Source organism: Streptomyces nymphaeiformis (assembly GCF_014203895.1).
Taxonomy (GTDB): Bacteria; Actinomycetota; Actinomycetes; order Streptomycetales; family Streptomycetaceae; genus Streptomyces; species Streptomyces nymphaeiformis.
This window is the reverse complement of record NZ_JACHJY010000006.1, coordinates 114965-226699: the sequence shown is the minus strand read 5'-3', so window position 1 is coordinate 226699 and position 111735 is coordinate 114965. Positions and strand designations below refer to the sequence as shown.

Genomic DNA, 111735 nt, shown 5'->3' with positions numbered 1-111735 from the left:
TCGGAGCGGGGGAACTTGCCCCCGACGTACAGCTTGTAGGTCTTGAAGACGTTCAGACGGGTCGACTCAGACATCGAGGTAGCCCTCCAGGCCGTGGCGGCCGCCCTCGCGGCCGAAGCCCGACTCCTTGTAGCCGCCGAAGGGCGAGGTCGGGTCGAACTTGTTGAACGTGTTGGCCCAGACGACGCCGGCCCGGAGCTTGTTGGCGACCGCGAGGATGCGGGAGCCCTTCTCCGTCCAGATGCCGGCCGACAGGCCGTACTGGCTGTTGTTGGCCTTCGCGACGGCCTCGTCGGGCGTACGGAACGACAGCACCGACAGGACGGGGCCGAAGATCTCGTCGCGGGCGATCCGGTGCGCCTGCGTGACGTTCGTGAAGAGCGTCGGGGCGAACCAGTAACCGGCCGACGGGATCTCGCACGCGGCGGTCCAGCGCTCGGCGCCCTCCGCCTCGCCCTCGTCCACCAGCGAGGTGATGCGGGCCAGCTGCTCGGAGGAGTTGATGGCGCCGATGTCGGTGTTCTTGTCGAGCGGGTCGCCGAGGCGGAGCGTCGACAGGCGGCGCTTGAGCGAGTCGAGCAGCTCGTCCTGGATCGACTCCTGGACCAGGAGGCGGGAGCCCGCGCAGCAGACCTGGCCCTGGTTGAAGAAGATGCCGTTGACGATGCCCTCGACGGCCTGGTCGATGGGCGCGTCGTCGAAGACGATGTTGGCGCCCTTGCCGCCCAGCTCCAGGGTCACCTTCTTGTCCGTGCCGGCGACCGAGCGCGCGATGGCCTTGCCGACGGCGGTCGAACCGGTGAAGGCGACCTTGTTCACGTCCGGGTGCTCGACCAGGGCCGCGCCCGTGGCGCCGTACCCCGGAAGGATGTTGACGACGCCCTTCGGCAGCCCGGCCTGGCGGCAGATGTCCGCGAAGAACAGGGCGGAGAGCGGGGTCGTCTCGGCCGGCTTCAGGACGACCGTGTTGCCGGTCGCGAGCGCCGGGGCGATCTTCCACGCCAGCATGAGCAGCGGGAAGTTCCACGGGATGACCTGGCCGGCCACGCCCAGCGGGCGCGGGTTCGCGCCGTAACCGGCGTGGTCGAGCTTGTCGGCCCAGCCCGCGTAGTAGAAGAAGTGCGCGGCGACCAGGGGGAGGTCCGCGTCGCGGGTCTCCTTGATCGGCTTGCCGTTGTCCAGGGTCTCCAGGACGGCCAGCTCGCGGCTGCGCTCCTGGATGATCCGGGCGATCCGGAAGAGGTACTTGGCGCGCTCGGAACCGGGCAGCGCCGACCACTTCTCGAAGGCCTTGCGGGCCGCCTTCACCGCGCGGTCGACGTCCTCGGCGCCCGCCTGGGCGACCTCGGCGAGGACCTCCTCGGTGGCGGGGGAGACGGTCTTGAAGACCTTGCCGTCGGCGGCGTCCACGAACTCGCCGTCGATGAACAGGCCGTAGCTCGGCGCGATGTCGACGACCGAGCGCGACTCCGGTGCCGGTGCGTACTCGAATGCAGATGCCATGTTGATCAGTCCACCGTCACGTAATCGGGGCCGGAGTAACGGCCGGTCGCCAGCTTCTGGCGCTGCATCAGCAGGTCGTTGAGCAGGCTGGAAGCGCCGAAGCGGAACCAGTGGTTGTCCAGCCAGTCCTCGCCCACGGTCTCGTTGACGAGCACCAGGAACTTGATCGCTTCCTTGGTGTTGCGGATGCCGCCGGCCGGCTTCACGCCGATCTGCACGCCGGTCTGCGCGCGGAAGTCACGCACGGCCTCCAGCATGAGGAGGGTGTTCGCCGGGGTGGCGTTGACCGCGACCTTGCCGGTCGAGGTCTTGATGAAGTCCGCGCCGGCCATCATCCCGAGCCAGGAGGCGCGGCGGATGTTGTCGTACGTGGAGAGCTCGCCGGTCTCGAAGATCACCTTGAGGCGGGCGCGGTCGCCGCACTCCGCCTTGATCGCGGCGATCTGCTCGAAGACCTCCAGGTACCGGCCGGCGAGGAAGGCGCCACGGTCGATGACCATGTCGATCTCGTCGGCTCCGGCGGCGATGGCGTCGGCGGTGTCGGCCAGCTTCACGGGGAGCGCGGCGCGCCCGGCCGGGAAGGCGGTGGCGACCGAGGCGACCTTGACGCCCGAGCCCGCGACGGCGGCCTTGGCGGTGGCCACCATGTCGGGGTAGACGCAGACGGCGGCGGTCTTCGGGGTCGTGCGGTCGGTCGGATCGGGGTTGACGGCCTTGGCGGCGAGCGCCCGGACCTTGCCCGGGGTGTCCGCGCCTTCGAGCGTCGTCAGGTCGATCATGGAAATGGCCAGGTCGATGGCGTACGCCTTGGCCGTGGTCTTGATCGAGCGGGTGCCGAGGGACGCGGCGCGCGCCTCCAGGCCGACGGCGTCGACGCCGGGCAGCCCGTGGAGGAAGCGGCGCAGCGCACTGTCGGACGTGGTCACGTCGGCGAAAGCGAGTGCTGCGGGTGCAGTGGTGGGCATGGTCACCAGTCGAGCATATCTACGCGCGTAGCGACCTGTACAGGGGAGCCCCTTCGACGAGCCCGAGGTCACAGGGGGTCCGACGGCGTGGTGATTGCTGTCACACGGCCGTGACATGGAACGGACAGGTCCCGAATGCAAGATCAATAGATTTCTCATCAGCAGCCAGCCAGACCTCACCGGACACAGAGACGGACCGAGAAAAAGCGGCATGCGGCTCTCCATCCACCCACCTGATCTTCACAGGAGTCGTTATGCGCACCGCCCTTCGCACCGCCATCGCCACCGCCCTCGTCGCGGGTGTCGCGATCACCGCCCCCGCCCTCGCGGCGGGCGCCGCCTTCGCGGCCGACGGCCCGGTGGCCGCCGCCACCGCCCAGGCGAAGCCGACCGACGCCGGGGCCGATGCGTCGAAGGGCACCCTCGTCCGTACCGAAACCCTCCTCAACGGAACCGTCGCCAAGATCTACAAGGTCAAGGACCTGAGCTACCGCGCCGAGCTCTTCTACCAGGGCAACCCGGTCGGCGTCCTGGAGGCGACCACCCGTTCCGTCGCCGGCAACGACAACGGCGAGTTCTTCGTCCTCAACCCGGACGGCACCACCTACAACTGGGACCGCAACTACGTCCCCGGGGCCACGTCGGGCATCTACCGCCTCGCCGACGGCACGCTCATGGAGCTCGCGAAGAAGGACGGCCGCTACGGCCTCCAGCTGATCGAGAACGGCAAGGGCCGCGGCTTCACCTACCTGAACGCCCCCCGTCAGGTCTGGACGTACGGCAAGGCGGTCGTCGTCCTGGAGCAGGACGGAGGCTTCGCCGCCTACATCCCGGGCTCGGCGCGGCAGGCCGCCCCGAAGCTCGTCGAGAAGCCCGCGCCCGCGCCGGCCCCCGCGCCCACCCCGGGCCCGGTCGTCACCCTCGGCGAGTGCACCGTCCAGCAGGTCATCCCCTCGGTCTTCGCGCAGCTGACCGTGACGCTCACCAACGACCTGGAGAAGGGCCCGAAGGCCGTCCTCAACGACGAGGCCGGAAAGCCGATCGTCGTCCTCGACCGCGACCACGCGGCCGACCTGGGCCAGGGCCTCACGATCAAGGGCGCGAACACCACCACCCCGAAGCTCGGCCAGCGCACCCAGGGCGGCGACACGCCGTACGCCTGGACCGCGTTCCCGAAGCTCCCCAAGGGCTGCGAGAAGGACACCGCCACGCCCACCCCGGCGCCGTCCACCACGACCCCGGCCCCCGCGGGCAACACCGGCACCACCACCAACAACGGGCAGACCTCCGTCATCCCGAAGGGCGGCGTCGCGGCCGGCGCCGAGCTCTCCGCCGAGGGCGACTCGACCGCGCTGATCGCCGCCGGCGCCGGTGCGGCCTCGCTCGCCGCCGCGGGCCTCGGCTTCGTCGTCCTGCGCCGCCGGTCCGGCGCCCGCGGCTGACCCGCACGGCCTCGGCCGCCGGCGACCGACCCGTACCGCCTCCTGCCCCTGACCCGAGCAGGCGCCACCCCACCCCGGGCCGGCCGCCGCGTCCGACGCGACGGCCGGCCACACCCCGACCTCCGGCCGGTCGCCGCCTTCGCGCGGCGGCCGGCCGTCACCAGCCTCAGGCCGGTCGCCGTCCTCCGCGCGGCGGCCGGCCGGACCCGTCCGGAGCCCTCCCGTGAACCGCCGCAGCCCCCGGTCCCGTACCGCCGCCGTCCTCCTCCTCGCCGCGCTCACCGCGCTCACCGGGTGTTCCGCCGGGAGCGAGCCCGGGGCCGCCCTCCCGCCCGCCCACATCTCACGGGCCACGGCCCCCGCGCCGACCGCGAGTGCGGCGCCCGTGAAGCCCATGGCGCGCTCCCTGCCCGTCCGGGTCCGGGTGCCCGCCGCCGGGGTCGACGCCGGGCCGATCCTGGACCTCGGCCTGAACGGGGACGGCACCGTCGAGGTGCCCTCGGTCGCCGACGCCGACCGGATCGGCTGGTACGACAAGGGCGTCACCCCCGGCCAGACCGGGCCCGCCGTCCTCATCGGCCACTTCGACACCGCGCGCGGCCCGGCCGTCCTCAAGGACGTCTCCAAGGTCCGCGTCGGCGACGAGATCACCGTGACCCGCGCCGACGGCACGACCGCCGTCTTCCGGGTCCGCGAGCTGGAGCAGGTCGACAAGCACGCCTTCCCGACCGCCAAGGTGTACGGCGACACCGCCCGCCCCGAGCTGCGCATCGTCACCTGCGGCGGGGAGCTGGTCGACGGCCACCGCCCCGACAACATCATCCTGTACGCCGATCTCGTGGCCGCGCGGGCCGCCTGAGCCCCCGCCCGCCCGCTGAGGCACAATCGGCGGCATGACGACCCCCGAGCCGACCCCCGAGCCCAGCCACGAGCCGAGCCACGGGTCGACCCCCGAGCAGCCGTCCGCCTCCCCCGACAAGGTCTACCGGTCGCCCCTCGGGGTCGCGGGCGGGGTCTTCCTGCTGCTCCTCGCGGCCCTGTTCGCCGGGGACGCGATGCTCCGCGGCGACGGCCGCACGCCCTGGCTCGCGCTCGCGGGCCTCGTGCTCGCCGTCCCGCTGATCGTCGCCTTCACGATCCGGCCCGCCGTGTACGCCAACGAGGACCGGCTCCGGATCCGCAACCCGTTCCGGACGATCACGCTGCCCTGGGCCACGGTCGCCGACGTACGCGCCGGCTACTCCAGCGAGGTCTTCACGCAGGAGGGCGCCAAGTACCAGCTCTGGGCGATCCCCGTCTCCCTGCGCCAGCGGAAGAAGGCCGCCCGCAGCGCCGCCCGCGCCTCCCAGGACGATCCGCACGGCCGTACCTCCGTCACCGCCGACGTACGGGACAGCGCCTCCCGGATCGCGCCGAGCGACAAGACCGTCGCCGAGCTGCGCGAGCTCGCCGAGCAGCGCGCCGGGAGCGCGGGCGCGCAGGGCGAGCCGCAGGTGCGCTGGGCGTACGAGATCGTCGGCCCCGCGCTGGCCGGGCTGCTGCTGATCGTGATCCTGGCCGCGACCGGCTGAGCCGTACCCGATGTTTTAAGGGGCCCCGGCCCACACGAGCAGCATGTATCCGCCCAGCCACGCCGAGGACAGCGCCGCCCCCGCGAGGACGAGGGCGGCCACGGGCCGGCGGGCGCGGGCGATCGCCACGGCGAGCGGCAGCAGCAGTGGGAAGCCCGGCAGCAGGAAGCGGGCGCGCGGGAACCAGACGCCGCCGCTGCCGAGGACCACGAGCAGCAGCACCCCCGTGAACACGAGCAGCGGCAGCGGCTGCCGGTCGGCGAGACAGCACAGGTAGAGCCCGGCGGACAGCAGCAGCACGACCGAGACGACGGACAGGAAGAGGTACGGGGCCTGGCTGTGGACGAGGTACCGCTTCAGCTCCCGCAGCGTCACCGCGCCCCCGTCCCACTGGTTCCCCCAGCGTCGCTGCACCTCGAAGTAGCCGTCCCAGCGTCCGCGGACCAGCGCCACCCACCCCACGTACCCGAGCCAGCCGAGCGGCGCGGTCAGGGCGGCGAGCAGGGCCTGCGGCGCGCGCCCGCCGGGCTCGCGCCGACCGGGCCCCCGGCAGGCGGCCAGCAGTCCCGCCGTCGAGACCGCCGCCGCGACCGCGAGCCCCGTCGGCCTCGTCAGGCCGGCGGCCACCGCGAGTCCGGCCGCCCACGCCCAGCGCCCGTCGAGCACCGCGTACAGCGCCCAGGCGGCGAGCGCCGTGAACAGCGACTCCGTGTAGCCCATCCACTGCACGGCGGCCACCGGCGAGGCGGCCCACAGGACCGCGAGGACCGTGCCGGTGCGGCGCCCGTGCAGCCGGTCGCCGACCGCGAACACCCCCCAGGCGGCGGCCAGCGAGCACACCACCGCGACCCCGAGCGCCACCGAGGCGCGGGAGCCGGGCAGGACCGTCGAGAGCACCCGGACGAGCCCGGGGAAGAGCGGGAAGAAGGCGAGGTTCCGGGGGTAGGACGGGTCGGCGGCGTACCCGTGCGCCGCGATGTCCAGGTACCAGAGCGAGTCCCAGGTGCGGGCGAGCACCGGCCACAGGCCGTGCCCCTTCCCGTGCGCCCAGCGGGCGAGGACCGCGAGCCCCAGGAGCCGTACCGCCAGGAAGCCGAGCAGTGCCGGGGCCGCGTGCCGCAGCGCCCCGCGCCGCCCGGCGCCGGGGGCGGGTGCGGGGGCGGAGGTACGCGGGGTGGGGACGTACGGCACGGGGGTGACGGACACCCGGTCACCCTGGCGCGCGCTCCCGGCGCACGGTCCACGCGTCACGTCACGTGTCGTACGGGTTCACCCGGACGGGCGCGGCGGGGGAACGCCGGAGGGCCGGTACGGAAGCGCTCCCGTACCGGCCCTCCTCGGTGTCCCTACAGCCCGGCGGCCTCGGACAGGTCCCGCTTGATCGCGGCGAGCACCTCCGCGCCCGTCGCGCGGGCCGTCGCCAGCTCGCTCCCGTCGCCGACCGGGACCACGACCTCCAGATAGCACTTGAGCTTGGGCTCGGTGCCGGACGGGCGGACGATCACCCGGGCCTTGTAGGCGCCCTCCAGGTGGTAGCGCAGGCCGTCCGTCGGCGGCAGCGACTCCGTGCCCTTCGTCAGGTCCTCGGCCGAGACGACCGTCAGACCGGCGAGCCGCACCGGGGGCTTCTCGCGCAGCGCGGCCATCGCGTTCGCGATGACGCCCAGGTCCTCGACGCGCACCGACAGCTGGTCCGTGGCGTGAAGGCCGTGCGCCACCGCCAGGTCGTCGAGCAGGTCGGTGAGGGTGCGGCCCTGCTCCTTGAGCACCGAGGCCAGCTCGGTGACGAGCAGCGCGGCCGTGATGCCGTCCTTGTCGCGGACGCCCTCGGGGTCGACGCAGTAGCCGAGCGCCTCCTCGTAGCCGTACCGCAGGCCGTCGACGCGGGCGATCCACTTGAAGCCGGTCAGCGTCTCCTCGTAGCCGACGCCCGCGGCCTCGGCGATGCGGCCGAGGAGCGAGGACGACACGATCGACTCGGCGAACACGCCGGTGGCGCCCTTGTGCACGAGGTGCGCGGCGAGCAGCGCGCCGACCTCGTCGCCGCGGAGCATCCGCCAGCCGCCCTCGACGTCCGCGTCGGGCACGGCGACGGCGCAGCGGTCGGCGTCCGGGTCGTTCGCGATGACGATGTCGGGGTCCACGGCCCGGGCGGCCTCGAAGGCCAGGTCCATGGCGCCCGGCTCCTCCGGGTTCGGGAAGGCGACCGTCGGGAACGCCGGGTCCGGCTCGGCCTGCTCGGCGACGAGCGCGGGCGGCGGGAAGCCGGCCCGGCCGAACGCGGCCGTCAGGACCTCCTTGCCGACGCCGTGCATGGCCGTGTAGACGGTCCGCGCGGTGCGGGGGGAGCCGGGGGTCAGGACGGCGTCCGTGCGCTCCAGGTACGACTCCAGGACCTCGTCGCCGAGGACCTCCCAGCCCTCGGAGGCGCGGGGCACGTCGTTCAGCGAGCGGATCGCGTCGATCTCGGCGGCGATCTCCGCGTCGGCCGGCGGCACGATCTGCGAGCCGTCGCCCAGGTAGACCTTGTAGCCGTTGTCGCGCGGCGGGTTGTGGCTGGCGGTCACCTCGACACCGGCGACGGCGCCCAGATGCCTTATGGCGTACGCGAGGACGGGCGTCGGCAGCGGGCGCGGGAGCAGCGCGGCGCGCAGCCCGGCGGCGGTCACCACGGCGGCGGTGTCGCGGGCGAAGTCGACGGACTTGTAGCGGGCGTCGTAGCCGATGACGACGAGACCGCCGGTCTCGCCCTTCGCCTTCAGGTACGCGGCGAGGCCGGCGGCGGCGCGGATCACGACCGAGCGGTTCATCCGCATGGGCCCGGCGCCGATCTCACCGCGGAGGCCGGCGGTGCCGAACTGCAGCGTGCCGCTGAAACGGGCGGCGAGCTCGTCGGTGGCGTTGCGGTCGAGGAGCGCGGCGAGCTCGTCGCGGGTCTCCTGATCGGGATCCTCGGCGAGCCACGCCTGGGCCCGGGCGAGGAGGTCGTCCTGCGTCACGGTGGGGTGCCTTTCGGGGGGTGCGGGCGGGAGTGCGGGTGCCGGTGCGGGCCGGTCGGGCCGGTCGGGCCGCGGGGCGGTGCGGGCCGGTCGGGCCGGTTCGGGTGCGGGCCGGCGGGGCGGTGCGGGTTGCGCTGGTGCGGGTGCGTGAGCGCCGCTGCGCGGAGCCTTCCCCCACCCCGCCCCTTCCCGAAACTGGGGGCGAGCCCCCAGACCCCCGTACGGCCTGAGGCCGCGCCCTCGAACGCCGGGCGGGCTGGACGTCCAGCCCCGCCGGCGTTCGAGGCGCGGGGGTCCGGGGGCGGAGCCCCCGGTTACGGGAAGGGGCGGGGTGGGGGAGAAAGCCCCGCGCAGCGGCCCCCGCCCCACGTCGCGCAGCGGCCCGCCGCGCCGGACGACCCGGCGGTCGGAGGCCGCCGCAGCGCTCCGAAGCCCGCCCGGCCCCCTGGGGCCGAGCGGTGCGAGGAGCGCGGAGGGAACTCAGATCCGGTCCAGCACCCGCGTCAGCAGCTCACCCATCCGCGCCGCCGAGTCGCGCCCCGCCTGGAGCACCTCCTCGTGGTTCAGCGGCTCGCCCGAGAGCCCCGCCGCCAGGTTGGTGACGAGCGAGATGCCCAGGACCTCGGCGCCGGCCTCGCGGGCCGCGATCGCCTCGAGGACGGTGGACATGCCGACGAGGTCGCCGCCCAGCACGCGGACCATGTTGATCTCGGCGGGCGTCTCGTAGTGCGGGCCGGGGAACTGGACGTACACGCCCTCCTCCAGCGTCTCGTCGACCTCCTTGCACAGCGCGCGCAGGCGCGGCGAGTACAGGTCGGTGAGGTCGACGAAGTTCGCGCCGACGATCGGGGAGGCGGCCGTCAGGTTGATGTGGTCGCTGATGAGGACCGGCTGGCCGGGGCGCATGCCCTCGCGGAGGCCGCCGCAGCCGTTGGTGAGGATCACGGTCTTGCAGCCGGCGGCGACGGCGGTGCGGACGCCGTGCGCGACGGAGGCGACGCCGCGGCCCTCGTAGAAGTGGGTGCGGCCGAGGAAGACCAGCGCGCGCTTCTCACCGATCTTGTACGAGCGGACCTTGCCGCCGTGGCCCTCGACGGCCGGCGGCGGGAAGCCGGGGAGCTCGGTCACCGGGAACTCGGCCTCGGGAGCGCCGAGGGCGTCGACGGCGGGCGCCCAGCCGGAGCCCATGACCAGGGCGACGTCGTGGTTCTCGACGCCGGTCAGCTCGCGAAGGGCTGCGGCAGCGGCCTCGGCGGCCTCGTACGGGGTGGCAGTTGCGTTCACTGACTCTCTCGCCTCGGGGAGGGGGGTCCGAGGGGAGCCCCGGACGGATTTGGTACGCGAAGCAGCGTAGCCGGAGAATTCCTACGCGCGTAGATGACGATGCGGACGGACATGCGATCGTTGTCTTGTCGTTTCCGACGAACGGCGGATTCCGGCCGCCCGGGCGGACCGACAGGATCAGCAGGGTCGCTTGCGCAACTCCATCACGTAGTCGTGCGGCGCGCCCGCCGACTCGGCCGCGTCGGCGACCTCTCCCAGGTACCGCGCGGACGGCAGCCCGCCCTCGTAGGCGTTGAGCACGTACACCCAGGCCGGCTCGTCGCCGTCCAGGGTGTGCACGCGCACCCGCATCCGCCGGTAGATGCCGAGGCCCACGCCCTCCCAGCGGTCCATGGAGTCCTCGTCCATCGGCGCGATGTCGTACAGCGCCACGAACACCTGGGAACCGGGGGCCTCCACGATCGTGGCCAGCGCTCCCTCCCAGCCCATCTGCTCACCGCCGAAGGTGAGCCGCCAGCCGTTCAGCCAGCCGGTGCCGCGCAGCGGGGAGTGCGGTGCGCGGCGGCTCATCAGCCGCGCGTCGAGGTTGCCGGCGAAAGCGGCGTAGAGCGACATGGGACCGAGGGTACGGGAGGGGGCGGGGTGTCCGACGAACACCGAGGTGGCGGCCGTACGGGGGGCTCCACGCGCAGGCCGGCACCCGTCCGCACCCCTTCGACGGGCCCCGGCGCGAGGCCGCGCCCGGAGTGCGGGACAATGGGCTACGCACTTGAAGCGTGCGGGACAATGGCGTACGCACTGCATCCCAGCGGGGGGACCCCCCGGCAGAACGAGAGCGCGAGGCGTAGATCCCAGTGACCCGGATCGTGATCATCGGCGGCGGACCCGGCGGATACGAGGCGGCCCTCGTGGGCGCCCAGCTCGGCGCGGAGGTGACCGTCGTCGACTGCGACGGCCTCGGCGGCGCGTCCGTCCTGACCGACTGCGTCCCCTCGAAGACCCTGATCGCCACCGCCGAGGTGATGACCACCTTCGACTCCTCCTACGAGGAGCTCGGCATCATCGTCGCGGACGACACCCCGCACATCGAGCAGGCCGCCCGCGTCGTCGGCGTGGACCTCGGCAAGGTGAACCGACGGGTGAAGCGCCTCGCGCTCGCCCAGTCCCACGACATCACCGCCTCCGTCACCCGGGCCGGCGCCCGGGTCCTGCGCGGCCGCGGCCGGCTGGACGGCCGGCAGGCGATGGACGGCTCCCGCCAGGTGATCGTCACCGCCGCCGACGGCACCGAGGAGACGCTGACCGCCGACGCGGTGCTGATCGCGACCGGCGGCCATCCGCGCGAGGTGCCCGACGCCAAGCCGGACGGCGAGCGCATCCTGAACTGGACGCAGGTCTACGACCTGAAGGAGCTCCCCGAGGAGCTCATCGTGGTCGGCTCCGGCGTCACCGGCGCCGAGTTCGCCGGCGCCTACCAGGCGCTCGGCTCCCGGGTCACGCTCGTCTCCTCCCGAGACCGCGTCCTCCCCGGCGAGGACCCGGACGCCGCCGCCGTCCTGGAGGACGTCTTCCGGCGCCGCGGCATGAACGTCATGGCCCGCTCCCGCGCCGAGTCCGCCAAGCGGGTCGGCGACCGGGTCGAGGTCACGCTCTCGGACGGCCGGGTCATCTCCGGCACGCACTGCCTGATGGCGGTCGGCGCGATCCCGAACTCGGCCGGAATGGGTCTGGAGGAGGCGGGGGTCAAGCTGAAGGACTCCGGTCACATCTGGACCGACAAGGTCTCCCGCACCACCGCGCCCGGCGTGTACGCCGCCGGTGACGTCACGGGCGTCTTCGCGCTCGCCTCCGTCGCCGCCATGCAGGGCCGGATCGCGATGTACCACTTCCTCGGCGACGCGGTGGCCCCGCTGAACCTGAAGACGGTCTCCTCGAACGTCTTCACCGACCCGGAGATCGCCACCGTCGGCTACACCCAGGCCGACGTGGACGCGGGCAAGATCGACGCCAAGGTCGTCAAGCTGCCGCTGCTGCGCAACCCGCGCGCGAAGATGCAGGGCATCCGGGACGGCTTCGTGAAGATCTTCTGCCGTCCCGGCACCGGCATCGTGGTCGGCGGCTGTGTCGTCGCGCCGAAGGCGAGCGAGCTGATCCATCCCATCTCGATCGCGGTCGACAACAATCTGACGGTCGAACAGATCGCAAATGCTTTCACCGTGTACCCCTCCCTGTCGGGCTCGATCGCGGAAGTGGCACGGCAGTTGCACACCCGAAAGGCGACGGGCGAGGCCTGAGGTCCCGCTCCGGTCCGGCCCCCGCCTGCGGGAACGGTTCGCCCACTCGGACAACCCCCGGCAATCCCGGGCATAGAACGATCAACGACGGGGCCTCCCATACCACGTGGAGGCCCCGTCCGTGCGCATCTTCTGCAATTCGGCGCATAGTGCTGAAAAGTATCGGCCGCTCACGTTACTGTCAGTTTCGTGTTCGCTGCAGAACGTCGTCAGTTGATCCTCGAAATGGTGCGAGCCAATGGGGCCGTGTCGCTCCGCGAGCTCGCCCGCGTCGTCCAGACCTCTGAAGTGACCGTACGGAGAGACGTACGGGCCCTTGAGGCAGAAGGACTCCTCGACCGCCGCCACGGCGGTGCGGTGTTGCCGGGCGGATTCACGCGAGAATCCGGCTTCCCGCAGAAATCCCATCTCGCCACAGCGGAGAAGACGGCCATCGCCGACGTCGCCGCGAGCCTCGTCGAGGAGGGCGAGGCCATCGTCGTCGGCGCCGGGACGACCACGCAGGAGCTGGCCCGCCGGCTCGCCCGCGTGCCCGGCCTGACCGTCGTCACCAACTCCCTGCTCGTCGCCCAGGCCCTCGCCCACGCCAACCGGGTCGAGGTCGTCATGACCGGCGGCACCCTGCGCGGCTCCAACTACGCCCTCGTGGGCAGCGGGGCCGAGCAGTCGCTCCAGGGACTCCGGGTCTCCCGGGCCTTCCTCTCCGGGAGCGGCCTGACCGCCGAGCGCGGCCTGTCCACGTCCAACATGCTCTCCGCGAGCGTGGACCGGGCACTCGTGCAGGCGGCGGCCGAGGTCGTGGTCCTGGCCGACCACACCAAGCTCGGCTCCGACACCATGTTCCAGACGGTGCCGACGGACGTCATCACCCGCCTGGTGACCGACGAGCCCCCGGCCCACGACGAGCGGGCCGCCACCGAGCTCCAGGCCCTCGCCGACCAGGGCGTCCAGATCGCCGTCGCCGGTACGGGCGCGGCCGCCGGCCCCGTCGGCGGCGAACAGCTCCCCCCGGGCGCCCGGCCCCGCCGTGACGTGCCGCTCCCCGTCCAGCGCGGGCGGATGGCGGCCGGTCAGTTCCGTGGACCGGGCGGCGGAATGGCCGCGGAGACGCTGGAGCGCACGGCCCGGGTCGCGGACATGCGCCGCCGCTGACGTCGGAAGAAGTCGGCCGCAGTACCCGAGGGACCCTCCCCCAGGGGTCCCACGCCGCTCCCGGACGTACCTCAGTCCTTCAGCCCCCGCAGCGTCAGCGCGAGCAGGCGGTCCGCGAGGAACACGTCCTCCGGGCACTGTTCCGCCGCCAGCGCGATCGCGTTGGTCAGCTGCATCAGGTCGCCGATCGACACGTCGGCGCGCACCTGTCCCGCCTTCCGGGCCCTTTCGAGCAGCCGCTCGCCCGCCGCGCGCAGCGGATCGCTGCACCGCGCCAGGGCCGAACTCCGGTCGTACGAGGCGGACATCAGCGCGTGCGCGAGCCCCCGGTACTCACCCGCGTGGGCGATCAGGGCCCGCAGCCACTCCACGAGCGCCCGGCACGGCGCGTCCGCCTCCGCCAGCTCCCGCGAGCGGTCGAGCAGTTCGGCCAGCGCCTCCTGGAAGACCGCGTTCAACAGGTCGGCCCGGGTGGGGAAGTGGCGGTAGAGGGTGCCGATCCCGACGCCCGCGCGGCGCGCGACCTCCTCCAGGGGTGCGTCCGCGCCCTGTTCCCCGAAGGCGGCGCGGGCCTCGACGAGCAGTCGTTCGTGGTTGCGGCGTGCGTCGGCGCGCATGGGCGAACGGGCTCCTCTCGTGCGAAGGGCCCGCAGGCGGCTGCCTGCGGGCCCTTCGTACCGTACTGGGTGCGACGGATCAGTCCTTGATGTCGCAGATGACGGCACCGGAGGTGACGGAGGCGCCGACCTCGGCGCTCAGGCCCTTGACGGTGCCGGAGCGGTGGGCGTTGAGGGGCTGCTCCATCTTCATGGCCTCGAGGACGACGATCAGGTCGCCCTCCTTGACCTCCTGGCCCTCCTCGACCGCGACCTTCACGATCGTGCCCTGCATCGGGGACGCGAGGGTGTCGCCCGAGGCGGTCGGGCCGGACTTCTTCGCCGCGCGCCGCTTCGGCTTCGCACCGGCCGCCAGGCCCGTGCGCGCCAGCGTCATCCCGAGGGAGGACGGCAGGGAGACCTCGAGGCGCTTGCCGCCGACCTCGACGACGATCGTCTCGCGGCCCGCCTCGTCCTCGTCCGCCTCCGAGCCGGCCGGGGCGAACGGCTTGATCTCGTTGACGAACTCCGTCTCGATCCAGCGGGTGTGGACCTGGAACGGGTCGGCCGTGAAGGCCGGGTCGACCACGACGGCCTGGTGGAACGGGATCGCCGTCGCCATGCCCTCGACCTTGAACTCCGCCAGGGCGCGCGCGGCGCGCTGGAGGGCCTGCTCGCGGGTGGCGCCGGTGATGATCAGCTTGGCCAGGAGCGAGTCCCAGGCCGGGCCGATGACCGAGCCGGACTCGACGCCCGCGTCCAGACGGACACCCGGGCCGGTCGGCGGGGTGAAGACCGTGACCGTGCCGGGGGCCGGGAGGAAGTTGCGGCCCGGGTCCTCGCCGTTGATGCGGAACTCGAAGGAGTGACCGCGGATCTCCGGGTCGCCGTAACCGAGCTCCTCGCCGTCCGCGATGCGGAACATCTCGCGGACCAGGTCGATGCCCGTGACCTCCTCGGTCACCGGGTGCTCGACCTGCAGACGCGTGTTGACCTCCAGGAAGGAGATCGTGCCGTCGAGGCCGACGAGGAACTCGACCGTGCCGGCGCCGACGTAGCCGGCCTCCTTCAGGATCGCCTTCGACGCCGCGTACAGCTGCTCGTTCTGCGCCTCGGTCAGGAACGGCGCCGGGGCCTCCTCGACCAGCTTCTGGTGGCGGCGCTGCAGCGAGCAGTCGCGCGTCGAGACGACGACCACGTTGCCGTGGGAGTCGGCGAGGCACTGGGTCTCGACGTGGCGGGGCTTGTCGAGGTAGCGCTCGACGAAGCACTCGCCGCGGCCGAAGGCCGCCACGGCCTCACGGACCGCCGAGTCGTACAGCTCCGGGACCTCTTCGAGCGTGCGGGCGACCTTCAGGCCGCGGCCGCCGCCGCCGAAGGCGGCCTTGATCGCGATCGGCAGGCCGTGCTCCTCGGCGAAGGCCACGACCTCCTCGGCACCCGACACCGGGTCCGGCGTGCCCGCGACCAGCGGGGCGCCGGCGCGCTGCGCGATGTGACGGGCGGCGACCTTGTCACCCAGGTCCCGGATCGCCTGCGGCGGCGGGCCGATCCACGTCAGACCCGCGTCGAGCACCGCCTGCGCGAACTCGGCGTTCTCGGAGAGGAATCCGTAACCCGGGTGAACCGCGTCCGCGCCGGAGTCCTTCGCGGCCTGCAGGACCTTCGCCATGTCCAGGTAGCTGGTGGCCGGAGTGTCACCGCCCAGAGCGAAGGCCTCGTCGGCCGCCCGGACATGCAGAGCATCCCGGTCCGGATCGGCGTACACGGCCACGCTGCCGATACCCGCGTCCCGGCACGCCCGGGCCACACGGACAGCGATTTCGCCACGGTTGGCGATGAGCACCTTGCGCACGATGGCTCCCTCCTTGAAACAAGCTGAGTTTAGGGACTGCCGACACGGCCTTTCGACCCGTCCCCAGTGGTGAGCTTGCCCACACGGAGCGTGACCACGGGCCCGCTCGGGTCGTGAATTCCCTTGTCGCACCACGGTACGCAGGGTTCCTTGACGGCACAGTAGCTCTGAGGTGTGGCGCAGGTCTCTGTTCGTGGGACCAGGGGCCGTTCGGGTTTCTTTGTGGAGTCCCTACGAATGGCTCAATGATTCTTTGCCGGGCGGTCCGTCGATCGTCCGTTGATCCTCCACCGTCGCCCGCCGTGCGGGAACTCTTGTCCGAGGGTTTACCGGCCAGTAGCCTTCGCGCTGTCGACCGTACTCTCGGTAACAGCTGAATCCAGGGGGTGGCCGAGGTGGCCCGCAGACCGATAGCGCTCGTGACGGCCGCGGTGCTCTTCCTCGAAGCACCCGGCATCGTCGCGATCAACGCCGTCATGGCCGGCTTCCTGGAAGCCCAGTCGATGTCCCTCGCCGGCATGGACCCCGACGCGATGGTCACCGGCACCTGGGGACTCGGCATCGCCTCCGGCGCCGCCCTCCTCCTCTGCGGACTCGTCGCCCTCGTCGCGGGCGTCCGCGACCGCCGCCCGGGCCGCTTCGGCCGGGCGCTCCTCATCGGCTGCGCGATCGTCCACGGCGTCCTCGGCGCGGTCTCCGTCGGCCTCCTCGGCTGGCCCGCCTTCGCGTTCCTGGTGACCGTGCTCGGGCTCGTCGTCCTCACCCTGGTGGCGTACGGCGAGGAGCGCGCGAAGGACGTCCCCGAGGAGGTTCCGGCCGTCGGCTGACCTCAGGCCCAGAGGTCGGTGATCTCGACGTCCAGCTTCCGCAGGAGCCTGCGCAGGAGCGGCAGGGACAGGCCGATCACATTGCCCGGGTCGCCGTCGATGCCGTCGATGAACGGGGCCGAGCGGCCGTCCAGGGTGAACGCGCCCGCCACGTGGAGCGGTTCGCCGCTCGCCACGTACGCGGCGATCTCCTCGTCCGTCGGCTCGCCGAAGCGGACCACGGTGGAGGCCGTCGCCGACTCGTAGCGCTTGGCGGCCGTGTCGTACACGCAGTGGCCGGTCTGGAGGATGCCGACCCGGCCCCGCATCGACTTCCAGCGGGCGGTGGCCTCCTCGGCGTCGGCCGGCTTGCCCAGGGCCTGCTTGTCGAGCTCCAGGACCGAGTCGCAGCCGATGACGAGCGCGCCGAACGCCTCGGGCTTGGCGGCCACGTGGGCTGCCTTCGCCTCGGCGAGGGCGAGCGCGAGTTCGGCCGGGGTCGGGGCGTGGACCTTGTCCTCGTCGACGCCGCTCACGATCACCTCGGGAGCGAGTCCGGCCTGCCGGAGCAGGCCGAGCCGGGCGGGGGAGGCGGAGGCGAGCACGACACGGCGCGGATCAGCAGTCATGGGGGCAGCGTAGCCAGTGCCGGGCGTACGCACGCGCCCGCGTGGCCCGGTCGTCCGCTTGTCCGCGGGTACGCGCGCGTGGCACCCGTCGTGCGCGCGCGGTCCGTACGCGCGCGCGTGGTCCGTCGGGCCGTACGCGTGCGCGTGGTCAGCGCGCGCTCGCCACGAACATCACCACCACCATCGCCAGTGCCAGCAGCACGCCCGTGCGGCGGAGCGTCGCCTGCATGTCGCGCAGGAACTTCGGCGGCTGGTTCTTCGGGTCGGACCACAGCATGCCTCCGATCCTGCGGGCGGGGCGCGCGGGGCGCCTGAGTACGGATACTCAGGCATCCCCGTACGGAGGGACTATTCGCGGACGAACACCCCGTCCCGCGCGGCCGCGAGCGCCGCCGTCACCGCCCGCTCGGCGACGGCGGCGTCGAGCTCCTCGCGGGTGACCGCGAAGCGGTAGTAGAGCGGCGCGGAGACGGCGCGGAGGAGCTCGACGGGGTCCGTCCCCGCCGGGATCTCGCCGCGGGCCTCGCCCCGGGTGACGACCGGGGCCCATTCGGCGAGCCGGGTCCGGTAGAAGTCGGCGAGGGCGCGGGCGCACTCCTCGTCGCAGGCCGCCGCGGCGATGACCGCGCGGAAGACGGCGCCCATCCGGGGGTCCACGAGGGTGTCCCGGACGAGTTCGGCGTTGGCCCGCAGGTCGCCCGGGAGGCTGCCGGTGTCGGAGGCGGGCAGCGACTGCTCGGCCATGTCGTGCAGGAGGTCGGTGACCAGGCCGACGGGGGAGCCCCAGCGGCGGTAGACGGTGGTCTTGCCGACGCCCGCGCCCGCGGCGATCCGGTCCATGTTCAGGGCGTGGAAGCCGGTGTCGGCGAGCGCGTCCAGGGTGGCGTCGAGGACCGCCCTGCGGACCTTCGCGGTGCGGCCGCCGGGACGTGTGGTGCCGGGCGTGGCCGGCCGGCTCTCAGTCAAACGGGTCTCCTGTTCCATTAAGGCCTTCGACTCTGCTACCGTACGGGACATCTTAACGGAACCAGATTCCCATTAAGGGGTCGTTCGCATGGTCGCCCTGGATCTCCCCACCCCCTCAGCCACCCGCCCCGACCGCATGACCGGCCGGATGCGGCTCGTCCTCGTCGTCCTCCTCCTCGCCCAGTTCATGCTGGCCGTCGACTTCTCGATCCTGAACGTCGCGCTGCCCGTCATCGGCCAGGGGCTCGGCTTCACCCTCGGCGGCCTCCAGTGGATCGCCACCGCCTTCGCCCTCGCCGCCGCCGGATTCACCCTCCTCTTCGGGCGTGTCGCCGACCTCGTCGGACGCCGCCGCCTCTTCCTCGGCGGCATGGCCCTCCTCGGCGTGTCCTCGCTCGCCGGAGGCCTCGCCACCGGCCCCGGGACGCTGATGGCCGCCCGCGTCGCCCAGGGCCTCGCCACCGCCGCCGTCACCCCCGCCGGGCTCTCCCTGCTCACCGCCGCCTTCCCCGAGGGCCCGCTGCGGGCCAGGGCGCTCGGCCTGAACGGCGCGCTCATGTCCGCGGGCTTCACCACCGGCGCGATCCTCGGCGGCGTCCTCACCGACCTGCTCTCCTGGCGCTGGGCCTTCCTCGTCAACGTGCCGGTGGCCCTCGCCGTCCTCCTCGTCGCCCCCGCCGTCCTGAAGGAGAGCCGTCCGGCCGTCCGGCCCCGCCTCGACGTCCCCGGCGCCGTCACCGTCACCGGAGGTCTCCTCGCCCTCGTCTACGGCCTGACCGCCACCGGCGAGCACGGCTGGACGGACCCCACGGCGCTCACCGCCCTCGCCGCCGGCGCCGCGCTCCTCACCGCCTTCGTCCTCGTCGAACGGCGGGCCGCCTCGCCCCTCGTCCCGATCCACGTCCTGAGGCGCCGCACGGTCGTCTGGGGCAACCTCGCCGGGCTCGTCGCCTTCGTCACCGAGACCTCGCTGGTCTTCCTGATGACCCTGTACCTCCAGGACGTCCTGGGCTTCTCCCCGCTCGCCGCCGGACTCTCCTTCGGCGTCCTCGGCGCCGGCACGGTCCTCGGCGGCGTGGCCGCCTCCCGCTTCATCGGCCGCTTCGGGGCCCGCGCCGCCCTGGTCTCCGGCGGGCTCCTCCAGGCCGCCGCCACCCTCGCCCTGTACGGCCTCGGCGACGACCGCGGCAGCCTCGCGCTGCTGCTCGCCGCGACCTTCGCCGGCGGCGTCGGCAACATGCTCGCGATCGTCGGCTTCATGGTCACCGCCACCTCGGGCATCCCCGACGGCGAGCAGGGCATGGCGACCGGGCTCGCGACCATGACCCAGCAGATCGGCATCACCATGGGCACGCCGGTCATGAGCGCCGTCGTCGTCACCGCGCCCGTGCTCCTCGACGGCATCGGCCGCGCGGTCCTCGTCAACGCCGCGATCGTCGCCGCCGGAGCCGTCCTGTCGGGCCTCCTCCTCCGCCGTACCTGAACGGACGTACGCGAGAGGCCGGATCCCCCGCACAAGGGATCCGGCCTCTCGTCGTGCGGCGAGGACTACGCGGGCCAGTACGACCGCGCCCAGGACCGCGGGCCCGGCCGGTGCCGTACCGACCGCGCGATGCGGGAGGGATCCGACCACCCCTCCGGTACCGCCGGGCCGCCGTCCCCGGCGGACGCCGCCGCCGTGGCCGCGGCCCGGGCTTGAACGACCGCCAGTGCGGCGGCCAACTCCTCCGGAGTCGGGTTGCCTCGTACGACCTTGATCATGTCGGCTCCTTGAGGGTCCGGAAGGGCTAGAGCGGGATGTTGCCGTGCTTCTTCGGAGGCAGGGATTCCCGCTTCGTACGGAGCTGACGCAGGCCCTTCACGATCTGCGGGCGCGTGTCCGACGGCAGGATCACGCCGTCGATGTAGCCGCGCTCGGCCGCCGTGTACGGGTTGAGCAGCGCGTCCTCGTACTCCTGCATGAGCCGCGCCCGCTCGGCCTCCTGGTCCTCCGCCTCGGCGATCGTCCGCCGGTGCAGGATGTTGACCGCGCCCTGCGCGCCCATGACCGCGATCTGGCCCGTCGGCCACGACAGGTTCAGGTCGGCGCCCAGGTGCTTGGAGCCCATGACGTCGTACGCGCCGCCGAAGGCCTTCCGGGTGATGACCGTGATCAGCGGGACCGTCGCCTCCGCGTACGCGTAGATCAGCTTCGCGCCGCGCCGGATGATGCCGCCGTACTCCTGGTCCACGCCCGGCAGGAAGCCCGGCACGTCGACGAAGGTCAGGACCGGGATGTTGAAGGCGTCGCAGGTGCGCACGAAGCGCGCGGCCTTCTCGCTCGCGTTGATGTCGAGGCAGCCCGCGAACTGCATCGGCTGGTTCGCGACCACACCGACCGGGAAGCCCTCGACGCGGCCGAAGCCCGTCAGGATGTTCGGCGCGAACAGTGCCTGCGTCTCCAGGAACTCGCCGTCGTCGAGGACGTGTTCGATGACCTTGTGCATGTCGTACGGCTGGTTCGCCGAGTCCGGGATCAGCGTGTCGAGCTCGCGGTCCTCGTCCGTCACCTCGGTCTCCGCGACCTCCGGGAAGGCCGGCGGCTCGGAGAGGTTGTTCGACGGAAGGTACGAGAGCAGGGACTTGACGTACTCGATCGCGTCCTTCTCGTCACCCGCCATGTGGTGGGCCACGCCCGAGGTCGAGTTGTGCGTCCGGGCGCCGCCCAGCTCCTCGAAGCCCACGTCCTCGCCGGTCACCGTCTTGATGACGTCGGGACCCGTGATGAACATGTGCGAGGTCTGGTCGACCATCACGGTGAAGTCGGTGATCGCGGGGGAGTACACCGCGCCGCCCGCGCAGGGGCCGACGATCAGGGAGATCTGCGGGATCACCCCGGAGGCGTGGGTGTTGCGGCGGAAGATCTCGCCGTACATGCCGAGCGCGCTCACGCCCTCCTGGATGCGGGCGCCGCCGGAGTCGTTGATGCCGATGACCGGGCAGCCGGTCTTCAGCGCGAAGTCCATCACCTTGATGATCTTCTGGCCGTACGTCTCGCCGAGGGCGCCGCCGAAGACCGTGAAGTCCTGCGAGAACACCGCCACAGGGCGGCCGTCCACCGTGCCGTAGCCGGTGACGACACCGTCTCCGTACGGCCGGTTCTTCTCCAGGCCGAAGTTCGTCGAGCGGTGCCGGGCCAGCTCGTCCAGCTCCACGAACGAACCCTCGTCCAGGAGGAGGGCGATCCGCTCGCGCGCGGTCAGCTTGCCCTTGGCGTGCTGCTTCTCCACCGCCCGCTCCGAGCCGGCGTGCGTGGCCTCGTCGATACGGCGCTTGAGGTCCGCGATCTTGCCCGCGGTCGTGTGAATGTCGATCTCGTACTGCTCTGCCGGCTCGGACATCGGGATGCGGCTCCCTGCCTGGTCACGGGGGGTTCGTGGACTACGAATGGCCTACTACTGGCCTACTGACCCGTAGCGTATCGACGGCGATACGGTTCGGCACTGCGGTCTTTGCCACACCTACTCTGGCTTGCATGACGTCCTCTCAAGACTCCGGCGGACCCTGGTCGGACCTCGACCGGCCCCCGCTGAACGCCACCGCACTGCGCCGCGCCCTCGTCGTCCCCGACGGACTGTGGACCTCGCTCGACGTGGTCACCACCACCGGCTCCACCAACAGCGACCTCGCCGCCCGGGCCGACGAACTGCCCGAGGGCGCGGTGCTCGTCGCCGAGGAGCAGACCTCGGGCCGCGGCCGCCTCGACCGCACCTGGACCGCGCCCGCCCGCTCCGGGCTCTTCCTCTCCGTGCTCCTCAAGCCCGGCGTGCCCGTCCACCGCTGGGGCTGGCTCCCGCTGCTCACCGGCGTGGCCGCCGCCACCGGCCTCGCGAAGGCCGCCGGCGTCGACACGTCCCTCAAGTGGCCCAACGACCTGCTGGTTTCCGTCGCGGGCGAGGAACGCAAGACCGGCGGCATCCTCGCCGAGCGGGCCGGGGCCGACGCCATCGTCGTCGGCCTCGGCATCAACGTCTCCCTCCGCGCGGACGAGCTGCCCGTCCCGGCGGCCGGCTCCCTGCTCCTCGCCGGCGCGGCCTCCACCGACCGCGACACCCTCCTGCGGGCCGTCCTGCGCTCCCTCGCCCAGCACTACGGCGACTGGGTACGCGCCGAGGGCGACCCCGCAGCCTCCGGCCTCCAGGCCGCCTACACGGCCGGCTGCGCCACCCTCGGCCGCCGCATCCGCGCCGAGCTCCCCGGCGAGCGCATGCTGGAAGGCGACGCCGTGGCCCTGGACGGCGACGGCCGCCTGGTCGTCGCGACGGAGGGCGGCGGCACGGAAGCGGTGGGAGCGGGCGACATCGTCCACCTGCGGACATAGGCGTGGGCCATCGTTCTGCTGCGGCGAGGGGGGTCCCCCCTGCCCGAGCGAAGCCGAGAGCTCGGGGGAGGGTGGGCACACCGGAACCCGCCGCGCGTCGCGCCCTCCAGGCCCTTCACCCGAAGGGCCCGCACTCCCGAAGGTCCGGGCGGCAGCCGTTCGCGCGTGAGCCAGCACACACCTGCCGTATCGTGGAGCGCGATCCAAGCGACAGATCGGCAGGACACGTGGGCAGGGAACGGCAGGAGGCGGCCGGTGACCGCTGACGACGCGAACAACGGCGGCACCGCCCAGCCGGCACAGCCGCCGACGTACCCCACCCCCCATCACGAGGTCGACCACACGGCCGAGCCGAGCCACGACCCCCTCGCGATCCGCCTCGAACAGCTCATCCTCGGCGCCGACCGCCGCTACACCCCCTTCCAGGCCGCCCGCACCGCCGGCGTCTCCATGGAGCTCGCCTCCCGCTTCTGGCGGGCCATGGGCTTCGCCGACATCGGCCAGGCCAAGGCGCTCACCGAGGCCGACGTGCTCGCCCTGCGGCGGCTCGCCGGTCTCGTCGAGGCGGGGCTGCTCAGCGAGCCGATGGCCGTGCAGGTGGCCCGTTCCACCGGCCAGACGACCGCCCGGTTGGCCGAGTGGCAGATCGACTCCTTCCTGGAGGGCCTCACCGAGCCGCCCGAGCCGGGCATGACCCGTACCGAGGTCACGTATCCGCTGGTCGAGCTGCTCCTGCCCGAGCTGGAGGAGTTCCTGATCTACGTGTGGCGCCGGCAGCTCGCCGCCGCCACCGGCCGGGTCGTGCAGGCCGCCGACGACGAGGAGATGGTCGACCGCAGGCTCGCCGTCGGCTTCGCGGACCTCGTCGGCTTCACCCGGCTGACCCGCCGCCTGGAGGAGGAGGAGCTCGGCGAGCTCGTCGAGGCCTTCGAGACCACCTGCGCCGACCTGGTCGCCGCGCACGGCGGGCGGCTCATCAAGACCCTCGGCGACGAGGTGCTGTACGCCGCCGACGACGCCGGCACCGCCGCCGAGATCGCCCTGCGCCTCATCGAGACGCTCAGCCACGACGAGACGATGCCCGCGCTGCGCGTCGGCATCGCCTTCGGCACCGTGACGACCCGGATGGGCGATGTCTTCGGCACCACGGTGAACCTGGCCAGCCGGCTCACCTCGATAGCCCCGAAGGACGCCGTCCTCGTCGACGGCGCCCTCGCCGAGGAGCTGACCAGGACCGGTGAGGCGCCCGCCTCGGAGGCGGAGGCGGCCGAGGAGGCGGCCCGCGCCGAGAAGGAGGGCCGCCAGGCCGCCACGTACCGCTTCGCGCTCCAGCCCATGTGGCAGCGCCCGGTCCGTGGCCTCGGCGTCGTCGAACCCTGGCTCCTGAGCCGCCGCCCGACTTAGGATCTCCCGGTGAACGCCTGTTAACACCCGTTAACAGGCCTGAACCGGGAGGGTGCGGTCATGTCCGAGCAGCGCTTTGGTGAGTTCGTGGTGGTCCGGAAGGACGGTCACGTCGCGGAGCTGGTCCTCGACCGGCCCAAGGCCATGAACGCCGTCTCCTCCGAGATGGCCCGCTCCATCGGCACCGCCTGCGGCGCCCTCGCCGCCGACCCCGAGGTCCGCGTCACCGTCCTGACCTCCTCGAACGACCGCGCCTTCTGCGTCGGCGCCGACCTCAAGGAGCGCAACTCCTTCACCGACGCCGACCTCGTCCGCCAGCGCCCGACCGCCCGCGCCGCGTACACCGGCGTCCTGGAGCTGCCGATGCCGACCGTCGCCGCCGTGCACGGCTTCGCCCTCGGCGGCGGCTTCGAGCTGGCGCTCTCCTGCGACGTCATCGTGGCCGACGCGACCACCGTCGTCGGCCTCCCCGAGGTCTCCGTGGGCGTCATCCCCGGCGGCGGCGGTACGCAGCTGCTGCCGCGCCGGGTGGGCGCGGCGCGCGCCGCCGAGCTGGTCTTCACGGCCCGCCGGGTGGAGGCGGCCGAGGCCCGCGAGCTCGGCCTCGTCGACCTCCTTGAGGAGGACGCCCGGACGGCGGCCCTGGAGCTCGCCGGGCGGATCGCGGCGAACTCGCCGGTCGGCCTGCGCGCGGCGAAGAAGGCGATGCGGCTCGGTCAGGGCCTCGACCTGCGGGCGGGCCTGGAGGTCGAGGACGCGGCCTGGCGTTCGGTGGCCTTCTCGGGCGACCGGGCCGAGGGCGTGGCGGCCTTCAACGAGAAGCGGAAGCCGAACTGGCCGGGCGAGTGACCCCGGAGCAGCCCCCGGGACGACTCCAGGGGTGAGCCCGGGGTGAGCCCGGGATTCTCGGAAGTCTCAGGAATTTTACCGTTTTATGCCAATTGTGACTTACGGTGACGTCCCGGTGGGGAAAACGGATCAAACCTCCCTAAGCTGGAGGAATGGGTGAGGACGTACGGCTGCGGGCCGTAGTGGCGCTGGCGCAGGGGATGGCGGCGGCGCACACCCCGCGCGAGTTCTGGCGGGCGGCGGCGCTCGGGGCCTGTGAGGGGCTCGACGGGACCTTCGCCGCCCTGTCCGTCTGGCAGCGGGACCACGGCCGCCTCAAGGTCCTGGTGAACGCCGGGGACCGGGCCGTGGGCGAGGAGGAGTTCCCGGACTCGGAGACGTACCCCGTGCACCAGTTCCCCGAGATCACCGAGTTCCTGCACGAGCAGTGGGCCGGCGGCGGCGAGCCCGACGCCTGGGTGGAGACCGCCGCCGACCCCGTGCCGACCGGCCGGGTGACGGGCCTGCGGCGGCGCGGGCGCGGCTGCTGCGTGGTCGCGCCGATCGTGCTCCACGGGCGCGCGTGGGGCGAGCTGTACGTGGCCAGGCCGCAAGGGGAGAAACCTTTCACCCGCGCGGACGCCGACTTCGCGACCGTCCTCGCGGCGGTCGTCGCCGCCGGCATCGCCCAGGCCGAGCGCCTGGAGGAGGTCCGCAAGCTGGCCTTCACCGATCCCCTGACGGGCCTGGCCAACCGGCGGGCCGTCGACACCCGTCTGGACGAGGCCATCGAGCGCTACCGGGCGGACGGCTCCGTCGTCAGCCTCGTGGTCTGCGACCTGAACGGTCTCAAGCGCGTCAACGACACCCACGGCCACGCCGTCGGCGACCGCCTCCTCGAACGCTTCGGCTCGGTCCTCTCCCGCTGCGGCGCCATGCTCCCCGGCGCCCTCGCGGCCCGTCTGGGCGGCGACGAGTTCTGCCTCCTGACCGTCGGCCCGACGGCGGACGAGGTCGTCGCGGTCGCCGAGGAGCTGTGCGTACGGGCGGCGGAGCTGGAGCTCGGCGAGGGCGTGGCCTGCGGGGTCGCGTCCACCGGCGACCCCATCGGGCCCCTCAGGTCGGCCCGCCGCCTCTTCCGGCTCGCCGACGCCGCCCAGTACCAGGCCAAGGCCGAACGTTCGCGGAAGCCCGTCGTCGCGGGCCGGGACGGCACGGTCATCCGCCTCGCCGACGCGCCCCCCGGAGCCCGCGACCGCCGCCGCTTCCGCGACGCGCCGACGGCGGGCCCGCGTCAGGAGGGGCCGTAGGGGGCCGTAAGGGGCCGTCCCCTGTCGGGACGGTGACGAAATCGGCTAGTGACATGCTGGTCTTCAATCCGTAGGGTGCTGAATATGGATATGCAGACAGTCGTCCTCGGCACGTCCGGCACGACCCCGCAGGACGTCATCGACGTCGCCCGCAACGGCGCCCGCGTCGAGCTGTCGACCGAGGCCGTGGCCGCCCTGGCCGCCGCCCGTGACATCGTCGACGCGCTCGCCGCCAAGCCCGAGCCCGTCTACGGGGTCTCCACCGGATTCGGCGCGCTCGCCACCCGGCACATCAGCCACGAGCTGCGCGCCCAGCTCCAGCGCAACATCGTCCGCTCGCACGCCGCCGGCATGGGCCCGCGCGTCGAGCGCGAGGTCGTGCGCGCCCTGATGTTCCTCCGCCTGAAGACCGTGGCCTCCGGCTACACCGGCGTCCGCCCCGAGGTCGCCCAGACCATGGCCGACGTCCTCAACGCCGGCATCACCCCCGTCGTCCACGAGTACGGCTCCCTCGGCTGCTCCGGCGACCTCGCCCCGCTCTCCCACTGCGCCCTCGCGCTCATGGGCGAGGGCGACGCCGAGGGCCCCGACGGCGTGGTCAAGCCCGCCGGCGAGCTCCTCGCCGCCGCCGGCATCGCGCCCGTCGAGCTCAAGGAGAAGGAGGGCCTCGCCCTCCTCAACGGCACCGACGGCATGCTCGGCATGCTGATCATGGCCCTCGCCGACCTCGACACCCTCTACAAGTCGGCCGACATCACCGCCGCGCTCTCCCTCGAAGCCCTCCTCGGCACCGAGAAGGTCCTCGAACCCGAGCTGCACACCGTCCGCCCGCACCCCGGCCAGGCCGCCTCCGCCGCCAACATGCTGGCCGTGCTCAAGGGCTCCGGCCTCACCGGCCACGCCCAGGCCGGCGAGGCCCCCCGCGTCCAGGACGCCTACTCGGTGCGCTGCGCCCCGCAGGTCGCCGGCGCCGGCCGCGACACCATGGCCCACGCCCGGCTCGTCGCCGAGCGCGAGCTCGCCGCCGCCGTCGACAACCCGATCGTGCTGCCCAGCGGCGAGGTCCGCTCCAACGGCAACTTCCACGGCGCCCCCGTCGCGTACGTCCTCGACTTCCTCGCGATCGCCGCCGCCGACCTCGGCTCCATCGCCGAGCGCCGCACCGACCGGCTCCTCGACAAGAACCGCTCGCACGGCCTCCCGCCGTTCCTCGCCGAGGACGCCGGCGTCGACTCGGGCCTGATGATCGCCCAGTACACGCAGGCCGCCCTGGTCAGCGAGATGAAGCGGCTCGCCGTCCCGGCCTCCGCCGACTCCATCCCGTCCTCCGCGATGCAGGAGGACCACGTCTCCATGGGCTGGTCCGCCGCCCGCAAGCTGCGCACGGCGATCGGCAACCTCAACCGGATCATCGCGGTCGAGATGTACGCCGCCACCCGCGGCATCGAGCTCCGCGCGGGCCTCACCCCGGCGCCCGCCTCGCAGGCGGCCATCGAGGCCCTGCGCGCGGCCGGCGTCCAGGGCCCCGGCCCGGACCGTTACCTCGCCCCCGACCTGGCGGGCGCCGACGCCTTCGTACGCGAGGGCAAGCTGGTCGCGGCCGTCGAGCCGGTCACCGGCCCGCTGGCGTAACCCCGGCGCGCACGAAAGGGCCGCCCCCGGCCTCCGGGGGCGGCCCTTCACGCGTGCGCGTACTCCGTCAGAAGGCTCGGAAGACTCAGAAGGCACGGCCCCGGCGCCGCAGCGCGAGCGCCACGAAACCCGCCCCGACCCCCAGGAACCCCGTCCCGCCGAGCAGGTACGCCGTGGTGTTCCGCCCCCCGGTCTCGGCCAGGCGCCCGTCGTCGGTGAGGGGGCCGTTCTGGGTGACCCCGATGCGTGCCCCGCCCTGCTCATCGGTGGCGTTGGCGGACGGCACGAACCACAGGGCGCACAGCAGCGTCCCCGCGGCGATGGCGGTCAGCAGTGGGCGTCGGGCGGCGGACACGGAAATTTCGATCCCCCTTGCGGAAACCGCGAATTGGTGTGTGCGTCGATGCTACGGAACACAGCGGGTCGCGGGAAAGTCGAGGCCCTCCGGCCCCCTACGCTCCGACCCATGAGCACAAGTGAGTCCACACGCTATGTCCGCCTTCGCGTCGATGTCGTCCTGGAGATCGACGCTCCCGCCGAGCTGACCGAGGCCGCCGAGGCCAAGATCGACGCCGATGAGTTCATGCCCGAGGAGGAGCGGGTGCAGGCGCGCGAGGCCGCGCGCGAGGACAGCGCCGAGGCGCTCGCCTACCTCGTCGAGCCCTTCGACCTGATCCGCGACGTCCCCGGGATCGAGATGGTCCAGGCGTCCTGGAGCACCGAGGAGGTCGATTACGACCCCGATGCGCTGGAGTGGGACCTCGGCGAGGAAAATGAGGGCGAGGAAGACGACGACCGGCCGTAAGAGGCGGGCATCCGCACGCGGCGCGGGCCCCGGGACGCCGCTCCCGGGGCCTTTTCACGGCTTTTCCGTGACCCCGGGAACCGGAAGCCCGGCACGCGCGTGTGGATCTGTGGTGTTCCCCGTGGATCAGTGGCATTGCCCACAAACGCTCCGGACACGGAACCGGACGGGGTGTCATGGGCGTTCATAGAAGAAGTTGGCAGGGAACCGGCGACGATGGAGAAGCGTGTGATGACGGTCGGCAAGCGCCGCAGGAGCCTGGCGGCGGCCGCCGCGGTGCTCGGTGGCGTACTCGTGCTCTCGGCGTGCAACGACGGGGACAAGGGCGGTAGCGCCTCCGGTTCCGCGACGCAGCAGTCACAGGCCCAGGTCGACGAGGCGGCCGCGCAGAAGACCTCCAAGGCGCAGATCACCATCTCGCCGAAGAACGGCGCGCAGAACGCCTCCATCAACAACGACGCCAAGGTCTCCGTGACCGAGGGCAAGCTGACGTCGGTCACCATGACCTCCGCCGAGGGCGTCGAGGTCAAGGGCGACATAGCGGCCGACGGGCTCAGCTGGAAGCCGAGCGGGCCGCTCAAGCGCGCCACGGTCTACAAGATCGCGGCCACCGCCACCGACGCGGAAGGCCTCGAGGCCCACGAGAACTCCTCGTTCACCACGGTCTCCCAGGCCAACAGCTTCATCGGCAACTTCACGCCCGAGGACGGCTCGACCGTCGGCGTCGGCATGCCGGTCTCGATCAACTTCAACAAGGCGATCACCGACAAGAAGGCCGTCCAGGGCGGCATCACGGTCTCCTCCAGCTCCGGCCAGGAGGTCGTCGGGCACTGGTTCAACTCGACGCGTCTCGACTTCCGTCCCGACGCGTACTGGACCGAGGGCTCGACCGTCACCCTGAAGCTCGACCTCGACGGCGTCGAGGGCGCGGACGGCGTCTTCGGCGTCCAGCAGAAGACCGTCACCTTCAAGATCGGCCGCAACCAGGTCTCGACCGTCGACGTCGCCACCAAGACCATGACGGTCAAGCAGGACGGCAAGACGATCAAGACCATCCCGATCTCCGCAGGCTCCCCGGAGAACACCACCTACAACGGTCAGATGGTGATCTCCGAGAAGTTCAAGGAGACCCGGATGAACGGCGCCACCGTCGGCTTCACCGACGACGACGGCAAGGGCGAGTACGACATCAAGGACGTGCCGCACGCCATGCGCCTGTCCACCTCGGGCACCTTCATCCACGGCAACTACTGGGGCGCGCGGTCGATCTTCGGCAACGTGAACACCAGCCACGGCTGCGTCGGCCTCGCCGACGTCAAGGGCGCCGGCGACCCGAACCAGACGGCCGCCTGGCTCTTCGACAACTCGATGATCGGCGACGTCGTCATCGTCAAGAACTCCAACGACAAGACGATCAAGCCGGACAACGGCCTCAACGGCTGGAACATGTCCTGGTCGGAGTGGAAGGACGGCTCGGCCGTCTGATCCGCACGCACGTGACGAGGGCCCCCTCCCGCACCGGGAGGGGGCCCTCCGTCATTCCCGTACGTCCACGGGCTCGTCCACACCCCACTGCGCGAGCAGCCGCAGCGCGTCCGCCGAGGGCGTCCCCGGCTCCGCGTGGTACGTCACGAGCACCAGGTCCGGATCGTCCCCGGCCACCTTCAACGACTCGTACGACAGCGTCATCTCGCCCACCAGCGGATGCCGCAGCCGCTTCTGTCCGTGCCCCTTGTCGGCCACCGTGTGCGCCGCCCACAGCGAGCGGAACTCCTCGCTGCGCACCGACAGCTCGCCGACCAGCGCGAGCAGCTCCTTGTCGTCCGGGTAGCACCCCGCGTACAGCCGCAGCGTGCTGACGACCTCGACCGCCTTGCACTCCCAGTCGACGTAGAGGTCGCGCGCGTTCGGTTCGAGGAAGATCATCCGGGCCATGTTCCGGTCGCCCGGCTCCCACGCCTCGAAATCGCCCATCAGGGCCCGTGCCATCCGGTTCCAGGCCAGGATGTCGCCCCGGCGGCCCAGCACGAAGGCGGGCAGCCCGTCCATCGCGTCCAGGAGGTACTGGAGCCCCGGCCGCACCCGCTGCGGACGGGCGATCGCCGCCCGCTGCCGCTTCTTCACCGTCGGCTTCGCCAGATGCGTCAGATGCGCCCGCTCGGTGTCGCTCAGCCGCAGCGCCCGCGCGATGGAGTCGAGCACCTCCATGGACACGTTCCGCCCGTTGCCCTGTTCGAGCCGGGTGTAGTACGCCACGGACACCCCCGCCAGCTGCGCCAGCTCCTCGCGGCGCAGCCCCGGCACCCGCCGGTGCCGCCCGAACTCGGGCAGGCCCACGTCCTGCGGCTTCAGCCGGGCCCTCCGGGAGCGCAGGAATTCGCTGAGTTCGGCACTGAGGTCCATACCGCCCCATTATCGCCGCCGGGCCGCGCGGACGGACGTACGTTCCTGACCCTGCCAGTGGTAGGCACGCCGGTCGTAGGCAGAACAGGTGGCTGGGTACGGTCCTCGCGCCCCGGCACGCTGGACGCATGACCACGAACGCGACCACCGTCCCCGCGTACGCCGCACCCGCCGCCAACGCCCCGCTGGAGCGCACCACCGTGCCGCGCCGGCCCGTCGGCGAGCACGACGTCCTCATCGAGATCAAGTACGCCGGAATCTGCCACTCCGACATCCACCAGGCCACCAACGGCTGGGGCGAGGGCATCTTCCCGATGGTCCCCGGCCACGAGATCGCCGGCATCGTCACCGAGGTCGGCCCGGGTGTCACCCAGCACGAGGTCGGCGACCGGGTCGGCGTCGGCTGCTTCGTCGACTCCTGCCGCGCGTGCGAGTACTGCGAGCGCGGCCTGGAGCAGTACTGCGTGAACGGCATGACCGGCACGTACAACGCCCTCGACAAGAACGGCGAGCCGACCTACGGCGGCTACTCGACCCACATCGTCGTCGACGAGAACTACACCCTGCGCATCCCCGAGGGCATCGGCCTCGACGAGGCCGCCCCGCTGCTCTGCGCCGGCATCACCCTCTACTCGCCGCTCGCCCACTGGCAGGCCGGCCCCGGCAAGAAGGTCGCGATCGTCGGCCTCGGCGGCCTCGGCCACATGGGCGTCAAGATCGCCCACGCCCTCGGCGCCGAGGTGACGGTCCTCAGCCAGTCGCTGCGCAAGCAGGAGGACGGCCTCAAGCTGGGCGCCGACCACTTCCACGCGACCTCCGACCCGGAGACCTTCACGAAGCTCGCCGGCACCTTCGACCTGGTGATCTCCACGGTCTCCGCGCCGCTCGACTTCGACGCCTACCTGAGCCTGGTCAAGACGGACGGCGCCCTGGTGAACGTCGGCGCCCCGGAGGAGCCCGTCAAGGTCGGCCTCTTCTCCCTCATCGGCGGCCGCAAGACCCTCGCCGGTTCGATGATCGGCGGCATCGCCGAGACCCAGGAGATGCTCGACTTCTGCGCCGAGCACGGCCTGGGCGCCGAGATCGAACTGATCCGCGCCGACCAGATCAACGAGGCCTACGCGCGCGTCCTGAAGAGCGACGTCCGCTACCGCTTCGTCATCGACACGGCGACGATCTGACGCACGGCCGCCGGGGGATGACGTCCGGGGTAATCGACCCGTACGCCGTCCCCCGGCACGCTGTTCCCATGACCGCATACGCCATCGGAAACCTGCACCCGAAGCCCGTCCTCGACGACGAGGTCTTCGTCTACATGGAGCGCATCCAGGCCACCCTCGACCCCTTCGGCGGCCGCTTCCTCGTCCATGGCGCCCCCGCCCGCGAGGTCCGCGAGGGCACCTGGCCCGGCGCCGTCGTCATCATCGGCTTCCCCACGTACGAGGCAGCCCGGTCCTGGTACGACTCGGCCCCCTACCAGGCCCTGATCCCCCTCCGCACCCGCCACATGACGGGCGACGTCCTCCTGATCGACGGGACCCCGGAGAACTACGACCCGGCCCGGACGGCGGCGTCCCTGCGGGCCGCGAAGGCATCCGCGGCGGACGATGTCCAACCTGACAAAGATTGACGCGTGTGCCCGACCTATGCCGCGACACCGCGTAGCATCGGCTGATTAACGGGGAGGACGTAGGGGGCGTATTGCTGTCCGCCGGAATGTTTCGTGGCATCAACGACCTGAGCGGCCGCATGCTCGAGTTGTACAAGATGCGACGCGACGGAAGCTACTTCGACCAGCAGCAGTTTCTTCACATGCTGCGCGAGGAAGAGGCCGCGACCGCGGAGAACAGGGCCGTCGAACGTGAGGGTCGGGCCTTTTCGGTACGGGCCGAGGAGGCGGAGCGCGCCAACGAGTACGAAATAGCCCGGGACTGGCGGCAGGCCCAGATCAGCGTCCATGTGAAAGCAGAACAGGACCGGCTGGACCGGGGATTTGAGAATTCTCCGTTCTCGTATTCTCCGGAAGAGCTGCACGACCTCGTGTCGGAACAGTCGGGTGGCGGATCTCGGCCCGTGCTGCTGGTAGCCCCCTACTTCGACGACGAGAAGAACAGCGCAGGAAACGACGACGGTCCACAGGCCTTCCGGGTCGCGATCAGACGGGCGTGGCTGAACTCCCCCTGGGCGGGTGATGTCGCCTGTTTCGACGGGGCCATGAAACGACCGCTGCGTAATGCGGACGCCGACATCCTGCTCCTGCAGCGGGCGCTCCGGGACCTGCCGGTCATTCTCGTCTACGGGGATGTGCAGACGGGGCGCAGGGTCTGGCCGACCCTCGTCGCGTGGAACATGGTCGAAGCACAGGACTTCCGGTCCATCCACATCAACTTCCCGCACCTCTCGCTCCCGGTGGAGTCTGCGGACGAGGAGGCTCGCCGTTCCAGCAGACTCGCCTTCGAGGACGAGCTGGGGGAGTCGACCGCGGTCACGGTCGCCGTTCTCGCGGAGTGGTTCCATCTGGCTCGGTACGGGCGGCGGCCACGTCTTCACGAAACCCTTCCGGCGGACCGCGGACTGGAGCGGCGGGCCGCGGCGCTCGGCCTCACGGCGGCCTACGAGGTCGCCGTCGACCGAGGTCGTATCTCCGTGCACGAGGCCAGGGTCGAACAGGCCGCGCTGTTCCGGGCGGCAGGACTGCACGGTGAAGCCAGAAGCGCGGCCATGAGCGTCATCGCTCCCGGCGCGGCCGAGTACGCGGAGCGCCTGACCCCCGATGTCCTGCGCCGACTGCGCGATGTCGTCGCGGAGGTCGGGACTCCGGACCAGGCCGCGGCGGCGGGTCGGCTTCTGGAAGATGCCGCACGTCGTTCGACGATGCGGTCGCTTGGATGGTGACACTGTGAAGAAGCAGAAGGTGGCTGTGGCCATCGACTTCGGTACTCATGGCACGGGCTACGCATGGGCTCTGATCGATGACGACAAGCGGCAGGTTCATCCGTACATGCGCTGGAAGGATCAGCCCGCCCCCACCGCGAAGAACCTCACGGCGCTTCTTCTCGACAGCGAGGGTGACGTGCTCGCCTGGGGGTACGAAGCGCGTCGCCGCTTCAACTCGCGCTCCGCCGGCCCTGACGTCCGGTATTTGAAGGCGTTCAAGATGTCTCTCGCGCCCGCGTCGACCGAGGGCATGGAAGTCGGCGAACTGACCGCGACGTCCCTCTCCGCCGATGAGGCGAAGAACCTCGTCACCCTCTATCTGAAGCAGATCTTCCGCCTGGCCGTCGAGGAGGTCGCCGCGAGCGGCTTCACCGAGGAGGAGATCCGGTGGTGTCTCACCGTTCCCGCCATCTGGGGAGACTACGAGAAGCAGCTGATGAGGGAGGCGGCGGTCGCCGCGGGACTGCCGGACGACCCGAAACGACTACTGCTCGCCTACGAGCCTGAAGTAGCGGCCCACCATGCCAGGGTATCGGGCGCCCGTACGGCTCAGTTCACCGGGAAGAGGCCGAGCCTCATGTCGGTGGGGTCCCGTTTTCTGGTCGCCGACTGCGGTGGTGGAACGGTCGACATCACCGCGTACCGTGCCGTGTCCGGTAACAAGCTCGAGGAGATCGGGCGGGAGTGCGGCGGGAAATTCGGTTCGGAATATGTGAATCAGGCCTTTCTGGAGAAGGTGCTCGTTCCGCGCTTCGGCTCCTACGATGCGATCGACCGCATCAATGATCAGCAGCCGGCCGCCCTGCTGGGGATCATCGAAAAATGGGAGGAAGCGAAGCTTCACTTTTCAGCCGAGCATGACGACGAGATCATCATTTCGATTCCGGTGAGCATCGACCGTTGCCTGGATGAGGAGTCGCGGAAGTCGCTCGCGGAGCTGCAAGATGGTGTCACCGATGAGATCGTCATCACTGCAAAGGAGGCGCAAGAGCTCTTCGAGGAGGTTGTCCCAGGAATTTTGTCCCTCGTGGACAAGCAGCTCGGCGAGATGCGGAGTCAGCGCAGAAACGCGCCGGGCAAAGAGCTCGTGGTCCTGGTCGGTGGCTTCGGCAACTCGCCTTACCTTCGGCAAAGGCTGCAGCAGCACCTCGAAGGGCGGGCCGACTTGCTCGTCCCGCCCGACCCGCAGGCGGCGGTTCTCTTCGGTGCGGTCCACTACGCATGCAGCCCGCAGATCCGGGCCAGGCGGGCGCGGATGACCTACGGGATCGCCTCAACCACTCGATTCCGGCCGGGCGTCGATCCTGAGGAATACAGATACGAGGGCCCCGATTACCCGCTGTGCCGAAATCGGTTCTCCGTGTACGTGCGTGGTGGTGAATCGATTCCTGTGGGGAATTGGGTGACCCGTGGTCAATGGCCGATCTGGCCGGATCAGGACGCCATGTCGTTGGTTGTTTACGCAGCTCGTGAGGGGTATCCCCAGTACGTCACGGACAAGGGGTCCCAGAAGATCGGCAGTCTCCGAGTGGACCTGTCATCGGTCATGCACCTGCCGCTCAGTCGGCGGAAGGTTCAGGTGTCCCTGCAGTTCGGCGAGACGGAGATCCAGGTCACCGCCGTCCTGCAGGAGTCGGGTGAGAAGGTCGAGGCGGTTCTGGACTTCGAGCCGCTGAGCTGAGCAGGGGGAATCGTGCACGAGGAGACACGAGGGCCGGACGGGCGGTTCAGCCGGCTCGAAGCGATGCTGGACTCGGTGGTCGGAGATACGACGGAACTCCGTGCGTACATCGGCTCCGTGCAGGCGGAGGTCGAGGAACTGCGCCAGACCGTAGCCGGGTTGGAAGCGCGCCTCGATCTCGTGGTGGCGAGCTGGACGGCTTTCCGGACCGACCTCGACACGGAGGAGGCCGAGTCGCACCGGACCCTGGCAGACCGCTATGTCAATTTCGTGGAGCAGAGCCTCTACGGCGTCGCCCGGAAGGCCGTGAAGGAGAAGCACGGTGACATCCCGCCCGACAGGACGGCTCGTATGGTGGCGGGGCTGTGCAGCGAACTGTTCGGACGGGCCGATGTCAGCGAGCGGCGCGTCCGTCGCATCCTGGGGGTCAGGGCGGACCACGAGCTGGCTCAGACCGTCCAGAGGCTGGTGACACAGGCGCGAGGGATCGTGGCCGAGTCGGTTCGCATGAAGACCAGAGGATTCTGGGAGTTCGATCACATTCCGGGTGCTCCGCTGGACGAGAGCCGCCAGCAGGCGTGGGCGAGGTGTGACGAGTCGGACCCGGTGGAGTTCGTGGTGGCGCCGGCATACGTGGCCGGGGGTACGACCTACTCTCGGCAGCGCGTGCGGACATCGGCTTCCTGAACCGTCGGGTCCGATCGATGAGATCGGACCCGACGGGAAGGCGGCCCGGCTGCCTATGGCGTCCTACTCGGCCTTCGCGACGCCGATCGGACAAGTCACGCGCGTCACGCCACCTTGTCGCAGAGCGGGACTGTCGTGCCGTGCAGCAGGTCCAGCGTCTTCTACCCGGTGGCGGAGACCTCCAGGGTGTAGGCGCCGTCGACCGTGTACAGGCCGCGTGGCACGTTCCCGCCGCCCTCGCCGAAACCCGTGAGGATCGGCCCGACCACGTACCAGGCCTGCGAGCGGTCCGGCCGGACCTCGACGATCGCCCGACCGCTCGCGTCGGCGTCGTACGAGGCGCCGGTCGAGGAGTTGACGACGCGGACCACCAGATCGCCCTTGTACTCGACGACCTTCGTCCCGTCCTCGTACACGGCCGGCGTCCGCCGCACGACCTCGTCGACGACGGGCGAACCCTGCACGGTGAAGTCGCAGCGCGCACCGGTCGGATAGGCCCAGGAAGCGGAGGGGGCGGGCTCCCAGCCGCTGCCGGCCCCGTTCGCGGAGGCGGGTGCGGCGGTGACGAGCAGTGTGCCGACGGCGGTCAGCGACAGCAGAAGGTGACGCTTCATGAGGACTCCTCGAAGGGTGGGGCGAACGCGAACGCCCTGACCTTCCCCTCGCCCTCTGACCACATCCTGACCACCGCCGGGCGTCGGCTCGGCTAGCAGTTGCCCCAGCTGTTGGAGCTGCCGAGGTGGGCGTGACCCGAGTCGCTCGGGGAGGACGTGCCGGCCCGGATGACCTTGACGCTGCCCAAGTAGCCCTCGTACTGCCAGACGCAGGCGTTCAGGCCCGAGGTGCCGTGGTTGTACCAGGACGAGTCGTGGTTGTTGATCGCCCAGGCGGCCCAGGAGGAGTTCGAGCCGGAGAACTTGTACATGTTGCCCTGGTAGTTGATCTGGTCCCACACGCACAGGTAACCGCTCGGGCAGGCGGCCGTGCCCGAGGGTAAGGCGGAGGCGCCGCCGGCGGCGGGGCCTCCGAGGGTGAGGGCCGCGGCGAAACACGCGGTCAGAGCGGACATCAGGGTGCGACGCATGTCGTTCCTCTCGAGAGGTGTGACGAACGGTCTATGCCCGGGGAACGTACCGCTACCGATACGCTCTGCGGTCAGAGCTTTACTCGACGTGGCCAGATCTGGCGGAGAGTCGGCTCGCGACTGCGTCTTGCGACTGTCGGGCGCGCCTGCAGCGCCCATAGGGTGACCGGCACCATGGACTTCGCCCTTCTCGGGCCCTTCGAGGCCCGTCACGAAGGGCGCCGCGTGCGGATCGGCAATCGTCGTCAGGAGCGGTGCCTGCTCGCGATCCTCCTGCTGGAGGCGGGCCGGCCCGTCCCCACCGAACGGCTCGCCGGCCTCCTGTGGAGCAGCGGCGCCCCGCCCGAGACCGCCCGCGCCACCCTCCACACGTACGTCGGCCGCCTGTGGGCCGCGCTCAAGCCGTACGGCGTCACCGTCGAGACCCGGCACGACGGCTACGCGGTCGATCCGACCGAACACGCCGTGGACGTAAGGGAGTTCCTCGGCCTCGCCGCCCCCCGCCGCCTCACCCTCCGCGCCTGCCCGAGCTACGACTGCGGCCGGCTCTTCCTGGAGACGGCGGGCCGCCGCCGCTGGTGCTCCATGGCGACCTGCGGCGGCGGCCGGTCCTGAGTGGACGTGCTCCGGCTCAAGACTCCTGCGTTACCAGCTTTCGATGCCGCTGACCGTCGTGCCGATGATGTCGCACACGCGAGTGACACCGCTGACGTCGAACTTCACGTCGGGAATCGTCACGAACACCTGGTACGCGCCCTTGCTTCCGGGGTGACGCTGGACGGTGTGGCCGTGCCGCTTCGCCAGCATCTTGTCGAGGCGGTTGTTTATCGTCTCGCGGGCGGACTTTCCGGACTTGAACGAACCCACCGGGATGTTCCCGTTCACCGAGCACTCGATCTCCACGACCGCGGTCTTGGCCGCGCCGAGCGACTTGACACGGGCGACGATCTCCACCTGGCCCGATTGACTGGGCATGCGTACCTGCCCGTCGCCGGCCTCGTACTTGCCCATCCCGACGTAGAGCTGGCCGACGCGGCGGCAGAGGTCTTCCTCGGGCACGTCGTCGGAACCGCTGGCGACCTGGATGATCGCCTCGGCTGAGCGCAGCGGGGAGACGAAGTCGATCACTGTCTGGGGTCGCTCGGCCGGTACCTTTGCCGTGGCGCTCTTGTACAGCTCCAGGAGCTGCTCGGATGCGCGGTCGTCGACCCAGTTGGACAGTTCGTGGGCGAGGGTCTCGTGGTTCTTCGTGAAGTTCTCCGGGTTGGGGTCCCGACCCGTGATCAGGAAGAACATCAGCTGAGCGAGGCTGAAGACGTCCACGGTCTCGCTGCGGGCTGTCTTTGCGTTGGGCTCGTACAGCTGCTCGGGAGCGGCGTAGCTCAGCACTCCACCGACGCCGAAGTTGGCTGTCATCGTGCGGTTCGTCTCGTGGTATGCCAGGTCGAAGTCGGTCAGATAGGGCTCCAGGTGTCCATCCGTGCCGTAGGAGATGATGATGTTCTCCGGCTTGATGTCACGGTGCCGGACCTTCTGGGCGTGGGCGTGCTGCACCGTCTCACAGATGTCGATCATGAGGCGCACGATGGCCTCGGCGTTGCCGTTCCGCTCTATGTAGAACTTGCGCATGTTGTCGCCCTGAATGGAGTCCATGCTGAATCCGTAGGGCGCGGCGGTGATCTTGTGCACACGCACGATCCGTGGGTGGTGCAGATCGCGCATGTTGCGGTACCCGTTGCCGAAGCGCTGCACCTTGACGGCGTCGTCGAGCTCATTTCCGTGGAAGAGCTTCACGGCGAAGCGCTCGCCCTGCTCGTTCTCGGCCTCCCACACATGCCCGTAGCCGCCGTGCCCGATATGGCGGATGATCTTGCCGAACCGGGTCTCCTCACCCACGCTGACCTCAGACAGGTGCTTGCGGAACTCCCTGAGCCGGCGGGTTAGGTCGTCCCAGTCCGGGTGGCGGCGTACGTCGGGCAGATCGTGCTCGGTCTCCTCGAACCATTCCACGACCCGCTCGAGTTCGGTCGCGCACCTCTTTGCTCCCCCGGAGAGCCGCACGGTGCGTTCGGTTAGTTCCGCGAGCTGCAGGTAGTAGTACTGGTCGATCAGGTTCTGGGCCTTCGAGAGGACCTGGTTCAGCTCGCTCTTGTCGATCTGACGGCCTTGTCGTGGCTCGAAACCACGACCGATCACGACCGTGCCCGCCACATCTCCCTTGAAGACGGGAGTCTGGATCTCCTCGGGCATGGCGTTGGCGACGTACTCGTAGATGCTCATCAGGGTGACATCGCCATCCCAGTTCACCGCGGCGCCGAGTAGAGCGTCCGTCAACATGTCGGTGAACACGCCCCGCCCGTTCACCTCCTGCGCGCCCTCCTCCGGCCGGCAGGCGGCGAGCACGCAGCGACTCTCGTTGACGGCCCGAACCTCGCGCTCCACGTCGGCGGGGCTGAGCGGGCGGCTGTTCGACCAGGTGAAGGCGGAGCCGGAGTGACAGCAGTCCAGGATGGACACCACGTGATCGAATTTGAGGCTGGCGGACTCCATGAGCTGGGCCAGTTGGGCCAGCGCGATCCCCGGGTCGAAGTTCTCTGCGTCATGCGTCACCAGGTGCCCCGCCTGGCCGAGTACCTGGCCGTGCCCCGCGAAGTAGAAAAGGAGAACGCTCCCCTTCCCGTGGTGCTCGTCGCTGTAGGCGATCTGGTTCAGTTCCCTGAGGATGTTGGCCCGCGTGGCACGGCCGTTCAGCAGGACCAGACTGTCGAAGTCGTACTGGCCTAAGGACAGGCAGGAGGCCACGTCCTTTGCATCGTTGACGCACCCGAAGAGGGGTGCGTCGGCATACGTGTCGATGCCGACGATGACGGCTTTGTTCATGTGTTCCCACCCGCTGGATCCTTCGTGGGCGGGCGGCTGCCCGCCCACGGGAGAGTGACCCTATTGGGCACGGGACTGCGCCACCATAGGCGTGCGCGGTCGTAGTCGGCCGTCTATGCGCTGAGATGCCGGAACGACGCGATGCCGGCGCTTTCGGTCAGCCCTCGGCCTTCGCGACGCCGATCGGGCAGGACAGGCCCGTGCCGCCGATGCCGCAGTAGCCCGCCGGGTTCTTGTCCAGGTACTGCTGGTGGTAGGCCTCCGCCGGGTAGAAGGGGCGGGTCTCGTCGGCCGGGAGCACGTGGGTGGTGATCTCGCCGTAGCCGGAGCCCGTCAGGACCTTCTGGTAGGCCTCGCGGGAGGCCTCGGCCCGGTCCGCCTGGGCGGGGGAGTGGGTGTAGATCGCCGAGCGGTACTGGGTGCCGACGTCGTTGCCCTGGCGGAAGCCCTGCGTGGGGTCGTGGGACTCCCAGAAGAGCTTCAGGAGCGTCTCGTACGAGACCTTCGACGGGTCGAAGACGACGCGGACGACCTCGGTGTGCCCGGTCAGGCCGGAGCAGACCTCCTCGTACGCCGGATTCGGCGTGTAGCCGCCCTGGTAGCCGACGAGGGTCGTCCAGACGCCCTCGGTCTGCCAGAACTTGCGCTCGGCTCCCCAGAAACAGCCCAGCGCGAAGTCCGCGACCTCCAGGCCCTCCGGGTAGGGGCCGAGGAGCGGGTTGCCGAGGACGGTGTGGCGCTCGGGCACGGAGAACTCCGGCTCCGGACGGCCGCGCAGGGCCTGCTCGGGAGTGGGGAGGACGGGGGTGCGGGACAGGAACATGCTGCATCTCTCCTCGACGGTCGGCAGGAGTGTCAACAGTCCGGTGCCGGGCGGGATTCCCGGCCCCGCCCGCCCCGGGTCTCCGCCCCGTCGTCAGCCCCGCTTCTTCAGGACCTCCGCCGCCGTGTAGTCGCGCACCTTCGTGTACCGGGCCTTCGGGTCGCCCGAGTACGTCCACGGCCGGCAGCCGATGTGCCCGTCCACCAGCCGGAACTGGGCCAGCGCCTCCTCGTACCGGTCCTGCCAGTACAGCATCCAGGCCAGCAGGTGCCGGGTCTGCACGATCCGCGGGTCCCGCGCGTCGAGCACCTGCTCGGCCGCCGCCACGTCGGCGAGCGCCGCGTCGGTGGCGGCGACCACCTCGGGCCGGTTGTAGAACTCCTGGGGCTCGATGTCGCTCTCGTACGACTCCTGCTCGAAGTACGCCTCCAGCGGGAACAGCGTGAGCAGCTGCCCCGGCCGGCCCTTCTCCGCCCCGCGCCGGGCGAACGCGAGCGCCGCCTCGTGCGAGCCGCACCACTTGCGGCACCAGTACTGCAGGCCGCTGCCGTACGCCGAGAAGTGGTGGGGGTCGCGCTTCTCGATCTCGGTCCAGATCCTCTCGAACGCCTCGTGCGGGTAGCCGAGTCCCATGGCGAGCGGCAGCTCGTCGATGAACGGGGTCGGGTCGTCGCCCGCCAGCTCCTGCGCCCGCGCGAAGGCCTCACGGGCCTGTTCGAGGACCCGGTGGAAGGAGGCGAACTGCTCCTGGGTGGTGTGCCGGGCCTGCTTGGAGCCGCGGATCTCCCACGCCAGGTAGACCAGCGAGCAGGCGTGCACCGCGGCCGCCGCCGGGTCCTCCGGGCGCTCGCGGCGCCAGGCCAGCAGCCAGGCGTCGTCCTCGACGGCCGCCTCGGCGAGGAGGCTGATGCGGCGGTCGCGCTCGTACCAGTCGCGGCCCGCCTCCTCCACATACGCGGCACCGGCCGCCCAGTCACCGGACCGCACCGTCGCGGTGGCGGCGGCGCGCTCCGGCGACGGCGGGTTGATCTCCTCGACGTCGAGTCGGTCGGCGGGCAGCAGACCGAGGCTCGCGGCGGCCTCGACGTTCTTGTTCCGGGCGGACCCGGCGGTGGAGCTTCCCGAACCGCCGGCCTTCGCCGCGCGGCGGGACTTGAACCAGAAGTAGAGGCAGACCGCGAGCACGGTCAGCGGGATGAGTCGGGCCATCGGGCAGTCGGTTCCTTAGCTGGGGGAGAGGAGAGCGTGAGCTGGGGGGAGAGAGAGGAGGAGAGCGACGCTCAGAGCGGTAGCGGGGCCTGCTGTGACAGCAGCGCCCGCAGCGGGCCCGTGTCCGGCAGGTCCGCCGTCGCCGCGTCGAGGGCGGCCGGCAGCGCGTCCGCCGTGCCGTCGGGCAGCGTCAGGGTGGCGGGGCCGGTCCAGGACAGCTCCCAGCGGGCCCGGCCCGAGCGCAGCAGCTCGTCCGTCACCAGGGCCGACAGGCCCCGGCGCAGCGCGGGCCGGGCGAACTCGCGTGCCGCGCGGCCGGTCGCCGCCGCGGCCTTCTCGGACTTCGGGAGCCGGTCGGCGATCTCCCAGGTCCGGCCCGCGTCGATCGCGTCGAGCAGCGCGGGAAGCGAGCCCGCCCCCGCGCCCGCCGCCGCGCGCAGCTCCTCCGTGCCCCGGGCCACCCGGGCGCTCATCGCCTCGTGGACCAGCTCGGGCCAGTCCAGGCGGCGCATGTGCTGGGCCTCCGGGGTGAGGGACACGTCCTCGATCGCGCCGAGGGCGGCCTCGGGCGAGGTCAGCAGCCCGAGCGCGGGTCCGGAGCCCTCCGTGGCGCGGCCGTCGTCGGGGAGCGCCTCGATGCGGGCGACGCGCTCGGCGACCGGCGGGTGCGAGTCGTACGGGGAGGCCGGCTCGTCGGGGAGTTCCTCGCACAGCCCGGCCACCTCGTCGGCGCGGGCCGCGAGGAGGTGCCGCAGGCCGCCGAAGACCTCGCCGCGCGCCGGCAGGAGCCCGAAGTCGGTGCCGAGGGCGGCGTACGACGACAGGTAGTGGTCGTTGGCGGCGTCGATCGCGGGGATGGAGCGCAGGGCCCGCGCGGTGGCGTCGCGGCCCGCGATCCGGGCGGCGGCGAGGTCGGCGGCGAGCTCCTGGCGGCGGGCGCCGGAGGTGGTGGAGCGCAGGTAGAGCCGGCCGTACGCGCTGTAGATCCTCGCCATGGTGCGGTAGGTGACGCCGGCGCCCTCGGTGTCGATCTCCTTGGCCTTCTTGCCGCGGGCGATCCGCTTCTCGGACTTGCGCTCCTGGCGGGCCCGCTCCTTGTCGACCTTGGCGTCGGCCTTGGCGTGGAACAGCTCGATCATGCGACCGACCTGGACCCGCCCGCGCACGCCGAGGCCGGCGAGCCGGGTGTCGGAGTTGACGTAGTGGCCCAGCTCGTGGGCGAGGACGGCGCGCAGTCCCGCCTCGTCGAGCCCGGCCATCAGGGGCAGGCCCAGGTACAGCCTGCGGACCCCGCCGAGGAGGCCGAGGAGGCGGGCGTCCTCGGTGACGGCGGCGTTGACGTCGGCGGTCAGCCGGATCTCGTCGGGGGCGCGGGTGCCGACCTCGCGGGCCAGCTCGCGGACGGTCGCCCACAGGCGCGGTTCGTCGGCCTCGGTGACGAGGACGCCGCCGGGCTCCTCGTCGCGCGGGGTGCGCAGCATCGCCATGCCCCGTACGACGGGGATCGCGAGGAGTACGGAGACGATGAGGACCTTGATGCGGATCGCGGCCGGCGCCCACAGGACGACGGCCCAGTCGGCGGCGCCGAGCAGGGCGAGCAGGCCGAGGCCGAGCAGATAGAAACCGGAGAGCAGTACGAGCGCGCGCACGGCACGCAGGGTCGCGCCCATCGGGCAGAGTCCCCCCACGGGAAAGGATCGGCGAGACGCCGAAAAACAACTGTTCGAAGTGCGTGGGGGGAGTGCGGAGTATCGCGTACGGGCGAGTACGGCGTCCACTCGGTTTCGGTCGCCGCGATCACATCCGTCAGGTCGCCCGGAGCCGAGCCCGTCCGCCGGTAGGAGCAGGTCAGCGCGGCAGCGTCGCCGGGCTGCCGCCGTTCGCCTCGTAGCCGGCGACCGCCAGGTTCCGGAAGACGGTGAACTCCGCCGCCGGGTCGCCGCTCAGCGTCCACGGCACCGCGCCCACGTGCCCGTCGACCCGCACCAACTGGTGCATGGCCTCGGCCCAGCGCTCCGAGCGGACGAGGAACCAGACGAGGAGATGGCGGACGTGCGCCAGCATCGGGTCGGCGGGGCGGGCCGAGTGGACCGCGTACAGCGCGCCGTCCATCGCCTTCGACACCACCGCCGTACGCCAGAAGTCCTGCACGAGCACCACGTCCGGCACGTGCTCGAACACCGCGAACAGCGGCAGCGCGGCGAGCAGCGAGCCGCGCGGGGCGCGCGCCGCGGCCGTCGTCGCGAAGTGGTCGGCCTCCTCGCGCGAACCGTGCCACTTCTCGCACCAGTAGTGCAGGGCCGCCAGGTGCGCCCCCATGTGCTCCGGCGCGCGGTCGATCACCTTCGCCCACACCTGGTCGAACTCCTCGTGCCCGTACCCGAGTCCGCGCGCCACCGCGAGCCGCGTGATGTACGGGACGGGGTCGCCGGGGGCGAGCAGCGCCGCCTCCTCGGTGACCTTGAGGGCCTCCTCCAGGATGATCCGGAAGTCGTCGGTCCCGGCCGAGGAGGAGCGCCACGCCTGCTGCACCAGGAACTCGGCGTGCACGGCCGCGCCGCCCGCGTCCTTCGGGGCCTCCGCCCGCCAGGTCCGCAGCCACGCGCCGCCGACGCCGGGCCGCTCCTGGAGCTCCAGGGAGGCCGCGCCCGCGAAGGCCTGCACGCGCTGCCAGCGGACCTCGCCCTCCGCGCCGGTGGCGGCGAGCAGCCGCGAGGCCGGCCGCCAGTCCTGGGTGGCCTGCACGACGTCGAGGACGTGGAGGAGTTCGTCGTCGGCGCCCGGCAGCCGCACGTCCTGGTCCTCCTGCCGGACGAATCCGTACGCCTCCGGGTCCGCCGCGTCCGGGGCCCCCGGCGCGACCTGCCGGATCCCGGCGCCGCCCCTGCGGCGCAGCACGAAGGGACCGAGGACGCCGAAGAGCAGGCCGAGCGCGATCAGGAACCAGAGAATGTCCATGTGTCCATTGTCCAGGACACCCGGTGAGACGTTTGAAGCGGCGGGAGGCGTACGGGACTACGCTCCTGACCCATGAGCGACCAGCACTCCCATCAGAGTTTCGAGACCCGCGCGATCCACGCGGGCAACACCGCCGACCCGCTGACCGGCGCGGTCGTCCCGCCCATCTACCAGGTGTCCACCTACAAGCAGGACGGCGTGGGCGGGCTGCGCGGCGGTTACGAGTACAGCCGCAGCGCCAACCCCACCCGTACGGCCCTGGAGGAGAACCTCGCGGCCCTCGAAGGCGGCCGCCGCGGTCTCGCCTTCGCCTCCGGCCTCGCCGCCGAGGACTGCCTGCTGCGCACGCTCCTCGTGCCCGGCGACCACGTGGTCATCCCGAACGACGCCTACGGCGGCACGTTCCGGCTGTTCGCGAAGGTCGTGCAGCGCTGGGGCGTCGACTTCTCCGTCGCGGACACCTCCGACATCGAGTCGGTGCGCGCCGCGGTCAACGACCGCACGAAGCTGATCTGGGTCGAGACCCCGTCGAACCCGCTGCTCGGCATCACCGACATCGAGGCCGTCGCCGGCGTCGCCCGCCAGGCCGGCGTGAAGCTCGTCGTCGACAACACCTTCGCCTCCCCGTACCTCCAGCAGCCGCTGGCGCTCGGCGCGGACGTCGTCGTGCACTCGCTCACCAAGTACATGGGCGGCCACTCCGACGTCGTCGGCGGCGCCCTGGTCACCGCGGACGAGGCGCTCGGCGAGGAACTCGCGTACCACCAGAACGCGATGGGCGCGGTCGCCGGTCCCTTCGACTCGTGGATCGTGCTGCGCGGCATCAAGACCCTCGCCGTGCGCATGGACCGCCACAGCGAGAACGCCGAGAAGATCGTCGAGATGCTGACCCAGCACCCGAAGGTCACCCAGGTCCTCTACCCGGGCCTCCCGGAGCACCCGGGCCACGAGATCGCGGCCAAGCAGATGCGGTCCTTCGGCGGCATGATCTCCTTCCGCGTGCAGGGCGGCGAGGAGGCGGCGGTCGAGGTCTGCAACCGCGCGAAGCTCTTCACCCTCGGTGAGTCGCTCGGCGGAGTCGAGTCCCTCATCGAGCACCCGGGCCGGATGACCCACGCGTCCGTGGCGGGCTCCGCCCTGGAGGTCCCGGCCGACCTCGTGCGCGTCTCGGTGGGCATCGAGAACGTCGAGGACCTGCTCGCCGACCTGCGTCAGGCGCTGGGCTAGTCCCGCGCGCTGTGACGGCCGGGCCTCCCGGCCGTCACAGCCCGTCGAGCGGCGGGGTCGTCTCCGCCGGCGGGACCTCCCACGGGTGCGTGATCGACGCCCACACCACGAAGGCGAGCGCGGCGACCGCGCCCAGGGCCCACAGCACGCGCCGTACCCGCCGGGCGTGCCGGCGCAGCCGGGCCCCGCGCTCGGCGGCCCGCAGCGCGAGGTCCCGCGGAACCGTCGGATGCGGCGTGTCGAGCAACCGCCGCACCGCCGCCTCCTTGTCCTCGTACCGGCTCATGAGCGGACCTCGCGCCGGCTGTACGCGGCGGTCCCGCGCCGGCGCCGCGCGGCACGCATGCGCCTGCCGTACTCGGCGGCCGTGCGCCGACTCCTCGCGGCGTCCTCGTACCCGCTCATGCGGCGGCCCCGGTGTCCCGGCGGGCCGTGCTCCTCAGCGTCGCGACCGAGCGGGCGCAGATCGCGCGGACGCGGGGCTCCGACAGGCCCAGCAGGGCCGCCACCTGCTCCTCCGCGACGCCCTCGTACAGCCGCAGGACGACGACGAGGCGTTCCTGCGGGGAGAGCACGGCGAGCACCCCGCCCTGGCCGCCGTGGTGGCGCCAGGCGGTGCGGGCGAAGCGGGCGGCGAGATCGCGGCGCGCGAGGTCGTACGGGTCCTCGTCGCGCAGCCGGTCCCACACCGCGTACGTATGAGCGAGCGCCGTGGTCAACAGGGCCTGGGCGTACGGGTTGCGGGCGCGGGTCTCGGCGGTGAGCAGCGTCGCGGCGTGCAGCAGCCGGCCCGCCGCCCCGGCCACGAACGCGTCGAACTCCCGGGTGCGGTGGGCGTGTTCGGCACTCCGCCCGCGCTGCTGCTCTCGCACCTCCTCATCTGAGGACAGTGCGGGTGCGGGGTCAAGAGGTCTGCGCGGACTCGCTCCCGGTCGCGGCCGGCGCGTGGCCGGCGTGCCCCGACTGCCGTGCGGACAGGGCGGTGTTGAAGCGGGTGAGCAGGGTGCAGAAGGACTCCCGCTCGTCCGGCGTCCAGCCCTCCGTGACCTCGACCATCAGCTGGCGGCGCGAGGAGCGGACCTCCTCCAGGCGGGCCAGGCCGCGCGGCGAGAGCTGCAGGACGACCGCCCGCCCGTCCTCCGGGTGCGAGGTCCGCTTCACCAGGCCGGTGTCGACGAGCGGGGCGACCTGGCGGGTCACGGTGGACGAGTCGATCCCCATGCCCGCCGCGAGCGCCTTCACCCCCATCGGCCCTTCCTGGTCGAGGCGGTTGAGGAGGAGGTACGCCGCCCGGTCCATCGAGTTGCGGAGCTGGCCGGTGCCGCCGAGGCGGGTCTGCTCGGCGCGCCGGGCGAAGACGGCCACCTGGTGCTGGAGGGCATCGAGGAGACCGGGGTCGAGCGCAGTCGTCATGTCCTGGGAATGGGGCATGGCTGTGGGTCTCTCTCGTGCGGGGGAGGTCGGTCGGTGGGGGACAGAGTACGCGGCCCCGCCGGGGTCCGTACCTGCGCTGCGCAAACCTGTTCGGCGGCCCGCCCGCCGGGCGGCCACGGGGGCCGTGAGCTGCGAGACTTGCTGTCATGAGCTTCCGTATGCCACACCCCTTGCACCGGCTGATGCTCGACGACGTGCGCGGGGCGCAGAAGATGCTGGCCGGGGTGGCCAGGGTGACGGCGATGGAGGGCAGCCGCCATCTGTCCTCGCTGGTGGGGGCCCCGGTCCACCTCAAGTGCGAGAACCTCCAGCGGACCGGTTCCTTCAAACTGCGCGGGGCGTACGTACGGATCGCCGGGCTGCGGCCCGAGGAGCGGGCGGTCGGGGTCGTCGCGGCCTCCGCGGGCAACCACGCGCAGGGCGTCGCGCTCGCCTCGCAACTGCTCGGGGTGCACGCCACCGTCTTCATGCCGGTCGGCGCCCCGCTGCCGAAGGTCGCGGCGACCCGGCAGTACGGCGCCGACGTCCGGATGCACGGCCACGTCGTCGACGAGACGCTCGCGGCGGCGGAGGAGTACGCCCTGAGGACCGGCGCGGTCTTCATCCACCCCTTCGACCACCCCGACATCATCGCCGGTCAGGGCACGGTCGGCCTGGAGATCCTGGAGCAGTGCCCCGAGGTGCGGACGGTCCTCGTCGGCATCGGCGGCGGCGGACTCGCGGCCGGCATCGGGCTCGCGGTGAAGTCGCTGCGCCCCGACGTGAAGGTGATCGGCGTCCAGGCGGAGGGCGCGGCCGCCTACCCGCCCTCGCTGGCCGCCGGGCACCCGGTGGTGATCGACTCGCCGGTGACGATGGCGGACGGGATCAAGGTCGGACGCCCGGGCGACGTGCCGTTCGCCCTGGTACAGGAGTACGTCGACGAGGTACGCACGGTCTCCGAGGACGCGCTCTCCTCGGCGCTGCTGCTCTGCCTGGAGCGGGCCAAGCTGGTGGTCGAACCGGCCGGCGCGAGCCCGGTGGCGGCCCTCCTCTCCGACCCGAAGTCCTTCGAGGGGCCGGTCGTCGCGGTCCTCTCCGGCGGGAACGTCGACCCGCTGCTCCTCCAGCGGATCCTGCGCCACGGCATGGCAGCCGGAGGCCGCTACCTGAGCCTGCGGCTGCGCGTCACGGACCGGCCGGGGGCGCTCGCGACCCTGCTCGCGGTCCTGACGGTGGTCGACGCGAACGTCCTGGACGTCAGCCACGTACGGACCGATCCGCGCCTGGGCCTGACGGAGGCGGAGGTCGAGCTGCACCTGGAGACGAAGGGCCCGGAGCACTGCCGTGAGGTGGAGGAGGCGCTGCGGGACGCCGGGTACACGGTGCTCGGCTGACGCCCCCGCGCACGCCTCCTCCGCCTCTACGGCTCCTGGCCCCTACGCCTCCTCCGCCTGTACGGGGCTCCTGCCCCCCGCGCGCCCCCTCCGGCCTGTACGGGCGCTCCTGCCCCTACGCCTCCTCCGCCCTGTACGGGGGGCCTCCTGCCCCCACGCCCCCTCCGCCCCCGTACGCCGCCTCAGAGGCCCTTGCGCCCCCGCGCCGCCCTGTTGAGGACGGTCACCAGCCCGCCGCCGACCAGCGCCCCCGCCGCGAGCAGGCCGAGCGGTCGGCCGAGGCCCAGCGGGTCGGACTCCTGCCGGGGTGCCGGGACCGCGGGGACGAGGCCGGGCTCCCCGCCCCGTACCCCTTCGTGCGCGGCGGCGGCCGCCGCCCGCGCGGCCGTCTCGTGCGCGAGGGAGCGCTCCAGACGGCGCAGCAGCGGGCCCGGGTCCGTTCCGGCGGCCGCGGCGAACTCCTCGACCGCGACCCGGGTCGGCAACTGCTTCTGGTTCAGGAACCGTTCCCAGGAGGAGCGGCTGTAGTGGGTGCGCTGCGCGAGCTTGCCGTAGCTCAGCTCCGTGGCGAGCTTGATGCGGCGCATCTCGGCGGCCAGCTCGGCCCACGGGGTCGTCGCGTCGCAGCCCGCGCAGCCGGAGCAGCCCGGGTCGTCCGCCGCCCCCGTCCCGCCGGTCACCCCGGCTCCACCCGTCCCGCCGGTCACCCCGGCTCCGCCCGTCCTGCCCGTCCCCCCGGCTGCCCCCGCCCCTCCGGTCCTGCCCGTCCCGCTCGTCCCGCTGGTTCTGCTCGTGCCGTGTGCGCCGACCGTCATCGCGTGCTCCCCGTTAGTCGTGCTCCGTGCCAGGACCCCAGCTTCGCCCCCGGGTCCAACGGCCCGCCAACAGCACGCCAACGGGTGTCCCGGGCCGCCGCCCCGGGACGGCCGGGACGGGGCGGGTGGTTGCCCCGGGCCACGGACTCACCGGGCGAGGGCCGCCGCGAAATCCTAGGATCGGGGGGATAAGCCCGAAATCTTCCTGGGAGTATCCACATGCCAGGCGCGATCTACGCCGAGGGTCTGGTGAAGACCTTCGGGGACGTACGAGCACTGGACGGAGTGGACCTGGACGTGCCGGAGGGCACGGTCCTGGGTCTCCTCGGCCCGAACGGCGCGGGGAAGACGACCACCGTGCGGGTCCTGACGACCCTGATCAGACCCGACAGCGGCAGGGCCGTCGTCGCCGGGATCGACGTCCTCCGGCACCCCAACGAGGTCCGCCGCTCGATCGGTCTCTCGGGCCAGTTCGCGGCCGTCGACGAGTACCTCACCGGCCGCGAGAACCTCCAGATGGTGGGGCAGCTCTACCAGATGAAGGCGAAGGCCGCGAAGGCCCGGGCCGGGGAGCTGCTCGACCGGTTCCACCTCGCCGACGCCGCCGACCGCACGGCCAGGACGTACTCCGGGGGCATGCGCCGCCGCCTCGACCTCGCGGCGGCGCTCGTCGTCTCCCCGCCGGTCATGTTCATGGACGAGCCGACCACCGGCCTCGACCCGCGCAACCGGCAGGAGCTCTGGGAGGTCATCAAGGAGCTCGTCTCCGGCGGTACGACCCTGCTCCTCACCACCCAGTACCTGGAGGAGGCCGACCACCTCGCCCACGACATCTGCGTCGTCGACCACGGCAGGGTCATCGCCCGCGGCACCTCCGACCAGCTCAAGGACCAGACGGGCGGCGAGCGCGTCGAGGTCGTCGTGCACGAGCCCGAGATGATCGACGGTGCCCGGGACGTCCTCGCCCGCTACGGCGTGGCGGGCATCGGCCACGGCGAGGTCTCCGTCGAGGAGCACATCCGCAAGCTCACCGTCCCCGTCACCGGCGGCGCCAAGCTGCTCGCCGAGGTCATACGCGACCTGGACGCCGTCGGCGTCGAGATCGACGACATCGGCCTGCGCCGCCCGACCCTCGACGACGTCTTCCTCTCCCTCACCGGCCACGTGGCCGACCGGGGCGAGGAGGAGGACGGGAGCGCGCCGGACGGCAAGGACGGCAAGGACAGGAAGAGCCGGAAGGAGGCCGTGAAGTGACCATCGTCCTGGGGTCGGCCGACGGGCTGAACGCTCCGCGCCCGCGCGGCGGGATCGTCCAGTCCATGAACGACTCGCTCGTGATCGCGCGCCGCAACCTGATCAAGATGTCCCGGATCCCCGAGGTGATCATCTTCGGGCTCATCCAGCCGATCATGTTCGTGGTGCTGTTCAGCTACGTCTTCGGCGGCTCGATGCAGATCGGCACCTCGACCTCGCCGGCCGTCTACCGCGAGTTCCTGATGGCCGGCATCTTCGCCCAGACCGTCACCTTCGCCACGGCGGGGGCGGGCGCGGGCATCGCCGACGACATGCACAAGGGCCTGATCGACCGCTTCCGCTCCCTGCCGATGGCCCGTGGCGCGGTCCTCACCGGCCGTACGTTCGCCGATCTCGTCCAGACGACGCTCACCCTCGTCGTCCTCACGGTCGTCGCGCTCCTCGTCGGCTGGCGCATCCACGAGGGCGTCCCCAAGGCGCTGGGCGCCTACGCCCTCCTGCTCCTCCTCGGTTACGCCTTCTCCTGGATCGGCGCGCTGATCGGCCTCTCGGTCCGCACCCCCGAGGCGGCGACCTCGGGCGGGCTGATCTGGCTCTTCCCCGTCACGTTCATCTCGAACGCGTTCGTGGACTCCAGCAACCTGCCCTCCTGGCTCCAGCCCATCGCCGAGTGGAACCCGTTCAGCGCGACCGTCCAGGCCTGCCGCGTCCTCTTCGGCAACCCCGGCGTCTCCACCTCCGACGCGTGGCCGATGCAGCACCCGGTGTGGGCCTCGCTGCTCTGGTCGATCCTGATCATCGTGGTCTTCCGGACGCTGTCGGTACGGAAGTACCGCTCGGCGACGGGGTGAGGCCCCGGTCGCGTCACGGCAGGTAGCCGGAGACGACGAGGCCGTCGGGGAGCCGGAGGAACACCGCCCCTCCGGCGGCCAGGACCTCTCCGGCGTGTGTCGGGGCCGGGAAGTCGTCGGGCGGGTTGGGCTGGTAGTCCTTGACGTCGTCCACGGAGGAGGAGCCCGCCGCCGGATACGACGTCACCCCCTCCGAGTCCACCGCCAGCACCCGGTCCCCCGCGAGGTAGACCTGCTCGCCCGACGGAGCCCGCCACCGCTCCCGGCCGCTCCCCAGGTCGTACGTGACCAGCGTCCCGCCGTCGTCGATCAGGGCGACGAGCCCGTCCGCGCGGACCGCCGGCCTGGTCGTCACCCCGTGCGCCAGGGTGCGGCGGGCCTTCAGCGTCCGGGCGTCCAGGACGATCACGTCCCCGTCCGCACGGCCCGCGCAGAGCACGCTCCCGCTCTTCGCGTGGACGGTGAGGGTGCCGCAGCCCTCCCGGCCCCGGGCCACCACCTCACCGGACCGGCCGTCGACCGCCAGCACCCGGTCCATGCCGAGCGGGACGAGCACCGTCCCCGCCCCCGCCACCAGCTGCTCCGGCACCCCGTCGAGCGGAGTGCGCCACAGCGTCGTGCGGTCCTTGAGCCGTACGGCGGTCACGAGCCCCTTCCCGTCCTCCCGCGCGCCGAAGTACGCCGAGTACAGGACGCCGTCCACCAGATCGGTGCTCTTCACGGCCCAGTCGCCGTCGGGGACCGGGATCACGCCCCGCTCCCCGCCGTCCGCGAGGCCGTACGCGTGGATCCCGTCCAGGTCCGTCAGGTACACGGTGTCGTCGACCACCGCCGGATACATGGGCCCCACCGGCGAGGTGTCGCGCCGGCCCGGCACCGCCCACAACTGCTTGCCGTCCGAGGCGCGCAGCCCGACGGCGGAGCCCCCGGTACCCGCGCAGACCAGTACCTTCGGCGAGAGCGCGCATGCGCCGGTGCCCGGCTCGACCTTCGTCGTCCAGGGCGACCAGCCCGCCGGGCGGTACGCGCGGTCCGTACCCGCCGTGCCGAAGTCGCCGGTACGGCCCGTGCCGCCGTACGGCAGGACGACCCGGCTCAGCGTCGCCGGAGCGGCGGTACCGGTGCCCGTGCCCGGAGCCCCGGCGGACGGCCCGCCCGACGGGCCGGCCCGCTCGTCCGTACGGTTCAGCAGCACCACGCCCGCCGTCGCGAGCACGGCCACGGCCACCGCACCCGCCACCACCGCGCCCCACGGACGCCGCCGCTCCCCGCCCGCGACCGGGTCGGCGGGCGGCCGGGCGGTCATGGCGGTGGGGGAGTACGGCACCACGGGCGCGAGCGTCGGCAGGTCCGCGACGCCCGTGCCGGAGGCCGCCGCCTCCCCGACCTGCCGGGCGGCCTCCCCGTACTCGGCGAGCAGCGAGAGCACCCCGCCGGGCCACGGAAAGACCTCGGGAGCGCCGCCGCCCAGCAGCCCGGCCAGCTCCGCCGCCGAGGGCCGCTCGGCAGGGTCGAGCCGCAGACAGCGTTCCACGACCGGCCGCAGCTCCTCCGGCACCCCGCCGAGCTCGGCCTCGGCCCGGCTGATCCGGTAGATCACGGCCGCCATCTCGTCGTCGTGGAAGGGCCCCCGGCCGCTCGCCGCGAACGCGAGCACCGCGCCCAGGCAGAACACGTCCGAGGCGGGCACCACCGCCCGGCTCCCCACCAGGTGCTCCGGCGACATGAACCCGGGGGAGCCCACCACCAGGCCGGTCGAGGTCAGCGCCGTCGCCTCGAAGGCCTGTGCGATGCCGAAGTCGATCAGCTTGGGCCCGGTCGCGCCGAGCAGCACGTTCGCCGGCTTGAGGTCCCGGTGCAGCACCTGCACCGCGTGCACGTCCGCCAGCGCCCCGGCGAGGGCGACCCCGAGCGCCCGCACGGCCGCGACGGGCAGCGCTCCGGACCGTACGACCGCCTCGGCGAGCGAAGGCCCCGGCACGTACTCGGTCGCCAGCCACGGCGAGGGCGCGTCGGCGTCCGCGTCCACGAGCCGCGCCACGCCCGGCCCGTCCACGGTCCGCGCCGCCACGATCTCCCGCCGGAACCGGGTCCTGAAGTCCCCGTCGACCTCCAGGTCCTCCCGTACGGTCTTCACGGCGACCATCCCGTACGGATCGGCCGTCGGCCGGTCCGCCCGGCAGGCGAGGTGCACCTCGCCCATGCCGCCCGCGCCGAGGCGGGCGAGCAGCCGGTAGGGGCCGACGAGTCGCGCGGGCTGCCCCGTGGGCAGGGCTTCCAGCACGGCGCCTACTCCTTCTCGCCGGGGAGCTCGACGGAGGCCACGGCCCCCTTGTCGTAGACGATGTACGCGATCCCGCCGACCGGCAGCACCTCCGGGGACCGGACCTGCCTGGCGACGAAGGTGCCGTAGAGGGGGTCGCGCGCCTCCTCCGCGACACGGGGCCCCGGCGCACCCGGCACCGGTGTCACCTTCAGCCCGGCGGGCTTCCCGTCGGCGCCGAGCCGCACGGTGTAGAGCGAGGAGAAGTCGGCGTACACGACCTGGTCGCCGGCGAGCAGCGGCGAGGACCACTCCTGGGCGAGGCCCGAGGGCGGGGCCTTCACCGGGTAGGAGGCCAGGGTCTCGCCGGTGCGCGGGTCGAGGATCTTCACGCCCTTGTCGAAGGCGACGACGGCGTTCGGGCCGACGGCGGCGGGCGCGACCGAGGCGAGCGGCGCGGGCACCGACGCCTTCACGGCGAGCGTGCGGGCGTCGAGCGCGTGGAACGTGAGCTGCGAGTAGCGGTGGTTGCCGATGCCGGCGCAGTACCCGGAGTCGCCGAGGACCTTGATCTCGTGGCAGTCCTTGGCGTCCGGGTCGGCCTCGCCGAGCAGGGTGCCCGTCTTCCCGTCGTACGCCACGAGTCCGCCCTGGCTGAGGGCGTAGACGATCCCCTTCGCGTAAGCCACCGGCTCGTACGCGCGTCGCTCGGCGTTCGAGATCGCCGAGTTCGTGAGCGCCTTGGTCCACAGCCGCCTGCCGTCGGCGAGGGAGAACGCGGTCAGGGCGACCCGCTCCGACTCGACGTCCTCCGCCACCTCGGTCGCGGCGAAGACGATCCCGTCGGCCACCAGAGGCCGGGTGGCCCAGATGTACTGCGGGCCCAGGGCGGGCTTCTCCCAGCGCACGACGCCCGTCCGCGCGTCCCGCGCCTGGAGCCTCCGGCCGGTGACGAGCACGACGCTCCCGTCGTGGACGGTGGGCCGGGTGCTGTCCCGGGCCACGAAGTAGACGACGCGGTCGCTCATGTACGAGTCCGTCGGGGACTCCGAGTCGACCTCCGCGTCCCACAGCTTCTTCCCGCTCGCCGGGTCCAGCGCCTCGTACCGCCCGTCCGTCGTCCGGCACACGAGGACCTTCTCGCCGGCCGAGCAGCCGAACGCCGGCGCGCGCAGCTTCGCCCGCCACGGCTTCCAGCCGGCGGGCCGCTGGGCGGCGTTCTGCGGGACGACGCCCGAGGCGTCGGCGGTGCCCCGGTCGTCCACGCCCGGGACCCGGGGCCCGGCGGGCGGGGCGGCCTTCGCGGGAGGCTGCTCCGTGCCCTCCGGCCACAGCAGGTACGCGCCGACGCCTCCGGCGACCGCCGCGAGCGCGAGCAGGGCGGCGAGCGCCCGCCGCCCGCGCTTCCGGCGCGGGGGCTCGGCGGGCGGGGCGGGCGCGGCCACCGGAGCGAGCGTCGGTACGGAGTGCAGGCCCGGCACCTCCGGGGTGACCACCGGCCCCCTCGGGTCGACGGGCGCCGCCTCCAGGAGCGGCCCGCCCGAGGCGACGAGCTGGGCGAGCTCCCTGCCGTACTCGCCGATGTGGTCCCGTACGCCCTCCGGCCACGGGAAGACCTTCGCGGGCTCCGCCGCGAGCAGCTCGACGAGCCGGGCGGGCGTGGGCCGGTCCGCCGGATCCACGGCCAGACAGGCGGCGACGGCCGGGCGCAGCTCCTCCGGGACGCGGGACAGATCGGCCTCGGCCTGCGAGACGCGGTACAGGACGGCCGCGAGGGGACCGTCGCCGAAGGGGTCCTCGCCGGTCGCCGCGTAGCAGAGCAGCGAGCCGAGGCAGAAGACGTCGGAGGCGGCCGTGACCCGGCGGGCGCCGGCCACGTGCTCGGGGGACATGAAGGAGGGCGTGCCGACCATCAGGCCGGTCGCGGTCATCGTGGTCGCGGTACTGCTGCGGGCGATGCCGAAGTCGATGAGCCGGGGGCCGTCGACGGACAGCATGACGTTGCCGGGCTTGAGGTCCCGGTGCAGGACCCCGGCCCCGTGCAGATCGGCGAGGGCCCGGGCGACGTCCGCGCCGAGCGCCCGCACGGCGGCGACGGGCAGCGGCCCGCCGCGCCGCACGGCCTGCGAGAGGCTGGGGCCGGGGACGTACGCGGTGGCCAGCCAGGGCACCTCGGAGTCGGCGTCGCCGCCGACGGGCGCGGCGGCGTACAGGCTGTCGACGAGCGAGGCGACCCTGATCTCGCGCCGGAAACGGTCGCGGAACGCCGGATCGCCGACGACGTCACGGCGCACGGTCTTCACGGCGACGAAGGTGCCGCCCCCGACGGAGCGGCCTGCGGGGCCGTCCTCCGGGCCGGGCCTCGCACCGTCCCCGGCACGTGCCCCGGCACCGTCCCCGGCACGTGCCTCGGGACCGTCCCCGGCACGTGCCTCGGGGCCGCCCTCCGGGCCGTCCTCCGCGCCCCGCGCGAGGAACACCTCCCCCATGCCGCCGGCGCCGAGCCGGGCGAGGACCTCGTACGGTCCGATACGGCGTGGCGCGCCCTCGCGCAGCGGTCCCAGCACCTCGTCCTCCCCCTGGTGACGCGTCGTCAGCCCCGCATCATTGCATGTGCATGCAGGACGAAGGGCCGGCCCCCCACGGGGCCGGCCCTTCGCTCAAGGAGTGCGGCTCAGCCGGTGTACGGCTTCGCGCTGAGGATCTTCACCGTGGCCTTCTTGCCGTTCGGCAGCTCGTACTCGGCCTCGTCGCCGACCTGCTTGCCGTTGACGCCGACGCCGAGCGGCGACTGCGGCGAGTAGGTCTCGATGTCGTCGCTCGCGTACTCGCGGGAGGCGAGCAGGAAGGTCACCGTGTCGTCCTCGTCGCCGTCGAAGGCGATCGTGACGACCATGCCCGGCTCGACGACGCCGTCGTCCGCCGGCGCCTCGCCGACCTTGGCGTGCTGGAGCAGCTGGGTGAGCTGGCGGACCCGGAGCTCCTGCTTGCCCTGCTCCTCCTTGGCCGCGTGGTACCCGCCGTTCTCGCGCAGGTCCCCCTCTTCGCGCGCCGCGGCGATCTTGGCGGCGATCTCGGTACGCGCGGGACCAGACAGGTACTCAAGCTCGTCCTTGAGCTTGTTGTACGCCTCCTGGGTGAGCCAGGTGACGTTGTCGCTGGTCTGGGTCACAGGTGCTCCTCGTAGGTACTGGGAATACAAAGCATCGCCCTACACGGACAGCATGCGCTTCCCGAGTGGGCGAAACCACGAGCCTAACAATGAGTGGCGAAAAGCGGGAGGACATAAACCATAAAGATGGCGTCACCCCAGGTCACCGTGGTGACTCGCCGGGACTCGACACCCCGTCCCTACCCACCGCTACCGCGCCGTACACCCGATGAGCTCGGCGCTCGTCGCGCGGGCGGTCGTGCGGAGCGAGAAGACGCGGTCGACCCGGGTCCCGGGGTCGTCGACGCGCACGTCCTTGCGGGCCACCTCGGCGCCGTCCTCGGAGCGGGAGCGCAGCGTGCAGACGCCCTTGACGCCCGCGTCCTTGCGGATCTCCAGGTGGACCTGGACCTCGGCGTCGCTCACCACCTCGAACTTGATCATCTCGGCGCTGATCTTGTTGTCGACGACGTAGTGCCAGCCGAACCAGCCCATCATGCCGAGGAAGAGGACCCCGAGCACCGCACCGGTGATCTTGAGCTTGCGGTCGGCCCGCTCATCCGCGGAGCGCCCGTAGCGCCCCTCGGGCAGCTGCTCTCGCACCGCGCTCATGGGGGATCCTCTCGAAGCCGGGGGTGGCGGAATTTTCGCTCCCCCGATTCCGTCACTATAGAGACCACCCTCCGCGTCGAATCACTGAGGATCGAGCTTTGACTGAGCAGCTGCGACTGATGGCCGTTCACGCCCACCCCGACGACGAGTCGAGCAAGGGTGCGGCCACGATGGCCAAGTACGTGTCCGAGGGGGTGGACGTCATGGTCGTGACGTGCACGGGCGGCGAGCGCGGCTCGGTCCTGAACCCCAAGCTTCAGGGCGACCCCTACATCGAGGCGAACATCCACGAGGTGCGCCGCAAGGAGATGGACGAGGCCCGCGAGATCCTCGGCGTCTCCCAGCACTGGCTCGGATTCGTCGACTCGGGCCTGCCCGAGGGCGACCCGCTGCCCCCGCTGCCCGAGGGCTGCTTCGCCCTGGAGGACGTCGACAAGGCGGCCGGGGCGCTGGTCCGCGAGATCCGCTCCTTCCGTCCGCAGGTCGTCACGACGTACGACGAGAACGGCGGGTACCCGCACCCCGACCACATCATGACCCACAAGATCACGATGGTGGCGTTCGACGGCGCGGCCGACGCCGAGAAGTACCCCGAGGCCGAGTTCGGCCCGGTCTGGCAGCCGCTGAAGCTCTACTACAACCAGGGCTTCAACCGCCCGCGCACCGAGGCCCTGCACGAGGCGCTCCTGGCGCGCGGCCTGGAGTCGCCGTACGGGGACTGGCTGAAGCGCTGGGACGAGTTCGGCGGCAAGGCGCGCAACCTCACCACGCACGTGCCGTGCGCGGACTTCTTCGAGACCCGCGACAAGGCGCTGATCGCCCACGCCACCCAGATCGACCCCGACGGCGGCTGGTTCCGGGTCCCGATGGAGATCCAGAAGGAGGTCTGGCCGACGGAGGAGTACGAGCTCAGCAAGGCGCTGGTCCCGACCTCCCTCCCCGAGGAAGATCTCTTCGCGGGCATCCGCGACAATGCCTGACATGAGCGCACACCTGGCACTGACCCAGCTTGTCCCCTTCGCCGCCGAAGAGCTGGACAAGAACAAGGTGACCCCCGGCGTCCTCGGCTTCGTCGTCTTCGCGGCCCTGGCCCTCGCGGTCTGGATGCTGATGAAGTCGATGAACCGCCACATGGGCAAGGTCTCCTTCGAGGAGGCCCCGGACCCGGAGGCGGCGACCCCGGCGGAGCCGGCGTCCACCAAGGGCAAGTGACCCACCCGCCCCCCGGGCCGTACGAGGAGTACGGCCCGGGGGGCGGCCCCGTCCCGAGGGGCCGGGTGCCTACGGCGCCTCCGGCCCCTTGAGGTCGTCCCGCACCCCCAGGACCTCCCTGGCGGCACGCGAGGGGACGAGGCCCAGGTCCCAGGCCTGCCACGGGGTGGACGGGGTGGTGCCCCGGTCCAGGAGCAGGGCGTGGGTCTCCGCGCAGTCGTCGAGGCGGGGGTCGCGGGCCGGGTGCCGGTCCGCGGCGAGCGCCGCCAGCTCCTCGCGGGCCGATGCCGTGCCCGGCTCCGGGCTGCCCGGCACCGCGTGCGGCAGCAGCCCGCAGCGCAGCAGGCGGGCCCAGTCCGAGCCCCGCCGGTCGCCGTACCCCTCGAAGAGCGCGCGCGCCTCCTCGCACAGCGCGAGCGCCTGCGGGACGCGCCCGTTGCCGGCGTCGACGATCGCGAGCTCCAGGCAGGCCCACGCCTCCCCGTGGGGAACCCCGATCCGCCGGAAGTCCGCCCGCGCGTCCACGAGCAGCTGCCGGGCGAAGCCCGAGTTCCGCAGGTTGCCGGCCCGCGCCCCCTGCTGGTCCCGGGTGACCCGCCCCAGGTGGTGCCGGGCGCAGGCGAGCCCGTACAGGTCCCGCATCCGCGAGAACATCGACCGCGCCCGCCCCAGCTCCCGCACCGCCTCGTCCCGGTCGCCCCGCTCCTCGAGCGCCTGCCCCAGGTAGTACAGCGTCCACGCCTCCCCGCGCGCGTCCTCCTGCTCCCGGTGCCGCGCGAGCGCCCCGCGCAGCTCGTCCACCGCGAGCTCCGCCTCCCCGGCGGCGAGCCGCGCCCGCGCGAGCTGGGTCAGCGCCCACGCCTCGCCGCGCCCGTCGTGGACGCGCCCGTACGTCTCCAGGGCCTGCCGCAGCTCGCCCTCCGCGCCCGCCGTGTCGCCGAGGACGAGCAGCACCTGCCCGCGCTGGAAGTGCGCCCACGCCTCGCCGTGCAGCGACTCGTGCTCCCGGTGCAGCGCGAGCGACCGTCCGAGCAGCGCCGACGCCTCGGCGAGGTCGCCCCGGTCGCGCTCCACCGCGGCCAGCGCGTGCAGCGTCCACCCCCGGTCGGCGGCCAGCGACTCCGGCCCCTGGAGCGCCAGCGCCTCCCGCAGGCGCGCCGCGGCCTCCGTGAGCCGCCCCTGGTGGTGCAGGGTGATCCCCAGCGAGCAGAGCGCGAGCGCCGCCCCGGCGTCCTGGTGGGCCTCCTGGTACTGGGAGACGACCGAGGTCAGCGTCTTGCGGGCCTTGTCCAGTTCGCCGAGCTGCCGCGCCGCGATGCCCGTCCGCCACCGCACCGAACGCGTGAGCAGCCCCTGCCCGACGGACTCGGCCAGTTCGTTGATCTCGCCCAGCCGGTAGAGGTCGCCGCGCAGCAGGCAGTAGTCGCAGAGCGCGCTGAGCAGATCGAGCACGGTCTGCTGGTCGACGCCCTCCGCGTGCCGCAGTGCCGCCGTGATGAAGCTGGACTCCTCGTCGAGCCAGCCGAGCGCCGCCTCCAGGGAGCCGAAGCCGTGCCCGTCGAACCGGTCGGCCCGGGTCGACATCTTGCCGTCGACCATCCGGATCACCGCGTCGGCGAGCTCCGCGTGGTTCCGGAGGAGCCGCTCCTGCGCGGCCGCGATCTCGGCCGCGTCCTCCTCGTCGAGGAGCCGGACCGCCGCGAAGGCGCGCACCACGTCGTGCAGCCGGTAGCGCTCCCCGCGCACGTGGTCGAGCAGCCCGGCCGCGCAGAGCTCCCGCAGCCGCCGGGCCGCCTCGGTCCCGCTCCCGCCGAGCAGCGCGGCCGCCGCCGCCGCGCCGAGCGAGGCCCGCCCGGCGAGCGCGAGCCGCCGGAGCAGCTGCCGGGCGTCCTCGTCGAAGTCGAGGAAGTACCGTACGGACAGGGCGCGTTCGACGGGATCGGCGCCCCAGCCGGGCCGGGCGAGAACATGCGCGAGGTCGTCCATGGCGCGCCCCCCGAGCAGGGAACCCGCGACCCGCAGCGCCAGCGGAAGGCCCCCGCACAGCTCCCGTATCCGCTCGAAGGCCTCCGCGTCGTACGGGCCGGGGTCGGGCCCGCCGGCGGTCGCCCGCAGCAACTCCTCGGCGCCCGCCGCGTCGAGCGCGGCCACGGGCAGCGCGTGCACGTCGGCCGGTACGCCCTCGCCGAGGTCCAGCGGCTCCCGGCAGGTCACGAGGACGAGGCTGTCGGACCGCTCGGGCAGCAGGGCGAGCACCTGGCCGGCATCGGCGACGTCGTCGAGAATCAGCACCACAGGCACCCCGCTCACCTGCCGCCGGTACAACTCCGAGAGCTTCCGCACCTGTTGCTCCGCCGAGGCGCCCTCGCGGAAGAGCAGCCGGTCGCGCGGGGCGCCGAGCCGGTTGAGCAGGTGCAGCAGTGCCTCCCGGTCCGTCACGGCACCGTCCCGCAGGTCGACGACACAGGCTCCGCGGAACTGGTCCCGCAGCGCGTGGGCGGCCCGCACGGCGAGCGCGGTACGGCCCGAGCCGGGCCGGCCGTGCAGCAGGACGACGGTCGGCCGCGTCGCGGCCGAGGCCCGCCCGGCCTGCACCCACCGCGTGATCCGCGCGAGCTCCTCCCGCCGCCCGGCGAACACCCCACCGGGATCGGGCAGATGCCCGAAGGACCGCTCCAGCACGGCCCGCGTCCGGGCAGCCGCACTCCGATCGACCCGCCGCCCCTCAGCCCCACCCGACCACCCGACTCCACGGGAAGCCCCGCCCCCACCCACCCCGCCACCGCGCGCCGAACCCTCGACCGCACCCCCACCCACCTCAACCGACCCGCCACCGCGAGCCGGGCCCTCGACCGCACCCCCGCTCCCTTCAACCGGCCCGCCACCGCGCGCAGCCCCTCCGACCCCCAGGACAGGGGCCGGGCCCCCGCCCGCCCCGGCCGACCGGTCGTCGCCCGCGGAGCCGCCGAGCGCCGAAGCCCCGGTCTCTCCCCGCCGGGCTCGGTCCGCGGCCCCGCCCGCCCCGGCCGACCGGGCCTCGCCCGTCGAACCCCCGACCTCCGTCGACTCGGCCCCGGCCCCGGCCGCTGAAGTCGCCGACCCCGGCCCGTCCGCCTCCGCCCGCGCCGCAGGCACCCGCACCCGCACCCGCTCCCGCTCTCGTTCCAGGAACGGCCGCACCCCCCGCACCTCAAGGGCCCTCAGCCAGTCGGCTCGTGACTGCTCCACCCCATCGGCCCCGCGGGGCCCGCCCGTCGCCCGCAGTACCGTCGCCGCCGCACCCGCCACCGCGGCCGCCGCGCCCGCGCCGAGCGCCGTCCCCGGCCCCGTACCGAGCGCCAGGTCCGCGCCGAAGGCCGCCGCCGCGGCGACACCCGTGACCAGCGCGGGGCCGCCGAGAAAGGCCGGGCGCCTCCGTCCGGCCGCCTCCGCCCGCAGATAGACCGCGTACGCGTCCCCCGCGTCCGCCGCCATCGCGTCCAGCTCCGCCCGCCCCCGCGCGAGCAGCACCTCCGCGTCCGCCCGGCCCCCGGAGACCCGTACCTCCTCCGAGACCACCCGCTCCAACAGCCGCTCGGCCTCGGCCCGGTGACTCTCCCGCATCTGCGTTCCCCCTCCGCGCGTGCCCGACGAATCCGGCCCAGTGTCCTGCGTCGCGCGCGTCGGCGCGAGGGAGCGGAGAAAGGAGGAGACCACTGCGGCAGGATGGGCCCATGCCGAACCGACTGGCCCATGAGACCTCCCCGTACCTCCTGCAGCACGCCGACAACCCGGTCGACTGGTGGCCGTGGTCGACCGAGGCCTTCGAGGAGGCCCGGCGCCGCGACGTCCCCGTGCTGCTCAGCGTCGGGTACAGCTCCTGCCACTGGTGCCACGTCATGGCACACGAGTCCTTCGAGGACGACGCCATCGCCGCCCTGGTCAACGACAACTTCGTCGCCGTGAAGGTCGACCGCGAGGAGCGGCCCGACGTCGACGCCGTCTACATGGAGGCCGTGCAGGCCGCGACGGGTCAGGGCGGCTGGCCGATGACCGTCTTCCTCACCCCGGACGCCGCCCCCTTCTACTTCGGTACGTACTTCCCGCCGGAGCCCCGGCACGGCATGCCGTCCTTCCCCGAGGTCCTCGAAGGCGTCCGGTCGGCCTGGGCCGACCGCCGCGGGGAGGTCGACGAGGTCGCGGACCGCATCGTGAAGGACCTGGCGGGCCGCTCCCTGGCCTACGGGGGCGACGGCGTCCCCGGCGAGGAGGAGCTGGCGGGGGCCCTGCTCGCGCTGACCCGCGAGTACGACGCGACCCGCGGCGGCTTCGGCGGCGCCCCCAAGTTCCCGCCGTCGATGGCCCTGGAGTTCCTGCTCCGCCACCACGCCCGTACGGGAGCGGAGGGGGCCCTGCAGATGGTGGCCGACACCTGCGAGGCGATGGCCCGCGGCGGCATCTACGACCAGCTGGGCGGCGGCTTCGCCCGGTACGCCGTGGACCGCGCCTGGGTCGTCCCGCACTTCGAGAAGATGCTCTACGACAACGCCCTGCTCTGCCGGGTGTACGCGCACCTGTGGAAGGCCACCGGCAGCGAGCCGGCCCGCAGGGTCGCCCTGGAGACCGCCGACTTCATGGTCCGGGAGCTCCGCACCCCCGAGGGCGGTTTCGCCTCCGCGCTCGACGCCGACAGCGACGACGGCACGGGCAAGCACGTCGAGGGCGCCTTCTACGTGTGGACCCCCGAGCAGCTCACGGACGTCCTCGGCGCCGAGGACGCCGCCCTCGCCGCCGCCCACTACGGCGTCACCGAGGACGGCACCTTCGAGCACGGCAGCTCCGTCCTCCAGCTTCCGCGGGAGGCGGGCCCTGCCGACGCCGACCGGATCGCCTCGATCGCGGCCCGGCTCCTCGCCGCCCGCGAGGAGCGCGAGCGTCCAGGGCGTGACGACAAGGTCGTCGCCGCCTGGAACGGCCTCGCGATCGCCGCCCTGGCCGAGACCGGCGCCCTCTTCGACCGCCCGGACCTGGTCGAGCGTGCCACCGAGGCCGCCGACCTCCTCGTCCGCGTCCACATGGACGAGTCCGCCCGGCTCACCCGTACCTCCAAGGACGGCCGGGCCGGGACCAACGCGGGTGTCCTGGAGGACTACGCCGACGTCGCCGAGGGGTTCCTCGCCCTCGCCGCCGTCACCGGCGAGGGCGCCTGGCTGGAGTTCGCCGGCTTCCTCCTGGACCTCGTCCTCGACCGCTTCACCGCCGAGGGCGGCGCGCTGTACGACACGGCCCACGACGCCGAGGCCCTCATCCGGCGCCCGCAGGACCCCACCGACAACGCCACCCCGTCGGGCTGGACCGCCGCCGCCGGAGCGCTCCTCTCGTACGCGGCGCACACCGGCTCCGAGGCCCACCGCGCCGCCGCCGAGGGCGCCCTCGGCGTGGTCAAGGCCCTCGGACCGCGCGCGCCCCGCTTCATCGGCTGGGGCCTGGCCGTCGCGGAGGCCCTCCTCGACGGGCCCCGTGAGATCGCCGTCGTCGGCGACGCCGCCGACCCGGTCTTCAGGGAGCTGCGGCGCACGGCCCTGGCGGCGGCCACTCCCGGGGCGGTCGTCGCCACCGGAGCCCCCGACAGCGGGGAGTTCCCGCTGCTGAAGGACCGGCCGCTGGTGGCCGGGTCGCCCGCCGCGTACGTGTGCCGTCACTTCACCTGCGACGCGCCGGTCACCGACCCGGCCGAACTGGCCCGGAAGCTCTGAGACGAGCCGGGAACGGGGACGGCCCCGCGACCCCTCCGAGGAGGGGCGGCGGGGCCGCGCCGTGTCCTGGCGTCGTCGCTCAGCTGTTGCCGGCGCCGTTGCCGGAGAGGACCGGGATGTCGTCCAGGATGTGCGACAGCGCCTCGTCGCCCTTGGCCTGGGTGGAGTTCTCGGTGCACTGCTGGTTCTGCGGGGAGGACAGGACGTTGACGTCCTGGACCGAGATCGGGATGAGGCCGATGAGCGAACCGGCGTTGACCTTGGCCGGCAGACCGACGCAGGGCTTGTTCAGGGAGCCCTGGACGAGCGCGAACTGCGGGCTCATGTCGCCGTAGGTCTTGGAGTTGCCGAACTCCTGGTGCGCGCCGTTGCCCGACAGCGAGGTGGTGCCACCGTCGTCGGCGATCGCGAGCGCCTGCCCGGCACCCGCGGCCGTCGCGCCGAGGACGGACGCGGCCACAGCGGCCGTCGCGAGGAGCTTCTTCATGGTTCTGGCCTTTCCGATACTGACTGGCTGAATGCCGAGCCGTGCTGATCAACTGGTCAGCGGCCCGGAGGTTCCGGGATGTCCATCGGACGGACTACGGGCAGATGAGCGATGACCCCTTCGAGGGCTTGTACGCGCCCACCGGGATCTCGCTCGGCGCGACGGCCTCGGCGGCGGGCAGCGGCCGGTCCTCGGCCAGTCGCCCGAAGACCTCCGCGGCGCCCTCCTCGTCCCAGGCGAGGGTGGATCCGACGCCCTCGATGTCCGGGTTGAAGCCCCGGACGGGCACGGTCGCGAACTCCATGCGCTCCGGGGGCAGGTCCCGCAGGTGCGCGGCGAGCGTCAGCAGCTCGGCCGTGGAGATCCCCCGCTCGACCGCGCCGGTGCCGCGCAGGGTGGCCGCGAAGGCCTTCAGCGCGGCCGGGTCGTCGAGGATCCCGTCGTGGAGCCGGCGCAGGGTGTTCACGACGAACTGCTGCTGCTTCTGGATGCGGCCGAAGTCCATCTTCCCGTCGGCCTTCCGGGAGCGGACGTACTGGAGGGCCTCGCCGCCCGCGACCCACTTGGTCCCGGGCTGGAGGTCGATGGCGGTGGACGGGTCCTTGAGCGGCTGTTCCGTACAGATCGGGACGCCGCCGTCGACGCGGTCCACGGTGTCCATGAACCGCCGGAAGTCGATCTCCAGGTAGCGGTGGACGGGCAGTCCGGTCCTCGACTCGACGGTCTCCACGGCGAGGGAGGAACCGCCCTCCGCCCAGGCGTTGTTGATCTTCGCCGGGTGGGCGGGGTGCGTCTGCCCGGTGCGCCGGTCGACGTGTCCCGCGGGGAGCGTGGTGAGGGAGTCGCGCGGCATGCTCACGATCTCGACGCGGTCGTTCGCCGCGGAGACGTGCACGAGCATCATCACGTCCGTGCAGTCGCACTCGTGCCCGCCGAGGTGGAAGCGCTCCTTCTCCTCAGGAGTGACGTTCTTGCGGCTGTCGATGCCGACGACGAGGAGGTTGAGACCCTTCTCGGGGGCCGGGAGACCGGTGGGCGCGAGCGCGAGGGCGCCGGGGGCGAGGGCGGTGAGGGCGGCGAGGGCGGTCGCGGCGAGCAGCGGACGCCGAGCCGGCCGGGGGCGCGGGAATTTCATGCCCGCACCGTATTTTCGACCCGCTCGCACACAGGTACGCGACGCGACATGAACAGGTCGAATCACTCTCCTGCGGCGCCTGTGTAATGATGCGGGAATCGCAGCGGAAGGAGCGAAAATGGCGCCGGATCCCGGAAAATGGGAACGGATGGCCTTCATTCCGAAGAGCCGATATGTGAGTGACCCGCCTCCGGCCGACAGTACTCCGTTCCCCGTCTATTCCGCGCTGGTCACCCAGTGGGTGCAGGCGGGGCGGGCGGTGCCGGGGATGCCCGACCGGGAGTGGGAGCGTCTGATGGCGACGCCGGTCTGGCCGACCTGGTAGCGGAGCCGGAGCAGACGAAAGGGGCCGCCCCGGAGGGCGGCCCCTGACGTGTGAACGTCGTCGCGCTCAGGCGGAACGTCAGCTGTTGCCGACGCCGTTGCCCGACAGGACCGGGATGTCGTCCAGGATGTGCGACAGCGGCTCGTCGCCCTTGGCCTGGGTGGAGTTCTCGGTGCACTGCTGGTTCTGCGGGGACGACAGGACGTTGATGTCCTGGACGGCGATCGGGATGGCGCCGATGAGCGAACCGGCGTTGACCTTGGCCGGCAGGCCGATGCAGGGCTTGTTCAGGGAGCCCTGGACGAGCGCGAACTGCGGGCTCATGTTGCCGTAGGTGGCGGAGTTGCCGAACTCCTGGTGCGCGCCGTTGCCCGAGAGCGACGTGGTGCCGCCGTCGTTGGCGATGGCGAGCGCGGGGGAGGCGACGGCGGCGGTGGCGCCGACGATGGAGACGGCTGCGGCCGCGGTGGCCATAACCTTCTTGATCACGGGAGTTCCCTTCTAGAACCGGCTCCGTGCAGGGAGCGACCTGATCAACAGGCCGCCGAGCGCGGGGGTTCCGCTGTGTCACCCTCTTGGCGGAGCGTGCGCGGCAGCGCGAAACACGGACACAGTCGAACGAGTGAAGTGCCGGAACCAAAGTCCGCGACCGCAGTTGATCCCGTCGCATCAATCAGGTCGATTGGTGGGAACAGGAACGGAATCACCGTGATCAAGAAGATTATGGCGGCTGCGGCTGTGACGGCCTCTGTTGTCGGCGCTTCTGCTGCGGCGGCCTCCCCGGCGCTCGCCATCGCCGACGACGGCGGCACGACCTCGCTCAGCGGCAACAACGCGCACCAGTCGTTCGGCAACTCCACGACCCACGGCGACATGAGCCCGCAGTTCTCGGCCGTCCAGGGCTCGCTGAACAAGCTCTGCCTGGGCGCCCCGGTCAAGGGCAACGTCGGTTCCGTCTTCGGCCTCCTCGTCCCGGTCGCCGTCCAGGACATCAACGTCCTGTCCTCCCCGCAGAACCAGCAGTGCACCGAGAACTCCACGCAGGCCAAGGGCGACGAGCCGCTGTCGCACCTGGTCGAGGACATCCCGGTCCTCTCCGGGAACGGCGCCTACAACAGCTGATCCGTCTCGCGCACGACGGGGCCGGCGGGAGCGAACACGTTCCCGCCGGCCCTTTTCCGTGCGGGCAATGGGGTGAAAGAGCGGGTGTCGGTGTTATTCCGGTTTCCTCTGTGCGGCATGGTCGTTGTGTTGTGTGCAGCGGAAATTCATTCCGCCGAGGAAAGGATTCAGACGCAATGAACTGTAAGAAGGCCGCGGCCGTCATCGCCGGAATCGTCATGGCCATGGGTGTGGCGTCCCCCGCCTTCGCCGACGCGGACGCGACCGGCCTCGCCGTCGGTTCGCCGGGCGTCCTCTCCGGGAACGTCGTGCAGATCCCGATCCACGTCCCGATCAACGTCTGCGGCAACAGCGTGAACGTCATCGGCGCGCTGAACCCGGCCGCCTTCAACACCTGCATCAACGCCTGAGTCCCGGCGCCCGCAGGCACGGAGGGCCGGTCCCGGAGAGCATCCGCTCCCCGGGGCCGGCCCCCCGTCACGCCGGGACCGGCGCCTTCCCGCCCGTGTGCGGCCGCCCGGGGACCCCACGCCCGGCGCCCGCCCGCAGCCGCCGCCTGACCCCCTTCACCAGGCGTCCCGCCGTGTACGCGGCGCCGAACACGAACCGCGTCGACGGCCCGTACGAAGGGGCCGTGAGCAGCCCGGCGAGGAAGAGGCCCGGCCAGGAGGACTCGAAGAGGCCGCCGACCTCGGGGGCGCCGCCCGGCCCGACCCTGCGCAGCGCCCCGCGCAGCGCGGGGGAGAGGACCCCGGCCCGGTCCAGGCCCGGGGTGAATCCGGTCGCCGCGATCACGTGGTCCGTCTCCAGCACCGTCGTCCCGTCCGGCCCCGCCACGTCGAGCCGGAGCCGTCCGTCCCCGGTCACCCTCGCCGAGGTGACCCGCTGCCCCAGGCGGACGTCGCCGACCGCCGCGAACCGCTCGCGGAGCCACCAGGCGCCCGCAGGACCGAGCGCCGAGTCGAAGATCCGCTCGCGGGTGGCGGCCGGAAGGCGCCGGAAGACCCCGGGGGCGTCCGCGTACAGCCTGTTCCGCCAGCCGCAGCCGAGCCCCGTGTGCGGGGCGCGCAGCGAGCGCCACGGGCCGCGGTCGAGGGGCGGCGGCAGGGTGTTCCAGTTCAGCCGGCCGGCGCGGGCGACGATCCGTACGGCGGCGGCGCCCCGCTCGACGAGGAGCGTGGCGGTCTCCAGGGCCGCCTGCCCGGCGCCGACGACGGTGACGTCCCGGCCGGCGAAGCCGTCGAGCTCGCCGTGGTGGCTGGAGTGGGTGACGTACCGCCGGGGCAGTGCCCGCAGGGGTCCGGGGATCTCCAGGAACGGCAGGGCGCCGACGGCCAGCGCCACCGTCCGGGCGCGCACGGCCTCGCCGTCCTCGGTGCGCAGCTCGAAGCCGTCGGCGGCGGGCGCGACCGAGCCGATGAGCCGCTCGTCGAGGGCGGGCACGGCCTGCCGGGCGAACCAGTCGCCGTACGCGGCGAAGAAGCCGACCGGGAGGGGGAGGCCGTGCTCGGCGCGGACGCCCCTGGCCGCCGCGTAGGCGTCGAGGCCGTATGAGCCCGCCGGGTCGGAGAGGTGGGAGGCCCAGGGCTCCGACTTCAGGAACATCCCGGAGGGCATGGCGTGCCAGGAGTCCATCGAGCGGCCGAAAGTCCGGAGGCCCAGTCCGTGGGCCGCGGCGTGGGCGGCCACGGACAGGCCGTAGGGGCCGGCACCGACGACCACCAGGTCGTACATCGACGTCGACATCGTGCCTTCCGTGTTCATCGTGGGGCGAGCTGGTCGCCGGCGGTACGGGCCGCGGGCGGCGCGGCGGTGACGGCCGGGTCCCTCCGGCGGGACGCGAGCACCCGGCGGAGCGCGGCGAGGGCCTTGCGCAGCAGGTGTGCGAGCCAGGCGGCGCCCATGGCCAGCGCGGGCGCCGGATCGTCGGCCGCGAACCAGGCGCACTCGGTCCGCCCCCGCGCGGCGCCCGGCTCGGGGGCGTACCGGCGGCGCGGGGAGGCGAGCAGCGAGAGCGCGGCGTAGTTCTCGACCAGGAACCGCCGGCCGTACGCGGGGGAGTGCGGCGGTACGGGGCGGCCGGTGAGGTCCAGGTGCAGCGCCCGGACCACGTCCAGTCCGTCCGGGTCGGTGAAGAGCCGGAACTGGGCGCCGGGCCGGGGGTTGAAGTCGAGCAGGTGGTACGCGCCGGTCGCCCGGTTCAGCCGGAAGTCCAGGTCGCACACGCCCCGGTAGCCCAGCGCGTCGAGCAGATCGCGGGCCGTCCGCTCCACGCTCGGGTTCACCGTCCAGCGTCCGGAGGCGGTGAGCCCGGCCCCGTCCGGCCAGGAGCGCTCCTTGCGGCCGGTCGATCCGGTCGGGCAGCGGCCCGCCGCGTCCACGTACCCGTGGAAGAACCAGTCGAGGTCCCGGCCCGCCGGGAGCAGCTCCTGGAGCAGCAGCCGGCTGCCGGCCTCCGGGGTGCGGGCGTACAGCTCCCGCACCTCGGCCAGGGAGCGCACGATCGAGGTGCTCCGCAGCCCGCCGCCGGCCGGGAGCAGCCAGGGCCGGCTCCACTTCGCGACCACGGGGAGGCCGAGCGACCAGGCCATGGCGGCGGCCTCGTCGGCGCCCTCGGGGATCTCGGTACGGGGATGGGGCAGGCCCAGCTCGGCGCAGGTCTCGGCGAGTTCCGCCTTGTCCGCGACCTTCAGGAGCTGCTCCTCGGTCTGCTCGGGCAGCAGGAGGCGGGGGACGAGTCCGGGGCGGTGGCGGGCCAGGGCGAGGGCGCTGACGTCGTCCAGCGGCACGGCGAGCACGGGATGTGACGGGTCGTCGGTGATCTCGTCCGCGATCCGGGTCAGGAGGGCGGAGAGCGCGGTGCCGGAATCCGTCCCGGGGCGCACCCGGACCGAACAGAGATAGCGCGAATGTGCGACGGGACTGGTGCTCGATTCGATGACGGCGTGGACCGGAATTCCCGCCCGCCCCAGCGAACGCGCGGCGCCGAGCGTGCCGTGATGGAAGGGATTCCGGTCGAGCCGCACGAGGACGGTGGGGACGCTGGTGTCGAAACGCTGATTGGGCGGCACGGCATGCCCTTCATCTCGGGTGCCCCAACTGGGCGATGAAATCCTCTAATGGACTACGGAGCGGAGGGGAGCCGAGTTCACGGTCGGCTCATTAGGAATACTTTCGGAACATCTGATTGACGGATCATCAAATGGCATACGCGAAGGAGCGGCCATGGCATCGGCATACCGGAGAAGACCGAGAGCATGGCTGGGGGTGTTCACCGCCGGCCTCCTCGCCTCGGGCTCCGTCCTGCTCTCCGCCCCCGCCCAAGCAGCCGAATCCGTGACGGCCCCGGCGGCGGAAGACCCCGGCCCGGCCCTCGCCGGCGTCGCCATGGGCGCCTTCCTCGACTCGGGCAGGCTCGGGGTCACCCGCATCGGCCAGCTCGAACGCTGGCTCGGCGGCCACGAACTCCGCGTCGGCCACACCTACCTGCCCGGCGACCTCTGGTCGGACATCGAGGGGCAGCCCGGCTTCCTGGAGGCCTGGGCCGACTGGCGCAACTCCCGCACCGACCGCATGTTCGTCCTCAACGTGCCCATGCTGGAGCGCAACGAGGCCCGCCTCTCCGACCGCGAGGTCCGCCGCCAGCTCCAGCTCGGCGCCGCCGGCTACTACGACCACCACTTCACGGCCCTCGCCGAACACCTCGTCGAACAAGGCGCCCTCGACACGGTCGTCGTCCTCGGCTGGGAGATGAACGGCACCACCTACAGCCACCGGTGCGCCCCCGACCCCACCGCGTGGAAGAAGTACTGGAACCGGATCGTCACCGCGATGCGTTCCGTACCGGGACAGAAGTTCCGCTTCGACTTCAACCCCAGCCGGGGCCTCGACGCGATTCCCTGGACCGAGTGCTATCCGGGCGACGACGTCGTCGACATCATCGGCATGGACTCGTACGACCAGCCGGCGGGGATCGGTTTCGACCGGCACGTCAGCGAACCGTACGGCCTCCAGAAGCAGGTCGATTTCGCCGCCGAGCACGGAAAGCAGATCTCCTACCCCGAATGGGGGCTCTTCCGGAACGGCGACAACCCGGAATACATGCGGCGCATGCTGGACTGGATGAAGCAGCACAAGCCGCTGTATCACACGATCACCGACTACTGCCCGCACGGCGTCTGGCAGTGCGACGACAATCCGCAGTCCTCGCTGGTGTTCCGACAGGCGATGTACGGCACGGAACCGGAACTCCCGACGGAGCCGACCGATCCGACGCTCCCCGAGCCGAAGCCCGAGCCCAAGCCGGAACCGAAGCCCGAGCCGAAGCCGGAACCGAAGCCTGAGCCGAAGCCCGAGCCCAAGCCGGAACCGAAGCCTGAGCCGAAGCCGGAACCGAAGCCGGAACCGAAGCCTGAGCCGAAGCCTGAGCCCAAGCCGGAACCCAAGCCCGAGCCGAAGCCGGAGCCGGAGCCGAAGCCCGAGCCGAAGCCTGAGCCGAAGCCGGAACCCAAGCCTGAGCCGAAGCCGGAACCCAAGCCTGAGCCGAAGCCGGAACCCAAGCCCGAGCCGAAGCCTGAGCCGAAGCCGGAACCCAAGCCCGAGCCGAAGCCGGAGCCCAAGCCTGAGCCGAAGCCCGAGCCCGACTGTTGGACCGTCGACCTCGGTTCGTGGGTGGAGAACTGGCTCGGTGGGTCCCTCTGCGTCCCCAAGGACGACTGGAAGGACGATGTCGACCTCGACTGGCAGAACACCCTGAAGGAGGTCTGGCCCTTCTGACACCGCTCACGGCGGTGGTGGCGGAACTCATCCGCCGCCGCCGCGGCCGAGCATCCGCCCCACCCAGGCCCGTTCCCGCGCCTGCCGGGCCGCCCGGCGCCGGGCGGCGGCCGCGCCCGCGCGCAGCCAGAGCAGCGGCGCCGTACCGCGCCCGGCGAGGAGCAGCCGGCGGTTGCGCACCGGTTCGGGGCGCCAGTGCTGCTTGTACGACTCGCTGCCCCGCAGCATGCTGAGCGTGGCCCGCCCGCCCGCGCTGGTCTCGCGCGCCCCGTGCCGCAGCAGCATCGTCGCCACGTCGACCTTGCGGGCGCGCAGCGCGGGGTCGGCGCCGTACAGATAGCCGCCCGCGAGCCGCGGGGACATCAGGGTGAGGTCGGCGGCGACCACGTCCCCGGCGAGCCGGAACTCGGTGACCATCGCGTCGCCGCGCTCGACCATGGGCCGCACGGCCCGGGTGAGGTGCTGGGCGAACCGCTCGCTGGTGTGCTCGGTGGTGACTCCCCGCCCCTGCCACTGGAGTTGATGGAGCTTCAGGAGCCGGTCGAGGGCGGCGGGGACCTCCTCGCCGGTCACGACGTGCGCGTCGATGCCGAGCGCGTCCAGCTTCCGCAGCTTGGCGCGGACCCGCTGGGCCTTCCCGGACGGGATCCGTTCGAGGAGGCCCTCCATGGGGACGGCGGGCAGCTCCAGGCAGAGCGAGTCGGGCAGCCGGCGGCGAGGGCCGCGCCAGTGGGCGAAGACGCGTTCGCTGGCCGCTCCGGGCCGGACCTCCCGCAGGTCGAGGACCGCGCCGCGGGCGGCCCGCGCGAGGGCCCCGGCGAGGGCGGGCGCCGCGTCCGGGCAGTCGTCGTCGAGGAGGACGTCCGTGAAGTCGGTGATGGCGCCGCCGAGCTGGGTGAGGACGGGCAGCGGCCCGCGGGCCCGCATCAGGGGCGCGGCGGCGACGAGTTCGCCGCCGTCCCGTCGTACGAGCACCACCCGCAGCGCACCGGGACGGCCGTACGAGAGCCACCAGGAGTGCAGCCAGGAGTGGGACTGGAACGGCGTGGCGGAGAAGCAGCGCCCGTACAGCGCCGTCCACTCGGCCGAGAGCCGCCCGAACTCCTCCTCGTCACGGCAGACCTCGGTGCGCAGCCCGCCCGGGGCGGAGGCCCTCGGGCTCACACCGCCTCCGTCTGGTGCGCGGCGGCCGCCGGGGCGGGCACCGAGGCGGATCCGGCCGGGGCGGTCGCCTGCCGGGAGTGCCGGGCCTCGCCGCGCGCGGCGGAGCGCTTCGGGCGGACCAGGAGGGCCAGGCCGCCGAGGAGGCCGCCCGCGCAGCCGCCGACGAGCGCGGACAGCGGCGCGGAGGGGGAGACGGGCGCGACGGGCTTGGTGGCGCGGGAGAACTGGACGACCTTCACGCCCGTGCTGCCCGCCACGTGCGAGCTGTTCAGGATGAGCGCGCGGGCCACCCCGTCGGCCATGGAGACCGCCTGGGCGGGCTTCGCCGCGCGCGCGGTGATCGAGATCATCGGCGCGTCCGGGGAGGTCGCCGCCTGCACGTTCTTCCGCAGGGTGTCGGCGGTGACGCCCGCCCACACCTGGGCGTCTCCGGTCACCGCGATGTCGGTGGCGACCCGCCCGTACGCCTGGGCGAAGCCGAGCGCCCCCGCCGGGTCGGCCTTCTCGGCCGGTACGACGATGACGTAACTGGTCGCCGCGTACTCCGGGGTCTTCAGCGCTCCGTAGCCGCCGCCGAGGACCGCGCCGGCGAGGACGGCGGCGGGCAGGACCGCCCAGCGGCCGGGGGACCGCAGGCCGGCGGGGAGGAGGGCGCGGGGTGGGGTGGTGTTCATGGGACGGGTTCTCTCACTTCGCGGGGGAGGGGATGCCGTGGACGGCCTGGTCGTAGAGGGACATCAACTGCCGTGCGCTGTGCGCGATGTCGTAGCGGCGGGCGGCCGCCGGCTGCGGGAGCCGGGCGAGCCGGGCGTCCCGGATGCCGCGCAGCGCGGAGACCAGCTCGGACACGGACTCGCCGATCCGGCGTGCGCCCGGTGCCGCGTCCGGGGGCAGGTCGTCGATCGCCGGGCAGGCCACGTACAGCACGGGAAGACCCGCCGCGAGGGCTTCGACGACCGCGAGCCCGAAGGTCTCGTCGGGGGAGGTGGACACGAAGACGTCCATGGCGGCGAGGAGTTCGGGCAGCATGGGCCCCTGCGGGCCGCCGGACGGCGGGTCCTCGCAGGCCCCGAAGAACAGGACCCGGCCGGCCGCCCCGCACTCCCGCGCCACCCGCAGCAGCTCCTCGCGGTGCTCGCCCTCGCCGACGAGGAGCAGCCGCGCCTCCGGCACCTGGGCCACCGCCCGGATCAGCCGGTCGAACCGCTTCCCCGGCGTGAGCCGCCCGACCCCGCCGACGACGTACGCGTCCTCGGGGATGCCGAGCACGCCCCGGGTGAGGCGCCGGGCGCGTGCGTCGAAGGCGAACCGGCCGGTCTCGATGCCGTTCGGCACCACCCGGATCCGCTGCGGGGGCACGCCCCAGTCCGCGAGCCGGCGGGCGACGCTCGGCGAGACGGCGACCGTGGAGGTGCCGAGCCGCTCGGACGCCAGGTAGAGCGCGCGGGTGCCCGCGGACAGCGGCCGGCCCTCGATCTGGGTCTCGCCGAGGGAGTGCTCGGTGGCGATGACCCGGCGGACCCCGGCGAGCCGGGCCGCCGTCCTGCCGTACACGCACGCCCGGTAGAGATGCGTGTGCACGAGGTCGTAGCGGCCCTGCCGGACGATCCGGGCGAGCCGGGGCAGCGCCCCGACGTCGCGGTTCCCGGCCATGCCGAGGTGGATGACGGACGTCCCGTCGGCCTCGATGCCGGCGGCGACGGCGCCCGGGTTGGTGAGCGTGACCACCCCGCCGTCCACCGGGAGGTGGCGGAGCAGCAGCCGCAGCTGCTGCTCGGCGCCGCCGATGCCGAGACCGGTGATGACGTGCAGGACCTTCACGGCGCACCGACCGGGGCCGGGCCGTGTGCGGTGGGACCGTACGCGGCGGACAGCAGGTCGGCGGGGTGGTGGCGGCGCAGCGGGTGCAGGACGCGCTTGGCCGTGAGCCGCCATGGGGTGTCGTTCTCGCCGATGTGGACGCGGGGCAGGGCGTACGTGCCGGTGTGCGGGCCCGGGTCGATCGCGCAGCCGTAGCGGTAGCCGGCCTTCCGCACGGCGCGGATCACCCGCGGGTCGACCTGCCCGTACGGGTAGCAGAAGCCCTCCACCGGCCGACCGGTCATCTCCTCCAGGAGCTCACGGCTGTGCCGGGTCTCGGCGGCGAGGGTCGTGTCGTCGGCCTCGGTCAGCGGGACGTGCCGCAGGCCGTGCGAGCCGACCTCCATCCCGGCGTCGGCGATCCGCCGGATCCCGTCCTCGTCGAGCAGCGGCTTCCGCGGCCCCGCCGAGTCCCAGCCGTTCTCGCCGCCGAGACGGCCCGGCAGGACGTACACCGTCGCCGTGAAACCGTGCCGCTGGAGCATCGGCAGTGCCGAGTCGAGGAAGTCCGCGTACCCGTCGTCGAAGGTCAGGCCGACGAGCCCCTTGGCGCGGCCCTCGGCGGTGGCGTCGAGCAGCTCCCGCACCGACACCCCGCGCAGCCCCCGGTCGCCGAGCCAGTGCAGCTGCCGGGCGAAGCGCACGGGGGAGACGGTCACCCGGTACGGATCGTCAGCGGTGTCCGTGATCGAGTGGTACATCGCCACCCACAGGGGCGGCTTCCACAGAGGCGGCTTCGGCAGCAGACGGCGCAGCGCGGTGGCGGCGGGCATGGGGGGTCCTCCGGAAGGCGGAGCGGGGCAGGGGCGGGATGTCGGGCGCCTTGGCGACGCAGGCGATGAAGAGCACGAAGACGCCGACGACGACGAGGCCGGCGACGGCGACGGCGAGGACGGCGGAGCCGATCGCCAGCTGGCAGAGCCAGCCGGCGCCGGTGGCCCAGGCGCCGGCGGTGGCGAGCCTGAGGAGTCCCTCGCCGAGCCGGTCGACGTGGACCGGGACGGCCTGGCGGTGCGCCCCCCGCAGCAGCAGGACGGCGCTGAGGGTGATGCCGAGGGCGTTGGCGGCGGCGATGCCGACCGCGCCCCAGTAGTGGGCGCCGGGGACGCCGGCGGCGGCGGTCGTGGCGAGACCGGCGGCCATGGCGGCGGCCGGGTACCAGAGGGGGCGGGCGGCGGAGAAGTAGCAGCGGACGAGGGCGCCGACCATCGTCTGGCCGAGCAGGCCGAGCGCGTACACCCGCATGACGGCGGCGGTGGCGGTGGTGTCCGCCCCCGTGAACTCGCCGCGCTCGAAGAGCAGTTCCACGATCCGGGGCGCGGCGGCGATCACCGTCGACGTGCCGACCAGCACGACGAGGGCGGCGAGCAGCAGATCCCGCTCGACCCGGCGACGGGCCGCCTCGGGGTCGCCGGCCGCGAGCGCGCGGGCGACCACCGGGAAGCTGACCGTGCACAGCATCAGGGAGAGGATCATCGGCATCTGCGCGACCTTCTGCGCGTAGTTCAGGTGCGAGATGGCGCCGGCGGGCAGCGGGGAGGCGAGGAACCGCTCGATCAGGGTCTGGGACTGGCGGCACAGGGAGAACGCGACGACGGGCGCGATGAGACCGAGGGCGAGGACGCGTCCTTCGCCGGTGGAGGCGGGAGCGGGTGGCGTCGATCCCCTCCGCCGGGGGGCCTTCAGCTCCCGCAGGAGCGAAGGCGCCTGGACGAGGACCATCAGGACGCCGCCGACGGCGACCCCGGCGGCGGCGGACCGCACCCCGAACGGTTCGCGGAGGACCAGGATCGTGCCGATGATCCCCACGTTGTACGCGACGTAGATCGCGGCCGGCGGCAGGAACCGCCCGTGTGCCCGCAGTGCCGCCGAGCAGTACCCCACCAGGGAGAACGACAGCACGCAGGTCCCGGTGAGGCGTGTGCAGTCGACGGCGAGCGACGGGTCGGGCAGGCCCGGCGCGAGCGCGGCCACGAGCAGCGGTGCGGCGAGGATCAGGACGACGGCGACGACGCCCAGGGTCAGGACGAGCCGGGGGAGCGTCCCGCGCACGAGGTCGCGCACCGGATCGCCGGGCAGCCCGGCCGAACGGCGGGCCAGGGCGCGGGAGAAGGCGGGCACCAGGATCAGCGCCATCGCGTCCTCGATGAGCAGCGTCGAGGCGAACTCGGGCACGGTCCACGCCACCAGGAACGCGTCGGTGCCGGCCCCGGCGCCGAAGTACCCGGCCATGATCTGGTCCCGCACGAGCCCGAGCACCGCCCCGGCCGCGGTGAGCCCCGCCGTCACGGCCGCCGCCTTCGCGAGGAACCCGCCGCCCCCGGGCGCCCCTTCGCGGGCCGCGCGCGGGCGTGCGTGCGCGCGGCGGCCGGAGGGCGGGGCGGCTGCCACGGGCCGCGCGGGCGCGGGAGGGGGCGGGACGGGACGGCGCGCCACGCGCCGGGCCCCGGCGAGCAACCCGGCGCCCGCACAGGCCCGTCCGGGTTCCGCCGACCCGGGGCCGGATACGGCGCGCGGCCCGGCAGCGGCGGCTCGGGCGGTGCGGGCAGCCCTCGCGCCCGCCACGACGGCGCCGGCGGCCGTGCCGGCCGTCCTCGCGGCCGTGGAGGTCCCGGCACCCTGCCCGGACGCCGCACCGGCCCCGGTGGAGCCCGCTCCCGGTCCGCCCACCGGCGGGCTCGCCCCCGGCAGCACGACGGCCCCCGGGGGCCACGGGGAGTCCGTGGGGCCCGGAGGCGAGGTCGGCCAGGGGTCGGTCAGGGGGGTGCCGCAGGGCGGCCGGGGCGAGGGGCGGGGCCCTTCGGCCCACGGCGCGTCCGTGGGCTCCGGTGCCCCGGCCCACGGGTCACGCACGCCTCACCTCCGCCAGCGACCACCAGGCCGCCAGACCGAACACGACCGACATCAGGACGGTCGACGGGCCGCCGATGTCCGCGTAGAAGAAGTCGATGAGCTGCCAGGCGAGCAGGCCCGTCGCGACGAGCGCGCAGTCCGCGCCGAGCCGCTGCCGCCGCAGCGCGCCGACGAGCAGCGCCAGCCAGCTGCCGGCCAGGGCGAGCAGCCCCACCAGGCCCTGCTCGCTCAGCACCAGGAGGTACATGTTGTGCGGGGACAGCAGCGGCTGGCGCGCGAAGGCGGCGCCCGCGCCGGCGGTGTCGCTGCCGGAGGAGAGCGCGAGCGAGGCGTTCGAGTCGCGGTACTGGGGGAAGCCCTTGAGGCCGATGCCCGTGACCGGCTCCGTACGCCACATCCGCCCGGACGCCGCCCACATCGTGTACCGGTCGGTCACGGACTGGTCCGGCGCGGCCGCCACCTGCGTGATGCTGCCGACCCGCTCCTTCACCATCGTCGAACCGACCCCGAGGCCGCCGACGAGGACCACGCCGAGCGCGGCGGCCACGAGCGCCACCCGGGCCGCCCGCCGCACCCCGGCGAGCAGCAGCTGGATCGCGCAGGTGAGCACGGTCGCGATCCACGCGCCCCGGCTGAACGACAGCACGAGGGGTACGAAGAGGAGCGCCGCGCAGACCGTCGCGACCGTGCGGACGCGGCCGGGACCGCTGCCGAGCGCGATCCCGGTGACGACGACGAGCCCGTACGCGACGACCGTCGCCATGCCCATCACGTCGGTGGCGCCGAAGGTGCCGACGGCCCGGACGTCCTCGCCCTGGTACGAGGCGCCCGTGCCCGTCAGGTACTGGGCGACGCCCACCGCGCCCTGGAGCAGCGCGAACGCGACCAGGCCCCAGGCGATCACGGCGAAGTCCCGCCGGTCGCGGATCGTCAGGAGCACGGCCGCCGGCACGAGGACGAAGACCTGCACGTAACGGGCGACGCCCGGCAGGCTCGCCGCCGGGTCGTTCGAGGTGATCGCGGCCAGGCAGATGCCGAGCACCGGCAGGCCGAGGACGACGGCCGCCGCCCGGGTCAGCGGCCGGGCCCCGCCGCGCAGCACCCGCACCAGGCAGATCACGACCAGGAGCCCGGAGGCCGCGTCCGCGACCGTCCCCGTGCCGCCGGTGCCGCCCTGCGCGCCGCCGCCGCCCGGGACGAGCAGCAGCGCGATCACGGCGAGGACCGGGGACAACGCCCCGGCCCGGCGGGCCCACTCCCGTACGTCGACGCCCGAGCCGGGCACCGTCACGGCCGTGGCCATCCTCAGCTCCCCGTGGGTCGGACCAGCCCGGCCGCCGTGCGCAGCAGGATGCAGACGTCCTGCCAGAGCGACCAGTGGTCGATGTAGTGGTTGTCGAAGCGGCAGCGGTCCTCGATCGAGGTGTCGCCGCGCAGCCCGTGGACCTGCGCGAGACCCGTGAGGCCCACCGGCATCCGGTGCCGGGCCGCGTACCCCGCGTGGATCTTGCTGAACTGGGCGACGAAGTAAGGGCGTTCGGGCCGCGGCCCGACCAGGCTCATGTCCCCGCGCAGCACGTTCCACAGCTGCGGCAGCTCGTCGAGCGAGGTCTTCCGCAGGAAGCTCCCGGCCGCGCTCATCCGCCGGTCGCCCGCCACGTTCCAGCGGGTCGCCGACTCGGTGTCGTCGGAGGGCCGCAGCGTACGGAACTTGAGCAGCGTGAAGTGGCGCCCGTGCTGGCCCACCCGCTCCTGCCGGAACAGCACCCCGGGACCGTCCGAGAGCCGCACGGCGAGCGCGCAGAGCAGCAGCACCGGCAGCGCGAGCGCGAGCGCGGGGGCGGCGAGGACGATGTCGAGGGCCCGCTTGGAGGCCCGCCCGCGCCGCTCGCCGAGCGGGACGACGCGCTGCCAGGCGTACCCCCACATGTGCGCGCCCATCGGCCCGTCCTGGTGGCGGCCGCCGACCCGCCAGGTGGTGCAGCCGTACTGCTGGAAGAGCGACACGAGACCCGGGTCGTCGTCGAGGAACACCGCGTCGCGCACGGTGTTCTGGATGACCGCCCGGTGGATCTCCTCGGTCGTCGTGAGCACCGGGAGCCCGGCCTCCCCGACCGCGCGGGACGCGCCGCCCTGCTCCGGCACGCCGACGATCCCGACCGGCCGCACCCCGTACTCCGGGTGCTGGGCGGCCGCCGCGGCGAACCGGCGCGCGGCCCCCGCCGAGCCGACGACGAGCGCCGAGCGCGGACGCTCCCGCGCGATCCGGCGCCGCCGCCCGAGCACCACGGCGCGGACCAGGCACACCAGGGCGACGTGCGTGCCGTACGCGGCGCAGAGCCGCAACGGCCCGATCGCCAGACCAGGGGAGTACGCGGCGACCGAGGCCGCCGCCAGGCACCAGGCGAACCCGGCGCGGGACCCCAGCGCGGGCAGCTCGTCCAGGGCCCGGATGTGCGCGGCCGGCCGGTAGAGCCCCGCCTGCCCGTCGAGGACGAGGACGAGCGCCATCACCGGCAGCACGAGCCGCAGGTCGTGGTGCGCCGCGCTCAGCACCGACGCGGCGGCGAGGACGGCGAGGGCGTCGACCGCCACGAGCGCCGCCACGCCGGACCGCGGCCGCTCACGGCGGTGGCGCGGCAGCACGAGCCGGCCGGGCGCGGCGCGGCGGGGCGCGAGGGAGGCGAGGCCGAAGGCCTGGCCCGCCGTGGGCCAGGGCCCCGGCGAGGAGGGAACGCTGGTACTTTCCGTGGTCACTGCGCAATCGGCTCTCTGTGCTCGGCCCCCCGCACTCCGGCCAGCTCGCGGTAGACGTCCGCGACGGCCGCGCCGGTGCGCCGGACATCGAATCTGCTGAGTACGTGCTCGTGGGCCTCACGGCCCAGGCGGTGCCGCAGCTCGGGCCGGCCGAGGAGGCGGCCCAGAGCGGCGGCGAGCGCGGCCGGGTCCTCGGGCGGGACCAGGCACAGGGGTTCATGGGCGGGCGGCAGGCTCTCGCGGGCCCCGTCGACGTCGCTGACGACGACCGGCCGGCCGGCGGCCATGGCCTCCAGGGGTGCGAGGGCCATGCCCTCCCAGCGGGACGGCAGGACGACCACGTCGGCGGCCCGGTACCAGGGCACGGGGTCCTCGACGGCCCCCGTGAACCGCACCGACGGACCGGCGGCGGCCCGCAGGGCCTCCGCGTCCGGGCCGTCGCCGACAAGGACGAGCCGGGCCGCGGGCACCTCCGCGAGGACCGCGGGCCAGGCGGCGAGCAGCACGTCCTGGCCCTTCTGACGGCAGAGCCGGCCCACGCAGACGACCGTGGGCGCCGGATTGCGCGGCGGTCCGTCGGTGGCGAACCGGGCCGTGTCGACGCCGTTGTGGACGACCGACCAGTCCGCCACGACCCCGGCCGCCTCGCCGGTACGTCGCTCGGCCTCGCTCACGCACAGGACGCGGTCCGCCCACCGGGCGCCGAACCGCTCCCAGCGCCGGACGACCGCGGCGGTCCGCCCCTCGACGGCCTCGAAGGACCAGGCGTGCGGCTGATACACCGTCGGAATCCGTCCCCGCACGGCGAGTCGGGCGCACAGACCGGCCTTGGCGCTGTGCGCGTGGACGATCCCGGGCGCGACCGTACGGATCAGCCGGGCCAGGTCCCGCGTCTCGCGGAGGACGGCGGGACCGGGGTCGCGGCCGGCCCGCCAGTCGTGGGTCTCGGCGCCCTCGGCGCGGACGGCGGCGGAGAGTCGGGTGCCGGGCGGGCAGGCGACCGCGACCCGCAGGCCGGCGGCGCGCTGGGCGCGGACCAGGTCGACGACGACACGGGCGACCCCGCCGTCGCCGGGCTGGACCGCGTGCAGGACGGTGACGGACGCGAGGTCCGTGTCGAGTGGTGACAGCACGTCAGCGCCGGACGTCGGCCTGGAAGAAGACGGCGCCGAGCCAGACGGTGTCCTTCCGGCTGCCGACCCGGACGTGCACCCGGTCGCCCCCCGCACGCAGCGCCCCCCGCAGATCGAACACGTCGGAGTCGTATCCGAGGGTGTTCGTACGATCGGGCCGTCGTACGGTACGACCGGCGCCGAATTCGGTGACGGTGGAGTTCAGCACGTCGTCCGCGGAATTGGCGGAATCGGAGAGACGGGTGCTCTTCGAACGGCTCGTTTCCACCGCCAGGTAATCCCCGGAAGTCCCCCGGTCACCGTCATACGCGATCAGGCCGAGACGCCCCGAGACACCCTTGGGAAAACGGTTTCCGTCGACCGGGACGCGCAGCTCCCCGGCGCGCGGACCGACCGTTTCGAAACCGTCCCAGACACTGATCCTGCGCAGCGGTTCCGAGGCCTTCTCGTACGCGGCGACGAGCGTCCAGCCGCCCCAGCCGCCCACCGCGGAACGGCCCATGGCGACATTGATCTGCGCGACCGTCCACAGCCCCGGGTGCGACCGGCGGACCAGGTCCGTGACGTCGGCGGAGGCCTGGAAGGCGTCGGCGCCGTCGGCCGCGCGGTGGCCGATCACGGAGTCGGCGAGCAGCGCCTTGTACCGTCCGCCGGGCTCGGCGATCAGCACGCGGCCGTCGTCCTTCGGCGGCTTCTGCTCGCCCACCCGCAGGTTCCCGCCCCAGTAGAGCCGGGCCCAGGTGACCCGGGCCCCGGCCGGCACCGCGAGCTCGGCGCGGCTGGAGTTGTACGTGTGGGGGTCGCGGTCCACGTCGACGTACGCGATCCCGGCGCCGTCGTTGACCGACTCGGTGCCCTTCGCGCCCTTCACCGAGGTGTTGGCGGCGCGCACGATCCCACCGTGCTGCACGGCCTGGTGGCGCGCGGCGAAGGGGACGCGGGCCGCCTCCCGGGGCCGGGGCGCTGCTGCGGAGGCGCCTGGCAGCGCGGCGGTCAGGGCCGCACACGACAAGGCGCACAACACGCTGCGACGCACGGCAAGAACCGCTGAATTCCGCATACAGGTTCTCCGCTTTGATGAGAGAAGGGAGGGAAGACCCGAGCAGGCCGGGGGAGATGAAGGTGTCGTCCGCACGAAATGAGTGAACGCGCGGCGGGCCCGGAAGCAACGTTCGGGAACGTTATAACCCCGAACCGGGGCGATAGTACGCATTAGATGCCCGGAAAAGCTAACTCCCGTATCCGGGCGGCCGGTTCCTCGTTGAGCGTGTTGCGCCATTCCACGCCCAGTCCCTCGAATGGCCCTCTTATGGCCCAAAGATCGGTTGAACGTCACCCGTTCGGGAGAGCAACCGATGAAAAGCCGGGACGTTGTTGAGGGAGACGGGCCGAACGGTTCGCGCAGTCCGAGTTGGATGAATTCGATCGAGGAGCACCTCCCCATGTCCCGTATCGCCAAGGCCGTTGTCCTGACCGTGGGTGCCGCCGCCGCCGTCGCCGGTACCGCCGGTGCCGCCTCCGCCGACGCCGGCGCCGAGGCCGCGGCCGTGAAGTCCCCCGGTGTCCTCTCCGGCAACGTCGTCCAGGTCCCGGTCCACGTCCCGGTCAACCTCTGCGGCAACACCGTCAGCGTCATCGGTCTGCTGAACCCGGCCTTCGGCAACACCTGCGTCAACGCCTGATCTCGCACGCCTGATCGGTCCTTCCGAAGCCGGTGCGCCCGCCCCCCTCCGGGACGGGCGCACCGGCTTTTTCCTTGCCCGCACTGGTTCGGTACTCGTTCGGCCGCACCCTCGTGCGCCGTCCGGTGCAACGGCGTACGCCCCTTCGGGGGCAGGCTCCCGGGGCGGATTCACTCGAACGGGGACGTGGCGCTGCGTAGTTTCACGGTTGCGGAGGGCTATATCCGCAGGCACGGTGAGAGAGCAGTTGTCCGACGCATAAGGAAAAGGAACACATATGCGTCCCCTGGCCATACGCCGTCTCACCGCCCTGGCGATATCCGCCGCCGTCTCCCTCGGCACGGCGGGACCCGCCTTCGCCGGCGAACACCACCCGTCCCCCGCGGCCGACCGGGCCGCGCACGCGCCCGTCCCGGACACCGCCGCCCTCCTGGCCCAGGCCCAGTCGCTCGGCGAGCTCGGCTCGGTGACCACCCCCGTGACCGAACTCGTCACGGCCGCGCTCAAGGCCGACTCGGGCCGGCTGCCCGCGGCCGACGTCGAGGCCTTCAAGGCGAAGATCGCCGCGGCGGTCGAGGAGGCGAAGGCCGCGGCCGCCGTCCCGGACGGCCCCGCACCGCAGCTCCCGGCCACCCCGCCGTCCCCCGACCTCCCGGTCGCCGCGCCGGTCATCCCGCCCGCGGCCGAGCTCCCGGCCACTCCGCCCGCCGCGGAACTTCCGGTCACACCCCCCGCGGCCGAGCTGCCGGTGACGCCCCCCGTCGCCGAACTCCCGGTGGAGCCGTCCGTGGGTCTGCCCGTCGCGGCCGGTGCCGCCTCCGCGGCCGGGAAGGCCGCCCCGGCGGACGTCGTGTCCGACGCCCTCGCGAGCGTCGAGAAGGCCGTCGCCGGTCTCCTCGCCGCGGTCACCTCCGGCGACGCCGGCGGAGTCGTACCGCAGGTCACCTCGACGCTGACCTCGCTGGTCAACCTGGCCGTCTCCACCGTGCTCGGCAGCGGCCTGCCCGCGCCGGACCTCGCGGGGCTGCCCGCGCTCCCGCAGCTCCCGGTCGCCGCGCCCGAGCTGCCCGTCGAGCCGCCGGTCGCCGCGCCCGAGCTGCCGGTCACGCCCCCGCCGCCCGCCCGGTAGCACCCCGCACCCCGTACCGGCCCGGCCTCTTGCCGGGCCGGTACGGGCGTGTGCGATCGGCAAATAGCACCGGCCCGCATCGATCGGGTGCAGTACCGAGAAATCCTTCCTCCCGGAGTTTCCGGGGCGCTCACTCCTCGTTACAGAAGCAGGACGACGTACAGGATTCCGCCAAGAACCCTGTACGGAACGTGACTTGAACGTACAGAGGAAGGATTCACTCCATGAAGCCCACCAAGGTCGCCGCGGTCGTCGCCGGTTCGCTGATGGCCCTGGGCGCCGCCGCGCCCGCCATGGCCTCCGAGGCGCTGACCCCCACCAGCCTGAACGGTGGACTCGAAGCGATCGCCGCCAACGGGCTCAAGAGCGACATGCTGAGCAGCACCACGGACGGCTCCCCGGTCCAGACCGTCACGAAGGCGGCCGACCAGCTGAACACCGCCACCAAGGGCGCCCCTCTGCTCGGCGGCCTCCCGGTCCCCGGCGGTCTCCCGCTCGGCGGCTGACGTCACCTCGGCAACACCGGCCCCACGGGCACTTGCGGCGGACTCCCGTGCCGCCGTTCCTCACGGTCGGCTGATCGAATGATTTTCTGATCAGCTGCCGTGTGGCCCCGGCTGTACGCCGGGCGTCGACCCATACCTTTTGGCCGATCCCCCTTGAACGTCGGTGCGGATCAGGCCGGTCGGAGCGAGGGGGGATCCTCGCCGGTCTCTCCCTTTCTCCAGAGGAAGAGCGGTATGCGGTCCATCATCAGCAGGAAAGTACTCACCGCGGCTGCAGCGACCGGCATCCTGTCGCTGACCGGCGGATTCGCCCTGGCCGCGAACTCCCACGCGGGCTCGGGCGACGGTCCCGGCTCCCGTACGGCCGGCCGTGCCCACGCCACCGTGCCGGCGGACGTCTGCGGCAAGACCATGGAGCTCGGCGGCGTCGTCGCGGCAGCCGTCGGAGACCTCTGCGACCAGGCGGAGGAACCCGACGGCTACGGCGAGGGTCCGGGCGGATACGGCGAGGAGCAGCCGGGTCACCCGACCGGCCACCCCACCGATCACCCGACGGGTCACCCCACGGACCACCCGACGGGCCACCCGACGGGTCACCCCACGGACCACCCGACGGGCCACCCGACGGGTCACCCCACCGGGCATCCCACCGGGCACCCGACGGGCCATCCGACCGGTCACCCGACCGGGCACCCCACCGGTCATCCCACGGGTCACCCGACCGGGCATCCGACCGGGCATCCCACCGGGCACCCGACGGGCCATCCGACCGGTCACCCGACCGGGCACCCCACCGGTCATCCCACGGGTCACCCGACCGGTCATCCCACCGGGCACCCGACCGGGCACCCGACCGGTCATCCCACCGGTCATCCCACGGGCCACCCCACTGGTCATCCCACGGGCCACCCGACCGGTCACCCCGGCGGCCACCCGAGTGGTCACCCGAGCGGTCACCCCACCGGGCACCCCACGGGTCACCCCACCGGCTACCCCACCGATCACCCCACCGGCTACCCCACCGATCACCCGACCGAGCAGCCCACCGGCAAGCCGACCTGTGAGAAGCCCGGTCACGGTGGGGGCCCGCACGATTGTGGGGAGCTGCCCAACACCGGTATGGAGACCGAGCTCATGGGCGCGGGCGCGATCAGCGCCGCGCTGATCATCGGCGGTGTCGTCGTCTACCTCCGCGGCGGACGGCTCGCCCGCCGGCACTGACACCCCGAGCGCCGGCAACGCGTCAACCCGGGCCCTCGCCTTCACCGGTGAGGGCCTGCGCGTTGCTGCTAATGGGTTAGTCCCGCGACGTTTCGGCCAAGGGGCTCGTTCTCCTCGTATGACTCTGCGTTCTCACGCGGGCATGGGTCTCCTCATGACCGCGCTCGCCTCCGCCGCCCTGGCCTCTCCCGCCGCCGCCGTCGAGGCGCCGGTGATCGTCCCGCTCCAGGGCCTCGACCCGGTGCTGCCGATGGACGCGCCGACCGTGGCGACCGGCGTCCCCGTCCCGATGCCCGGGGCGCCCACCGGCTTCCAGAAGGGCCTCGGCTCGCTCCCGGACGTCGCGCTGCCCAGCGTCCCGCTCACCGGCACCGTGCCGGAGACCGTCGTCGACGCGCCGCTGCCCGAGCTCCTCAAGGGCAGCGAGCCCGGTCGCGCGCTGCTCAGCAACCCGCACTCGGAGATGAAGGCGGCCACCCCCGGCGCCGTCGTCGGCACCCCGGTGAAGGCCCCGCGCGGCAACGGGCTCGCCGGCCTTCCGGACCTGGCGAAGCCCCAGGTCGGCCTGCTCACCCCGGTGCTCAGCGGGGCCCTCGACCCGCAGCTGGGTCTCGCCCCGGACGCGCACTGACGGACCGCACTTTTGTGCGACTGGTCGCCAGGTGGGTGAAGACACGATTCTTCCCCGCCACCCCAAGGGTTTTCGGTCGTTGCAAGAGAAGGCTTGTCGCATGGCCGCGGCCCGTGGGCCGAAGACGTCCCGTCGTATCCGGCGGCGGACGGCATTCGGTCCGCGGGCCATTTTTTCGATTTTCCTTCTTCCCTTTCGGCCCAATGGCCGTGACCCCTTCCGGGGGCCGGCGTTGAACGGAAGTGACGGCCGTGATTCCTGCGGTCGCTTTCCAGTCCAAGGAGTTCTTGATGTCTCGCATCGCGAAGGCTGCCGCTGTTCTCGCCGGCACGGGTGCCGTTGCCCTCAGCGGAGCCGGCCTGGCCGTCGCCGACGCCGGCGCCGAGGCCGTCGCCGCCCACTCGCCCGGTGTCGCCTCCGGCAACGTCGTGCAGGTCCCGGTCCACGTCCCGGTCAACCTCTGCGGCAACACCGTCAACGTGATCGGTCTGCTGAACCCGGCGTTCGGCAACACCTGCATCAACGCCGACGGCGGCCACGGCGGCCACGGCAACGGTGACGGCGGTTACGGCGGCTGATCCCCCCGCTGCACATGGATGTCCCCCCGGCCCGGCGGCCGGGGGGACATCCGCGTGCGGGGGCTCAGACGTACCGGTAGATCCGGCTGTGGTCGAACATCGACGCCGGGGTCACCCCCCAGGGCGCCATCGGCTCGTGCCGGGCGGCGACCTTGCGGTACTGCGCGTCGCCGAGCGGCGGCGGCTCCGCCGGCAGGTAGGCGGCCCCGGGGTTCCGCTGCTGCCAGCGCGACCAGACCAGGTCGACGAAGGAGTGGTGCAGCCAGAAGACCGGGTCGTTCACGGAGCCGCCGCCGAGCATCAGGCCGCCGACCCAGCGGTGCACCCGGTTGTGGATGCGGAACCGCTCGTTGCCCCGGCCCGGCGCCCAGCCCTCCAGAGCGTTGCGGAAGCCGGTGGCGCTCGTCGAGTTCCAGGGCGCCGCGTCGTACACCCGCTCGCGCATCACCTCGTCGAGCTGAGTGGCCGTGGGGAGGGTGATCGGGTCACGGGGGCGGCCGAAGTCCCTGGTCAGGTACTTGCCGTCGGTCATCGACTGGGTGATCGTCCAGTGCCCGGCGGAGTGCGCGAAGGGGCCCGTCATCACCTGGAGGTCGGCCCGGCGTCCGTTGCCGCCCATGAAGTCCTCGCGCCAGATCGAGGAGGCCGGGGAGTTGTCCCGGGTCCAGTCCCAGTACGGGACGGAGACCGTCGGGTCGATCCGGCGCAGGGCCGTCTCGAACTCCAGCAGGAACTTGCGGTGCCAGGGCAGGAAGCTCGGGGTCATGTGGGCGATCCGGAGCCGGCCGCCCCCGTCGGCCGTGTAGTGGTCGATGTGGGTGCGGACGAAGCGGTCGTACGCACCGGTGCGCTTGAGCTCCAGGACGGCGGCGACGAACTTGCGGCGCTCGGCAGCGGTCAGATCGCGCTGGTTCTTACGCGTGTACACCACGCGGGCTCCCTCCCGTCGGGTCGGTGACGCCGTGGGCGGCCGCGAGGGGGGAGAGCCGGGCGGTGCCCAGCTCGTCCACGGCCGCGCGGGTGGCCGCCAGGGGCGTCGGGCAGGACTCGTAGTGGTCGATCGGGGTGACGTAGCCGCCGTCGGCGCAGCGCATCAGGTGCAGCGGCCGGCCGTCGACGAGGGCCGTCGGCTCGCCCCCGGGGCCGGAGAAGCCCAGCAGGCGACGGCCCCGGTACATCTCGTCGAAGGCGTGCGGATCGCGGGTGCCCCCCGATTCCGGTCGGATCGCGATACGGCCGAGCGCCCCGCCCGTGAAGGCGGTGACGGCAAGGGCGAACAGGGACCGCAGTGCGACGCGGCGCGGGACGATCATCAGTGATCTCCTGGTGGTCGGCTTATGCCCTCAGGGCACAACGATGAAAACCCGTGTTCGTTGCGGCGGAAATGGCAGCGGCGTGAATGTCGGCCGTTCGGGTGAAAACGGCGTGGGGAAAGGGTGGTCGGCGCATTAGCATCCGGTTGCATGACCACTTCCAACGTCGTCTCGTCGGCGCGCAGCGCCTCTCCGCTGGGAACTCTCACGGTGATTCCGTGGGCCAGCGAGCCCTCCGCCGATTCGGCGGGAACGCCGTTCCTGATGGCCTATTCGCTCGGTGACGGCCGGGACGGTCCGGAGGCCGGGCAGCAGGCGATGCGCGCGGCCCTGGAGTCGATGAAGCTCTCGGTCGGCGACCGGCTCTTCGACCTGGAGAAGGACGCCGGGATCAACGCCACGCTGCTCGTCGAGGGCGGCTCCGCCGTGCTCACGCTGCCCTTCCTGAAGGTGCAGTGCCCGGTGCCCGGCGAGTGGCAGACGGCCGCCCGCGAGCAGGGCAAGGTCTACTTCCTCTGCTCCGTACGGCCCTGGTCCGAGGGCGTGCCCGGACAGCCCGTCGACGAGGCCATGCTGCGGGCCTTCGTCTCGGACGAGGAGACGCTCGCCGACTGCGCCCACGTCCTGCTGCCGGTCCGCCGCATCCAGGGCTGAGCGGAAGGAGCCGCGTCATGGCGACGGTGAACGTACGGGGCGGGGTGCCGGGTCAACGGCAGGACGGGACCGCGCCGGAGACCGGCGGGCCGATCGGCGCGGGCCGCGCCCTGGCCTGGCTGCTGCTCGTCACCGGCGCGGCGGGCGTGCTCGCCGGCTGGGTGATCACGATCGACAAGTTCCTGCTCCTGGAGGACCCCGGCTTCCAGCCCGGGTGCAGCCTGAACCCGGTCGTGTCCTGCGGCAACATCATGAAGAGCGCGCAGGCGTCGGTGTTCGGCTTCCCGAACCCGATGCTCGGGCTCGTCACGTACGGCGTCGTCGTGGCCGTCGGCGCCGGGCTCCTCGCCGGGGCCCGCTACCGGGGCTGGTTCTGGCTCGGCCTCAACGCCGGGATGCTCTTCGGGGTCGGCTTCTGCACCTGGCTGATGTACCAGTCGCTGTACGAGATCAACTCGCTCTGCCTGTGGTGCTGCCTGGCCTGGGTCGCCACCATCACCATGTTCTGGTACGTCACCGCGCACAACGTCCGGGAGCGCGTGCTGCCCGCCCCGGCGGCGCTGCGGACCTTCCTCGGCGAGTTCACCTTCGCCCTGCCCGTCCTGCACATCGGGATCATCGGGATGCTGATCCTGACCCGCTGGTGGGACTTCTGGACGAGCTGAAGTGAGCCGACCCCCCGCCCGGCTCCCCTGGTTGACCTGGCCGCGGGCCGCACTGACCGTGCTGCTCGCGGCCGTTGCCGTACTCCTCCTCGTGACCGACCGGATCCCGCCCGGCGGCCGGCACGGCGGATCGGAGCCCGCGCCCGAGCAACAGCCGCTGCCGGGCGTCCCGTCGGGGTTCTTCACCGGCTCCGACGAGGCCGGGGTGCGGCGGATCGCGCAGGTGCAGGCCTGGCTCGGCGGGGACTCGCTGACCGTCGGCCACACCTATCTGCCGGGCGACCGCTGGTCCAACATCGAGGGGCATCCGGCGCTGTTCGGGCCCTGGGCGCGCTGGAAGGCCGAGCGGCCGGGGCGGCTCTTCGTCCTCAACGTGCCGCTGCTCGACCGCAACGAGGCCGGGCTGCCGGACACCGAGGTGCGGGCCGGACTGCGGCGGGGCGCGGACGGCGCGTTCGACGGGCACTTCCGGACGCTGGGGGAGCGGCTGGTGGCGCAGGGGCTCGGCGACGCGGTCCTCGTGCTCGGCTGGGAGATGAACGGCACCACGTACAGCCATCGCTGCCGGCCGGACCCGACGGCCTGGAAGGCGTACTGGCGGCGGGTGGTGGGGGTGCTGCGCGGGGTGCCGGGGCAGCGGTTCCGCTTCGACTTCACCCCGAGCCGCGGGCTCGACGCCATCCCCTGGCCGCACTGCTACCCGGGGGACGACGTCGTCGACATCATCGGAATGGACGCCTACGACCAGCCCGCCGGGCTCTCCTTCGAGGAGCAGGTGTACGAGGAGTACGGGCTCGCGCACCACGTGCGGTTCGCGGCGGCGCACGGCAAGCCCGTCTCGTACCCGGAGTGGGGGCTGTTCAGGAACGGGGACAACCCGGCGTACGTGCGGGGGATGCTGGACTGGTTCGCGGCGTACCGGCCCGTGTACCAGACCGTCACCGACTACTGCCCGCACGGGGTGTGGCAGTGCGACGCCAATCCGGAGTCGGCGCGGATCGTCAAGGGCGCGCTGGGACCCGGGGCGTCAGGCCCGTCTTGAGGGTGTCGACCGTGGCGTCCAGGAGGGCGACGAGGTCGTCGGTGCGGCCGCGCTCGGCCCAGTACAGGACCGCCTCGCGCAGGGCGCCGAGGGCCGACGCCGTGAAGACCCGTACCTCCAGGTCGTCCGCGTCCCGGCCGGTGCGGTCGGCGATCGCGCGGGCCAGGCGGCGGCCGGTCTCCGCGGTGGTCTCGGTGAGCCGGGCGCGGACGGCGGGGATCTCCGCCATGAGCCGGGCCCGCAGCAGGGTGTCCTCGGGCTCCTCGTCGAGGGAGGCGCGGACGGCTTCGAGGACGACCGCCCGGAGCGAGTCGAGCGGTTCCTCGGCGGCGGGGCGGGCGCGCAGCCGGGCTTCGAGCTCCTCGTCGTTCTCGGCGGTGAGGAGGATGTCCTCCCGGACCGGGAAGTAGCGCACGACCGTGGAGGGGGAGACCTCGGCGGCCGCGGCGATGCGCTCGGTGGTGGCGGCGTCCCAGCCCTGCTCGGCGGCGAGCCGGTAGGTGGCCTGCCGGATCGCCGCGCGGGTCTTCGCCTTCTTGCGTTCGCGCAGGCTCATGGACCCCATTGTCCCAGGTCGGACGGGCCGGTCAGGCGTGCTGGTAGGCCACCAGCGAGATGCCGACGTAGTGGACGATGAAGGCCGCGAGGGTCAGCGAGTGGAAGACCTCGTGGAAGCCGAACCAGCGTGGCGAGGGGTTCGGGCGCTTGATGCCGTAGATGACGCCGCCCGCGCTGTAGAGCAGTCCGCCGACGACGACGAGGACGAGGACCGCGATGCCGCCCGCGCGCATGAAGTCGGGCAGGAAGAAGACGGCGGCCCAGCCCATCGCGATGTAGCAGGGCGTGTACAGCCAGCGAGGGGCGCCGACCCAGAAGACGCGGAAGGCGATGCCGGCGGCGGCCGCGGCCCACACCGCCCACATGAGCGGCTTCGCCGTGGAGTCGGGGAGCAGCAGCAGGGTGAGCGGGGTGTAGGTGCCCGCGATGATCAGGAAGATGTTGGCGTGGTCGAGGCGCCGGAGCACGGCCTCGGCGCGCGGGCCCCAGTTGCCGCGGTGGTAGAGCGCGCTGATGCCGAAGAGCAGGCAGGCGGTGAGGACGTAGATCCCGCAGGCGATGCGGGCGCGGGGCGAGTCGGAGAGGGCGACGAGGGTGAGGCCCGCGACGATCACGGCGGGGAACATGCCCGCGTGCAGCCATCCCCTGAGCCGGGGCTTCGTCGGGAGCGGCACGGGGCGCTCGATGGTCACTTCCGGCGTGGCTGCAGTCATAGGACGGAATCCTAGCTACGCCCCCGTAGGTACCGGATATGAGTGGCGATGCTCACGTGTGCACCCCCCTGGACATATGGGCGGATCCATCGGATGATCAAATGAGTGCGGTCGGCACCGGATGAGCAGCTACGAAGCATCCGGGTCGCGGCCCCCACGGGGCAGACATCTAAAAAACCCCTCAACAAGGAGCAATCGTGGCGCGCGACAACGCGGCTCCCACCGACGTCCCCACCCAGCACCAGGAGCTCGTCTCCTGGGTGAACGAGATCGCCGAGATCACCCAGCCCGACAGCATCGTCTGGTGCGACGGGTCCGAGGCCGAGTACGAGCGCCTCTGCGAGGAGCTCGTCGCCAAGGGGACCTTCAAGAAGCTCGACCCGGTCAAGCGCCCGAACTCCTACTACGCCGCCTCCGACCCGTCCGACGTCGCGCGCGTCGAGGACCGGACCTTCATCTGCTCCGAGAAGGAGGAGGACGCGGGCCCGACCAACCACTGGAAGGCCCCGGCGGAGATGAAGGACATCTTCGCGGGCGAGAAGGGCATCTTCCGCGGCTCCATGAAGGGCCGCACCATGTACGTCGTGCCCTTCTGCATGGGCCCGGTCGGCTCGGAACTCTCCGCCATCGGCGTCGAGATCACCGACTCCGCGTACGTCGCCGTCTCCATGCGCACCATGACCCGCATGGGACAGGCCGTCCTCGACGAGCTCGGCACCGACGGCTTCTTCGTCAAGGCCGTCCACACCCTCGGCGCGCCGCTCGCCGAGGGCGAGGCCGACGTGCCGTGGCCCTGCAACACCACCAAGTACATCTCGCACTTCCCCGAGACCCGCGAGATCTGGTCGTACGGCTCGGGCTACGGCGGCAACGCCCTGCTCGGCAAGAAGTGCTACGCGCTCCGCATCGCCTCCGTCATGGCGCGTGACGAGGGCTGGCTCGCCGAGCACATGCTCATCCTGAAGCTCACCCCGCCGCAGGGCGAGGCCAAGTACGTCGCCGCCGCCTTCCCGTCGGCCTGCGGCAAGACCAACCTCGCCATGCTGGAGCCGACCATCCCCGGCTGGACCGTGGAGACCATCGGCGACGACATCGCCTGGATGCGCTTCGGCGAGGACGGCCGCCTCTACGCGATCAACCCCGAGGCCGGCTTCTTCGGCGTCGCGCCCGGCACCGGCGAGCACACCAACGCCAACGCCATGAAGACCATGTGGGGCAACTCCGTCTTCACGAACGTCGCGCTCACCGACGACGGCGACGTGTGGTGGGAGGGCATGACCGAAGAGGCGCCCAAGCACCTCATCGACTGGAAGGGCAACGACTGGACGCCGGAGTCCGAGACCCCGGCCGCCCACCCGAACGCCCGCTTCACCGTCCCGGCCGGGCAGTGCCCGATCATCGCGCCGGAGTGGGAGGACCCGAAGGGCGTGCCGATCTCGGCGATCCTCTTCGGCGGCCGCCGCGCCTCCGCCGTCCCGCTGGTCACCGAGTCCTTCGACTGGAACCACGGCGTCTTCCTCGGTGCGAACGTCGCCTCCGAGAAGACCGCCGCCGCCGAGGGCAAGGTCGGCGAGCTGCGCCGCGACCCCTTCGCCATGCTGCCGTTCTGCGGCTACAACATGGGCGACTACATGGCCCACTGGGTCAAGGTCGGGGCCAACGCGGACGCCGCGAAGCTCCCGAAGATCTACTACGTGAACTGGTTCCGCAAGAACGACGCCGGCAAGTTCGTCTGGCCCGGCTTCGGCGAGAACAGCCGCGTCCTGAAGTGGATCGTCGAGCGCCTCGACGGCAAGGCCGAGGGCGTCGAGACCCCGATCGGCATCCTCCCGACCGCCGAGTCCCTGGACACCGAGGGCCTGGACCTGCCGGCCGAGGACCTGGAGTTCCTCCTCAAGGTCGACCGTGACGTGTGGCGCGAAGAGGCCGCCCTCGTCCCCGACCACCTGAACACCTTCGGCGACCACACGCCGAAGGAGCTGTGGGACCAGTACAACGCGCTCGTGGAGCGCCTCGGCTAGTCCACCCGAACTCGTGGTGGGTTGCCCCGAACTACCGCCCTGACCAGTGGGGTCACGACGGCTCATCACGACGCAACCGGCCCCCGGAGCCCCCTCAGGCTCCGGGGGCCGGCGCATGTCCGCTACAGGATGGTCTGGCCGGCCTCGACGGTGGCGACGGCCCGGCGGCAGGCGTCACGGAAGGCGAGGAAGCGGGGGTTGTTCCAGGTGGCGATGCGGCCGCTCTTCCAGTCGAAGTCCGTCACCTCGGGGCCGAAGAGGGACCGGCGCATGTCCTCGGTGATCTCCAGCTGGGCGCCCGCGCCGATCAACGTCCGGTTGCAGATGTTCTTCGTGGCCGCACCGGCGAAGTCCGCCAGGTTGTAACGGTCACGCCACTCGTCGGAGAGGGCGTCGAGCGCCGGGAACCCGGCCGTCTCCAGTTCGTGCACCAGCGCTTCCCGAAGGGTCTTGTTCAAGCCGCCCACGACGACCAGCTTCGGGTCCGACTGGGACGGCCAGACCATCGTGTCGGGGATGCCGAGCTGGCTGTACTGGCAGCCGTGCAGGCTCAGCACGTTCAGGTGGCTCGCGGTGAGCACGTTCGCGACGTGGTCGTCACAGTTCACCGAGGTGACGTGCAGCTGGCTGTTGTTCGACGAGCGCATCCCCTCGAACATCCAGTAGTCGTGGACCGTGGGAAGCAGCGGCGCCCTGGTCGGATCCGTCGCGTCCGCCGGGTCGTATCCGGCGATCGCCAGACAGAGCTCGGAGGTGCCCCGCTCGATCTGGCCGCCGTGGATCGCCAGGATCGCCGTCTTCTTCTCGTAGACGGCCACCTTGGAGAGGTAGCCGTCGAACTGCTCGTGGCGCCGGTAGCGGCGGCCGAAGTCCTCGCCCTCCTTGGTGGGGTACGGGATGCCCTTGTAGAGGTCCGTGTTGGAGTTGTAGGTGTCGTTGTCGCCGGTGGCGAACGCCGGGGCTGCGGTGGCGAGTTGGGAGAGGAGCGGGGCGCCCGCCGTGGCCGCTGCCGCCAGGGCGGTGAGGACGGTACGGCGGGATGCGGTGTGCTGTGAAGATGTCATGCGCGGAACATACGACGTCGCCCGACTCGGCAGCTCAGTTGCCCCGCTCCTCCACATAGCGCGTGTGGGTCTCCTGCCGGATCGCCTCCGCGTCCCGCAGGGCGGCCGCGATCGCGGTCATCTCCTCGTGGAGCGCGGCCAGCTGGCGTTCGAGGTGGCTCTCCGGGGGCTCGGCGCCCGGCGTGAACCGCGACCACCACCGGGTCCGTACGAAGGTGTCGACGGCCTCCGGGACGTCCTGCCGCACCGCGCGGGCCAGGACGTGCAGGTGCTCCGGGTCGCTCACCCAGCCCGGTTCGAGCAGGGCCTCGATCAGGGTGTCGAGCGCGGTGAGCCGCTCGCGGGCGGACGGCGGCAGCTCCACCTCGGTCAGGTACGCGCGCAGGGTCGCGAAATCGGCCCGCAGCGCGTCGAGTTGCTCGTCCGCGGACGGGAAGCTCGGGGTGTCGGGCCGCTCGGGCGGGGCGATCAGTGCCCCCGCCGCGTACAGACCCCCGATCACCAGCGGCCACAGACCGCCCGCCGCGCCGGTGAGGGTGATCCCCACGCCGGCCAGACCGCAGACGCTGCCGGTGATGTTCTTCCGGGACTCGAGGTACCCGAACAGGCGGCTACTGGTACCCACGGATCTCCTCGAACGCGCCGTCGAGCGAACCCTGGGTGGCGTCGAAGAGCTTTCCGCCGGTCAGGCCCGCGATGTGGTCGAGCTCGCCCCGGTCGGAGTCCCCGAAGAGGATCGGGAAGACCGGCGTGCGCTGCTGCGCGGCCGGGAGGGAGCGGTAGAAGGCGTCGAAGGCGGACGCCGGATCGCCGTCGGTGTTCTCCCCGTCCGTCATCAGGACGACCGAGGTGAAGGCGTCGGAGGGTTTCCTGCTCAGGAAGCGGTACGCCTCCTGGAGGCTGGAGTAGATCGCCGTGCCGCCCGAGGCCGAGAGCTTCCCGGCGTCGTCGCGGATCGCGTCGAGCGCGGCCTTCGGGGAGGCCGGGTCGACCGTGCGCGTACGGACCTCGCTCTGCTTCACCGAGGAGCCGAAGGGCATCAGGGTCACCTCCTCCCGGTCCCGGAAGTCGCCGGTCAGTTCGGCGAGCGCCGACTTCAGCCGGTCGAGCCGCTCGCCGCCCATGGAGCCCGAGGTGTCGAGCACGTAGACCGTGCGGGAGGGCCGGCGCAGGGTGTTGTCGTACGCGTCGAGCAGGCCGTCGGCGACCGCCCGGCTGCCCGGGAACGGCAGCTCGCGGCGCGGGTCACGGGCGAGCGCGGAGGCCGGGCGGACCCCGGCGACGACCGGGCGGCGCAGGGTCGTCTCGGTGATCCGCCGCTGGGCGCCCGGGGTGCGCAGGTACGTGGTGAGCCGGGCCGCCGCCTCCTTCGCCTCCGGGCGGGCGGAGGTCAGCAGGGTGAGCGGGTAGTCGGCGGTCACGACACCGTCGGACGGCCGGATCACGGTCAGCTTCTCGGGCGCGGACAGCAGCACGGACTCGTAGTTCACGAGCGCGTCGACGTCGGTGCGGCGGGTGTACGCGGTGGCGAGCCAGCCGGAGGAGCCCGAGGTCAGCTTCTGGCCCGTGAAGAACTCCTTGAGCTTCGGGGTGGCCTTGCGCACGTCCGCCTCGGTCAGCGCGGACTGGGCGCCGGAGAGCCCGGAGGCGACCGACACGAGCGCGGAGAAACCGGAGTTGGAGCGCTTCGGGTCCGTCATGCCGTACGTCAGCCTGCCGTCGGCGACCGCCCGGTGCAGCTGCGACCAGGTCACCTTCGCCGGGTCCCAGCCGAGCCGGGCGACCGTGGCGGGCCGCACGCCGAGCGCCACCGGCGAGGTCATGACCGGCGTCTCGTTGGTGATCCTCTTCGCCGTGTCGGGACGGAGCCGGAGGTAGTCGTTCGAGGAGAGCCAGACGGCGTCGAAGCCCTTGTCCGCCTCGCCGGACGCGATGCGCTCGACGGCGTCCAGGGTGCCGGCGTAGGTGGGACGGACGGTGACTCCGGTCGCCTTGGCGGCCTCGTCGAGGACGGGGCCCATGTCGGCCAGCTCGGAGGAGGCGAGGACCCGGAGGGTGCCGGCCTTGTACTCCATGCCCTGCCCGCCGGGGCGGTCGCCGCCGCCGTCGCCACCGCCGTCTCCGCCGGAGCAGGCGGTGGCGAGGAGCGCGAGCGCGAGGAGGGCGGTGCCGGCGCGGGCGGCGCGGGCGGCGGTCGTGCCGCGCGGGGCCGTCGTGGCGCGGGCGCCGCTCCGGCCGCCCGCGAGGCGGGCGACGGTGCCGGCCGCCGTGCGGCGCAGTCGCGCGGCGACGCGTCGGGCGGGTCTCGGGGTGGCGTGGTTCACGAGAGGCCACCCTCCAGGGCGCCGTTGCGGCGGCTGCGGTCCAGGTGGGCGCTCGCCTCCTGGAGTTCGGCCGTGAGCGACTCGACCGTCGCCGCCATCGACTCCGTCGCCCGCACCTTGTACGTGTCGATGGCGTCGAGCGTCCGGTAGATCTGCTGGAAGGCGGTGCGCAGCGTCTCCGCGCCCACCGCCGGGTCCGCCGCGATCCGCTGGATCTCGCCGGCCTGCCGGTCGAGCATGTCGGCGTTGGTCCGGACGATCTCCTCGGTCGTCCGGCGTATCGCGGTCACCTGCTCGGTGACCTTCCGCTGGTTCTGGAGAGCCGAGGCGAGCATCACCGCGATCCGCAGCGCCTGCAGGGTCGTCGTCGCGGCCCGGTCGACGCCCTTGATCAGCTCGTCGTTGTTCCGGCGGACGACGTCCATCGCCAGGTATCCCTGGGCGCAGACGGCGAGCTGGGTCAGCAGGTCCTGGTGCTTCTGCCGGACCGGGAAGAGGACGTCGGCGCGGAGCGCGTCCGCTTGGGCCGGGTCGGGGGTCTGCGCGATGCGCTCCTCCACGGCCGCGTCGAGCGCGTCGGTGAGCACCGCGTACTCCTGGAGCTTGCCCATGGTCTCCCACAGCCGGGCCCGCTCGGTCTGCAACGCGGCGTTGTCGCGGCGCAGTTCGTCCTGGCCGCCGCGCAGCGAATCGACGATCCGGTTCAGCGTGGCCTGCGAGGAGGCGTACTTGGCGACGTGGTCGCGGAACCTGTTGCCGCCGGGCAGCTTCGAGAGCAGTCCCTTGAAGCCCTTGCCGGGGGTGTCCCGGGGGTCCAGGTCCTCGACGGTGCGGCGGAGTTCGACGAGGGAGGAGCCGACGCGGGTCTGCGTGTCGCCGCCGCCCGCGCCCTCGCCGAGGGAGCGGATCGTGCGGTCCAGCATGCGGTTCGACTGGTTCGCGGCGGAGCGGATCTCGCCCGCGCCGAGCGCCGCGATCTCGCCGATGCGGCCGGCGAACTCGGGGGAGCGCGGGTCGAGTCCGGACAGCGAGCCGACGTACTCGTCGGCCCGACGGGACATCTCCGTACGGACCGACTCGTCCAGCGGCACCAGGCCGGAGGCCTGCTCGGCGCGGACGACCGGCACGGGCTCGGGCGGGGTGAGGACGAGCGGGGCGTCCTGCTCGGGCGGGGTCAGGGCCATCGTTCTTCTCGGATCGGCGGGCGTGGTCATGCGGTGTCCCCCTGGTCGCGGGCCCGCAGCGCCATCTCGTGCAGCACCTTGCTGGTGGGCACGGGCGCCTGGCGGACTCCGGTCAGCGTCTGGTTGAGGTATGTGGAGTGGCCGTCGGTCGCGGCGGTGAACTCGCTCGCCGCGCCCTGCGGACGGAAGCCGTGGCGGACCGCGAGCTTGCGCAACCCGGGGTCGGTGGAGAGGAGTTCGCCGAGCCTGCGGCCGTTCTCGGTGAGCGGTACGAGGGTGTGGTCGCTGTTGACCGTGGTGTCCGGGTAGAGGACGACCAGGTCGCCCATCGGCCGTCCGGCGAGCAGCTGCGAGGCGACCTGCGACTCGTACACGAGGACGAGCGGGTTGCCGACGCCGCTGACGAAGTCCCGGAACGGCGCGTCCGAACTCGACTGCTGGGCGCCCTGCACCTGGACGAGCTTGTGCATGAGCGGGGCCGTGCGGTCGACGGCGGCCTTGTCGCCCGCGACCCGCCCGCCGTCGGCGACGTAGCTGGCGGCGGCGAGGTAGAGGGCGCCGGAGCTGGAGGCCACCGGGTCGGTGGAGGTGATGAAGAGGGTGCCGCTCAGCTCGGCGTGTCCGGCGGAGCCCTTGAGCTGCTGCCAGGTCCGGTCGGCGCGGGCCGCCGCGAGGTAGGCGTCCATCTTCAGGGTGCCGCTCGTGCCGCGCGGGCCGAGGGTCGCCAGGCCGTTGGCGGCGAGGACCTGCGCGGCGGCGCTGTGCGCGACGACGACGAGCGGCGAGTAGAACGGCCGCAGCGGGGCGCTGGCCGCCTTGTCCTTCGTCTTCCGCTGCGCCTTCGCGCGCAGTTCGTCGGCCGGGCCCTTGGAGGACGGGAAGGCGAAGTCGTAGCCGTCGAGCGGCAGTTCCTCCATGTCCCAGGACCCGGAGGTCTCGGTGGTCACGGTGAAGCCCTCGGCGGCCAGGGCCTTCACGACCTCCGGATCGGCGAAGAACTCGGCCTTCTCCGATCCGATGACTCCTCGCACGGTCTTCGTTGCCGTGCCTGTGTCCTTGTCGCCGCCCGTCACGAGGACGGCGGCCACGCCGCCGAGGAGCAGGACGGCCAGGACGATTCCCAGGATGCGTCTCACGCGGGCAGCGTGCTCGCGGAAACCCACGTTCCAGGGGGAGTTGGGTGTACGGGGGGTGAAGGAGCGATCCCGGTACCGAACCGGAGCGGGGGGTACCGTGGGCCCCCTCGACGGAGGGGGTGGCGGGATGCCGCGTCGGGTGGTCGTGTTGCTGGCGGCGATGGTCGTGCTGGTGCCGGTCGGTGGCATCACCGCGTACATCTACGCCTCGGGAGGAACCACGAGGACATGCGGTTCCCGTCCGACGACGTGACGGTGGCGCGGTGCGCCCTCGACCCGGCCACGGGGCGGCCGGTGGCCGAACTGTCGGTCACCGGCCGGGCGGCCCGCGAGGGCGCCTACACGGTGACGGTGGAGTTCCAGGACGAGCGGGAGGAGGCCGTCGACCGGGGGGTCGGGACCGGCGGGGGCCTCGCGGTCGGGGCGATCGGCCGGACGAAGGCCGTGGGCGCGAGGGCGTACGCGGGGGGCGTGCCGCGGTGCGTCGTCCACGACGCCGAGTTCCGGTCGGCGGAACCGGTGGCGACCGCCGGCCCGTGAGGCGCTCCGGGCGGTGTCCCGTCGGGTGTGCCGGGTGGGTGGCGCCCGGTCCGCGTGGTTCGTGCCACGCGGACCGGGGCCGTCAGGGGGCGGTGACCAGGGTGTCCCCGGCCAGCGCCGCGGTGTGCGCGTCCATGCGCCCGGCGGCGAGGATCGCGGCGGCCGTGTCGGCCCGGGAGGCGGCGACGACCAGTGCGCGGCCCGCGAGGGCGTGCGCCCTGCGGTGCAGGTCCTGCGCGGACGCGCGGCTCAGTCCGGCGTGCCGCGCGGGCGGAGCGCCGCGCAGCCGCGCCACCTGCCGGGCGATGAGCTCGCCCGCCTCCGTGTCGCCCAGCTCGTCGGTGACGGCGAGCAGGGCGGCGAGGTGTCCGGCGAGCTGGATGTCCAGCTCCTCCTCGCGGGAACGGTGCGGGTACGCGTCCTGGGCGTCGTCGGCCATCCGGTGGACCGACTTCGTGCGGATCGGTTCGTACATGGGGATGGCCTCCTGAGGTGCTCAGAAGGCCATCCTAGCTTAGATTCAATCTAAAGTTGCGCGATGTCCGGACTCTGGAACCGGGTCGGACGGCCCCAACTCAGGGCTGGCTGTAGCCGTCCAGGAAGCGGCCGATCCGCGTCACCGCGTCCGCCAGGTCCGCGGCCGTCGGCAGCGTGACGATCCGGAAGTGGTCGGGCTCGTGCCAGTTGAAGCCCGTCCCGTGCACGACCATGATCTTCTCGGCCCGCAGCAGGTCCAGGACCATCTGCCGGTCGTCCTTGATCTTGTAGACGTTCGGGTCGAGGCGCGGGAAGAGGTACAGCGCGCCCTTCGGCTTCACGCACGTCACGCCCGGGATCTGCGTGAGCAGCTCGTACGCCGTGTCCCGCTGCTCCAGGAGCCGCCCGCCCGGCAGCACCAGGTCCTCGATCGACTGCCGGCCCTGGAGCGCGGCGGCCACCGCGTGCTGCGCCGGCATGTTCGCGCAGAGGCGCATGTTGGCGAGGATCGTGAGGCCCTCGATGTACGAGGACGCGTGGTGCTTCGGACCGCAGACCGCGAGCCAGCCGGAGCGGAAACCGGCCACCCGGTAGTTCTTGCTCATCCCGTTGAAGGTGAGGCAGAGCAGGTCGGGGGCGATCGCCGCGGTCGGGGTGTGCGTGGTGCCGTCGTAGAGGATCTTGTCGTAGATCTCGTCCGAGCAGACGACCAGGTCGTGCCGCCGGGCGATCTCCGTCAGCGAGCGGAGCATCTCGTCGTCGTAGACGGCACCCGTCGGATTGTTCGGGTTGATGATCACGATCGCCTTGGTGCGGTCGGTGATCTTCCGCTCGATGTCCGCGAGGTCCGGCATCCAGTCCGCCTGCTCGTCGCAGCGGTAGTGCACGGCCGTACCGCCCGCGAGCGACACCGAGGCGGTCCACAGCGGATAGTCCGGGGCCGGGACGAGGACCTCGTCGCCGTCGTCGAGCAGCGCCTGCATCGCCATCTGGATCAGCTCGGAGACGCCGTTGCCGAGGTAGATGTCCTCGACGGAGAGCGGGATGCCCTTGGTCTCGTAGTGGCTCATGATCGCGCGGCGGGCCGAGAGCAGCCCCTTCGCGTCGCCGTAGCCGTGCGCCTCGGAGAGGTTGCGGAGCACGTCCTCGAGGATGGCGGGCGGACACTCGAAGCCGAAGGCGGCCGGATTGCCCGTGTTCAGCTTGAGGATGCGATGACCCGCGGCCTCAAGCCGCATCGCCTCTTCGAGCACCGGACCCCGGATTTCGTAACAGACGTTGGCGAGCTTCGTGGACTGGATCACCTGCATGACGAGAGCTTACGGCGGGGGCGGCCGGGACGCCGAGTGTTTTGGGACACGTCGGACAGTCGGGGTGGTGGGGGTGGGGCCGCGCGTGGGCTGCGCGGTGACTGTGACCCGGATCGCATCCGCGGTGCCGGGCTCCCTACAATCCGGGCCATGAGCCACCACGACCCCGGAGCCGCCGGACCCCGGCGCGCCCGCCGCCGCCATGCCTCCGCACGCCGGGGCCGCGGTGCGGTCTGGCTGCTCGCGGGAGGCGGCGTCACCGTCCTCGGGCTCGCGGGCGCGCTGCTCGCCGGGGGCCTCGGCAAGAGCGGCGGCACCCGGTCCCCCGCCGACGACGGGGCGGACGGGCCGCCCGCGCTGATCCAGTCCGACCCGTCCGCCGACCCGTCGGGGACCTCCGGCTCCCCGGGCGGCGGCGCCACGTCCGTGCCCGGCCGCACGGGCACGACCGCGCCCGCCGTGAAGACCACGGCGACCACTGCCCCGTCCGGGGCCGCGACCACCGCCCCGGACGCCACGTCGCCGGCCGCGCCGACCGCCACCACCCCGGACGACACCCGGCCGGTGAAGCCGGGGAAGGGACGGGGCTCGGGCCGGCGCCCGCGGTAGCTCGGGCGGGGGAGGATCCGGGGTCGGGATAGGTTGGCCCGTCATGTGGGTTTTCAGTGCTTCCGGATGCCGGTGGCTGGGTGCGGGCGGGTCGCTCGCCGTCTCCGTCGGCGGGTACGCGGCCGGCACCCTGCCGGTCCTCGGCGGCGGGCCGCTGTGGCAGCCGCGCGGCTCCGCGCTCACCGTCGCCGGCGCGGTCCTCGCGTACCTCGGTCTGAGCCTGCTCGTCGCCGCCTGGTGGCGTTACGGCGTCCTCCTCGCCCGCGGTCTGCGCGACGGGGTCCTCACGACCCTCGCCTGCTGGACCGCACCGCTGCTCCTCGCGCCGCCGCTGCACAGCGCCGACGTCTACAGCTACATCGCCCAGGGCGGGATGGTCCTGTCGGGCCACGACGTGTACGGGGCCGGACCCTCCGTCCTCGGCCCCGGCGATCCCGGGGCCGACGCGGCGGCGAGCGTCGGCGGCAACTGGACCCACACGCCCGCCCCGTACGGGCCCGCCTTCCTGCTCCTCGCCGCGGCGGTCGTGAAGGCGACCGGCGGGGCGATCGTGCCCTCCGTCCTCGGCCTGCGGCTCGTCGCCCTCGCCGCGCTCGCCCTGATCGTGTGGGCGGTCCGCGGCCTCGGCGGCGGCGAGGGGGGCCTGTGGCTGGCCGCGCTCAACCCGCTGCTCCTCGTCCACGTCGTCGGCGGCATGCACAACGACGGGCTGATGATCGGTCTCATGCTCGGCGGCGTCCTCCTCGCCACGCGCGGGCGATGGGTGCTCGGCTCCGTCCTCGTGGGCCTCGCGATGATGGTGAAGTCCCCGGCGGCGGTGGCGCTGCTGTTCATCGGGGTGATGATCGCGCGCGGGGGTGGCGTGCGGGGGCTGCTGAAGGGGCTGGTCCTGCCGGGGGCCGTCGCGGGGGCGGTGGCGGCGGGGGCGTCGGCACTGGCCGGGACGGGCTTCGGCTGGCTGCGGACGCAGGGCGTGGCCGGGGCCATCCATACGCCGCTGTCGCTGACGAGCGACCTCGGGCTCGGTCTCGGGGTGCTCCTCACCGGTGAGCCGGACCCGGTCAGGGGCGTCTTCCAGAAGCTGGGTCTGGCCGTTTCCCTTGCGGTCATCGCGGGCCTCGCGTGGCGTGCGTACCGAGGGCGGATCGATCCCGTGCTCGGGCTGGGGCTGTCGCTGGTGGCGCTCGTGGTGCTGTCGCCGATGGTCCAGCCGTGGTACCTGCTGTGGGGGACGGTCGTCGTCGCGGCGGTGGCCTGGCGGAGCCGGGCGGGGCAGGTGCTGGCGGTGGTGTCGGCGGCGCTGGTGTACGAGACGCAGCCCTCCGGTCACACGCCTTGGTACGGCTTCGTCCTCGCCGGCCTGGTCCTGGTGCTGGGCCTCTTGTGGGTGCGGCGGGAGCCGTGGGCGGGCGGCACCGTGGAGGGTGCCGCACTGGTGGGTGCGGGGCGGTAGGGGCTCGGGCGCCGCAGGGGGCGCCGTTCCGGTGTGCCCACCCTCCCCCAAGCTCTCGGCTTCGCTCGAGCAGGGGGGACCCCCCTCGCCCTGCGGAACGATTGCCCGCACCTCGTCATGACCGGCGGATCGATCTTCCCGCCAGGACGTCCGTCCTCCTGCCGTCCTCCATGACGAACCTGCCGTCGATCAGGACGTGGGGGATGCCCACCGGGAGGGTGCGGGGGTTCTCGTACGTCGCGCCCGACGCGATCGTCTTCGGGTCGAAGAGGACCAGGTCCGCCGCGTAGCCCTCCTTCACCAGGCCGCGGTCCGGGAGGCGGAGGCGGGCCGCCGGGCGGGAGGTGAGGTGGGCGACGCACTCCTCCAGGGTGAGGACGCCGAGGTCGCGTACGTACCGGCCCAGGTACTCCGGGAACGTGCCGTACGCGCGCGGGTGCGGCTTGAGGCCGTGGAGGATGCCGTCCGAGCCGCCCGTGTGCACCCGGTGGCGCATGATCGTGCGGACGTTCTCCTCGTGGCCCACGTGCTGGAGGATCGTCGTGCCCAGGCGGTCCTCCAGGAGGAGGCGGCGGGCCGTGGGCCAGTCGGGCACGCGGCTGCCCACCCGACCCGTCAGGACCGGGTTCGTGACGCCCGCGATCTCGATCGTCCCCCAGTCGACCGGCACCCCGTGGCAGCCGTCCGAGCCGAGGTCCTCCAGGTGGTGCCTGATCCGCTCCGCCGTGGCGGGGTCGCGGAGGCGGTCCAGCGTCGCGTCCGGGCCGCCTTCGCCCGCCCAGCTCGGGAGCAGCGCGAGCAGGGTCGTGCTGCCCGGGGTGTACGGGTACGTGTCGAGGCTGATGTCGGCGCCCGCGGCGAGGGCCTCGTCGAGGAGGGCGAGGAGCTCCGGGGCCCTGCCCTCGTTCACGCCGAAGTTCATGGTGGCGTGGGCCAGGTGGAGGGCGCAGCCCGCCTCCCGGGTGAGCGTCACCATCTCCTGGTACGCGCGGAGCGCCCCCGCGCCGTACGAGCGGTGGTGCGGGCAGTAGTAGCCGCCGTACTCCGCCACCACCCGGCACAGCTCGGTGAGCTCGGCGTCCGGCGCGTACATCCCGGGCGTGTAGGTGAGGCCGGACGACATGCCGACCGCGCCCTGTTCCAGGCCCTCGGCGACCAGCTGCCGCATGCGGTTCAGCTCGCCCTCCGTCGCCGACCGGTCCTCCCAGCCCATCGCGTACATCCGGACCGTGCCCTGGGGGACGAGGTACGCGGCGTTCACCGCGATGCCCCGGTCCAGGCGGTCCAGGTACTCGCCGACCGTGCGCCAGTCGAGGTCGATGTCGGAGCCGTCGCCGTTCCAGCCGGTGATCGCCCGGCGGACCTCGGCGAGCGTGCGGTCGTCGACGGGGGCGTACGACAGTCCGTCCTGGCCCAGGACTTCGAGGGTCACGCCCTGCGCGGCCTTCGCGCTGTGGTCCGGGTCGCGGAGCAGCGCGAGGTCGCTGTGGGCGTGCATGTCGATGAAGCCGGGGGAGAGGACGAGGCCCTCGGCGTCCAGGACGCGGCGGGCGGTGGGGCGCTGGCAGCCGGCCGCCGCGGCCTCCTTGACGATCGAGACGATCCGGCCGCCCTCGACCCCGACGTCGGCCCGGTAGGAGTCGCCGCCGCTGCCGTCGACGACGTCCGCGTCGCGGAAGACGAGATCCATGCCCCTGCCCCTCGTTCTTCAGAAGAAGGTGCGGATGTGGTCGACCACCGTGCCGTCCGCCTCGACGACGGGGATCAGCTGCCACTTGTCGAAGATCGTGCACGGGTGGGACAGGCCCATGCCCACCCAGTCGCCGACCTCCAGGTCCGTGCCCGGTGCGGTGGCCAGCCAGGTGTGCTGGTCGGAGAGGCCCGTGACGGTGATGCCCGCAGCGGGGCGGATCTCACCCGTGCGGGCGTCCCGGACGACCTGCGCCTCGGGGAGGTGCAGGTCGTGGGCGGCGTCCCGCTTGCCGGCGTTGGTGAAGGCCTGCTCGTCGGTGGGCCGGGAGACGACCTGCGACCACAGCCGGAACGCGGGCTGGAGGGCGCCCTCCTCGGGGATCCGGTTGAAGGGGGTGCGGTCGCGGTACTGGCCGTCGTCGTGCGAGACGTACGCGCCGGAACGCAGCAGCTTCAGGACGGGGAGGGAGAGGCCGGGGATCTCCGCGAAGACGTCGGCGACCGTGTCGAACCACTCGCTGCCGCCCGCGCTCACCACGATCTCGCCGATCGCCGGGTCGAAGCGGCCCGCCTTGTCGAAGTCGGCCGCGAGCCCGACGAGCCGCTCGAGCCACACGCGCACCGAGCCGGCGTCGGCGCCGGGCATCGTGCCCTCGTAGCCGGCGACGCCGACGAGGCGCAGGGTGGCGGTGGCCGCGACCGCGTCGGCGACGGCCGCGCACTCCGCCTCCGTCCGTACGCCCGTACGTCCCTTGGCGCCGGCCGCCAGCTCGACGACCACGTCCACGGGGCGGACCGCACCGGCCGCGCGCAGGGCCTCGTCCATCAGCTCGACGCCGCGCACCGAGTCGACGTAGCAGACGAAGCGGAAGTCCGGGTCGGCGTCGAGCTCGGCGGCGAGCCAGCGCAGGGCGACGGCGTCCACGAGCTCGTTGCCCAGGAAGATCCGGGAGATGCCGTGGGCGCGGTAGACGCGGGCCTGGTGGGGGACGGCGGCGGTGATGCCCCAGGCGCCGTGCTCCAGCTGGCGCTCGAAGAGCTGCGGGGCCATGGAGGTCTTGCCGTGCGGGGCGAAGGCGAGGCCGTGGCGCTCGGCGTAGGTCTCCAGCAGGCGCAGGTTGTGCTCGACGGACTCGGCGGAGAGGGCGAGGACCGGGGTGGTGAAGCCGCCGGTGAAGAGGTTGCGCCGCTGGGCGGAGAGCTCGCCGACGGTCAGGCCCTCGGCGTCCGGGGGCAGGGCCTTGAAGCGGTGGTCGACGCGCTCGTTCGCCAGGTCGGGCATGAGGCCTCCTCATCGGGGCGTTGCGGGATGTGCAACGCTCATTGCGCACAGTGCTCAAAGCTGTCTAACATCCGGGCCGAGGCCGGGTCAATGGACCCGTATGAGCCACTACGAGTCGCGGGGAGTCGAGGGTGAGCGGAGGCGGGCGGGCGGACGTCGTCTGTCTCGGTGAGTCCATGGTGACCTTCCTGCCCTCCCGGCCGGGCCGCCTCGCCGACGTCCCCTCCTTCACCCGCGCGATCGGCGGCGCCGAGTCCAACGTCGCGTGCGCGCTCGCCGCCGCCGGACACCGCGTCCGCTGGGTCGGCCGCGTCGGCCGCGACGGCTTCGGCGACCACCTCGTCGACACGATCGCGTCGTACGGGGTCGACGTCGGCGGCGTCGGGCGCGACCCGGACCGGCCGACCGGGGTCTACTTCCGCACCGACTCGGACCGGGCGACGTCCGCGCACGAGGTCGTCTACTACCGGGCCGGATCCGCGGCCTCGGCGATGTCGCCCGCGACCGTGCCGTACGAGTCCGTCGCCGACGCGCGGATCCTCCACCTCACGGGCATCACGGCCGCGCTGTCCGCGTCCTGCCTCGCCCTCGTGCGGGAGCTCACCGCGCCGCGCCCGGGCCGGCCGCTGGTCTCGTTCGACGTGAACCACCGGCCGGGGCTGTGGCGCGAGGGCGGTGCGGCCGAGGTGCTGCTCTCGCTGGCGCGGCGGGCCGATGTCGTGTTCGTCGGGGCGGATGAGGCGGAGCGGCTGTGGGGCGCTGCGGATCCTGCCGCGATCCGGGGGCTGTTGGCGGAGCCGGCGGTGCTGGTGGTGAAGCGGGGGGCGGAGGGTGCGGTGGCGTTCGAGCGCTGCGCGGCTTCTTTCCCCACCCCGCCCCTTCCCGAACCGGGGCTCCGCCCCGGACCCCGCGCCTCAAACGCCGGCGGGGCTGAAGTTCAGCCCGTCCGGCGTTTGAGGACACGGCCGGAGGCCGTACGGGGGTCTGGGGACTTGCCCCCGGTTCGGGAAGGGGCGGGGTGGGGAAAGGCTCCGCGCAGCGGCCCCGCACCCGCACCTGGCGTGCCCGCACTTGGCGAGCCCGCACCCGCACCCACCGCACCCGCACCCGGAACCCCCGCACCCCGCCCACGCGACACCCTCACCCCCACCCCCGCCCCCCACGTCACCGTCCTCTCCCCCGTCGGTGCCGGGGACGCCTTCGCCGCCGGGTTTCTCTCCGCCACCCTCCGCGGCCTCGCCGTGAAGGACCGGCTGCGGCACGGGCATCTCGCCGCCGCCGCCGTGCTCACCGTGCCCGGGGACTTCGCCGCGCCGCCCCGCCGCGACCTCGCCGACCGTCTCGTCGCGCTCGACGACGTCGCCTGGGGCACACTTCACCTCGGCCCCGGCTGGACGGGGGACGACCAGGAGGTACGTACGCCATGAGCCAGACCGTCGACCGGGCGCTCAGCATCCTGCCGCTGCTCGCCCAGGGGCCCGCCGACCTCGGGCAGGTCGCCGAGCGGCTCGGCGTGCACAAGTCCACGGCGCTGCGGCTGCTGCGCACGCTCCACGAGCACGGTCTGGTCCACCGGCAGCAGGACCAGCGCTACCGCCTCGGCGCACGCCTGTTCGCGCTCGCGCAGGAGGCCGTCGAGAACCTCGACGTCCGCGACATCGCCCACCCCTACCTCGCCGCGCTCAACGAGCGGACCGGGCACACGGTCCACCTCGCGGTGTACGAGGAGGGCGAGGTGGTCTACATCGACAAGGTCGAGAGCCGCTACCCGGTCCGCATGTACTCCCGCATCGGCAAGCCCGTCGCGATCACCGTCGCCGCCGTCGCGAAGCTGCTCCTCGCCGACCTGCCCGAGCCGGAGCGCCGCGCCGTCGCCGCGAGGCTCGACTACCCCCCGTACACGCCCCGCTCGACGCCGAACGCCGCCGCCTTCCTCAAGGAGCTGGCGACCGTACGCGAGCAGGGGTGGGCCACCGACCTCGGCGGCCACGAGGAGTCCATCAACTGCGTCGGCGCGCCCATCCGGGGCGCCGACGGGCGGGTCGTCGCCGCGATGTCGGTCTCGGCGCCGAACGTGGTCGTCACCGCCGAGGAACTCCTCGCCCTCCTCCCGCAGGTGCGCAGCACCGCGGAAGCCATCAGCCGCGAGTACTCCGGCAGCCCCGCCGTGAGCGACGCGAAGGACGTGAAGGACAGCGCATGAGCGAGAAGACCGCGATCACCCCCGCCACCCACACCGCCCCGCCCGCGAAGTTCTCGCACGGCGTGCGGAAGGGCAACATCCTCCAGGTCGCCGGCCAGGTCGGCTTCCTGCCCGCCGTCGAGGGCCGGGCCCCGACGGTCGCGGGCCCGACCCTGCGCGAGCAGACCCTGCAGACCTTCGCCAACGTCAAGGCGATCCTGGAGGAGGGCGGCGCGAGCTGGGACGACGTGATGATGATGCGCGTCTACCTCACCGACGTCGACCACTTCGCCGAGATGAACGAGATCTACAACCGGTACTTCGAGGAGCAGGACCTCAAGGCCCCCGCCGCCGCCCGCACCACGGTCTACGTCGGCCTCCCGGCGGGCCTCCTCATCGAGATCGACGCCCTCGCCGTACTGGACTGAGACGTGCCCCGGCCGTCGCGCGGCCGGGGCACCTCCTCACTCACGTACCGTCAGGCCGCGCAGTACTGCGCCTGCTTGCCGATCGAGCGGTACATGCAGTCCGCGTTCTCCAGGAGCTGGAGGACGGCGTCGCGGTTGCGGCTCGTCTCGCGTTCGATGACCTCGTCGGGCGGGTAGAAGCCGCCGCCGCCGTTCGACGGGTACATCTCGAAGGTGTACGCGAAGATCTTCTGCGTACCCCACAGGTAGTCGTCGATCGAGCCGTCCGTGATGTACAGGTCGCTGGACTGCTCGGGCGTGTAGCCGTTGCTCGCGGCCATCCGGCCGCCGACGGTCGCGAAGGCGTCGCGGTCGTCCTGGGTCATGCCGGTGGTGGTGTTGGCCGTGGTCCAGCCGAAGGGCCAGAGGACCAGCTCGCTGTACGTGTGGAAGTCGATGGCCGCCGTGATCTGCTGCTTGCCGCCGACCACCCGGGAGCGGACGAAGTCGGCGACGACCTTCACCTCGGGGGCGGACTCGGGGGCCGCGCCCCGGTAGGTCTCGGAGCTCTTCGTGCCGGAGGAGCCGCCGCAGCAGCCCCACTTGAAGTCCCAGTTCCGGTTCAGGTCCGTGCCGATGTACGAGGAGCCGGAGTTCGGCTGGCGGTTCTTGCGCCAGCTGCGGTACGAGCCGCTCGCGATGTCGTACTCGCCGCCGTCCGGGTTGAGGTCCGGGACGATCCAGATCTCGCGGTTGT

At 72.7% G+C, this 111735-nt stretch carries 107 protein-coding genes (2 of these 107 only partly in view); 47 read left to right on the top strand and 60 right to left on the bottom strand.

The features are described 5' to 3' along the window. The 3 genes in view from GGE06_RS21600 to deoC are tightly spaced (at most 5 nt apart) and all read right to left on the bottom strand, a layout consistent with a single transcriptional unit that may run on beyond the window. On the bottom strand, nt 1-74 hold the start of the coding sequence (locus GGE06_RS21600; RefSeq protein ID WP_184931493.1) for an aldehyde dehydrogenase family protein. It extends 820 nt beyond the left edge of the window; only the first 74 of its 894 coding nucleotides appear in the window; its start codon is at nt 72-74; its stop codon lies beyond the left edge, outside the window. Further along, the gene (locus GGE06_RS21595; protein ID WP_184931492.1) at nt 67-1503 is read right to left on the bottom strand and encodes an aldehyde dehydrogenase family protein; all 1437 of its coding nucleotides are present in this window, start codon (nt 1501-1503) and stop codon (nt 67-69) included. The genes GGE06_RS21600 and GGE06_RS21595 overlap by 8 nt, the downstream gene beginning before the upstream one ends. A 5-nt stretch (nt 1504-1508) precedes the next feature. Beyond that, on the bottom strand, nt 1509-2468 hold the full coding sequence (gene deoC / locus GGE06_RS21590; protein WP_184931491.1) for a deoxyribose-phosphate aldolase: 960 nt from the start codon (nt 2466-2468) through the stop codon (nt 1509-1511). Between the two features lie 254 nt (nt 2469-2722). Here deoC and GGE06_RS21585 point away from each other — a divergent pair, with 254 nt between their 5' ends. From GGE06_RS21585 to GGE06_RS21575, 3 genes are all read left to right on the top strand, one after another. Beyond that, complete coding sequence (locus GGE06_RS21585; RefSeq protein WP_116159191.1) at nt 2723-3910, top strand: hypothetical protein; 1188 nt, start codon at nt 2723-2725, stop codon at nt 3908-3910. Between the two features lie 223 nt (nt 3911-4133). After that, nucleotides 4134-4769 (top strand): class F sortase, encoded by a 636-nt coding sequence (locus GGE06_RS21580; protein ID WP_184931490.1) that lies wholly within the window; start codon nt 4134-4136, stop codon nt 4767-4769. A 34-nt stretch (nt 4770-4803) separates the two neighbouring features. Then, the gene (locus GGE06_RS21575) at nt 4804-5481 is read left to right on the top strand and encodes a PH domain-containing protein (RefSeq protein ID WP_184931489.1); all 678 of its coding nucleotides are present in this window, start codon (nt 4804-4806) and stop codon (nt 5479-5481) included. A gap of 15 nt (nt 5482-5496) precedes the next feature. Here GGE06_RS21575 and GGE06_RS21570 read toward each other — a convergent pair whose 3' ends face one another. The 4 genes from GGE06_RS21570 to GGE06_RS21555 form a co-directional block, all read right to left on the bottom strand. After that, nucleotides 5497-6687 (bottom strand): mannosyltransferase family protein, encoded by a 1191-nt coding sequence (locus GGE06_RS21570; protein ID WP_184931488.1) that lies wholly within the window; start codon nt 6685-6687, stop codon nt 5497-5499. Between the two features lie 140 nt (nt 6688-6827). Continuing rightward, on the bottom strand, nt 6828-8480 hold the full coding sequence (locus tag GGE06_RS21565) for a phospho-sugar mutase (RefSeq protein WP_184931487.1): 1653 nt from the start codon (nt 8478-8480) through the stop codon (nt 6828-6830). 480 nt (nt 8481-8960) lie between these two features. Beyond that, the gene (locus GGE06_RS21560; protein ID WP_116159186.1) at nt 8961-9764 is read right to left on the bottom strand and encodes a purine-nucleoside phosphorylase; all 804 of its coding nucleotides are present in this window, start codon (nt 9762-9764) and stop codon (nt 8961-8963) included. 177 nt (nt 9765-9941) lie between these two features. After that, nucleotides 9942-10379 (bottom strand): gamma-glutamylcyclotransferase family protein, encoded by a 438-nt coding sequence (locus tag GGE06_RS21555; RefSeq protein WP_116165354.1) that lies wholly within the window; start codon nt 10377-10379, stop codon nt 9942-9944. Nucleotides 10380-10618: 239 nt separating this feature from the next. Between GGE06_RS21555 and GGE06_RS21550 the strand changes: the two genes are divergently transcribed. Next, nucleotides 10619-12058 carry an NAD(P)H-quinone dehydrogenase gene (locus tag GGE06_RS21550; RefSeq protein ID WP_116159185.1) on the top strand — a complete coding sequence of 480 codons (1440 nt, stop codon included), beginning with the start codon at nt 10619-10621 and terminating at the stop codon, nt 12056-12058. 225 nt (nt 12059-12283) lie between these two features. Then, nucleotides 12284-13210 (top strand): DeoR/GlpR family DNA-binding transcription regulator, encoded by a 927-nt coding sequence (locus tag GGE06_RS21545; protein ID WP_116159184.1) that lies wholly within the window; start codon nt 12284-12286, stop codon nt 13208-13210. Between the two features lie 71 nt (nt 13211-13281). Here GGE06_RS21545 and GGE06_RS21540 read toward each other — a convergent pair whose 3' ends face one another. Both GGE06_RS21540 and GGE06_RS21535 read right to left on the bottom strand, forming a co-directional pair. Further along, nucleotides 13282-13827, bottom strand: coding sequence for a TetR/AcrR family transcriptional regulator (locus GGE06_RS21540; RefSeq protein WP_184931486.1), 546 nt, complete (start codon nt 13825-13827; stop codon nt 13282-13284). Between the two features lie 79 nt (nt 13828-13906). Next, nucleotides 13907-15661 (bottom strand): acetyl/propionyl/methylcrotonyl-CoA carboxylase subunit alpha, encoded by a 1755-nt coding sequence (locus GGE06_RS21535; protein ID WP_116159182.1) that lies wholly within the window; start codon nt 15659-15661, stop codon nt 13907-13909. A gap of 395 nt (nt 15662-16056) precedes the next feature. Between GGE06_RS21535 and GGE06_RS21530 the strand changes: the two genes are divergently transcribed. Continuing rightward, nucleotides 16057-16488: a hypothetical protein gene (locus GGE06_RS21530; RefSeq protein WP_181924535.1), complete on the top strand. Its 432-nt coding sequence runs from the start codon at nt 16057-16059 to the stop codon at nt 16486-16488. 2 nt (nt 16489-16490) lie between these two features. Here GGE06_RS21530 and GGE06_RS21525 read toward each other — a convergent pair whose 3' ends face one another. The 3 genes from GGE06_RS21525 to GGE06_RS21520 all read right to left on the bottom strand — a co-directional run bounded on the left by GGE06_RS21525 (nt 16491) and on the right by GGE06_RS21520 (nt 18113). Beyond that, on the bottom strand, nt 16491-17096 hold the full coding sequence (locus GGE06_RS21525; RefSeq protein ID WP_116159180.1) for a Maf family protein: 606 nt from the start codon (nt 17094-17096) through the stop codon (nt 16491-16493). 148 nt (nt 17097-17244) lie between these two features. Next, a complete protein-coding gene (mmpB, locus tag GGE06_RS43485; RefSeq protein WP_281402362.1) occupies nt 17245-17373 on the bottom strand; it encodes a morphogenic membrane protein MmpB in 129 nt (42 codons plus the stop codon). Nucleotides 17374-17444: 71 nt separating this feature from the next. Further along, entirely contained in the window at nt 17445-18113 is a 669-nt protein-coding gene (locus GGE06_RS21520; protein ID WP_184931485.1) for a TetR/AcrR family transcriptional regulator, read from the bottom strand. 37 nt (nt 18114-18150) lie between these two features. Between GGE06_RS21520 and GGE06_RS21515 the strand changes: the two genes are divergently transcribed. Next, a complete protein-coding gene (locus tag GGE06_RS21515) occupies nt 18151-19545 on the top strand; it encodes an MFS transporter (protein WP_184931484.1) in 1395 nt (464 codons plus the stop codon). A gap of 65 nt (nt 19546-19610) precedes the next feature. Here the strand turns inward: GGE06_RS21515 and GGE06_RS21510 are convergent, their stop codons facing one another. Together GGE06_RS21510 and GGE06_RS21505 are read right to left on the bottom strand one after the other, a co-directional pair. After that, a complete protein-coding gene (locus GGE06_RS21510) occupies nt 19611-19823 on the bottom strand; it encodes an acyl-CoA carboxylase subunit epsilon (RefSeq protein ID WP_116159177.1) in 213 nt (70 codons plus the stop codon). 26 nt (nt 19824-19849) lie between these two features. Then, a complete protein-coding gene (locus tag GGE06_RS21505) occupies nt 19850-21442 on the bottom strand; it encodes an acyl-CoA carboxylase subunit beta (protein WP_116159176.1) in 1593 nt (530 codons plus the stop codon). A gap of 134 nt (nt 21443-21576) precedes the next feature. Between GGE06_RS21505 and GGE06_RS21500 the strand changes: the two genes are divergently transcribed. The 5 genes from GGE06_RS21500 to hutH all read left to right on the top strand — a co-directional run bounded on the left by GGE06_RS21500 (nt 21577) and on the right by hutH (nt 27596). Continuing rightward, nucleotides 21577-22422, top strand: coding sequence for a biotin--[acetyl-CoA-carboxylase] ligase (locus GGE06_RS21500; protein ID WP_184931483.1), 846 nt, complete (start codon nt 21577-21579; stop codon nt 22420-22422). A 255-nt stretch (nt 22423-22677) separates the two neighbouring features. Then, complete coding sequence (locus GGE06_RS21495) at nt 22678-23826, top strand: adenylate/guanylate cyclase domain-containing protein (protein ID WP_116159174.1); 1149 nt, start codon at nt 22678-22680, stop codon at nt 23824-23826. Between the two features lie 60 nt (nt 23827-23886). Next, nucleotides 23887-24675 carry an enoyl-CoA hydratase/isomerase family protein gene (locus GGE06_RS21490; RefSeq protein WP_116159173.1) on the top strand — a complete coding sequence of 263 codons (789 nt, stop codon included), beginning with the start codon at nt 23887-23889 and terminating at the stop codon, nt 24673-24675. Nucleotides 24676-24827: 152 nt separating this feature from the next. Continuing rightward, nucleotides 24828-25964 carry a GGDEF domain-containing protein gene (locus GGE06_RS21485; RefSeq protein WP_116159172.1) on the top strand — a complete coding sequence of 379 codons (1137 nt, stop codon included), beginning with the start codon at nt 24828-24830 and terminating at the stop codon, nt 25962-25964. A gap of 90 nt (nt 25965-26054) precedes the next feature. Next, a complete protein-coding gene (gene hutH / locus GGE06_RS21480) occupies nt 26055-27596 on the top strand; it encodes a histidine ammonia-lyase (protein ID WP_116159171.1) in 1542 nt (513 codons plus the stop codon). 85 nt (nt 27597-27681) lie between these two features. On the opposite strand, the gene GGE06_RS21475 is transcribed toward hutH, so the two are convergent. Next, on the bottom strand, nt 27682-27951 hold the full coding sequence (locus tag GGE06_RS21475) for an LPXTG cell wall anchor domain-containing protein (protein ID WP_116159170.1): 270 nt from the start codon (nt 27949-27951) through the stop codon (nt 27682-27684). Nucleotides 27952-28062: 111 nt separating this feature from the next. Here GGE06_RS21475 and GGE06_RS21470 point away from each other — a divergent pair, with 111 nt between their 5' ends. Next, the gene (locus GGE06_RS21470; protein WP_116159169.1) at nt 28063-28401 is read left to right on the top strand and encodes a hypothetical protein; all 339 of its coding nucleotides are present in this window, start codon (nt 28063-28065) and stop codon (nt 28399-28401) included. A gap of 216 nt (nt 28402-28617) precedes the next feature. Further along, on the top strand, nt 28618-29886 hold the full coding sequence (locus tag GGE06_RS21465; protein ID WP_184931482.1) for a L,D-transpeptidase: 1269 nt from the start codon (nt 28618-28620) through the stop codon (nt 29884-29886). 51 nt (nt 29887-29937) lie between these two features. On the opposite strand, the gene GGE06_RS21460 is transcribed toward GGE06_RS21465, so the two are convergent. Next, nucleotides 29938-30804, bottom strand: a complete 867-nt coding sequence (locus GGE06_RS21460; protein ID WP_116159167.1) for a helix-turn-helix domain-containing protein — start codon at nt 30802-30804, stop codon at nt 29938-29940. 128 nt (nt 30805-30932) lie between these two features. Here GGE06_RS21460 and GGE06_RS21455 point away from each other — a divergent pair, with 128 nt between their 5' ends. The 5 genes from GGE06_RS21455 to GGE06_RS21435 all read left to right on the top strand — a co-directional run bounded on the left by GGE06_RS21455 (nt 30933) and on the right by GGE06_RS21435 (nt 36109). Beyond that, nucleotides 30933-31985 (top strand): NAD(P)-dependent alcohol dehydrogenase, encoded by a 1053-nt coding sequence (locus GGE06_RS21455; RefSeq protein WP_116159166.1) that lies wholly within the window; start codon nt 30933-30935, stop codon nt 31983-31985. A gap of 68 nt (nt 31986-32053) precedes the next feature. Further along, nucleotides 32054-32434, top strand: a complete 381-nt coding sequence (locus GGE06_RS21450) for a DUF1330 domain-containing protein (protein ID WP_184931481.1) — start codon at nt 32054-32056, stop codon at nt 32432-32434. 86 nt (nt 32435-32520) lie between these two features. After that, nucleotides 32521-33699, top strand: a complete 1179-nt coding sequence (locus tag GGE06_RS21445) for a hypothetical protein (protein WP_181924534.1) — start codon at nt 32521-32523, stop codon at nt 33697-33699. Between the two features lie 4 nt (nt 33700-33703). Beyond that, entirely contained in the window at nt 33704-35422 is a 1719-nt protein-coding gene (locus GGE06_RS21440) for an Hsp70 family protein (RefSeq protein ID WP_184931480.1), read from the top strand. A gap of 12 nt (nt 35423-35434) precedes the next feature. Beyond that, a complete protein-coding gene (locus GGE06_RS21435; protein ID WP_116159163.1) occupies nt 35435-36109 on the top strand; it encodes a hypothetical protein in 675 nt (224 codons plus the stop codon). A gap of 161 nt (nt 36110-36270) precedes the next feature. Here GGE06_RS21435 and GGE06_RS21430 read toward each other — a convergent pair whose 3' ends face one another. Next, nucleotides 36271-36723 (bottom strand): hypothetical protein, encoded by a 453-nt coding sequence (locus GGE06_RS21430; protein WP_184931479.1) that lies wholly within the window; start codon nt 36721-36723, stop codon nt 36271-36273. A gap of 92 nt (nt 36724-36815) precedes the next feature. Continuing rightward, nucleotides 36816-37193 (bottom strand): peptidase inhibitor family I36 protein, encoded by a 378-nt coding sequence (locus GGE06_RS21425; RefSeq protein ID WP_181924532.1) that lies wholly within the window; start codon nt 37191-37193, stop codon nt 36816-36818. 174 nt (nt 37194-37367) lie between these two features. Between GGE06_RS21425 and GGE06_RS21420 the strand changes: the two genes are divergently transcribed. Then, on the top strand, nt 37368-37808 hold the full coding sequence (locus GGE06_RS21420) for an AfsR/SARP family transcriptional regulator (protein ID WP_184931478.1): 441 nt from the start codon (nt 37368-37370) through the stop codon (nt 37806-37808). 30 nt (nt 37809-37838) lie between these two features. Here GGE06_RS21420 and GGE06_RS21415 read toward each other — a convergent pair whose 3' ends face one another. The 5 genes from GGE06_RS21415 to GGE06_RS21395 all read right to left on the bottom strand — a co-directional run bounded on the left by GGE06_RS21415 (nt 37839) and on the right by GGE06_RS21395 (nt 45063). Then, on the bottom strand, nt 37839-40073 hold the full coding sequence (locus tag GGE06_RS21415) for a protein kinase domain-containing protein (protein WP_184931477.1): 2235 nt from the start codon (nt 40071-40073) through the stop codon (nt 37839-37841). 157 nt (nt 40074-40230) lie between these two features. Next, nucleotides 40231-40896 carry a peptide-methionine (S)-S-oxide reductase MsrA gene (gene msrA / locus GGE06_RS21410; protein WP_184931476.1) on the bottom strand — a complete coding sequence of 222 codons (666 nt, stop codon included), beginning with the start codon at nt 40894-40896 and terminating at the stop codon, nt 40231-40233. A gap of 93 nt (nt 40897-40989) precedes the next feature. Further along, nucleotides 40990-42105 carry a DUF4034 domain-containing protein gene (locus GGE06_RS21405; RefSeq protein WP_184931475.1) on the bottom strand — a complete coding sequence of 372 codons (1116 nt, stop codon included), beginning with the start codon at nt 42103-42105 and terminating at the stop codon, nt 40990-40992. A gap of 71 nt (nt 42106-42176) precedes the next feature. Continuing rightward, on the bottom strand, nt 42177-43775 hold the full coding sequence (locus tag GGE06_RS21400; RefSeq protein ID WP_116159157.1) for a M48 family metallopeptidase: 1599 nt from the start codon (nt 43773-43775) through the stop codon (nt 42177-42179). Nucleotides 43776-43953: 178 nt separating this feature from the next. After that, nucleotides 43954-45063, bottom strand: a complete 1110-nt coding sequence (locus tag GGE06_RS21395) for a hypothetical protein (protein ID WP_184931474.1) — start codon at nt 45061-45063, stop codon at nt 43954-43956. A 72-nt stretch (nt 45064-45135) separates the two neighbouring features. Here GGE06_RS21395 and GGE06_RS21390 point away from each other — a divergent pair, with 72 nt between their 5' ends. After that, on the top strand, nt 45136-46290 hold the full coding sequence (locus tag GGE06_RS21390) for a cystathionine gamma-synthase (RefSeq protein ID WP_116159155.1): 1155 nt from the start codon (nt 45136-45138) through the stop codon (nt 46288-46290). A 34-nt stretch (nt 46291-46324) separates the two neighbouring features. On the opposite strand, the gene GGE06_RS21385 is transcribed toward GGE06_RS21390, so the two are convergent. The 3 genes from GGE06_RS21385 to GGE06_RS21375 all read right to left on the bottom strand — a co-directional run bounded on the left by GGE06_RS21385 (nt 46325) and on the right by GGE06_RS21375 (nt 47721). Continuing rightward, nucleotides 46325-46576, bottom strand: a complete 252-nt coding sequence (locus GGE06_RS21385; RefSeq protein ID WP_116159154.1) for a hypothetical protein — start codon at nt 46574-46576, stop codon at nt 46325-46327. Between the two features lie 115 nt (nt 46577-46691). Continuing rightward, nucleotides 46692-47162: a sigma factor-like helix-turn-helix DNA-binding protein gene (locus GGE06_RS21380; RefSeq protein WP_116159153.1), complete on the bottom strand. Its 471-nt coding sequence runs from the start codon at nt 47160-47162 to the stop codon at nt 46692-46694. Nucleotides 47163-47193: 31 nt separating this feature from the next. Beyond that, complete coding sequence (locus tag GGE06_RS21375; protein WP_181924531.1) at nt 47194-47721, bottom strand: MarR family winged helix-turn-helix transcriptional regulator; 528 nt, start codon at nt 47719-47721, stop codon at nt 47194-47196. Nucleotides 47722-47870: 149 nt separating this feature from the next. Here GGE06_RS21375 and ilvA point away from each other — a divergent pair, with 149 nt between their 5' ends. Next, nucleotides 47871-49100: a threonine ammonia-lyase gene (gene ilvA / locus GGE06_RS21370; protein ID WP_184931473.1), complete on the top strand. Its 1230-nt coding sequence runs from the start codon at nt 47871-47873 to the stop codon at nt 49098-49100. A gap of 182 nt (nt 49101-49282) precedes the next feature. Here the strand turns inward: ilvA and GGE06_RS43480 are convergent, their stop codons facing one another. Continuing rightward, a complete protein-coding gene (locus GGE06_RS43480; RefSeq protein WP_181924530.1) occupies nt 49283-49780 on the bottom strand; it encodes a helix-turn-helix domain-containing protein in 498 nt (165 codons plus the stop codon). Nucleotides 49781-50134: 354 nt separating this feature from the next. Between GGE06_RS43480 and GGE06_RS21360 the strand changes: the two genes are divergently transcribed. Beyond that, nucleotides 50135-51169 (top strand): ATP-binding cassette domain-containing protein, encoded by a 1035-nt coding sequence (locus tag GGE06_RS21360; protein WP_116159149.1) that lies wholly within the window; start codon nt 50135-50137, stop codon nt 51167-51169. A gap of 65 nt (nt 51170-51234) precedes the next feature. Further along, nucleotides 51235-52020, top strand: a complete 786-nt coding sequence (locus GGE06_RS21355; protein ID WP_181924859.1) for an ABC transporter permease — start codon at nt 51235-51237, stop codon at nt 52018-52020. A gap of 13 nt (nt 52021-52033) precedes the next feature. Here the strand turns inward: GGE06_RS21355 and GGE06_RS21350 are convergent, their stop codons facing one another. The 4 genes from GGE06_RS21350 to GGE06_RS21335 form a co-directional block, all read right to left on the bottom strand. Further along, nucleotides 52034-54304: a serine/threonine-protein kinase gene (locus GGE06_RS21350; protein WP_184931472.1), complete on the bottom strand. Its 2271-nt coding sequence runs from the start codon at nt 54302-54304 to the stop codon at nt 52034-52036. Between the two features lie 5 nt (nt 54305-54309). Next, nucleotides 54310-56850 (bottom strand): serine/threonine-protein kinase, encoded by a 2541-nt coding sequence (locus GGE06_RS21345; protein ID WP_312883224.1) that lies wholly within the window; start codon nt 56848-56850, stop codon nt 54310-54312. Between the two features lie 107 nt (nt 56851-56957). Then, nucleotides 56958-57455, bottom strand: coding sequence for a transcription elongation factor GreA (gene greA, locus GGE06_RS21340; RefSeq protein ID WP_116159146.1), 498 nt, complete (start codon nt 57453-57455; stop codon nt 56958-56960). 189 nt (nt 57456-57644) lie between these two features. Beyond that, nucleotides 57645-58046: a DUF4307 domain-containing protein gene (locus GGE06_RS21335; protein ID WP_116159145.1), complete on the bottom strand. Its 402-nt coding sequence runs from the start codon at nt 58044-58046 to the stop codon at nt 57645-57647. 98 nt (nt 58047-58144) lie between these two features. Here GGE06_RS21335 and mca point away from each other — a divergent pair, with 98 nt between their 5' ends. Further along, nucleotides 58145-59026 (top strand): mycothiol conjugate amidase Mca, encoded by an 882-nt coding sequence (gene mca, locus GGE06_RS21330; protein ID WP_116159144.1) that lies wholly within the window; start codon nt 58145-58147, stop codon nt 59024-59026. Further along, nucleotides 59019-59258 carry a hypothetical protein gene (locus tag GGE06_RS21325; protein WP_376773570.1) on the top strand — a complete coding sequence of 80 codons (240 nt, stop codon included), beginning with the start codon at nt 59019-59021 and terminating at the stop codon, nt 59256-59258. The genes mca and GGE06_RS21325 overlap by 8 nt, the downstream gene beginning before the upstream one ends. A gap of 69 nt (nt 59259-59327) precedes the next feature. Here the strand turns inward: GGE06_RS21325 and GGE06_RS21320 are convergent, their stop codons facing one another. Next, nucleotides 59328-62861, bottom strand: coding sequence for a tetratricopeptide repeat protein (locus GGE06_RS21320; protein ID WP_246532679.1), 3534 nt, complete (start codon nt 62859-62861; stop codon nt 59328-59330). A 110-nt stretch (nt 62862-62971) separates the two neighbouring features. On the opposite strand from GGE06_RS21320, the gene GGE06_RS21315 reads away from it, so the two are divergent. Beyond that, nucleotides 62972-64993 (top strand): thioredoxin domain-containing protein, encoded by a 2022-nt coding sequence (locus GGE06_RS21315; RefSeq protein ID WP_184931471.1) that lies wholly within the window; start codon nt 62972-62974, stop codon nt 64991-64993. 79 nt (nt 64994-65072) lie between these two features. Here GGE06_RS21315 and GGE06_RS21310 read toward each other — a convergent pair whose 3' ends face one another. Next, on the bottom strand, nt 65073-65480 hold the full coding sequence (locus GGE06_RS21310) for a rodlin (protein WP_116159141.1): 408 nt from the start codon (nt 65478-65480) through the stop codon (nt 65073-65075). A 94-nt stretch (nt 65481-65574) separates the two neighbouring features. Beyond that, complete coding sequence (locus tag GGE06_RS21305; RefSeq protein ID WP_116159140.1) at nt 65575-66615, bottom strand: LCP family protein; 1041 nt, start codon at nt 66613-66615, stop codon at nt 65575-65577. Nucleotides 66616-66733: 118 nt separating this feature from the next. Between GGE06_RS21305 and GGE06_RS21300 the strand changes: the two genes are divergently transcribed. Further along, nucleotides 66734-66940: a hypothetical protein gene (locus tag GGE06_RS21300; protein WP_184931619.1), complete on the top strand. Its 207-nt coding sequence runs from the start codon at nt 66734-66736 to the stop codon at nt 66938-66940. A gap of 78 nt (nt 66941-67018) precedes the next feature. Here the strand turns inward: GGE06_RS21300 and GGE06_RS21295 are convergent, their stop codons facing one another. Then, entirely contained in the window at nt 67019-67429 is a 411-nt protein-coding gene (locus GGE06_RS21295) for a rodlin (RefSeq protein WP_116159139.1), read from the bottom strand. A 219-nt stretch (nt 67430-67648) separates the two neighbouring features. On the opposite strand from GGE06_RS21295, the gene GGE06_RS21290 reads away from it, so the two are divergent. After that, nucleotides 67649-68062: a rodlin gene (locus tag GGE06_RS21290; RefSeq protein ID WP_116159138.1), complete on the top strand. Its 414-nt coding sequence runs from the start codon at nt 67649-67651 to the stop codon at nt 68060-68062. Between the two features lie 176 nt (nt 68063-68238). Continuing rightward, nucleotides 68239-68472 carry a chaplin gene (locus GGE06_RS21285; protein WP_116159137.1) on the top strand — a complete coding sequence of 78 codons (234 nt, stop codon included), beginning with the start codon at nt 68239-68241 and terminating at the stop codon, nt 68470-68472. Nucleotides 68473-68539: 67 nt separating this feature from the next. On the opposite strand, the gene GGE06_RS21280 is transcribed toward GGE06_RS21285, so the two are convergent. Beyond that, entirely contained in the window at nt 68540-69796 is a 1257-nt protein-coding gene (locus GGE06_RS21280; RefSeq protein WP_184931608.1) for an FAD-dependent oxidoreductase, read from the bottom strand. A 26-nt stretch (nt 69797-69822) separates the two neighbouring features. Continuing rightward, nucleotides 69823-71133: a carboxylate--amine ligase gene (locus GGE06_RS21275; RefSeq protein WP_184931470.1), complete on the bottom strand. Its 1311-nt coding sequence runs from the start codon at nt 71131-71133 to the stop codon at nt 69823-69825. A 154-nt stretch (nt 71134-71287) separates the two neighbouring features. On the opposite strand from GGE06_RS21275, the gene GGE06_RS21270 reads away from it, so the two are divergent. Beyond that, complete coding sequence (locus GGE06_RS21270; RefSeq protein WP_184931469.1) at nt 71288-72838, top strand: glycoside hydrolase family 26 protein; 1551 nt, start codon at nt 71288-71290, stop codon at nt 72836-72838. Between the two features lie 27 nt (nt 72839-72865). Here GGE06_RS21270 and GGE06_RS21265 read toward each other — a convergent pair whose 3' ends face one another. From GGE06_RS21265 to GGE06_RS21225, 9 genes are all read right to left on the bottom strand, one after another. Further along, complete coding sequence (locus GGE06_RS21265; protein ID WP_312883223.1) at nt 72866-74002, bottom strand: GNAT family N-acetyltransferase; 1137 nt, start codon at nt 74000-74002, stop codon at nt 72866-72868. After that, the gene (locus GGE06_RS21260) at nt 73999-74676 is read right to left on the bottom strand and encodes a YveK family protein (RefSeq protein WP_116159134.1); all 678 of its coding nucleotides are present in this window, start codon (nt 74674-74676) and stop codon (nt 73999-74001) included. The genes GGE06_RS21265 and GGE06_RS21260 overlap by 4 nt, the downstream gene beginning before the upstream one ends. A 13-nt stretch (nt 74677-74689) precedes the next feature. Beyond that, on the bottom strand, nt 74690-75823 hold the full coding sequence (locus tag GGE06_RS21255; RefSeq protein WP_184931468.1) for a glycosyltransferase: 1134 nt from the start codon (nt 75821-75823) through the stop codon (nt 74690-74692). After that, nucleotides 75820-76635 carry a polysaccharide deacetylase family protein gene (locus tag GGE06_RS21250; protein ID WP_184931467.1) on the bottom strand — a complete coding sequence of 272 codons (816 nt, stop codon included), beginning with the start codon at nt 76633-76635 and terminating at the stop codon, nt 75820-75822. The genes GGE06_RS21255 and GGE06_RS21250 overlap by 4 nt, the downstream gene beginning before the upstream one ends. Then, entirely contained in the window at nt 76535-78253 is a 1719-nt protein-coding gene (gene murJ / locus GGE06_RS21245) for a murein biosynthesis integral membrane protein MurJ (protein ID WP_312883242.1), read from the bottom strand. Before murJ ends, GGE06_RS21250 begins: the two co-directional genes overlap by 101 nt. A gap of 454 nt (nt 78254-78707) precedes the next feature. Beyond that, nucleotides 78708-80018 (bottom strand): O-antigen ligase family protein, encoded by a 1311-nt coding sequence (locus GGE06_RS21240; protein ID WP_184931466.1) that lies wholly within the window; start codon nt 80016-80018, stop codon nt 78708-78710. Between the two features lie 2 nt (nt 80019-80020). Next, nucleotides 80021-81472 carry a sugar transferase gene (locus GGE06_RS21235; RefSeq protein WP_116159130.1) on the bottom strand — a complete coding sequence of 484 codons (1452 nt, stop codon included), beginning with the start codon at nt 81470-81472 and terminating at the stop codon, nt 80021-80023. Further along, entirely contained in the window at nt 81469-82605 is a 1137-nt protein-coding gene (locus GGE06_RS21230) for a glycosyltransferase (RefSeq protein ID WP_116159129.1), read from the bottom strand. The genes GGE06_RS21235 and GGE06_RS21230 overlap by 4 nt, the downstream gene beginning before the upstream one ends. Nucleotide 82606: 1 nt before the next feature. Further along, the gene (locus tag GGE06_RS21225) at nt 82607-83665 is read right to left on the bottom strand and encodes a DUF3344 domain-containing protein (protein WP_116159128.1); all 1059 of its coding nucleotides are present in this window, start codon (nt 83663-83665) and stop codon (nt 82607-82609) included. Between the two features lie 382 nt (nt 83666-84047). On the opposite strand from GGE06_RS21225, the gene GGE06_RS21220 reads away from it, so the two are divergent. The 6 genes from GGE06_RS21220 (at nt 84048) to GGE06_RS21195 (ending at nt 88352) form a co-directional block, all read left to right on the top strand. After that, nucleotides 84048-84287, top strand: coding sequence for a chaplin (locus GGE06_RS21220; RefSeq protein WP_116165347.1), 240 nt, complete (start codon nt 84048-84050; stop codon nt 84285-84287). Between the two features lie 277 nt (nt 84288-84564). Then, a complete protein-coding gene (locus GGE06_RS21215) occupies nt 84565-85416 on the top strand; it encodes a hypothetical protein (RefSeq protein WP_184931465.1) in 852 nt (283 codons plus the stop codon). 224 nt (nt 85417-85640) lie between these two features. After that, nucleotides 85641-85922 (top strand): hypothetical protein, encoded by a 282-nt coding sequence (locus tag GGE06_RS21210; protein WP_116159126.1) that lies wholly within the window; start codon nt 85641-85643, stop codon nt 85920-85922. 234 nt (nt 85923-86156) lie between these two features. Beyond that, entirely contained in the window at nt 86157-87143 is a 987-nt protein-coding gene (locus GGE06_RS21205; protein ID WP_184931464.1) for a hypothetical protein, read from the top strand. Nucleotides 87144-87261: 118 nt separating this feature from the next. Further along, complete coding sequence (locus GGE06_RS21200; protein WP_116159125.1) at nt 87262-87774, top strand: hypothetical protein; 513 nt, start codon at nt 87262-87264, stop codon at nt 87772-87774. Nucleotides 87775-88064: 290 nt separating this feature from the next. Beyond that, nucleotides 88065-88352: a chaplin gene (locus GGE06_RS21195; protein ID WP_116159124.1), complete on the top strand. Its 288-nt coding sequence runs from the start codon at nt 88065-88067 to the stop codon at nt 88350-88352. Between the two features lie 64 nt (nt 88353-88416). On the opposite strand, the gene GGE06_RS21190 is transcribed toward GGE06_RS21195, so the two are convergent. Continuing rightward, nucleotides 88417-89283, bottom strand: a complete 867-nt coding sequence (locus GGE06_RS21190) for a tyrosinase family protein (RefSeq protein ID WP_116159123.1) — start codon at nt 89281-89283, stop codon at nt 88417-88419. Further along, nucleotides 89267-89665, bottom strand: a complete 399-nt coding sequence (locus GGE06_RS21185; RefSeq protein ID WP_116159122.1) for a tyrosinase family oxidase copper chaperone — start codon at nt 89663-89665, stop codon at nt 89267-89269. Before GGE06_RS21185 ends, GGE06_RS21190 begins: the two co-directional genes overlap by 17 nt. 150 nt (nt 89666-89815) lie before the next feature. Between GGE06_RS21185 and GGE06_RS21180 the strand changes: the two genes are divergently transcribed. The 3 genes from GGE06_RS21180 to GGE06_RS21170 are packed head-to-tail and all read left to right on the top strand — an operon-like array spanning nt 89816 to nt 92026. Next, nucleotides 89816-90319 carry a DUF5949 family protein gene (locus GGE06_RS21180; RefSeq protein WP_220378532.1) on the top strand — a complete coding sequence of 168 codons (504 nt, stop codon included), beginning with the start codon at nt 89816-89818 and terminating at the stop codon, nt 90317-90319. A gap of 17 nt (nt 90320-90336) precedes the next feature. Then, nucleotides 90337-90984, top strand: a complete 648-nt coding sequence (locus tag GGE06_RS21175) for a vitamin K epoxide reductase family protein (RefSeq protein WP_116159121.1) — start codon at nt 90337-90339, stop codon at nt 90982-90984. A 1-nt stretch (nt 90985) separates the two neighbouring features. Beyond that, nucleotides 90986-92026 carry a glycoside hydrolase family 26 protein gene (locus GGE06_RS21170; RefSeq protein WP_312883222.1) on the top strand — a complete coding sequence of 347 codons (1041 nt, stop codon included), beginning with the start codon at nt 90986-90988 and terminating at the stop codon, nt 92024-92026. On the opposite strand, the gene GGE06_RS21165 is transcribed toward GGE06_RS21170, so the two are convergent. Together GGE06_RS21165 and trhA are read right to left on the bottom strand one after the other, a co-directional pair. Next, the gene (locus GGE06_RS21165) at nt 91986-92582 is read right to left on the bottom strand and encodes a TetR/AcrR family transcriptional regulator (protein ID WP_312883221.1); all 597 of its coding nucleotides are present in this window, start codon (nt 92580-92582) and stop codon (nt 91986-91988) included. The two genes, GGE06_RS21170 and GGE06_RS21165, sit on opposite strands and share 41 nt — an antisense overlap. A 31-nt stretch (nt 92583-92613) precedes the next feature. Continuing rightward, nucleotides 92614-93297 (bottom strand): PAQR family membrane homeostasis protein TrhA, encoded by a 684-nt coding sequence (trhA, locus tag GGE06_RS21160; protein WP_116159119.1) that lies wholly within the window; start codon nt 93295-93297, stop codon nt 92614-92616. A 197-nt stretch (nt 93298-93494) separates the two neighbouring features. Between trhA and GGE06_RS21155 the strand changes: the two genes are divergently transcribed. Then, nucleotides 93495-95318, top strand: a complete 1824-nt coding sequence (locus GGE06_RS21155) for a phosphoenolpyruvate carboxykinase (GTP) (protein WP_116159118.1) — start codon at nt 93495-93497, stop codon at nt 95316-95318. A 122-nt stretch (nt 95319-95440) separates the two neighbouring features. On the opposite strand, the gene GGE06_RS21150 is transcribed toward GGE06_RS21155, so the two are convergent. Genes GGE06_RS21150 through GGE06_RS21130 form a run of 5 tightly spaced genes read right to left on the bottom strand, consistent with a single transcriptional unit; the run spans nt 95441 to nt 101053 of the window. Continuing rightward, nucleotides 95441-96382, bottom strand: a complete 942-nt coding sequence (locus tag GGE06_RS21150) for a poly-gamma-glutamate hydrolase family protein (protein WP_184931463.1) — start codon at nt 96380-96382, stop codon at nt 95441-95443. Nucleotides 96383-96416: 34 nt separating this feature from the next. Further along, complete coding sequence (locus GGE06_RS21145) at nt 96417-97007, bottom strand: hypothetical protein (RefSeq protein ID WP_116159116.1); 591 nt, start codon at nt 97005-97007, stop codon at nt 96417-96419. After that, nucleotides 96994-98706: a substrate-binding and vWA domain-containing protein gene (locus tag GGE06_RS21140; RefSeq protein WP_312883220.1), complete on the bottom strand. Its 1713-nt coding sequence runs from the start codon at nt 98704-98706 to the stop codon at nt 96994-96996. The genes GGE06_RS21145 and GGE06_RS21140 overlap by 14 nt, the downstream gene beginning before the upstream one ends. Further along, nucleotides 98703-99920, bottom strand: coding sequence for a toxic anion resistance protein (locus tag GGE06_RS21135; RefSeq protein ID WP_184931462.1), 1218 nt, complete (start codon nt 99918-99920; stop codon nt 98703-98705). Before GGE06_RS21135 ends, GGE06_RS21140 begins: the two co-directional genes overlap by 4 nt. Next, entirely contained in the window at nt 99917-101053 is a 1137-nt protein-coding gene (locus GGE06_RS21130) for a hypothetical protein (protein WP_181924526.1), read from the bottom strand. The genes GGE06_RS21135 and GGE06_RS21130 overlap by 4 nt, the downstream gene beginning before the upstream one ends. Before the next feature lie 201 nt (nt 101054-101254). Between GGE06_RS21130 and GGE06_RS21125 the strand changes: the two genes are divergently transcribed. After that, nucleotides 101255-101566, top strand: coding sequence for a hypothetical protein (locus GGE06_RS21125; RefSeq protein ID WP_184931461.1), 312 nt, complete (start codon nt 101255-101257; stop codon nt 101564-101566). An 82-nt stretch (nt 101567-101648) separates the two neighbouring features. Here GGE06_RS21125 and GGE06_RS21120 read toward each other — a convergent pair whose 3' ends face one another. Beyond that, nucleotides 101649-102041 carry an SCO4983 family protein gene (locus GGE06_RS21120; RefSeq protein WP_116159113.1) on the bottom strand — a complete coding sequence of 131 codons (393 nt, stop codon included), beginning with the start codon at nt 102039-102041 and terminating at the stop codon, nt 101649-101651. Nucleotides 102042-102141: 100 nt separating this feature from the next. Beyond that, nucleotides 102142-103353 carry a pyridoxal phosphate-dependent aminotransferase gene (locus GGE06_RS21115; protein ID WP_116159112.1) on the bottom strand — a complete coding sequence of 404 codons (1212 nt, stop codon included), beginning with the start codon at nt 103351-103353 and terminating at the stop codon, nt 102142-102144. Nucleotides 103354-103503: 150 nt separating this feature from the next. Between GGE06_RS21115 and GGE06_RS21110 the strand changes: the two genes are divergently transcribed. Further along, complete coding sequence (locus tag GGE06_RS21110; protein ID WP_181924525.1) at nt 103504-103962, top strand: hypothetical protein; 459 nt, start codon at nt 103504-103506, stop codon at nt 103960-103962. Nucleotides 103963-104005: 43 nt separating this feature from the next. After that, nucleotides 104006-105415 (top strand): polyprenol phosphomannose-dependent alpha 1,6 mannosyltransferase MptB, encoded by a 1410-nt coding sequence (gene mptB, locus GGE06_RS21105; RefSeq protein WP_184931460.1) that lies wholly within the window; start codon nt 104006-104008, stop codon nt 105413-105415. Nucleotides 105416-105530: 115 nt separating this feature from the next. On the opposite strand, the gene GGE06_RS21100 is transcribed toward mptB, so the two are convergent. Both GGE06_RS21100 and GGE06_RS21095 read right to left on the bottom strand, forming a co-directional pair. Then, nucleotides 105531-107105: an N-acyl-D-amino-acid deacylase family protein gene (locus tag GGE06_RS21100; protein WP_184931459.1), complete on the bottom strand. Its 1575-nt coding sequence runs from the start codon at nt 107103-107105 to the stop codon at nt 105531-105533. Between the two features lie 18 nt (nt 107106-107123). Further along, a complete protein-coding gene (locus GGE06_RS21095; RefSeq protein ID WP_184931458.1) occupies nt 107124-108389 on the bottom strand; it encodes an alanine racemase in 1266 nt (421 codons plus the stop codon). A gap of 176 nt (nt 108390-108565) precedes the next feature. On the opposite strand from GGE06_RS21095, the gene GGE06_RS21090 reads away from it, so the two are divergent. Genes GGE06_RS21090 through GGE06_RS21080 form a run of 3 tightly spaced genes read left to right on the top strand, consistent with a single transcriptional unit; the run spans nt 108566 to nt 110999 of the window. Next, a complete protein-coding gene (locus GGE06_RS21090; RefSeq protein WP_184931606.1) occupies nt 108566-109816 on the top strand; it encodes a sugar kinase in 1251 nt (416 codons plus the stop codon). After that, entirely contained in the window at nt 109813-110592 is a 780-nt protein-coding gene (locus GGE06_RS21085) for an IclR family transcriptional regulator (RefSeq protein ID WP_116159108.1), read from the top strand. Before GGE06_RS21090 ends, GGE06_RS21085 begins: the two co-directional genes overlap by 4 nt. Then, nucleotides 110589-110999 (top strand): RidA family protein, encoded by a 411-nt coding sequence (locus GGE06_RS21080; protein ID WP_116159107.1) that lies wholly within the window; start codon nt 110589-110591, stop codon nt 110997-110999. The genes GGE06_RS21085 and GGE06_RS21080 overlap by 4 nt, the downstream gene beginning before the upstream one ends. 50 nt (nt 111000-111049) lie before the next feature. Here GGE06_RS21080 and GGE06_RS21075 read toward each other — a convergent pair whose 3' ends face one another. Next, nucleotides 111050-111735 carry the 3' portion of a M14 family metallopeptidase gene (locus tag GGE06_RS21075; RefSeq protein ID WP_116159106.1) on the bottom strand. 667 nt of this gene lie beyond the right edge of the window, so only the last 686 of its 1353 coding nucleotides appear in the window; the start codon falls outside the window, past its right edge — the gene reads right to left on this strand; its stop codon occupies nt 111050-111052.

What these genes read in the sequence shown, in the direction of transcription:
- GGE06_RS21520 (WP_184931485.1), bottom strand. Translation starts at nt 18,113, where the DNA reads ATGTCCCGTACGGTAGCAGAGTCGAAGGCCTTAATGGAACAGGAGACC.
- GGE06_RS21285 (WP_116159137.1), top strand. Translation starts at nt 68,239, where the DNA reads ATGAACTGTAAGAAGGCCGCGGCCGTCATCGCCGGAATCGTCATGGCC.
- GGE06_RS21485 (WP_116159172.1), top strand. Translation starts at nt 24,828, where the DNA reads ATGGGTGAGGACGTACGGCTGCGGGCCGTAGTGGCGCTGGCGCAGGGG.
- GGE06_RS21395 (WP_184931474.1), bottom strand. Translation starts at nt 45,063, where the DNA reads ATGGACATTCTCTGGTTCCTGATCGCGCTCGGCCTGCTCTTCGGCGTC.
- GGE06_RS21090 (WP_184931606.1), top strand. Translation starts at nt 108,566, where the DNA reads ATGGTGACCTTCCTGCCCTCCCGGCCGGGCCGCCTCGCCGACGTCCCC.
- GGE06_RS21210 (WP_116159126.1), top strand. Translation starts at nt 85,641, where the DNA reads ATGAAGCCCACCAAGGTCGCCGCGGTCGTCGCCGGTTCGCTGATGGCC.
- GGE06_RS21270 (WP_184931469.1), top strand. Translation starts at nt 71,288, where the DNA reads ATGGCATCGGCATACCGGAGAAGACCGAGAGCATGGCTGGGGGTGTTC.
- GGE06_RS21180 (WP_220378532.1), top strand. Translation starts at nt 89,816, where the DNA reads ATGACCACTTCCAACGTCGTCTCGTCGGCGCGCAGCGCCTCTCCGCTG.
- GGE06_RS21150 (WP_184931463.1), bottom strand. Translation starts at nt 96,382, where the DNA reads ATGACATCTTCACAGCACACCGCATCCCGCCGTACCGTCCTCACCGCC.
- GGE06_RS21505 (WP_116159176.1), bottom strand. Translation starts at nt 21,442, where the DNA reads ATGTCCGAGCCGGCAGAGCAGTACGAGATCGACATTCACACGACCGCG.
- GGE06_RS21250 (WP_184931467.1), bottom strand. Translation starts at nt 76,635, where the DNA reads ATGCCCGCCGCCACCGCGCTGCGCCGTCTGCTGCCGAAGCCGCCTCTG.
- GGE06_RS21425 (WP_181924532.1), bottom strand. Translation starts at nt 37,193, where the DNA reads ATGCGTCGCACCCTGATGTCCGCTCTGACCGCGTGTTTCGCCGCGGCC.
- GGE06_RS21360 (WP_116159149.1), top strand. Translation starts at nt 50,135, where the DNA reads ATGCCAGGCGCGATCTACGCCGAGGGTCTGGTGAAGACCTTCGGGGAC.
- GGE06_RS21220 (WP_116165347.1), top strand. Translation starts at nt 84,048, where the DNA reads ATGTCCCGTATCGCCAAGGCCGTTGTCCTGACCGTGGGTGCCGCCGCC.
- trhA (WP_116159119.1), bottom strand. Translation starts at nt 93,297, where the DNA reads ATGACTGCAGCCACGCCGGAAGTGACCATCGAGCGCCCCGTGCCGCTC.
- deoC (WP_184931491.1), bottom strand. Translation starts at nt 2,468, where the DNA reads ATGCCCACCACTGCACCCGCAGCACTCGCTTTCGCCGACGTGACCACG.
- GGE06_RS21405 (WP_184931475.1), bottom strand. Translation starts at nt 42,105, where the DNA reads ATGGCCCGACTCATCCCGCTGACCGTGCTCGCGGTCTGCCTCTACTTC.
- mptB (WP_184931460.1), top strand. Translation starts at nt 104,006, where the DNA reads ATGTGGGTTTTCAGTGCTTCCGGATGCCGGTGGCTGGGTGCGGGCGGG.
- GGE06_RS21185 (WP_116159122.1), bottom strand. Translation starts at nt 89,665, where the DNA reads ATGATCGTCCCGCGCCGCGTCGCACTGCGGTCCCTGTTCGCCCTTGCC.
- GGE06_RS21100 (WP_184931459.1), bottom strand. Translation starts at nt 107,105, where the DNA reads ATGGATCTCGTCTTCCGCGACGCGGACGTCGTCGACGGCAGCGGCGGC.
- GGE06_RS21465 (WP_184931482.1), top strand. Translation starts at nt 28,618, where the DNA reads ATGGAGAAGCGTGTGATGACGGTCGGCAAGCGCCGCAGGAGCCTGGCG.
- GGE06_RS21320 (WP_246532679.1), bottom strand. Translation starts at nt 62,861, where the DNA reads ATGCGGGAGAGTCACCGGGCCGAGGCCGAGCGGCTGTTGGAGCGGGTG.
- GGE06_RS21500 (WP_184931483.1), top strand. Translation starts at nt 21,577, where the DNA reads ATGACGTCCTCTCAAGACTCCGGCGGACCCTGGTCGGACCTCGACCGG.
- GGE06_RS21260 (WP_116159134.1), bottom strand. Translation starts at nt 74,676, where the DNA reads ATGAACACCACCCCACCCCGCGCCCTCCTCCCCGCCGGCCTGCGGTCC.
- GGE06_RS21415 (WP_184931477.1), bottom strand. Translation starts at nt 40,073, where the DNA reads ATGAACAAAGCCGTCATCGTCGGCATCGACACGTATGCCGACGCACCC.
- GGE06_RS21490 (WP_116159173.1), top strand. Translation starts at nt 23,887, where the DNA reads ATGTCCGAGCAGCGCTTTGGTGAGTTCGTGGTGGTCCGGAAGGACGGT.
- GGE06_RS21165 (WP_312883221.1), bottom strand. Translation starts at nt 92,582, where the DNA reads ATGAGCCTGCGCGAACGCAAGAAGGCGAAGACCCGCGCGGCGATCCGG.
- GGE06_RS21420 (WP_184931478.1), top strand. Translation starts at nt 37,368, where the DNA reads ATGGACTTCGCCCTTCTCGGGCCCTTCGAGGCCCGTCACGAAGGGCGC.
- GGE06_RS21305 (WP_116159140.1), bottom strand. Translation starts at nt 66,615, where the DNA reads ATGAAATTCCCGCGCCCCCGGCCGGCTCGGCGTCCGCTGCTCGCCGCG.
- GGE06_RS21080 (WP_116159107.1), top strand. Translation starts at nt 110,589, where the DNA reads ATGAGCGAGAAGACCGCGATCACCCCCGCCACCCACACCGCCCCGCCC.
- GGE06_RS21450 (WP_184931481.1), top strand. Translation starts at nt 32,054, where the DNA reads ATGACCGCATACGCCATCGGAAACCTGCACCCGAAGCCCGTCCTCGAC.
- GGE06_RS21195 (WP_116159124.1), top strand. Translation starts at nt 88,065, where the DNA reads ATGTCTCGCATCGCGAAGGCTGCCGCTGTTCTCGCCGGCACGGGTGCC.
- GGE06_RS21120 (WP_116159113.1), bottom strand. Translation starts at nt 102,041, where the DNA reads ATGTACGAACCGATCCGCACGAAGTCGGTCCACCGGATGGCCGACGAC.
- GGE06_RS21400 (WP_116159157.1), bottom strand. Translation starts at nt 43,775, where the DNA reads ATGGGCGCGACCCTGCGTGCCGTGCGCGCGCTCGTACTGCTCTCCGGT.
- GGE06_RS21315 (WP_184931471.1), top strand. Translation starts at nt 62,972, where the DNA reads ATGCCGAACCGACTGGCCCATGAGACCTCCCCGTACCTCCTGCAGCAC.
- GGE06_RS21095 (WP_184931458.1), bottom strand. Translation starts at nt 108,389, where the DNA reads ATGCCCGACCTGGCGAACGAGCGCGTCGACCACCGCTTCAAGGCCCTG.
- GGE06_RS21335 (WP_116159145.1), bottom strand. Translation starts at nt 58,046, where the DNA reads ATGAGCGCGGTGCGAGAGCAGCTGCCCGAGGGGCGCTACGGGCGCTCC.
- GGE06_RS21390 (WP_116159155.1), top strand. Translation starts at nt 45,136, where the DNA reads ATGAGCGACCAGCACTCCCATCAGAGTTTCGAGACCCGCGCGATCCAC.
- GGE06_RS21325 (WP_376773570.1), top strand. Translation starts at nt 59,019, where the DNA reads ATGCCTGACATGAGCGCACACCTGGCACTGACCCAGCTTGTCCCCTTC.
- GGE06_RS21575 (WP_184931489.1), top strand. Translation starts at nt 4,804, where the DNA reads ATGACGACCCCCGAGCCGACCCCCGAGCCCAGCCACGAGCCGAGCCAC.
- msrA (WP_184931476.1), bottom strand. Translation starts at nt 40,896, where the DNA reads ATGTTCCTGTCCCGCACCCCCGTCCTCCCCACTCCCGAGCAGGCCCTG.
- GGE06_RS21125 (WP_184931461.1), top strand. Translation starts at nt 101,255, where the DNA reads ATGCGGTTCCCGTCCGACGACGTGACGGTGGCGCGGTGCGCCCTCGAC.
- mmpB (WP_281402362.1), bottom strand. Translation starts at nt 17,373, where the DNA reads ATGCTGTGGTCCGACCCGAAGAACCAGCCGCCGAAGTTCCTGCGCGAC.
- GGE06_RS21455 (WP_116159166.1), top strand. Translation starts at nt 30,933, where the DNA reads ATGACCACGAACGCGACCACCGTCCCCGCGTACGCCGCACCCGCCGCC.
- ilvA (WP_184931473.1), top strand. Translation starts at nt 47,871, where the DNA reads ATGAGCTTCCGTATGCCACACCCCTTGCACCGGCTGATGCTCGACGAC.
- GGE06_RS21385 (WP_116159154.1), bottom strand. Translation starts at nt 46,576, where the DNA reads ATGAGCCGGTACGAGGACAAGGAGGCGGCGGTGCGGCGGTTGCTCGAC.
- GGE06_RS21135 (WP_184931462.1), bottom strand. Translation starts at nt 99,920, where the DNA reads ATGACCACGCCCGCCGATCCGAGAAGAACGATGGCCCTGACCCCGCCC.
- GGE06_RS21595 (WP_184931492.1), bottom strand. Translation starts at nt 1,503, where the DNA reads ATGGCATCTGCATTCGAGTACGCACCGGCACCGGAGTCGCGCTCGGTC.
- GGE06_RS21510 (WP_116159177.1), bottom strand. Translation starts at nt 19,823, where the DNA reads ATGATCAAGGTCGTACGAGGCAACCCGACTCCGGAGGAGTTGGCCGCC.
- GGE06_RS21445 (WP_181924534.1), top strand. Translation starts at nt 32,521, where the DNA reads ATGTTTCGTGGCATCAACGACCTGAGCGGCCGCATGCTCGAGTTGTAC.
- GGE06_RS21545 (WP_116159184.1), top strand. Translation starts at nt 12,284, where the DNA reads ATGGTGCGAGCCAATGGGGCCGTGTCGCTCCGCGAGCTCGCCCGCGTC.
- GGE06_RS21205 (WP_184931464.1), top strand. Translation starts at nt 86,157, where the DNA reads ATGCGGTCCATCATCAGCAGGAAAGTACTCACCGCGGCTGCAGCGACC.
- GGE06_RS21175 (WP_116159121.1), top strand. Translation starts at nt 90,337, where the DNA reads ATGGCGACGGTGAACGTACGGGGCGGGGTGCCGGGTCAACGGCAGGAC.
- GGE06_RS21355 (WP_181924859.1), top strand. Translation starts at nt 51,235, where the DNA reads ATGAACGACTCGCTCGTGATCGCGCGCCGCAACCTGATCAAGATGTCC.
- GGE06_RS21310 (WP_116159141.1), bottom strand. Translation starts at nt 65,480, where the DNA reads ATGAAGAAGCTCCTCGCGACGGCCGCTGTGGCCGCGTCCGTCCTCGGC.
- GGE06_RS21240 (WP_184931466.1), bottom strand. Translation starts at nt 80,018, where the DNA reads ATGGCCACGGCCGTGACGGTGCCCGGCTCGGGCGTCGACGTACGGGAG.
- GGE06_RS21585 (WP_116159191.1), top strand. Translation starts at nt 2,723, where the DNA reads ATGCGCACCGCCCTTCGCACCGCCATCGCCACCGCCCTCGTCGCGGGT.
- GGE06_RS21430 (WP_184931479.1), bottom strand. Translation starts at nt 36,723, where the DNA reads ATGAAGCGTCACCTTCTGCTGTCGCTGACCGCCGTCGGCACACTGCTC.
- GGE06_RS21085 (WP_116159108.1), top strand. Translation starts at nt 109,813, where the DNA reads ATGAGCCAGACCGTCGACCGGGCGCTCAGCATCCTGCCGCTGCTCGCC.
- hutH (WP_116159171.1), top strand. Translation starts at nt 26,055, where the DNA reads ATGCAGACAGTCGTCCTCGGCACGTCCGGCACGACCCCGCAGGACGTC.
- GGE06_RS21375 (WP_181924531.1), bottom strand. Translation starts at nt 47,721, where the DNA reads ATGCCCCATTCCCAGGACATGACGACTGCGCTCGACCCCGGTCTCCTC.
- GGE06_RS21515 (WP_184931484.1), top strand. Translation starts at nt 18,151, where the DNA reads ATGGTCGCCCTGGATCTCCCCACCCCCTCAGCCACCCGCCCCGACCGC.
- GGE06_RS21300 (WP_184931619.1), top strand. Translation starts at nt 66,734, where the DNA reads ATGGCGCCGGATCCCGGAAAATGGGAACGGATGGCCTTCATTCCGAAG.
- GGE06_RS21460 (WP_116159167.1), bottom strand. Translation starts at nt 30,804, where the DNA reads ATGGACCTCAGTGCCGAACTCAGCGAATTCCTGCGCTCCCGGAGGGCC.
- GGE06_RS21115 (WP_116159112.1), bottom strand. Translation starts at nt 103,353, where the DNA reads ATGCAGGTGATCCAGTCCACGAAGCTCGCCAACGTCTGTTACGAAATC.
- GGE06_RS21215 (WP_184931465.1), top strand. Translation starts at nt 84,565, where the DNA reads ATGCGTCCCCTGGCCATACGCCGTCTCACCGCCCTGGCGATATCCGCC.
- GGE06_RS21225 (WP_116159128.1), bottom strand. Translation starts at nt 83,665, where the DNA reads ATGCGGAATTCAGCGGTTCTTGCCGTGCGTCGCAGCGTGTTGTGCGCC.
- GGE06_RS21540 (WP_184931486.1), bottom strand. Translation starts at nt 13,827, where the DNA reads ATGCGCGCCGACGCACGCCGCAACCACGAACGACTGCTCGTCGAGGCC.
- GGE06_RS21525 (WP_116159180.1), bottom strand. Translation starts at nt 17,096, where the DNA reads ATGACTGCTGATCCGCGCCGTGTCGTGCTCGCCTCCGCCTCCCCCGCC.
- GGE06_RS21280 (WP_184931608.1), bottom strand. Translation starts at nt 69,796, where the DNA reads ATGTACGACCTGGTGGTCGTCGGTGCCGGCCCCTACGGCCTGTCCGTG.
- GGE06_RS21200 (WP_116159125.1), top strand. Translation starts at nt 87,262, where the DNA reads ATGACTCTGCGTTCTCACGCGGGCATGGGTCTCCTCATGACCGCGCTC.
- GGE06_RS21110 (WP_181924525.1), top strand. Translation starts at nt 103,504, where the DNA reads ATGAGCCACCACGACCCCGGAGCCGCCGGACCCCGGCGCGCCCGCCGC.
- GGE06_RS21470 (WP_116159169.1), top strand. Translation starts at nt 28,063, where the DNA reads ATGAGCACAAGTGAGTCCACACGCTATGTCCGCCTTCGCGTCGATGTC.
- GGE06_RS21555 (WP_116165354.1), bottom strand. Translation starts at nt 10,379, where the DNA reads ATGTCGCTCTACGCCGCTTTCGCCGGCAACCTCGACGCGCGGCTGATG.